This is a genomic window from Schleiferia thermophila (assembly GCF_003337435.1).
Classification (GTDB): domain Bacteria; phylum Bacteroidota; class Bacteroidia; order Flavobacteriales; family Schleiferiaceae; genus Schleiferia; species Schleiferia thermophila.
The window spans coordinates 114,618-229,960 of record NZ_QPJS01000004.1 but is presented as its reverse complement, the minus strand read 5'-3'; the positions used below and the strand labels follow the sequence as shown (position 1 = coordinate 229,960).

The 115,343-nt window shown below is 41.8% G+C and carries 96 protein-coding genes, 1 tRNA gene and 1 pseudogene (1 of these 98 only partly in view); 59 read left to right on the top strand and 39 right to left on the bottom strand.

Annotated elements, in window-relative coordinates:
• A protein-coding gene (locus DES35_RS09670; RefSeq protein WP_114366459.1) for a TolB family protein crosses the window boundary here: on the bottom strand, positions 1 to 476 show its 5' end (the start). The gene continues 673 nt to the left of window position 1, outside the view; the window shows 476 of its 1,149 coding nt (coding positions 1-476); the start codon lies at positions 474 to 476; its stop codon lies off the left edge, out of view.
• Positions 477 to 589: 113 nt separating this feature from the next.
• Here DES35_RS09670 and DES35_RS09665 point away from each other — a divergent pair, with 113 nt between their 5' ends.
• From DES35_RS09665 to DES35_RS09655, 3 genes are all read left to right on the top strand, one after another.
• Positions 590 to 1,759, top strand: a complete 1,170-nt coding sequence (locus DES35_RS09665; protein ID WP_114366458.1) for a glycosyltransferase family 2 protein — start codon at positions 590 to 592, stop codon at positions 1,757 to 1,759.
• Positions 1,749 to 3,008 carry an ABC transporter permease gene (locus DES35_RS09660; RefSeq protein WP_114366457.1) on the top strand — a complete coding sequence of 420 codons (1,260 nt, stop codon included), beginning with the start codon at positions 1,749 to 1,751 and terminating at the stop codon, positions 3,006 to 3,008. Before DES35_RS09665 ends, DES35_RS09660 begins: the two co-directional genes overlap by 11 nt.
• Before the next feature lie 150 nt (positions 3,009 to 3,158).
• A complete protein-coding gene (locus tag DES35_RS09655; protein WP_037359114.1) occupies positions 3,159 to 3,578 on the top strand; it encodes a nucleoside-diphosphate kinase in 420 nt (139 codons plus the stop codon).
• Positions 3,579 to 3,689: 111 nt separating this feature from the next.
• Here the strand turns inward: DES35_RS09655 and DES35_RS09650 are convergent, their stop codons facing one another.
• The gene (locus DES35_RS09650) at positions 3,690 to 5,129 is read right to left on the bottom strand and encodes a PorP/SprF family type IX secretion system membrane protein (protein WP_114366456.1); all 1,440 of its coding nucleotides are present in this window, start codon (positions 5,127 to 5,129) and stop codon (positions 3,690 to 3,692) included.
• Between the two features lie 15 nt (positions 5,130 to 5,144).
• Positions 5,145 to 7,211, bottom strand: a complete 2,067-nt coding sequence (locus DES35_RS09645; protein WP_114366455.1) for a T9SS type B sorting domain-containing protein — start codon at positions 7,209 to 7,211, stop codon at positions 5,145 to 5,147.
• 196 nt (positions 7,212 to 7,407) lie between these two features.
• Here DES35_RS09645 and asnS point away from each other — a divergent pair, with 196 nt between their 5' ends.
• The gene (gene asnS / locus DES35_RS09640) at positions 7,408 to 8,838 is read left to right on the top strand and encodes an asparagine--tRNA ligase (protein WP_114366454.1); all 1,431 of its coding nucleotides are present in this window, start codon (positions 7,408 to 7,410) and stop codon (positions 8,836 to 8,838) included.
• A gap of 76 nt (positions 8,839 to 8,914) precedes the next feature.
• Here the strand turns inward: asnS and DES35_RS09635 are convergent, their stop codons facing one another.
• From DES35_RS09635 to DES35_RS09610, 6 genes are all read right to left on the bottom strand, one after another.
• Positions 8,915 to 9,463: a ribosome maturation factor RimM gene (locus tag DES35_RS09635; protein WP_114366453.1), complete on the bottom strand. Its 549-nt coding sequence runs from the start codon at positions 9,461 to 9,463 to the stop codon at positions 8,915 to 8,917.
• Between the two features lie 29 nt (positions 9,464 to 9,492).
• Positions 9,493 to 9,981: a 30S ribosomal protein S16 gene (locus DES35_RS09630; RefSeq protein ID WP_037359102.1), complete on the bottom strand. Its 489-nt coding sequence runs from the start codon at positions 9,979 to 9,981 to the stop codon at positions 9,493 to 9,495.
• Between the two features lie 222 nt (positions 9,982 to 10,203).
• A complete protein-coding gene (yajC, locus tag DES35_RS09625) occupies positions 10,204 to 10,560 on the bottom strand; it encodes a preprotein translocase subunit YajC (RefSeq protein ID WP_185714359.1) in 357 nt (118 codons plus the stop codon).
• 13 nt (positions 10,561 to 10,573) lie between these two features.
• Positions 10,574 to 11,023 carry a DUF1573 domain-containing protein gene (locus DES35_RS09620; RefSeq protein ID WP_244906342.1) on the bottom strand — a complete coding sequence of 150 codons (450 nt, stop codon included), beginning with the start codon at positions 11,021 to 11,023 and terminating at the stop codon, positions 10,574 to 10,576.
• Between the two features lie 17 nt (positions 11,024 to 11,040).
• On the bottom strand, positions 11,041 to 11,973 hold the full coding sequence (locus DES35_RS09615; RefSeq protein WP_114366451.1) for a transcription antitermination protein NusB: 933 nt from the start codon (positions 11,971 to 11,973) through the stop codon (positions 11,041 to 11,043).
• Positions 11,974 to 11,978: 5 nt separating this feature from the next.
• Entirely contained in the window at positions 11,979 to 13,052 is a 1,074-nt protein-coding gene (locus DES35_RS09610) for a Glu/Leu/Phe/Val dehydrogenase dimerization domain-containing protein (protein WP_114366467.1), read from the bottom strand.
• Between the two features lie 113 nt (positions 13,053 to 13,165).
• Between DES35_RS09610 and DES35_RS09605 the strand changes: the two genes are divergently transcribed.
• Both DES35_RS09605 and DES35_RS09600 read left to right on the top strand, forming a co-directional pair.
• Positions 13,166 to 14,947 (top strand): ABC transporter ATP-binding protein, encoded by a 1,782-nt coding sequence (locus tag DES35_RS09605; RefSeq protein ID WP_114366450.1) that lies wholly within the window; start codon positions 13,166 to 13,168, stop codon positions 14,945 to 14,947.
• An 81-nt stretch (positions 14,948 to 15,028) separates the two neighbouring features.
• Positions 15,029 to 15,118: transfer RNA gene (locus tag DES35_RS09600), tRNA-Ser, on the top strand.
• On the opposite strand, the gene DES35_RS09595 is transcribed toward DES35_RS09600, so the two are convergent.
• The gene (locus DES35_RS09595) at positions 15,110 to 16,552 is read right to left on the bottom strand and encodes a recombinase family protein (RefSeq protein WP_114366449.1); all 1,443 of its coding nucleotides are present in this window, start codon (positions 16,550 to 16,552) and stop codon (positions 15,110 to 15,112) included. The two genes, DES35_RS09600 and DES35_RS09595, sit on opposite strands and share 9 nt — an antisense overlap.
• On the bottom strand, positions 16,549 to 16,950 hold the full coding sequence (locus DES35_RS09590; RefSeq protein ID WP_125039470.1) for a hypothetical protein: 402 nt from the start codon (positions 16,948 to 16,950) through the stop codon (positions 16,549 to 16,551). The genes DES35_RS09595 and DES35_RS09590 overlap by 4 nt, the downstream gene beginning before the upstream one ends.
• Before the next feature lie 17 nt (positions 16,951 to 16,967).
• Here DES35_RS09590 and DES35_RS09585 point away from each other — a divergent pair, with 17 nt between their 5' ends.
• From DES35_RS09585 to DES35_RS09570, 4 genes are read left to right on the top strand one after another with little or no spacing between them, the layout of a single operon-like run.
• Positions 16,968 to 17,180, top strand: a complete 213-nt coding sequence (locus DES35_RS09585; protein ID WP_114366447.1) for a helix-turn-helix domain-containing protein — start codon at positions 16,968 to 16,970, stop codon at positions 17,178 to 17,180.
• An 8-nt stretch (positions 17,181 to 17,188) separates the two neighbouring features.
• Positions 17,189 to 18,778 carry a DNA methyltransferase gene (locus DES35_RS09580; RefSeq protein WP_114366466.1) on the top strand — a complete coding sequence of 530 codons (1,590 nt, stop codon included), beginning with the start codon at positions 17,189 to 17,191 and terminating at the stop codon, positions 18,776 to 18,778.
• A 4-nt stretch (positions 18,779 to 18,782) separates the two neighbouring features.
• Positions 18,783 to 19,568, top strand: a complete 786-nt coding sequence (locus tag DES35_RS09575) for a TdeIII family type II restriction endonuclease (RefSeq protein WP_114366446.1) — start codon at positions 18,783 to 18,785, stop codon at positions 19,566 to 19,568.
• Positions 19,569 to 19,589: 21 nt separating this feature from the next.
• Complete coding sequence (locus tag DES35_RS09570) at positions 19,590 to 20,081, top strand: AAA family ATPase (protein ID WP_114366445.1); 492 nt, start codon at positions 19,590 to 19,592, stop codon at positions 20,079 to 20,081.
• Here the strand turns inward: DES35_RS09570 and DES35_RS09565 are convergent.
• Positions 20,048 to 21,201 (bottom strand): IS3 family transposase gene (locus DES35_RS09565; RefSeq protein WP_114366444.1). Its coding sequence is split into 2 segments (ribosomal slippage): positions 20,048 to 20,914 and positions 20,917 to 21,201, totalling 1,152 coding nucleotides; the frame shifts between segments, so codons are not numbered across the junction. The two genes, DES35_RS09570 and DES35_RS09565, sit on opposite strands and share 34 nt — an antisense overlap.
• Positions 21,202 to 21,269: 68 nt before the next feature.
• Here DES35_RS09565 and DES35_RS09560 point away from each other — a divergent pair.
• Positions 21,270 to 21,731, top strand: coding sequence for a hypothetical protein (locus DES35_RS09560; protein WP_114366443.1), 462 nt, complete (start codon positions 21,270 to 21,272; stop codon positions 21,729 to 21,731).
• A gap of 589 nt (positions 21,732 to 22,320) precedes the next feature.
• Here the strand turns inward: DES35_RS09560 and DES35_RS09545 are convergent.
• The 4 genes and pseudogenes from DES35_RS09545 to DES35_RS09525 form a co-directional block, all read right to left on the bottom strand.
• Positions 22,321 to 22,737 (bottom strand): arsenate reductase ArsC, encoded by a 417-nt coding sequence (locus DES35_RS09545; RefSeq protein ID WP_037359214.1) that lies wholly within the window; start codon positions 22,735 to 22,737, stop codon positions 22,321 to 22,323.
• Between the two features lie 17 nt (positions 22,738 to 22,754).
• Positions 22,755 to 23,769: pseudogene (gene arsB / locus DES35_RS09540) on the bottom strand (ACR3 family arsenite efflux transporter).
• 52 nt (positions 23,770 to 23,821) lie between these two features.
• On the bottom strand, positions 23,822 to 24,064 hold the full coding sequence (locus DES35_RS09535) for a hypothetical protein (RefSeq protein WP_147269346.1): 243 nt from the start codon (positions 24,062 to 24,064) through the stop codon (positions 23,822 to 23,824).
• Positions 24,065 to 24,268: 204 nt separating this feature from the next.
• Positions 24,269 to 24,598, bottom strand: coding sequence for an ArsR/SmtB family transcription factor (locus DES35_RS09525; protein ID WP_037359080.1), 330 nt, complete (start codon positions 24,596 to 24,598; stop codon positions 24,269 to 24,271).
• Positions 24,599 to 24,820: 222 nt separating this feature from the next.
• Between DES35_RS09525 and DES35_RS09520 the strand changes: the two genes are divergently transcribed.
• Genes DES35_RS09520 through DES35_RS09510 form a run of 3 tightly spaced genes read left to right on the top strand, consistent with a single transcriptional unit; the run spans position 24,821 to position 30,265 of the window.
• The gene (locus tag DES35_RS09520) at positions 24,821 to 27,832 is read left to right on the top strand and encodes a tetratricopeptide repeat protein (RefSeq protein WP_114366441.1); all 3,012 of its coding nucleotides are present in this window, start codon (positions 24,821 to 24,823) and stop codon (positions 27,830 to 27,832) included.
• An 11-nt stretch (positions 27,833 to 27,843) separates the two neighbouring features.
• The gene (locus DES35_RS09515) at positions 27,844 to 29,571 is read left to right on the top strand and encodes a TonB-dependent receptor (protein WP_114366440.1); all 1,728 of its coding nucleotides are present in this window, start codon (positions 27,844 to 27,846) and stop codon (positions 29,569 to 29,571) included.
• A gap of 4 nt (positions 29,572 to 29,575) precedes the next feature.
• A complete protein-coding gene (locus DES35_RS09510) occupies positions 29,576 to 30,265 on the top strand; it encodes a cell division ATP-binding protein FtsE (RefSeq protein ID WP_114366439.1) in 690 nt (229 codons plus the stop codon).
• 45 nt (positions 30,266 to 30,310) lie between these two features.
• Here DES35_RS09510 and DES35_RS09505 read toward each other — a convergent pair whose 3' ends face one another.
• The 4 genes from DES35_RS09505 to sucC form a co-directional block, all read right to left on the bottom strand.
• A complete protein-coding gene (locus DES35_RS09505; protein ID WP_051889327.1) occupies positions 30,311 to 31,087 on the bottom strand; it encodes a patatin-like phospholipase family protein in 777 nt (258 codons plus the stop codon).
• Positions 31,074 to 33,296, bottom strand: coding sequence for a caspase family protein (locus DES35_RS09500; RefSeq protein WP_125039471.1), 2,223 nt, complete (start codon positions 33,294 to 33,296; stop codon positions 31,074 to 31,076). Before DES35_RS09500 ends, DES35_RS09505 begins: the two co-directional genes overlap by 14 nt.
• Positions 33,297 to 33,339: 43 nt before the next feature.
• A complete protein-coding gene (locus DES35_RS09495) occupies positions 33,340 to 33,960 on the bottom strand; it encodes a thioredoxin family protein (protein WP_170125734.1) in 621 nt (206 codons plus the stop codon).
• Positions 33,961 to 34,099: 139 nt separating this feature from the next.
• On the bottom strand, positions 34,100 to 35,290 hold the full coding sequence (gene sucC / locus DES35_RS09490; RefSeq protein ID WP_114366437.1) for an ADP-forming succinate--CoA ligase subunit beta: 1,191 nt from the start codon (positions 35,288 to 35,290) through the stop codon (positions 34,100 to 34,102).
• Between the two features lie 427 nt (positions 35,291 to 35,717).
• On the opposite strand from sucC, the gene DES35_RS09485 reads away from it, so the two are divergent.
• The 10 genes from DES35_RS09485 to DES35_RS09440 all read left to right on the top strand — a co-directional run bounded on the left by DES35_RS09485 (position 35,718) and on the right by DES35_RS09440 (position 43,834).
• Complete coding sequence (locus DES35_RS09485) at positions 35,718 to 37,139, top strand: MBL fold metallo-hydrolase (RefSeq protein WP_114366436.1); 1,422 nt, start codon at positions 35,718 to 35,720, stop codon at positions 37,137 to 37,139.
• A gap of 336 nt (positions 37,140 to 37,475) precedes the next feature.
• On the top strand, positions 37,476 to 38,876 hold the full coding sequence (locus tag DES35_RS09480) for an MBL fold metallo-hydrolase (RefSeq protein WP_114366435.1): 1,401 nt from the start codon (positions 37,476 to 37,478) through the stop codon (positions 38,874 to 38,876).
• Between the two features lie 71 nt (positions 38,877 to 38,947).
• Positions 38,948 to 39,745 (top strand): sulfite exporter TauE/SafE family protein, encoded by a 798-nt coding sequence (locus DES35_RS09475; protein ID WP_114366434.1) that lies wholly within the window; start codon positions 38,948 to 38,950, stop codon positions 39,743 to 39,745.
• Positions 39,746 to 39,756: 11 nt separating this feature from the next.
• Positions 39,757 to 40,044 (top strand): rhodanese-like domain-containing protein, encoded by a 288-nt coding sequence (locus DES35_RS09470; protein WP_114366433.1) that lies wholly within the window; start codon positions 39,757 to 39,759, stop codon positions 40,042 to 40,044.
• 5 nt (positions 40,045 to 40,049) lie between these two features.
• Positions 40,050 to 40,391 (top strand): rhodanese-like domain-containing protein, encoded by a 342-nt coding sequence (locus DES35_RS09465; protein WP_114366432.1) that lies wholly within the window; start codon positions 40,050 to 40,052, stop codon positions 40,389 to 40,391.
• A 144-nt stretch (positions 40,392 to 40,535) separates the two neighbouring features.
• Entirely contained in the window at positions 40,536 to 41,369 is an 834-nt protein-coding gene (locus DES35_RS09460) for a universal stress protein (protein ID WP_160171981.1), read from the top strand.
• Positions 41,370 to 41,385: 16 nt separating this feature from the next.
• Positions 41,386 to 41,931, top strand: coding sequence for a YeeE/YedE family protein (locus DES35_RS09455; protein WP_307718912.1), 546 nt, complete (start codon positions 41,386 to 41,388; stop codon positions 41,929 to 41,931).
• A gap of 22 nt (positions 41,932 to 41,953) precedes the next feature.
• Entirely contained in the window at positions 41,954 to 42,367 is a 414-nt protein-coding gene (locus DES35_RS09450) for a DUF6691 family protein (RefSeq protein ID WP_037359049.1), read from the top strand.
• 20 nt (positions 42,368 to 42,387) lie between these two features.
• Entirely contained in the window at positions 42,388 to 43,392 is a 1,005-nt protein-coding gene (locus DES35_RS09445; RefSeq protein WP_037359047.1) for a c-type cytochrome, read from the top strand.
• A gap of 4 nt (positions 43,393 to 43,396) precedes the next feature.
• Positions 43,397 to 43,834, top strand: a complete 438-nt coding sequence (locus DES35_RS09440; protein ID WP_037359044.1) for a DsrE family protein — start codon at positions 43,397 to 43,399, stop codon at positions 43,832 to 43,834.
• A gap of 49 nt (positions 43,835 to 43,883) precedes the next feature.
• On the opposite strand, the gene DES35_RS09435 is transcribed toward DES35_RS09440, so the two are convergent.
• Positions 43,884 to 45,512, bottom strand: coding sequence for a dipeptide ABC transporter ATP-binding protein (locus DES35_RS09435; RefSeq protein ID WP_114366431.1), 1,629 nt, complete (start codon positions 45,510 to 45,512; stop codon positions 43,884 to 43,886).
• A 97-nt stretch (positions 45,513 to 45,609) separates the two neighbouring features.
• On the opposite strand from DES35_RS09435, the gene DES35_RS09430 reads away from it, so the two are divergent.
• Positions 45,610 to 46,287, top strand: a complete 678-nt coding sequence (locus DES35_RS09430) for an SCO family protein (protein WP_114366430.1) — start codon at positions 45,610 to 45,612, stop codon at positions 46,285 to 46,287.
• On the opposite strand, the gene DES35_RS09425 is transcribed toward DES35_RS09430, so the two are convergent.
• Complete coding sequence (locus DES35_RS09425) at positions 46,288 to 47,574, bottom strand: aminopeptidase P family protein (protein ID WP_114366429.1); 1,287 nt, start codon at positions 47,572 to 47,574, stop codon at positions 46,288 to 46,290.
• A gap of 169 nt (positions 47,575 to 47,743) precedes the next feature.
• Between DES35_RS09425 and DES35_RS09420 the strand changes: the two genes are divergently transcribed.
• The 3 genes from DES35_RS09420 to DES35_RS09410 all read left to right on the top strand — a co-directional run bounded on the left by DES35_RS09420 (position 47,744) and on the right by DES35_RS09410 (position 50,132).
• A complete protein-coding gene (locus tag DES35_RS09420) occupies positions 47,744 to 48,334 on the top strand; it encodes a DUF3109 family protein (RefSeq protein ID WP_114366428.1) in 591 nt (196 codons plus the stop codon).
• Complete coding sequence (locus tag DES35_RS09415; protein ID WP_170125733.1) at positions 48,318 to 49,121, top strand: phosphatase PAP2 family protein; 804 nt, start codon at positions 48,318 to 48,320, stop codon at positions 49,119 to 49,121. Before DES35_RS09420 ends, DES35_RS09415 begins: the two co-directional genes overlap by 17 nt.
• A gap of 117 nt (positions 49,122 to 49,238) precedes the next feature.
• Positions 49,239 to 50,132, top strand: coding sequence for a cupin-like domain-containing protein (locus DES35_RS09410; protein ID WP_114366426.1), 894 nt, complete (start codon positions 49,239 to 49,241; stop codon positions 50,130 to 50,132).
• Positions 50,133 to 51,398: 1,266 nt separating this feature from the next.
• Here the strand turns inward: DES35_RS09410 and DES35_RS09405 are convergent.
• Positions 51,399 to 51,887, bottom strand: coding sequence for a hypothetical protein (locus DES35_RS09405; protein WP_114366425.1), 489 nt, complete (start codon positions 51,885 to 51,887; stop codon positions 51,399 to 51,401).
• Between the two features lie 89 nt (positions 51,888 to 51,976).
• Positions 51,977 to 53,293, bottom strand: coding sequence for a PAS domain S-box protein (locus DES35_RS09400; RefSeq protein WP_125039472.1), 1,317 nt, complete (start codon positions 53,291 to 53,293; stop codon positions 51,977 to 51,979).
• A 64-nt stretch (positions 53,294 to 53,357) separates the two neighbouring features.
• Here DES35_RS09400 and DES35_RS09395 point away from each other — a divergent pair, with 64 nt between their 5' ends.
• The 8 genes from DES35_RS09395 to DES35_RS09360 all read left to right on the top strand — a co-directional run bounded on the left by DES35_RS09395 (position 53,358) and on the right by DES35_RS09360 (position 65,636).
• Complete coding sequence (locus DES35_RS09395; protein WP_114366465.1) at positions 53,358 to 54,302, top strand: threonine ammonia-lyase; 945 nt, start codon at positions 53,358 to 53,360, stop codon at positions 54,300 to 54,302.
• Positions 54,303 to 54,318: 16 nt separating this feature from the next.
• On the top strand, positions 54,319 to 55,209 hold the full coding sequence (gene era / locus DES35_RS09390) for a GTPase Era (RefSeq protein WP_371851082.1): 891 nt from the start codon (positions 54,319 to 54,321) through the stop codon (positions 55,207 to 55,209).
• Between the two features lie 198 nt (positions 55,210 to 55,407).
• A complete protein-coding gene (locus tag DES35_RS09385; RefSeq protein WP_114366423.1) occupies positions 55,408 to 58,308 on the top strand; it encodes a glycoside hydrolase family 3 N-terminal domain-containing protein in 2,901 nt (966 codons plus the stop codon).
• 246 nt (positions 58,309 to 58,554) lie between these two features.
• Positions 58,555 to 59,058, top strand: coding sequence for a MarR family winged helix-turn-helix transcriptional regulator (locus DES35_RS09380; RefSeq protein ID WP_114366422.1), 504 nt, complete (start codon positions 58,555 to 58,557; stop codon positions 59,056 to 59,058).
• Positions 59,045 to 60,124: an efflux RND transporter periplasmic adaptor subunit gene (locus DES35_RS09375; protein WP_114366421.1), complete on the top strand. Its 1,080-nt coding sequence runs from the start codon at positions 59,045 to 59,047 to the stop codon at positions 60,122 to 60,124. Before DES35_RS09380 ends, DES35_RS09375 begins: the two co-directional genes overlap by 14 nt.
• Before the next feature lie 6 nt (positions 60,125 to 60,130).
• Positions 60,131 to 63,202, top strand: a complete 3,072-nt coding sequence (locus DES35_RS09370; protein WP_037359015.1) for an efflux RND transporter permease subunit — start codon at positions 60,131 to 60,133, stop codon at positions 63,200 to 63,202.
• The gene (locus DES35_RS09365; RefSeq protein ID WP_114366420.1) at positions 63,189 to 64,505 is read left to right on the top strand and encodes a TolC family protein; all 1,317 of its coding nucleotides are present in this window, start codon (positions 63,189 to 63,191) and stop codon (positions 64,503 to 64,505) included. Before DES35_RS09370 ends, DES35_RS09365 begins: the two co-directional genes overlap by 14 nt.
• 36 nt (positions 64,506 to 64,541) lie before the next feature.
• A complete protein-coding gene (locus tag DES35_RS09360; RefSeq protein WP_037359008.1) occupies positions 64,542 to 65,636 on the top strand; it encodes a glycosyltransferase family 4 protein in 1,095 nt (364 codons plus the stop codon).
• Positions 65,637 to 65,663: 27 nt separating this feature from the next.
• Here the strand turns inward: DES35_RS09360 and DES35_RS09355 are convergent, their stop codons facing one another.
• Positions 65,664 to 66,164 carry an SdpI family protein gene (locus DES35_RS09355; RefSeq protein ID WP_037359006.1) on the bottom strand — a complete coding sequence of 167 codons (501 nt, stop codon included), beginning with the start codon at positions 66,162 to 66,164 and terminating at the stop codon, positions 65,664 to 65,666.
• Between the two features lie 104 nt (positions 66,165 to 66,268).
• Between DES35_RS09355 and DES35_RS09350 the strand changes: the two genes are divergently transcribed.
• Both DES35_RS09350 and DES35_RS09345 read left to right on the top strand, forming a co-directional pair.
• Positions 66,269 to 67,231 (top strand): hypothetical protein, encoded by a 963-nt coding sequence (locus tag DES35_RS09350; protein WP_147269345.1) that lies wholly within the window; start codon positions 66,269 to 66,271, stop codon positions 67,229 to 67,231.
• Positions 67,228 to 68,223: a S41 family peptidase gene (locus DES35_RS09345; RefSeq protein WP_037359000.1), complete on the top strand. Its 996-nt coding sequence runs from the start codon at positions 67,228 to 67,230 to the stop codon at positions 68,221 to 68,223. The genes DES35_RS09350 and DES35_RS09345 overlap by 4 nt, the downstream gene beginning before the upstream one ends.
• 116 nt (positions 68,224 to 68,339) lie before the next feature.
• On the opposite strand, the gene DES35_RS09340 is transcribed toward DES35_RS09345, so the two are convergent.
• The gene (locus DES35_RS09340; RefSeq protein ID WP_114366419.1) at positions 68,340 to 73,187 is read right to left on the bottom strand and encodes a T9SS type A sorting domain-containing protein; all 4,848 of its coding nucleotides are present in this window, start codon (positions 73,185 to 73,187) and stop codon (positions 68,340 to 68,342) included.
• Between the two features lie 321 nt (positions 73,188 to 73,508).
• On the opposite strand from DES35_RS09340, the gene DES35_RS09335 reads away from it, so the two are divergent.
• The 3 genes from DES35_RS09335 (at position 73,509) to DES35_RS09325 (ending at position 77,807) form a co-directional block, all read left to right on the top strand.
• Positions 73,509 to 74,762: an NAD(P)/FAD-dependent oxidoreductase gene (locus DES35_RS09335; RefSeq protein WP_114366418.1), complete on the top strand. Its 1,254-nt coding sequence runs from the start codon at positions 73,509 to 73,511 to the stop codon at positions 74,760 to 74,762.
• Between the two features lie 165 nt (positions 74,763 to 74,927).
• A complete protein-coding gene (locus DES35_RS09330; protein ID WP_114366417.1) occupies positions 74,928 to 76,151 on the top strand; it encodes an NRAMP family divalent metal transporter in 1,224 nt (407 codons plus the stop codon).
• 426 nt (positions 76,152 to 76,577) lie between these two features.
• Positions 76,578 to 77,807, top strand: a complete 1,230-nt coding sequence (locus DES35_RS09325) for a DUF1015 domain-containing protein (protein ID WP_114366416.1) — start codon at positions 76,578 to 76,580, stop codon at positions 77,805 to 77,807.
• A gap of 1 nt (position 77,808) precedes the next feature.
• Here DES35_RS09325 and DES35_RS09320 read toward each other — a convergent pair whose 3' ends face one another.
• The 6 genes from DES35_RS09320 to DES35_RS09295 all read right to left on the bottom strand — a co-directional run bounded on the left by DES35_RS09320 (position 77,809) and on the right by DES35_RS09295 (position 84,329).
• On the bottom strand, positions 77,809 to 78,810 hold the full coding sequence (locus DES35_RS09320; RefSeq protein ID WP_114366415.1) for a GSCFA domain-containing protein: 1,002 nt from the start codon (positions 78,808 to 78,810) through the stop codon (positions 77,809 to 77,811).
• On the bottom strand, positions 78,810 to 79,505 hold the full coding sequence (locus DES35_RS09315) for a CBS domain-containing protein (RefSeq protein WP_244906343.1): 696 nt from the start codon (positions 79,503 to 79,505) through the stop codon (positions 78,810 to 78,812). Before DES35_RS09315 ends, DES35_RS09320 begins: the two co-directional genes overlap by 1 nt.
• A gap of 85 nt (positions 79,506 to 79,590) precedes the next feature.
• Positions 79,591 to 80,856: a lipopolysaccharide biosynthesis protein gene (locus tag DES35_RS09310; RefSeq protein WP_114366413.1), complete on the bottom strand. Its 1,266-nt coding sequence runs from the start codon at positions 80,854 to 80,856 to the stop codon at positions 79,591 to 79,593.
• Positions 80,850 to 81,980, bottom strand: a complete 1,131-nt coding sequence (locus DES35_RS09305) for a glycosyltransferase (protein ID WP_037358980.1) — start codon at positions 81,978 to 81,980, stop codon at positions 80,850 to 80,852. The genes DES35_RS09310 and DES35_RS09305 overlap by 7 nt, the downstream gene beginning before the upstream one ends.
• A gap of 37 nt (positions 81,981 to 82,017) precedes the next feature.
• Entirely contained in the window at positions 82,018 to 83,646 is a 1,629-nt protein-coding gene (gene bshC, locus DES35_RS09300) for a bacillithiol biosynthesis cysteine-adding enzyme BshC (protein ID WP_160171979.1), read from the bottom strand.
• A gap of 86 nt (positions 83,647 to 83,732) precedes the next feature.
• Entirely contained in the window at positions 83,733 to 84,329 is a 597-nt protein-coding gene (locus DES35_RS09295; RefSeq protein WP_084180164.1) for a glutathione peroxidase, read from the bottom strand.
• 128 nt (positions 84,330 to 84,457) lie between these two features.
• Here DES35_RS09295 and dapF point away from each other — a divergent pair, with 128 nt between their 5' ends.
• The 4 genes from dapF to mltG all read left to right on the top strand — a co-directional run bounded on the left by dapF (position 84,458) and on the right by mltG (position 88,796).
• On the top strand, positions 84,458 to 85,237 hold the full coding sequence (gene dapF, locus DES35_RS09290) for a diaminopimelate epimerase (RefSeq protein ID WP_114366412.1): 780 nt from the start codon (positions 84,458 to 84,460) through the stop codon (positions 85,235 to 85,237).
• A complete protein-coding gene (locus tag DES35_RS09285; protein WP_037358974.1) occupies positions 85,234 to 85,755 on the top strand; it encodes a GNAT family N-acetyltransferase in 522 nt (173 codons plus the stop codon). Before dapF ends, DES35_RS09285 begins: the two co-directional genes overlap by 4 nt.
• A gap of 69 nt (positions 85,756 to 85,824) precedes the next feature.
• Positions 85,825 to 87,777 carry a hypothetical protein gene (locus DES35_RS09280; protein WP_037358971.1) on the top strand — a complete coding sequence of 651 codons (1,953 nt, stop codon included), beginning with the start codon at positions 85,825 to 85,827 and terminating at the stop codon, positions 87,775 to 87,777.
• On the top strand, positions 87,774 to 88,796 hold the full coding sequence (gene mltG / locus DES35_RS09275; protein WP_037358969.1) for an endolytic transglycosylase MltG: 1,023 nt from the start codon (positions 87,774 to 87,776) through the stop codon (positions 88,794 to 88,796). Before DES35_RS09280 ends, mltG begins: the two co-directional genes overlap by 4 nt.
• Here the strand turns inward: mltG and DES35_RS09270 are convergent.
• Complete coding sequence (locus DES35_RS09270; protein WP_125039474.1) at positions 88,789 to 89,385, bottom strand: hypothetical protein; 597 nt, start codon at positions 89,383 to 89,385, stop codon at positions 88,789 to 88,791. The genes mltG and DES35_RS09270 overlap by 8 nt on opposite strands.
• A 122-nt stretch (positions 89,386 to 89,507) precedes the next feature.
• Between DES35_RS09270 and rsmA the strand changes: the two genes are divergently transcribed.
• Both rsmA and mgtE read left to right on the top strand, forming a co-directional pair.
• On the top strand, positions 89,508 to 90,413 hold the full coding sequence (rsmA, locus tag DES35_RS09265) for a 16S rRNA (adenine(1518)-N(6)/adenine(1519)-N(6))-dimethyltransferase RsmA (protein WP_244906341.1): 906 nt from the start codon (positions 89,508 to 89,510) through the stop codon (positions 90,411 to 90,413).
• Positions 90,394 to 91,737 carry a magnesium transporter gene (mgtE, locus tag DES35_RS09260; protein ID WP_037358964.1) on the top strand — a complete coding sequence of 448 codons (1,344 nt, stop codon included), beginning with the start codon at positions 90,394 to 90,396 and terminating at the stop codon, positions 91,735 to 91,737. Before rsmA ends, mgtE begins: the two co-directional genes overlap by 20 nt.
• A 12-nt stretch (positions 91,738 to 91,749) precedes the next feature.
• Here the strand turns inward: mgtE and DES35_RS09255 are convergent, their stop codons facing one another.
• Positions 91,750 to 92,829: a glycosyltransferase family 4 protein gene (locus DES35_RS09255; protein ID WP_125039475.1), complete on the bottom strand. Its 1,080-nt coding sequence runs from the start codon at positions 92,827 to 92,829 to the stop codon at positions 91,750 to 91,752.
• Between the two features lie 90 nt (positions 92,830 to 92,919).
• Between DES35_RS09255 and DES35_RS09250 the strand changes: the two genes are divergently transcribed.
• The 8 genes from DES35_RS09250 to DES35_RS09215 all read left to right on the top strand — a co-directional run bounded on the left by DES35_RS09250 (position 92,920) and on the right by DES35_RS09215 (position 101,341).
• On the top strand, positions 92,920 to 93,891 hold the full coding sequence (locus DES35_RS09250; protein WP_037358958.1) for an SPFH domain-containing protein: 972 nt from the start codon (positions 92,920 to 92,922) through the stop codon (positions 93,889 to 93,891).
• A 131-nt stretch (positions 93,892 to 94,022) separates the two neighbouring features.
• Positions 94,023 to 95,348 (top strand): glycosyltransferase, encoded by a 1,326-nt coding sequence (locus tag DES35_RS09245; protein WP_037358955.1) that lies wholly within the window; start codon positions 94,023 to 94,025, stop codon positions 95,346 to 95,348.
• Positions 95,333 to 96,418 (top strand): non-hydrolyzing UDP-N-acetylglucosamine 2-epimerase, encoded by a 1,086-nt coding sequence (gene wecB, locus DES35_RS09240; protein ID WP_037358953.1) that lies wholly within the window; start codon positions 95,333 to 95,335, stop codon positions 96,416 to 96,418. Before DES35_RS09245 ends, wecB begins: the two co-directional genes overlap by 16 nt.
• A 560-nt stretch (positions 96,419 to 96,978) precedes the next feature.
• Positions 96,979 to 97,911 carry a LysR family transcriptional regulator gene (locus DES35_RS09235; RefSeq protein WP_037358950.1) on the top strand — a complete coding sequence of 311 codons (933 nt, stop codon included), beginning with the start codon at positions 96,979 to 96,981 and terminating at the stop codon, positions 97,909 to 97,911.
• A 58-nt stretch (positions 97,912 to 97,969) separates the two neighbouring features.
• The gene (locus DES35_RS09230; protein ID WP_037358948.1) at positions 97,970 to 98,500 is read left to right on the top strand and encodes a DUF7935 family protein; all 531 of its coding nucleotides are present in this window, start codon (positions 97,970 to 97,972) and stop codon (positions 98,498 to 98,500) included.
• 4 nt (positions 98,501 to 98,504) lie between these two features.
• Positions 98,505 to 99,035, top strand: a complete 531-nt coding sequence (locus DES35_RS09225) for a Smr/MutS family protein (RefSeq protein ID WP_114366410.1) — start codon at positions 98,505 to 98,507, stop codon at positions 99,033 to 99,035.
• Positions 99,036 to 99,112: 77 nt separating this feature from the next.
• Entirely contained in the window at positions 99,113 to 99,928 is an 816-nt protein-coding gene (locus DES35_RS09220; protein WP_037358943.1) for a 2,3,4,5-tetrahydropyridine-2,6-dicarboxylate N-succinyltransferase, read from the top strand.
• A gap of 54 nt (positions 99,929 to 99,982) precedes the next feature.
• On the top strand, positions 99,983 to 101,341 hold the full coding sequence (locus tag DES35_RS09215; RefSeq protein WP_051889321.1) for a hydroxymethylglutaryl-CoA reductase, degradative: 1,359 nt from the start codon (positions 99,983 to 99,985) through the stop codon (positions 101,339 to 101,341).
• A 46-nt stretch (positions 101,342 to 101,387) separates the two neighbouring features.
• On the opposite strand, the gene DES35_RS09210 is transcribed toward DES35_RS09215, so the two are convergent.
• Genes DES35_RS09210 through DES35_RS09190 form a run of 5 tightly spaced genes read right to left on the bottom strand, consistent with a single transcriptional unit; the run spans position 101,388 to position 107,070 of the window.
• Positions 101,388 to 101,954: a hypothetical protein gene (locus tag DES35_RS09210; protein ID WP_037358941.1), complete on the bottom strand. Its 567-nt coding sequence runs from the start codon at positions 101,952 to 101,954 to the stop codon at positions 101,388 to 101,390.
• Positions 101,923 to 102,651 carry a sulfotransferase family protein gene (locus DES35_RS09205; protein ID WP_051889320.1) on the bottom strand — a complete coding sequence of 243 codons (729 nt, stop codon included), beginning with the start codon at positions 102,649 to 102,651 and terminating at the stop codon, positions 101,923 to 101,925. The genes DES35_RS09210 and DES35_RS09205 overlap by 32 nt, the downstream gene beginning before the upstream one ends.
• Positions 102,652 to 102,676: 25 nt before the next feature.
• Positions 102,677 to 104,335, bottom strand: coding sequence for an MBOAT family O-acyltransferase (locus tag DES35_RS09200; protein ID WP_037358939.1), 1,659 nt, complete (start codon positions 104,333 to 104,335; stop codon positions 102,677 to 102,679).
• Positions 104,336 to 104,345: 10 nt separating this feature from the next.
• Positions 104,346 to 105,608: a GDSL-type esterase/lipase family protein gene (locus DES35_RS09195; protein WP_114366409.1), complete on the bottom strand. Its 1,263-nt coding sequence runs from the start codon at positions 105,606 to 105,608 to the stop codon at positions 104,346 to 104,348.
• A complete protein-coding gene (locus tag DES35_RS09190; RefSeq protein WP_037358935.1) occupies positions 105,592 to 107,070 on the bottom strand; it encodes an SGNH/GDSL hydrolase family protein in 1,479 nt (492 codons plus the stop codon). The genes DES35_RS09195 and DES35_RS09190 overlap by 17 nt, the downstream gene beginning before the upstream one ends.
• Positions 107,071 to 107,465: 395 nt before the next feature.
• Here DES35_RS09190 and DES35_RS09180 point away from each other — a divergent pair, with 395 nt between their 5' ends.
• From DES35_RS09180 to DES35_RS11735, 4 genes are all read left to right on the top strand, one after another.
• Positions 107,466 to 108,641: an acetyl-CoA C-acyltransferase gene (locus tag DES35_RS09180; RefSeq protein ID WP_037358931.1), complete on the top strand. Its 1,176-nt coding sequence runs from the start codon at positions 107,466 to 107,468 to the stop codon at positions 108,639 to 108,641.
• A 79-nt stretch (positions 108,642 to 108,720) separates the two neighbouring features.
• Complete coding sequence (locus DES35_RS09175; RefSeq protein WP_037358930.1) at positions 108,721 to 109,113, top strand: TraR/DksA family transcriptional regulator; 393 nt, start codon at positions 108,721 to 108,723, stop codon at positions 109,111 to 109,113.
• A complete protein-coding gene (locus tag DES35_RS09170) occupies positions 109,110 to 109,724 on the top strand; it encodes a lipoprotein signal peptidase (RefSeq protein ID WP_037358928.1) in 615 nt (204 codons plus the stop codon). The genes DES35_RS09175 and DES35_RS09170 overlap by 4 nt, the downstream gene beginning before the upstream one ends.
• A gap of 258 nt (positions 109,725 to 109,982) precedes the next feature.
• On the top strand, positions 109,983 to 115,343 hold a 5,361-nt coding region (locus DES35_RS11735), incomplete at its 3' end, for a PKD domain-containing protein (RefSeq protein WP_211306551.1).

Genomic DNA, 115,343 nt, shown 5'->3' with positions numbered 1-115,343 from the left:
TTTTTTACGATGTTGCCCTGGAGGTCAGCTACGTAAATGTCGTAAGTATTGTAAAGGGGCCACACATAACCTTCTGAGCGGTCGGGTTCCGGGGGGCATTCGTCGCCACCTTCATGGGTACTGGCAAAGAGGATTAAGGTATCGCCGGGTAAGAAGAAGGAACAGGTGGTCCGTCCTTTGCCGGTGGACACCATAGTGGGGCGAGACTGAAAGAGATGATCCCGGCGAATGTCAAACCAGAAAATCTGGTCGCATTTAAGACCCCAGGCCGGGTTGTTGCTCTGCATGACGAGCTTTTTGTTGTCGAAGCTCCAGTACGCTTCGGCATTGTCGCCACCGTTGGTCAACTGTCTGAGATTTTTGAGGTGTACTTCCTGAGGATAGGTTATATCTGCTGATTTCGGCCTTTTTTGTGCTATGCTGAAATGTATCGAAAAACTAAACGCTACTAGCAGATAAACAGCACGTGGGAACATGTACAACTATATTTTTGACAAAGAAAACCATGAACGAAAAAATTTACAGTCGTCGGTTGCGAAAGGTTTGGCTCAGATGTAATATTTGAATTTGTTTTAACCATACTGCAATAATGGAATATATCGAGAATGTTCTGTACACGCTCATAGCCATACAAGTGTTTTACTTTTTCATTTTTGGTATGGCCGGACTGGCTCCACATGAGCTAAAGCTGAAAAGAGGTATGCCCTTTACGCGGTTTGCCATACTGATACCTGGCTACAAGGAGGATAATATCATCGTGGATACGGCGAAAAAAGCGCTGGAGGTAGATTATCCGGCTGAATACCGGAGGATTGTAGTATTGGCAGATTCATTTAAGCCTGAGACGGTGGAGAAGTTGCGCTTAACGGGAGTTGAGGTGCTTGAGGTATCCTTTGAGCACAGCACCAAAGCCAAAAGCATCAACAAAGGACTCGAGTACCTAAGCCAGGACCCACCGGAAGCCGTGGTGATACTTGACAGTGACAATGTGATGGCTCATTTTTTTCTCAGGAAAGTTTCCGATGCCTTTCAAAGTGGCTACAAAATCATTCAGGCCCACCGCACTGCAAAAAACAGAAATACTCCCATGGCAGTACTGGACTCAGCAAACGAAGAAATCGGCAACCACATTTTCCGGAAGGGGCACCGAAATCTGGGGCTTTCGGCTGCTCTGATAGGTTCAGGGATGGTATTTGAATTTAACTTGTTTAGGAAATACATGTCGCAAATCACCGATACTGCAGGAGAAGACAAGTTGTTGGAAATGCTGCTGCTCAAGGACAGGCATACGATAGAATATTTTGAACACGCTTATGTTTATGATGAGAAGGTATCGACCACGAAAAACTTCGGCAAGCAGCGTACCCGTTGGCTGGGGGCACAGTTTTATTTTTTCCGTCATTTTTTCTTCGACGGAGTAAAGCACCTGATTACCAAAGGCAATATTGATTATTTTGACAAGTGCTTTCAGATGGCGCTCATACCCAAAGTGCTGTTGATCGGTTTGCTTGGTATCCTGGCGTTGGTGGATTACTTTAGCCCGTACTTGCAGTGCAACTGGATCGTGCTTACCGCTATGTATTATCTGGCAATGCTGGCCTCGGTACCTGCCAACATGTACGACGCGCAGCTTGCAAGGGCCATTTTCCACATTCCGGTAGCGATGATGGCCTTAATCGGTTCGATCCTGAAAATAACCAAAAAAACTGCTACACACTTTGAAGTAACGGAAAAAGGACACACGGGCGATGGGAACTGATTTCAAAGAACAACTGCAACTCCTTGGCGAGAGCATACGTTTGGGATTGAATTCGCTGAGTGTCAATAAATTCAGAACACTGCTTTCGCTTCTTGGGATTACGGTGGGAATTTACTGCATCATCACCGTATTTGCCATGGTGGATTCCTTGGAGAAAAACATCAGGGACTCTGTACAGTCGCTAGGGTCAAATGTACTGTACATTCAAAAGTGGCCATGGGGAGGAGGGGGTGAATATCCGTGGTGGAAGTATCTCAACAGGCCGGAGCCTACCTACTCTGAATACGAAAAACTTAAAAAGCTTTCGAGGCTGAGCGATAAATTGGTGTATGGTTTTGGCATCAGTGCGACAGCTAAAGCGCTGGGCAATGAGGTGAAAGGCACTACAGTGCTGTTTACTACCGCAGATTACATCAAACTTTGGAATCAGAACATTCAAGCCGGAAGGTTTTTTAACGAGCAGGAAGGAAAAAGCGGGTCTCAGGTATGTGTATTGGGCTATGATGTAGCACAGGGTTTATTTGCCGGAATAGATCCGATTGGACAAAAGGTACAGCTGAAAGGAAAGAAACTTACGGTAATTGGTGTATTTGATAAAACAGGAAAAAGTCTGGTGGGCAATGACAACGACCAGAACATCGTGGCTCCTGCCAGTTTTGGACTGAGGATTGTAAATCCCAACAGCATTGAAGGAAGCTTTATCATGGCCAGACCTATCGAAGGAGTATCGCTGGCGGAATATAAGAATGAACTTCGCCAGCACATGCGAGCTATTCGTCGCCTTAAACCCAAAGTTGAAGACAATTTTGCCCTGAACGAAATATCTCTGATAAGCGCAAGTCTGGACCAGATTTTCAACATAGTGACAATAGCTGGTATATTCATCGGCGGTTTTTCTATTCTGGTGGGTGGATTTGGAATTGCCAACATCATGTTTGTCAGCGTGAAAGAGCGAACCTCTGAAATCGGCATTCGCAAGGCGCTCGGTGCTCCGGCCCGATTTATCCTTCAGCAATTTTTGACCGAGAGCGTAGCACTGTGTTTTGTGGGTGGGTTAATTGGATTGGTATTGGTGGGCATTACTTTGCTGGTTGTTTCAGGGATCCTGGAGTTTCCTTTTTACTTAAGTGCAAAAAACATCATTCAAGGGGTGGTGATCAGCGTGGTAATTGGTTTGGTATCAGGCTATGCTCCGGCCCGAAGCGCCAGTCGGCTCGATCCGGTAGAGGCAATCCGGCAAGGGTCCTGATTTTAAAGGTCTCATACATTCCATGGATGGACGTAGGGGATCGATTGTCGCCAAATGTGAATCTAAAAATTTTTAGGTTTTTGTAAGCATGGGGTCAAATGCTGCCTCTTGTATGCTTCAATACTTTTGCCGTCAAAACATTTTCTTTATATGAAAAGACGTATCACGTTTACAATGATCAAGCCGGATGCTGTAGCCGATGGCAACACAGGTGCTATTTTAAACAGAATTGAAGGTGCAGGCTTCAGAATTGTGGCAATGAAAAAAACTCAGCTTTCCAAAGCTGAGGCTGAAAAATTTTACGGCATTCACAAAGATCGTCCTTTTTTCGGCGAATTGGTCGAATATATGACATCGGGTCCAATAGTAGCTGCCATACTGGAGAAAGAAAACGCCGTTGAAGATTTCAGGAAGCTAATTGGTGCTACCGATCCGGCCAAGGCTGAAGAGGGCACTATTCGAAAAATGTTTGCTAAAAGCATAGCTGCCAACGCAATTCACGGGAGCGATAGCGATGAGAATGCAGTCATCGAATCGAATTTCTTCTTTTCGGAAAGAGAGCGGTACTAATTCAGCCTGATAAGAGGCGAATGTGACTGGCTTAAAGAGCGTATCAATAAAAAAACCGCGGTATACGTCTGTATCCGCGGTTTTAATTTTAGCTACAGATGATTTTTTAGTTTAATCTACAATCTTGATCCATAGCTCATCGTTGTAGCGGCCATCGATGCGGTTTTGACGTACTTGATTGGCTCTGTTGTAATTATCAAATTTAAAGAGATAGACGTAAAACATTTTGTTGTTGGTGTCTTGGAAAAAGTTGGCATCGAAGCCTCTTTTCCTGAGGTCAGCCACCAGCCTTTCGGCATTGGCCTGACTTGAAAATACTCCTGCTACTACATAAAAGCCCTTTGAGCCGGGAGTTACATTGCTGGCCAATTCAGAAGCTTGAATGGGCTGGCCTCCGGAAGTGTATCCTGTTGTTTGTTGAGGGGTGGCCGGCTGCTGGGCAGGGGTGGTGGGTTTGCTTTTGTCGGGTGTGGTTGGTTGGGGTTGTTGTGATGGCTGCTGCTCAGCCTGACGTTGGTATTCTCTTCTGATTTCCTCTCGTACTTCTTCGAGTTTTTCTTTTATGGCTTTTTCGGTGTTTTCATCTTTTTTGCTTTGTTGTTGTTTTAATCTTTTTATTTCGCTTTCAAGTCGATCCATTTTTGAACTGCTTCCAAATCTCCAGGTCAGGATGATTTCATTGCTGTTGCCCATTGCCCGGCTAAATTCGGAGATGGAAAAATCATGGGCATAGCCAATCATGAGTTGGTCGGTGATATTGACTCCGAAATTCAAAGTCACTGCGTAATCGGTACGATACATAAAGCCCAGATGACCATAACGGGGCAATCGGAGCATAGCGCCGGCATCTATCATAGCAGGTACATCTTGCGCTCCTCGTATCATTACAAGAGGACTGAGCAGTGCGCGATCACCCTGTACATTGATGTCGTACTGAGCCATCACATTGTAGTGGCGGTAGGTACTAAAGAGCACTTGAGCAGTAGGCTGGTCCAAAAATCTGACGGGAGTAGAAAAGAGCTGAGGTACAGCAACACCGACCATCAGATTGTTGATTCTGGCATTTACCCCTAGATTTACATCGAAAATGGACCTTCCATTGATTTGACCGAAAACGGCAGGGTCAAAACGTTCCCGGTTGCGTATCAAATCTACATTTATGGATTGATTGAGATATCCGGCCCCAAGCCCGAAGTCAATGAAGTTTCGGTCACCGAATTGGACTTTATAAGCATAGTTGGCATAGATTGCATTGCGTTCTAACAGACTCGCCTGATCGTTGTATGCGTACACAGAGTAGCCTACTTTGTTGGATGCGGACTGACCGTTGAAGGCCAGGGCAGCCGTTTGAGGTGCCCCATCAAAGCCGGTCCACTGACGGCGAAAGATGGCCGAAAGTTCAGGAGTTGAAGTCAGCCCGCTCATGGCCGGATTGTACACATAGGGAGCAAAGAAATAGTTGCTGTAGAGTGGGACCTGCTGTGCCTTAAGTGCTGTATAAGGAATAAGGCAGCAAATTTTTACCATCAAAAATATAGATAATCTTTTCATCGGATGCGCATTTAGTTAAAACTGATTTTGGATAATCGTAACTGAACCTCTGTATATGACTTCATCATCACAAACGACGAGGAAGTAGTAAGCTCCATCCGGCAAGGGCGCTCCGGCATTGTCAGTCCCCGCCCAGTTATTGGCATAAGGTAGTGCATTAAAAACCACCTTTCCGTATCTGTTCATCACTACCAATTCGCAGGTTTGATTACCAATCAGTTCAGAGAGATCAAGTACATCATTAATGCCATCGCCATTAGGGGTGACAAGATTAGGCACACGGCTGAAGATTTCTACGCTGTCCAACTGCTTAGGTGGCTCGATAACAAAAACCTTGACACTGTCAATTCCCTGACACCCCCCGACATCGGTAACAATCAGATAATATGTAATGGTATCCGGCTTATTGGTTTGGGGAATGGAAATGGTTGTCTGAGCAAGTGGATTGCTGAAAGAGACGGGTTTATTGGCAAACCAGTAATACATACCTCCCGGACCCGCACCGGAACCGGTGAGTGTGACGGACTGGCCAATCTCAATGACCTGATCAGGACCCGCATTGGCTATTGGATTGCTCAGTGAAAGGACGACCGTATCAAAAGAAGCACATCCGGTTTGATTGGTAGCCCTAACGACGTAAGTACCCGGATTTTTTAATACTATGGCATTTGAATTCAAAGGAGTGGGACTGAGCAACCAGGAGAAATTTACACCCGGCTGATTGGCAGAAGCTACTACAGTGACACTGTCGCCGGCACAAATCTGAATATTTTTAGGAGTATTCAGGCTTATTTCCGGAAATTTTACGACATCTACCTGCAGGAAATTTGAAACATATGTACAAGTGGTATTTGAAATTACAACTCTGTACTGAGCTGTATCATCTACAGGGATACCATTGATGACCGGAGTTACCTTAAACCAGGGATCCGTAGCCCCTGCTATGTTTATAAAAGGACTGCCAGGGGGGAACGAAATCTGCCATTGATAGCTGACATCGGGTCCCGCCGAGGAGTCAAGAACTGTCAACATAGTAGAATCACCTGAGCAAATGACTAATCCTTTATTGGAAAGACCAGGAATCGCTGTAGGCACAACACTGTCAACCGGCGGGAAGTCAGTAATCACCGTTATGTAGTCGGAAGTATCCTGACAGAAACCGTCATCAACCACCACTCGGTATCTGCCGGCCACGTAAACTTCTTTGGAGTCCAGCGTACTGCCGGCCAGGGCTTTTGGATGCGGATTGTTGAACAAATCCAATGTATCGACCAACCATTGATACGAATAGGAAGGTCCAACGGGTGCCTGAAGTGTCAGAAAGTTTCCGTCGCAAAATCTGAAAGTATCTGCACTTATGGCCAGCACACCAGGCTGAGGCACTACGGTAATATTGGTATTGGGCAAATACGATACAACAAGTGTATCTTTTGAGATCGAATCGCATGTACCAAGTGATACTCTGAGAGATATAGAGGCAGTTTGCCAAAATTTAAACGTTTGCTGGTTTGAACTGGGAACCGGAGCCCCATTTACCCTCCATTCATAAATAAATGTTTCGCCAATTCCTGGTGTGGGACCGGTAAATGTCAGTGTATCTCCTTCGCAAAATCTGTATTCGGTTGGAAAATTAGGATTGACAAATCCCCCTGATATTGTAAAATTTGAAGGTGGTCTTTTTCCGATTACAATAATGGCGCTTGAGTCGCTGACGGCTGCGGGCGAACTCGAAGTCACTCTCACGCGGTATGCTCCTTGAGCAGTATTGCATGGAATTTTTGCAAGAATGTTTCCCACGGTACCGTGCACGGGTCCATTTGGCGGAACATTATTTCCGAAAGGCAGTGGAGCAAGTTCAATAAAATTACCGCTGAAGGTGGTTCCTCCCGGATCGGACATTTCAACTCGAATTACGTTATTGCTTTGAAGCACTCCGGGATTTACGTAAAAGGTTACCTGAACCGTATCGCATTGACACAATTGGGTGTTTAATGAAGGCGAGGCTACAAATACTTGTGCATTCAAATGATTACCCAAAATTGTAGCACATAAAAACCATACTAGATGTAGAATTTGCCTCATTCTTTTTTATTTTTTAGCAAATAAAGGAAATAAAAATCTAATACAACTACACCCTAAGGTAATGTGTGCAAATGTCGATTGATGCTATTTGTTTTTCAATTGATTGTTAATAAATTACCATTTTAAATGACCAACTATGGCCGCATTAAAAGTGCTTATTAGCTTTGCCGGCCTTAAAAATAAGCTTGCATTATCGATGAAAAGCACATATTCCGTTGCCGAACTGTATGAGAAAAAGCCCATAGGAGAATTCGTTACTCTCAGCGGATGGGTTCGGACGTTTAGAAGCAACCGGTTTATCTCTCTCAACGATGGCAGTACGGTTTCCAATTTTCAATGCGTACTTGATTATGAAAAGTTTGATGATACTCTTCTGAAAAAAATAAACACAGGGACATGCCTTACATTGAAGGGTAAAATTGCTGAATCACCGGGAAAAGGCCAACCGATTGAAATGTTGGTCGAAAGTGTAGAAATTCTGGGTGAATCTGACCCTGAAAAATATCCTCTTCAACCCAAAAAACACAGCCTTGAATTCTTGCGCGAGATTGCTCATCTGCGGCCAAGGACCAGTACCTTCGGAGCAGTCTTCAGAGTGCGTCATCACCTGGCCTATGCTATTCACGACTTTTTTAACCGAAATGGATTTTTTTACATACACTCTCCTATTATTACAGCATCGGATGCAGAGGGTGCCGGTGAATTGTTCAATGTATCCACACTGGACAAAAAAAACATTCCGCTTACTGAAGGCGGTGAAGTTGATTTTTCAAAAGATTTTTTTGGAAAAGAAGCCAATCTGACCGTCAGTGGCCAATTGGAAGCCGAACTACTGGCAATGGGACTAGGCAAAGTATACACATTCGGGCCTACCTTCAGAGCTGAAAATTCAAATACAACCCGTCATCTGGCTGAGTTTTGGATGATCGAACCAGAAATGGCCTTTTACCAATTGTCCGACAATATGGAACTGGCTGAAGAATTTCTCAAGTACATCATTTCCTATGCCCTGGAAAAAGCAAGCGAAGACCTGAGATTTCTGGATCAACGACTAGCAGATGAAGAAAAATCCAAACCTACAGATCAGCGTTCAATGCCTCTGCTGGAAAAATTGCATTTTGTTCTGGAAAATCCCTTTGCACGAATAACATACACCGACGCCATCGATATCTTACTCAACTCATCATACCATAGAAAGAAAAAATTCCAGTTTCCGGTAGAATGGGGTATCGACCTGCAAAGTGAGCACGAACGCTATCTGGTTGAAAAACATTTTAAGACACCTGTGATCATCACCGATTACCCGGCCGCTATCAAAGCCTTTTACATGCGGCTCAACGAAGATGAAAAAACTGTGAGAGCCATGGACATATTGGTGCCGGGTATTGGCGAAATAGTAGGTGGCTCACAAAGAGAAGAGCGCTATGATGTGCTGCTGCAAAAAATCAAACAATTTGGCATCAGTGAACATAGCCTTTGGTGGTACCTCGATACCAGAAAGTTCGGCACTTGTCCGCATAGCGGTTTCGGACTTGGATTTGAACGACTGGTGCAGTTTGTCACCGGTATGTCGAACATCCGCGACGTTATTCCATTTCCAAGAACACCGGGAAATTGCGAATTTTAACTCTCCCCTTTCCGAATAGGGCTAAACTTTTCAATATCGAAACCATTTTGTGATATTTCAGGGTACTCACCTTTGGTCAGGAACCAATTATTTTTTTTCCCAGATACATATCAAGAAGACCTTCTGGCAATCTGAAAATGATTTTTTTATTGCTGTGGTCTATAGAGACGATAAATGGCTCAACCCAGGGGACAAGTACCTGAGCCCCGGAATTGTGAGCTATTTCTATGACGTTCTGATATTTGTTTTCGAGCACTGAAACAACTTTTCCAAAGGGTTGGTTTTCGTTTTCGATAAATGCCGCATATTCAAGTATGGGTATTTCTTCAACTCCTGATTCTTGAAGCAATCGGTTGTAGTCGTGCTCTCGTAAAAACGCTTCCCGACCAATGATGTCTGTAGTGTCTTCGAGTTTTGAAAATTCTTCAAATTTGATTTTAAAACCTTTGGGCAAGGTCTGAATGTATTCTATTAAAAACGGTAGTGTGTCGGCTCCAATGTCTATAAAAAGGTGGTCGAGATTGGAAATATCCAGATTGTCGTTGTACAATTTAAAAACCACATGTCCGTTGAGGCCATGTGGTTTTATAATTTTTCCAAAAGGTATCAGCTTAGATTTGCTCATTTACAGGCTAAATCCAAACATCCCTGGACTTAATTTTCTTCTGAAGAGGAAGAGGCTTCCTCCGAAGTTACTGCATTCTTTTTTTCTGTACGCAGGTTGTTGTAAGCTCTTTCGGCATCGATACGTGCTTGTCTGGCTTTTTCTTTTTTCGCGAGTATTTGCTCGCGTTTAGCTGCTAGACGGGCTGCTTTATCTTCCAGCCATTTGTTGAATTTTTCTTCTGCCTGCTCTTCGGTAAGAGCTCCTTTGGCTACTCCTTTCATGAGGTGTATTTTAAGAAGTACACCTTCTTTTGAAAGAATAGAACGCACCGTGTCAGTTGGTTGAGCACCATTTTGTATCCAGCGGACTGCTGATTCAAAATTTACTTCTACAGTAGCGGGATCTGTGTTTGGATTGTAAATTCCGATTTTTTCCAGGAATTTACCATCTCTTCGACTGCGGCTGTCAGCTGCCACGATAAAGTAAAAGGGATAACCCTTACGACCATGTCTTTGAAGTCTGAGTCTTACTGCCATTTAATTTCAGATTTAAAGAGTACGAAACCCGGTTAGACTATTTTTTGGCCTGCAAAGGTAATGATAATTCCTGCAATACAGCCCACGAAATTGTATTTATAGATGCGTTAACAGTAAGCAGGCACCTGATTACAGGCCGGTTATCCTGAATTTAAAAAGCCGGCATGCAATGCATCCGGCTTTTAAAATTGTTCGGAATTTGCCAGGGGATGTGCTCCGATCCTATTTCTTTTCTCCCTCTTTCTCTTCTTTTTTTGCCAATATAGGGGCATTCAAATCGCTGTAAACCTGACTTAATTCTTTTGATACTGCTGATTTGTTGATTTTCAGACGGCTGTTTTCACTTTCTATAATAATATAGGTATCACCTACTTCTAATATTTTACCGTGTATACCGGCTGCTGTGACAATTCGCATACCTTTCAACAGCGACTCTGCAAATTTTGCTTCTTCCTTTTGTCGCTTTACTTGTGGTCTGATCATGAAAAAGTAAAGAACTAAAATCAGAAGCAAAAAGGGTAGAAATGAGCCTATTGCTGAGGGTTGTCCTTGTAAAAACAATGTGAATAAGATATTCATTTTGGTGGTGTATTTATGGGTTTTGTGTGTTTTTTCTTACTACTTCGGATGTGATTTTTAATATTTTGGTGTTGGGGACAGTATTGGCCGTAATAGTTACTGTTTTGTCTTGTCGGCCAGCTCTGTTTGAACTGTCAAATGACACTTTAATTCTGCCCTCTTTTCCGGGCATTACCGGATCTCTCGGATATTCGGGCACAGTACAGCCGCAGCTGCCTTGTGCATTAGTGATGACTAATGGCGATTTGCCTACATTGGTAAAAACAAATTCGTGTGTTACAATGGTACCCTCTTCAATGATTCCGAAGTCGTGTTCTTCACTTTCGAATTTGAAGACCGGGTGATCATCGGATGTAACTACTTCTGTACCCACGCCGGTTTTACGGATTTTGCTGCTGGCATTGTCACAGGCAGCACTGAAAATGAAACCGGCAAGCAGAATGGTCAAAATTCTGTAATTCATCATAGTTGGTTTTACGTTTATTCTTGTAACAATCCTCTTCCAGTTTTGATTGCAATGTGTTGCTCGGTCAATTCCTGTGCAATTTTATCAATTATTCCATTGATAAAAATCCTGCTTTTAGGGGTTGAATAGAGCTTTGAAAGGTCCAGATATTCATTGATCGTGACTTTGACTGGAATTTCTTCAAAAAACAGGAACTCACAAATAGCCATTTTCATGAGAATCATATCAGAGATATTTATCCTGTCAGGCTCCCAATTAGCTATTTTTTTGATGATGAGTTCTTCCAAATATTTGTCGTTTTCTATGGTTTTTCTGTAGAGGATTTCAGGCATCTGCCGGTCGGATTCATCTTTGAAAATATCACATAGAATGTTTGACTTTTCCTCTGCAATGTTTTGTAGTGTTTGACAGACCAACATTTGAGCAGGCTCGAGTTCTTCAGCCCAATGAATGTTTTTGTCTTCGTAAAGTTGATGTACAATTTCATTGTTGGCAAAAAAGGCTGAATACAACCATAAGATAAATTCAAGGTCGTCCATTCCGGAGGTACCATTCATGTAGGTAAGGTAGGCTTCGCTTTTCAGCAGTTGCTGGAAAATTCTGCCGATGAGTTCGCGATCGTCACCCCAATTGATTTTCTTTTTCTCAAATGCTTTTGCCACTTTTGAGTCATTTGCTAATCTGAGCAGAATTTTATTGTTGACAAAACGAAGGTTGGGATGCAGGTCTTCAAATGTGGGTTTAATTTTCTGTTTTCTTCTCTCGATGAGCTCCATGGCAAAGTTTCTGACTTCTAAAATCCCTCTGAGCTCAAATAAATAAAGTTCGTAGATGGATTCAAAGCTTTTATAAAGATTTGCTACACCTGCATTCACATCAATGGTGGAGTGGTAATATGCAAACAGGGCCTGAAAGGTTTTTATCCGGATTTGTCTTCGTGTTAACATTGGTGTTATACCGGGATTTTTTTGTGATTTTCAATTCTCTCCTTGGCCTTTAGGTAAGCTGCCTGGTGCGTGGTGATTCCCGTTTTCTCGCTCAGAGTGATGACATCCAGCAATGTATGGTAGATGTTTTCTGTTCTACGCAATGCTTCCGCTCTATCGTAGTGGGCTATTTCGGAATACACATTGATAAGGCCACCTGCATTGATCAAAAAATCCGGACAGTAGAGAATTCCCCTTTGCTGGATCATCCGGCTGTGATGCGTTTCATCAGCCAATTGATTGTTGGCAGCTCCAGCTACTATAGAACATTTCAATGCGGGGATGGTCTGTTCGTCGAGCGTTGCTCCCAGTGCACAAGGGGAATAAATGTCCACCTCAGCATCGGCGAAGTGTCCGGTGTATGCTCTGGCATTGTATTTTTCTTCAGCTTCGCGGATCTTTTCAGGGTATACATCCTGAACCCATACTTCTGCTCCGGCTTCAGAAAGGTATTTCACCAGTGTCAGACCCACATTGCCTACTCCCTGTACGAGGACTTTACGTCCTTTTAGCTCTTCTGACCCCCACTTGTATCTAGCTGCTGCTTTTATCCCCACAAATACACCATAGGCAGTCACAGGACTGGGGTCACCGCTTCCTCCCATTTCTGTAGGAATGCCCGTCACGAAATCGGTTTCTTCCTTTACATATCGAATATCATCTTCCTTAATTCCGACGTCTTCAGCAGTAATATACTTTCCGGAGAGGCTGTTTACAAACCTGCCAAATGCCCTCATCATTTCCGGGGTTTTGTCTTTTCGGCTGTCTGCAATGATTACCGCTTTTCCTCCCCCCAGATTCAGACCTGCCAGTGAAGCTTTGAAGGTCATTCCTCTGGACAGCCGTAAGACATCCCATAATGCCGCTGACTCACTTTCATAAGGCCACATGCGGGTACCTCCAAGTGCTGGACCAAGCACTGTGGAATGGATTCCGATGATGGCTTTCAGGCCTGTTTCCTCATCGTGGCAAAATACCACTTGCTCATGGCCATCGAAAAAATCGTGACTAAAAACGACCGGGTGAACTTTTTCTACCATGAATGTTTTGGTTTTTGTTGGCTTCTGTGTTAAGTACATTTGTTGTGCTAAAATGCGAAGCAAAACTACAATCACACAGCATTGTTGTTCAAATTATTTGGTCTTAGGGATTCATGAAAAACCTGTTTTACCTGAATAAATACATTCTCAATTACAAATGGCACTTCCTTACCGGAACTCTTTTTGTGGCGATTTCGGTTGTTTTCGGCATCTTTCCCGCGCAGTATATACGAAACAGTTTTGACAAGGTAGAGGAAGTCATCCAGCTGTACCAAAAAGGAAATGCTATAGACTACACAAGCATAGGTTCCGTACTTGCCTGGTATGCGGCCGTCATCGTTGGTGCTTCTCTGCTCAAAGGGGCTTTTACCTTTTTTATGCGCCAAACCATCATAGTCGCGAGTCGCCGAATCGAGTATGACTTAAAAAATGAAATTTTCAATCACTACCTGCTTCTTGACCAGGGCTTTTACCGCTCAAATTCGACCGGTGATTTGATGAACAGGATTTCTGAAGATGTGAGCCGGGTGCGTATGTACATAGGTCCGGCAGTAATGTATGGCATCAATGTGTTCATCACCCTTGCCATTGTGATACCTATCATGTATTCCATAAGCCCCAAGCTTACTGTGTATGTACTCCTTCCTTTACCTGTTTTGTCATTTTTAATATACAAAGTCAGCAGACGCATCAACGAACGCAGCGAAGCCGTTCAGAGAAAGTTATCTGACCTGAGTACTTTAGCTCAGGAGACCTTCTCCGGAATCAGAGTCATAAAGGCATTCTCTAAAGAACATTTTTTTACTGACCTTTTTTCTGAAGAATCCGCTGACTACAGCCGGATAAATGAAAGATTGTATAGAGTAAATGCTCTTTTTATGCCCTTGGTAATGTTTCTCATTGGGCTAAGCACCCTCATCACAGTATATATCGGCGGCCTGGAAACCCTATCGGGAAATCTCACCACAGGAAACATTGCAGAATTTATTCTATATGTAAATATGCTGACTTGGCCGGTTACTTCCATTGGCTGGGTTACCTCTATTGTACAGCGTGCCGAAGCTTCTCAAAAGAGAATAAACGAATTTCTTCAAACTAAACCCAATATTTCCAATCCTACCAAGGAGTCTTTTGAGTTCAAAGGAAAAATTGAATTCAGAGAGGTCACTTTCATTTACCCTGATAGTGGCGTTAAGGCGCTTGATAAAGTCAGCTTTGTAATCGAGCCCGGAAGCACAGTGGGAATCGTAGGCAAGACCGGGACGGGTAAAAGCACCATTGCCGCCCTGATACTGCGACAATACGACCCTACAGAGGGCATCGTATTGGCCGACGACCGCGATTTGAGAACCATAAACCTCGAAAACTACCGAAAAGCCATAGGTGCAGTGCCTCAGGACAGTTACTTGTTTTCAGACTCTTTGTTCAACAATATTGGATTTGGATTGGATACGGCCGAGGAAGAGATCATTTACACATCGGCCGAGCTTGCAGACCTGGCTGACAACATTAAGGATTTTCCATTGGCTTATCAAACGCGAGTTGGTGAACGAGGCATAACGCTATCTGGAGGGCAAAAACAAAGAACCGCCTTGGCACGGGCCATTGCCCGTAATCCCGTATTGTACATTCTAGACGACTGCCTCTCTGCTGTGGATACTGAAACCGAAGATCGGATACTGAAAAATCTACGTTCCCTAACCGAAAACACTACTGCTGTCATCATTTCTCACAGAATCTCCTCTGTAAAAGACGCTGACCAGATCCTGGTCCTTGACCAAGGAAAAATTATAGAGCAAGGCACCCATGAACAATTGATTGCAAAAGGGGGACTGTATGCCGAACTGTACATCCAACAGACACAATCGGCAAACGTGGAGGCAGATTTGAATTGAAAATTTTATTTTCTTCGGATTTGGAAATACCAACGTCAGTCCTACATTTGCGGCACGTTAACAATAGCAGATTGCATCCCTGGTGAGGTGGGTGAGTGGCTTAAACCAACAGTTTGCTAAACTGTCGTTCCGGCAACGGAACCGGGGGTTCGAATCCCCCCCTCACCGCCAATTGGTATTCTGGGGGGAATTTAAAAGGGCACGCCAGCCGATTTTCCCTTCAAATTGGAATTTTTTACCTTTTAAAATAAAGTTCGAGCCGATATTTTTTAGAAATGCTCGAATTTGAGAATTGTCGTTCTGCGACGATAGAATTTTGGCTTGGCTACTGGCTAAAATCATTTTTTTCATTGGTTCGAGCCAATTATTTCCTGTTTGTTCAAAATCTTTAATCTTCTGTTGAATTTTCAGTTTTTCATTAAGAAGTTTCTGTTTTTTAGCTTGATATTCTTCCGGTTCAATACCCTTGCCTTCAATATAAAGATCAAGCAGTCTGTCCATCTTCCTTTCAATTGCCACTTTTTGTTTTAATAGATTTTGAACAAGTGATTTTGTTTCTTGTTTGGCCTGTTCCTTCTCTTTCTCAATTTCTTCCAACATTTTCTCTGCCCATTCATCTGGCAAGGAAACTTTTTGAATTATTGCTTTTAGCTGTTCAACAAGTTTTTCTTCGCGCAAATACTTTTCATTGCATCTTTGCTTTTTCTTGGTGCAACGATAATAAATATATCCCTTTTGAATTTCAGCAGTAATCATGCAACCGCAATTTCCGCAACGCATAAGCCCAGAAAAAGCAAAGTTATGTTTTCTTTTTCGCTTTTTCTTGCCTCTGTTATTCATTACCTGTTGAATAGTATCAAAAAGTTTCTTGGAAATAATTGGCTCGTGGCTTCCATCATACATTTCGCCATTGAACCTAAAAACACCATAGTAAAACGTATTTTTAAGCATTCGCTGGACACAGGAAACAGAAAGCACCTTGCCCTTGTAGCTTCTAAGTCCTGCGTCTTTTAAAATTTTTGCAATTGCTTTTAGCGTATATTCTCCAGTGGCGTATAATTCAAACGCTTTTCTGATAAGCGGTGCTTTCTCTGGATCAATATCTATCCCTTTTGTCTTATGGTTGTTGAGATATCCAAGAGGGGCAAAGCTTGGCCAAATACCTTTTCGTAGTTTTGCCCTGTGTCCTCGTTTAATGTTTTCTGAAAGATTATCTATGTAATATTTGCTTTGCCCAAAGGCAATATTCAACATAAACTTGCCTTGTGGTGTATTATCAAACCAAAAAGTAGGAAATTTTAAATCCTTAAGTTTTCCTGTGTCCAGCAGATAGATAATCCTTCCGCCATCAATGGAATTTCTTGCCAGTCTATCAGGATGCCAAGCCAAAATTCCTTGGGCTTCGCCCTTTTCAATTCTATCTAACATTTCGCCGAACACAGTTCGGCCAGGTTCTTTGGCAGTTTTTGCCTCGCAAAGCGAGGCGACGATTTCAAGTTTTTCTTTGGCGGCAAATTCTTTTAACTCAGCAAGCTGAGCTTCAATTGATAAAACCTGTCTTTCTTCGCTGTCTGTTGATTTTCTAGCATAAATAAAATATTTCATAGTTTCACCTTAAGAATAGACTTCGAAAAAGCCCGCTTTTGGCCTGCGTGCTTCGCACGCAAAGGTAAAAAAATATTTAAAGGGAAAATCGGCTGGCGTGCCCTTTTAAATTCCCCCCAGAATACCAATTGGCGGTGTCTGTTCGAAAAAATTCGAACCGATTTCGCCCAAAACCGATAAAACTCGCGGGGCGGGCGGTATTCCCCCCAGACCTCCCTTCCGCCCGCCCCGCGGAAGGCGACCTTTTCGGATTGAAAAACTGCCAAAGAACCTGAAAAAATATCGGCTCGAACTTTATTTTGGCCAAAAGCGGGCTTTTTCTCATCTTTGCCTTGTAAAAATTTACTTGCTTTTATTATATTTGTTAGTATAATAATGAAAGAAGAAAATATCAACAATATTATGATATCAAAATATGGAGAATAATCAAGGGAATAAATTAGGAAAGAAAATCAAAAAGTTAAGAACTAATCTTGGTTTGTCTCAAGACGAGCTCGCCCGTAAAGCTGATGTGCCTTATACAACTTTAACCAAGATTGAGACGGGTGTTATTAAGAAGCCTTCTGTATATGTAGTGGCAAAGATCGCAAAGGCGTTGAATACAACATTGGATGATTTAATAAAATGAGTACAACTATGACAAAAACAAAGCAACTATTAACGATTAAAGAGGCTAGTGAATGGGCTAGTAAATTCTTAAATAGAACTATAACTGAGTCAAATATTTCCTACTTAATTCAGTACGGCAAAGTAAGAAAATATAATGGAAATGGTGTAACACAGGTTGATATCAATGATTTAAAGAGATATTACGAGTCATATCACGGAAGAAGAGAGCTTAGTTGGAGAAAGAAATTAGGAGATGATTTAAATTGGGCACTGTCATTTGAGCATGTGCGTGAAAAGGAAAGAACAAAACATGTTCATCGATTACATCCCTACAAAGGAAAATTTATTCCGCAACTTGTTGAATATTTTCTTGACAGTCATACTGACGATTTTAAAACTCAAGTTTATTTCAAAGAGGGAGATATTGTTTTAGATCCTTTTTCCGGATCTGGTACTACTCTTGTGCAGGCTAACGAGTTGAAAATGCATTCCATAGGGATCGACATTTCTCGGTTCAATTGCATGATTACAGAAGTTAAATTATTGAATTATGATTTAAAATCTTTGAAAGAAGATATAAGAAAAATAGAGAAAGCAATTTTATCATTCAGGACTAATAAAAACATTACAGCCTTTGAAAAAGAGCTTGTTCAAGAACTTTATCTATTTAATAGTAAATTTTTCCCTAGTCCGGATTATAAATATAAAGTTAATAGAGGTATTATTGATGAAGAAAAATATGGTTTAGAGAAGGAACAAATTTTCTTAAAAAAATATGAAGAATTGATCCAGAAGTATAATATAAAATTAAGGCAAGATTCTCATAAAAGCTTCTTAGATAAATGGTATATAGATAACGTAAGAAAAGAAATTGATTTTGCTTTTAATTTAATTAAACAGGTTGGGGATGTAAGAAATAAAAAGATCTTAGCCGTTATTCTAAGTAGAACTATTCGATCTTGCCGAGCCACAACACATTCAGATTTAGCCACATTAAAAGAACCACAATTAACTACTTATTACTGCTGGAAACATAAAAAAATATGCAAACCGCTATTTTCAATTAAATATTGGTTCTCAAGGTATGCTAACGATACCCTAAAGAGGCTAGAAGAATTCGAAAAAATTAAAACTAATGCTCGATGGGTAGTAATTCCTGCCGATTCAAGGACAGTTGATATTGAGCAAGAAATAAAGAAAAGAGACAAAATACTTTACGAAATTTTTAAGAAAAAGAAAATTAGGGGAATTTTTACTTCACCACCTTATGTTGGGCAAATTGATTATCATGAACAACACGCTTATGCTTATGAACTTTTTGGTTTTGAGAGAAAAGATGACTTAGAAATTGGTCCCCTGTATAAAGGACAGGGAGAGGAAGCAAGAAAATCTTATGTTGAGGGTATTTCGAAAGTTCTGAAAAATTGTAAGCTGTTTTTAGCTGATGATTTTGATATATTTTTAGTTGCAAATGATAAATATAATCTTTATCCGCTTATAGCAGAAAAATCTGGCCTCGAAATTGTAAACAGGTTTAAGAGACCAGTTTTAAATCGAACTGAACGAGATAAAAGTCCATATTCAGAGATAATTTTCCATTTAAAAAATAAAAGGTAAGTTTATGGCACTAACAAAAGAACAACACAACGAAATAAAACAATATCTGATTACAAAGATCAGACAGAAACTCGCAAGCTACAATCCAGAAACTAATTCGATGCCGTTCCATTATAGATTATTAGGTAAAGATAGAATGGCTTTATTTTCTTTTATTCACTCCGTTAATACAATGTTGGGGCAATCAATCTTTGAGCATGTGGGAAGAATTATAGCTAAATCTAAAGCAAAACAAGCGATAGATCAGTATAGAAAACTGGAAGGATACATAAGTAGTCAAGCTGTCCTGAAAATCGATCAGATAATGAGAGATTTGAGGGCAGCAAAAAGAAAACCTAACAAGGAAAAAGAAACCCGAGAAGTTTTGAGTGTAGCTACTAAAGGTGATTTAGGAAGGAAGTTAAAAAAACGGGTTGATTTGTTTGTGGAGACTCAAGAAGGAATTGAATATTATTTTGAGATTAAAACAGCAAAGCCTAATATAAACGAATTTACAGGCATAAAAAAACAATTATTAGATTGGATTGCTATGCGTGGTAGCGAAAATCAAGATGTGAATATAAAGACTATTGTTGCCATTCCTTATAATCCTTACGAACCGGAGTCATATGAGAGGTGGACATTGCAAGGTTTATTTGATCTAGAACAGGAAGTATTAGTTGGTGAAGAATTTTGGGATTTGCTCGGTGGAGAAAGAACATATGAAGATTTGTTAAATGTATTTGAAGAGGCGGGATTAGAATTATATGATGAAATTGATGAGAAGATGAAAAGTTTGAGAGAAAGTTAAGAAATTTATTAATTTTTAATAATGAGAATTACAGAATTAACAATAAAAAATTATCGAAGTTTTGATCCAGCAGGACAGATAATAAAATTCCCCACGGTTCATTGTGCTTTAGTTGGGAAAAACAATGCGGGTAAGAGCAATATCTTTAGTGCATTAAATCTGGTTTTAGGAGCTAAAAATCCTGCTTACATAAAATTTGAGGAAGATGATTACTTTGATATAAATTTGCCAATCGAAATAAAAGTTGTTATTTCTGACATAACAGAGGATGATAAAAATATTTTGTTTACACTTCCTAACTTAACAAAGAAACAAAAAGGTGCTTTAAAATCAAAAATATCCAGTGGTGAAGCAGATATAACTTTTTTGTTGCAAAAAAATTATGAACATATTCCACTAGATGAAGACGAAAAACAAGCAGAGGAATTGTACTGCACCCCATTTGTCAAGACATTTTTTATGCCTAAAAGTTGTAGAGGTCATGCTGCCTCCTTTAGTGCCTCTTTAGCATAATATTCTGCCTCAAACTCCTCTGGACTCTTATATCCAAGGACTGAATGAACATACAGCCTGTTATACTCAACCTCTATCCATCTCTTAAGCCTCTGCCTTGCTTGCTCCAAACTCCCAAATTCATTAAGCCAGATTACCTCTTCCTTTATCGTCCTCATTACCCTCTCAGTATCCGCATTACCCTTAGGATTGTCATATGAGGTGAATATCTGCTCTATGCCCAACACTGCCATATCCCTCATAAAGGATGTGGCTGTAGGCTGTGATCCATTGTCACTTATTAGCTTAAGCCCCTTGCCCCTTACCCCATCTGAAAATTCCTCGTTTATTGCAGCCTCTAATGCCTCTTTCCATTCAACCGCCCTGCTCCTTAATGAGAGATTCCATCCCACTATCTTCTTTGTATACCAGTCAAGCACTATTACAAGATAGACCCACCCTATGGTTGGTATCATGAACTTCGTCATGTCTATCCCCCAGTATTGCCTCGGCCTCTCTGCCCTTGGTTTGCCCCTCTGAGACACCCTCTTTGCCTTATGAACTGTCTGCGTGGCAAGTAACCCATGTCCCTTCATCACTTTATGAACCCTCTTGTGATTGACTTTTAGGCCTTCTCTATGCTTAAGCCATGCTGTTACTCTCCTGTATCCCCAGAATGGATGTTCTGCCTTTATCTCCTTTATCCTTTCCAGAAGCTCATCTTCTTTACAGCCCCCTGACCATTCACTAACCCTTACCTTCCTGACTGAGTAATAACTGCTCCTTGATATGCCCAGTGCCTCACAGGCTGCCTTTGTCGTGTATCCTGATCCCTTTAGCATCTCTACCGCCTCTATCTTGTTCCCAATAGCTCCTCTGTTTTTTTAAATATCTCTATCTGTATTGCCTGCTTACCTATTATCCTCTGTAGCCTCTCTATCTCTGCCTTGTAGTGGTTGTCATTAGATGAACCATTCATAAGCCCTTTCTTGCCTGACTCAAGAAACTTATCCCTCCACCTGTAATACAGGGTCTGGCTGATCTTGTGCTCCCTGCATATCTCAGTCACAGACCTCTTCTCCTTTAACCCCTCAAGGACTATTGCTAATTTCTCCTCTGCTGTCCATTTCCTTTGCTTCATATCTCTTACCTCCTCTTAAGGTTATATCTCTCTGCTTATGCAGAGAGTCTAACCTCTACAACTTCACCGTGTCCACTCCTCATGGGGGTCAGTATAATTGTGCAATTGTTGATAAAGATTTTCTTTTAGATCCATCAAAACAGAATAAACTTAAGGAGTTATGTAGAGAGATCGGGGTTAATTATCAAAACAAAGATATACCCCAACTGATAAATGATTTAAAATCAAAAAAACTGATAAATGATTTAAAATCAAAAAATATTCTAGTTAATACAAAAGGAGAAATCGAAGATTTATTTCCTGACCAAGATATCGCAAATATTACTGGAAGAAATATATCAGATATACAGAAAATAAAGAGTAAATATCCAAATAAGATAAGCAAAGCATTTAAAGAATTGTTTGGTACTGGGAAAGCAGAATACGCAATCCAGATTGCAGACTATTATGTACAAAATAATACCTCTCATCCTTTAGAGGATATTATTAGAAAACTTTACAAAAATGATATTTCTAATATAAATTTATAAAAGAATTTGCCGCCAAGCTCGGCGAAGCCGAGTAATCCGCCCTTTGCGGATTAGAAAAACTTGAAATCGTCCAATCCGAAAAGGTCGCCTTCCGCGGGGCGGGCGGAAGGGAGGTCTGGGGGGAATACCGCCCGCCCCGCGAGTTTTATCGGTTTTGGGCGAAATCGGTTCGAATTTTTTCGAACAGACACCGCCAGACTCTACCTGTTTTTCGCGCCAGATCTTCGTTTCATTTACTCTGCTCAGGTAACTTTGTTCATAGATATCGGTTTGCTGTACCAATTCCAATATCTAGCTAAAGGCTTTCATCGATGTTAAATTGCTAAAAAATACCTGTTTTGTTCAATACAATACAGAAAAAACGGGAGTTGTAGGTCGAAATATTCTCATAAGCGATGAATAAGCCTCTCCAAAGATGGAATTTATTGGTCATCCCCCGGATTGAAAATGACAAAGCTTGACTACTCACTACGGCCTTTGAAAAGTATCTCTGAATGTCAGCTTTTCCAATGCCTGGAAATTTTCTAATGGCTTTGCTCACAACTCTTTGATGTACTGACAATACTACATCTTTTGGACTTTTTGTTTTTTACAGATTTTCATTTACCCAACTTCTGCAGTACTCCTTAATCTGCTCTCTTACATTTCTAAAGGCATTGGATATTTCTTCCTCAGTCCCGATTGTTTTGGCCGGATCAGGGAAGCTTTGATGAAAAATTTTAGCATTGGATGGGAAATATGGACATCTCTCACGGGCACTATCGCAAACAGTGATGATAAAATCAAAATCCACCGACGAATATTCATCTACATAATTGGAAGTGTGATGGGAGATGTCAATGCCATCATCGGCCATAGTTTTGATGGTGCGTGGATTGACTCCATGAGTTTCCACTCCCGCACTGTAGACCTCTGCCTTATCGCCGGCAAAATGTCTAAGATAGCCTTCCGCTATCTGGCTTCGACAACTGTTTCCTGTACAGAGTACTAAAATTTTCTTTTTCATAAGGTAATAATCTTTAATTAATATTTCCAACGGTTTGCTACAGCCACCAGCGAAAGCATTACAGGCACTTCAATAAGCACCCCTACTACTGTGGCAAGAGAAGCTCCCGATTCCAGCCCAAAGAGGGATATGGCCACAGCAACTGCCAATTCAAAAAAGTTGCTTGCGCCAATCAAAGCAGCCGGAGCACATACCGCGTGCCTCAGTCTTAAATATCTGCCTATGCCCCAGGTAATGAAAAAAATAAAATAAGTCTGAATGGTCAGCGGTATTGCAATTAAAAGAATATCAAATGGTCTTTCTACAATTTTAAATCCCTGAAAAGCAAACAATAATACCAGGGTTGTAAGCAACGCAATAACTGAAACAGGTTTCAGCGCCGGTAAAAACTGTGATGTAAACCATTCGAGCCCTTTATGCCGAATGAGGTACCTGTGGCTTAAATATCCCGCCCCGAGAGGAATCACTACAAAGATGACCACCGATGTGACCAACACATCATACGGAATATATACGGCAGTAATACCTAACAGGAACCTTACTATTGGTATGAAGGCAATCAGTAAAATCAGGTCATTAATCGACACCTGAACCAGCGTGTAATTTGCGTCCCCATTGGTCAGGTACGACCATACAAATACCATAGCTGTACATGGAGCTGCACCCAGCAGGATGGCTCCAGCGATGTATTCTTTGGCCATCTCTGGCTGAATGTAAGCAGCAAAAATTCTTTCGAAAAAAATCCAGGCAAAAAATGCCATGGTAAACGGCTTCACCAACCAGTTGATAAAAACGGTAAGTCCGAGTCCTTTCCAGTTTTTTGACACATTGATTGACAAGCGACGAAAAGTCAATCTGGACCATCATCGGATAAATCATCAACCAGACCAAAATCGCTACAGGAATATTTACCGTAGCAATATTCCAGTTGCTGATTACTTCTATCTTTTCGCCTCCTATATAGCCTATAAAAATACCTGCCACTATACAGAGCAGAACCCAAAACGTCAGATATTTTTCAAATTTTCCCATATGTACACAGATTAAAAACAAATGAACCTTCAACGAGCACTTTTCTATTTTTTTAAAAGTTGTTCAGAATTTTTGACTTCTGCATCAGGACCAGCACAACACAGAATCCGATATCGAGCAAGTTGCCCCGATTTGATTTGAACTGAAACATGCCATTCACCATGCTATTCCAGTATCTACCATCGGCTTCAGCCAGATCTTCCACCACGTTATTTCGATATAAATGCTTCATAGGGCCATTAAGCAAATCAATGAGTTTTCGAAAATTGCAGAGAAGAGATACAATAGCTCTCACCACTGGCTTACTTCGATAGGATAATTGGTACGGGTTGTAACCAATGGATTACAAGCCAATCTAAACAATGCCAGCTAAACAGACCTTTGCGAGTGTCACGTAAATTTTCGGGCATGGCCATTTCTGCTTGGAATTTGAAATTGATTTCATCCATTGGCCACAACAATGGTTTCCATACGGCTGTGTTTCTCATTCTGTGATTGACTAACAACATTCCGTTTTTCCTGAGATTTTATTCAAAATATCAGAAATATATTCCCTCAATTCATTGAGCACAGCTTCATTGAGACAATAACAAAGAGAATTGCCTTCAATACTTCCCTTGATGATACCTGCATTTTTCAATTCTCTAAGGTGCAGGGAAACCGTAGACTGAGCTAATGGTATTTCCTCCACTAAATCAGAGCAAATACAGGAATTGACCCTGAGTATGTGCTCTACGATCGCAATTCTTGCCGGATGAGAAAGTGCTTTGAACTGCTGAGCCAACGCATTCTGTCGATCTGTAAAACAGTCTGTTTTTGAAATACCCATATTACATTTATTTCATCGCAATATTACAATATTCATATATTTCTATAGATTAAATTACAAGGATGTATTCCACAGAGCTGGCCGGTCACCTGATCAAATCGCCTTAATCCTAGTTACAATATCCATAGCGCACAAATAGTTATTGGATGCAGAAAAGTACCTGTTGACCCGTTTTGAGAAAATAGCATTTGACTACTTTTACCCCAAAAATCAATTCCAGGTGTGACACGAAATATCAGAAAGACTGCGTTGGGACTGTTGGTGGTTCTTCCCGCGCTTCTACACGGCCAACTCACAGAAATTCAACGTTCGCCAGAAGCTGAATTTCAGACCGGAATCTTCTACATTCAGCAGGAAATGTATGGAGCAGCCAGAGATGTATTCACCAGACTGCTGGCAGACAATGCTCATCTGACGGCCGACCAGCGACTCAATGCTGAATACTACAGAGCTGTGGCAGCTGTGCAAATGCTTCATCCGGACGGTGAGTATTTGCTTGAGAAGTTTATAGCTGAGCATGAAACAAGTGCCAAAGCCAATGAAGCAAAGCTGTATATGGCTGATTTCCTCTTTAAAAACCGCCAGTTTAAAAGAGCAATCAAATACTACAGACAGGCGGATTGGACATTAATGAATACTACTGAGAAGGCAAAAATTCAATTTCAATACGGTTATTGTCTGTTTTCACAGGACGAATTTGAAGAAGCCGAAAAGCAGTTTATGGCCATTAAAGACGGAAAAACCCAATATGCTGCTCCGGCACTATACTACTACTCCTACATATGCTACCTGAACGAACGTTATGACATTGCCCTGGTCAACTTTGAAAAACTGAGATCGGACAAAAATTTTGGAGGGATTGTGCCATATTATCTGGCACATATTTATTACAAAAAAGGTGATTATGTAAAACTGATCGAAGTAGGTAAGGAAATATTGGAAGGCGACGAACCTGCCAGAGCTTCGGAAATAGCAAAACTGATAGCCGATGCATACTACCGCCGGCAAGACTATAAAAACGCTTTGATTTACTACACTATCTTTCTGGAAAAAGGGGGGAAACCATCACAAACAGATTATTATGAAATTGGATACACCTATTATCAACTCAAAAAGTATCAGGAAGCTGTACAATTTTTCAATAAAATAACCAATGCCCGGGAAGAAATTGCTCAGAATGCCTATTATATGCTTGGCGATTGCTATCTGAAGCTCAACATGACCCGGGAAGCAGCCGGAGCCTTCAAGGCAGCCTCTATGATCGGCATCAACAAGGAAATTCAAGAAGATGCTTTTTACAATTTTGTAAAAATCAATTATTCAGAAACCTCACCGTTTCAAAATCCCATCGAATCGGCAGAAGAGTTTTTAAAAAAATTTCCCAACAGCCGACATACCAAAGAAATCAACAGACTGCTGGCAAGTCTTTATGCCAACAGCAGCGACTATGCGCGTGCTGCAGCAGCTATCGAAAGAGTGGGACTCGACAGCCCTGAAATGCAGGAGGCTTATCAGCGTGTTCAGTATTTTCTGGGAGTTCGCAGTTACACTTCCCGCCAGTATGCCCAGGCAATCGGTCACTTCAAAAACAGTCTAAATCACCAAATCAATCCGCGAATTACCGCTCTTGCATACTATTGGATGGGAGAGACTTACTATCAACTTCTGGAATATGATGCAGCGCTGAACGCCTTTAGTAAGTTTGCAGCGACACCGCAGGCCTCTCTTCTTCAGGAATTTCCCAATCATTATTACAATAAGGCCTATTGTTACTTGAAGAAGCAACAGTTTTCGCAGGCAGCCACCGAATTTAGAAAATTTTTATCTGAAAAAAATATCACAGCTGCTCGCAGACGAGATGCACTATTGCGCACTGCCGATGCCTACATGATGATCAACCAATTTGACCTGGCCCAGGATTTTTACGCTCGTGCTGAGGCTGCAGGTGCCGATGCCGATTACACTCGGTTTCAGCGTTCACTGGCTCTTGGTTTGCTGAACAAAAACGAGGAAAAAATCAGTGTTCTACGCAAGTTAATCGAATCAGGAGCTACAGACAACACCCGCGCAGCAGCCCGAATGGAACTGGGCAATACCTGGATGATGATGGACAAATACACCGAAGCTGTTCAGGCGTACGATGACTTTGTCAGAAATCATCCTTCACACCCTCAGGTAAGACGAGCTCAAATGAGCAAAGCACTAGCACTGAAAAATGCCAGAAAATTTGACGATGCCCTTGCAGTACTGAAAAACCTGGTGGCCAGATATCCAGAATCGCCGGAGGCAGCTGAGGCCATCGCGTTTGCTCGAATTATCTACGCAGAGACAAACCGAATGGGTGAGTATGTGGATTGGGTAGATCGCAACAAGCTCGGCAACATCTCCAGAGGTCAACTCGACTCCTCTCTGTATAATTCGGCTTATGAGCTCTATGGTCTTCAAAAGTGGAACGAAGCAACTCGTGCTTTTGAAGAATATCTTCAGAGATTTCCTGAAGGCATTTTTGTGCAAAGGGCTGAAAATTATATGGCCGATAGCTATTGGCGACTGTCCAAAAGGGCCGAAGCCGTGACCATTTACGAAAAAATTGCCCAACGTCCATCACATGCCTTCTACGAAATAGCCAACCTTAGAATCGCAACTTATTACTACGAACTGAAAGACTGGGCTAAAGCCAAACGCCATTACACACAACTCTATGAATGGCCCTCGGTACGAGAGAACAATAAAATTCAGGCAGAAAATCAGCTGATGCGTATCACCTATCAGCTGGGCGACTGGGCTCAATGCCGTGATTTGGCAGAACGTGTGCTCCAACGCAGAGAAATTGATCAGGCCCTAAGTCAAGAAGCCACCTACTACAGGGCCATTTCACTTTACAACTTGCAACAGACAGAACTCGCCCTTGCAGACCTGGAGATGCTATCCAAATCAGGCAGCGGTGTCTACCGTGCCGAAAGTATGTACCATCTAGCCCTTTATCACTATCAGAATCAGAAATTTTCAGAGGCTAAAAAGCTCATTTACGACCTTGTAGAAGCTTTCCCCGAAAATATCCAACTAAGGGACAAAGCATTGATTCTATTGGCCAGATGCTTCATTGGCGAAAAAGACTATTTCCAGGCCGACTTTTCGCTTGATTTTGTGATTAAGTCCAATTCATCAAGCCAGCTGGTAGAAGAAGCCCTTTCCCTGAAAAACGAGATTAAATCCTTTATCCAGAAAAAATAAACACCAGGAAAATGAAATTTCGCACCCTATTGACAGCATCAGCTCTTTTGACTCAGTATGCACTGTGGAGCCAGGGAGAAAGCCTGGGGCAGATCAAACTCGAAGTCATTGGCTCTTACAAAGCCAATATTGAAGATGCTCAGAAACTCAACGACCTGCCCCGCACCGAAGACACTACCAGGAGCCGCATTCCGGTTAAATTTGAAATTAAGCCCATCATTTTGCCCACCGATTATACACCGGAGCCTTTAAGACCCGCAAAAATTACAAAAACAGCGGTCGAACCTATCCCGCGTACATTCCTCAGGGCAGGTGCTGGACTTTACACTACCCCACTACTCGAATTTCGGTACGATAGCGACCGCTCCCGAAACAATGCATTTGGCGCCAGCTTCAATCACTACTCAACCCGCACCGGGGTGCGAAAAATTCTATTTGACAACAACGGCCTTTCAACCACCAGAGGTTTGGTATACTATCGCCACTTTTTTTCCAATTACAGCCTTGGAGCCACATCTCATCTTACCTACGATCGGGTAAAATATTACGGCCTGCCAGATTATGGCCTTCCCCCACTGGACACATTTACAATTGGAAATCCTGCTGTACAGAGCTATCTCATATCCACTACACGAGTGGATGCAATGCGCCTGACCCCGGTCAGGACCTTTGCCATGTCAAATCTGGGATTTAGATTTGATTTTCTGAGAGACCGGTATAACATTGCCGAATTTCACGCTTCCCTTCCAATTGATTTTGAACTTGCACGAAACGACAACCGAAACCTGAAAGTCCAGCTCGCATACGAACACATGCAGCACTACAATACAATCGATGCAAATGCCTTGGCCTTTCAGGCCAATACCTTCAGGATCAGGCCATTTATGAATTTCTCAAATAACAATCTGACCTTTGACCTCGGTTTAAACATGGTGCTGAGCAACTATCAGCGCAACAACCTAATCACTATTCCCGGATACGAAAAAGAACCTGACGAAGTTTACTTTTTCATCTTTCCGGAGGCTCGTTTTAAAGTGCCTCTAATAGCTGATGTTCTCGAATTTGATGGGTTCCTCAAATACGATTTTCAGCTCAACACCCTCCAATCTCTGAGTCGTTCCTGGTTATTTATCACTCCTGGTATCGAGCTCGATTATACCCAGAAAATACACGGACAAATCGGAATGTCAGGTCTTATCTTTCCCGGTGCAAGTTTTCATCTGAATGCCGGGTATATTGACTGGAAAAATTTACCAATTTTTTACAGAAATCCTTTCTTCTATAAAACTCCGGATGCAATAAAAGGAGTTGAAGTTCTTTACCTCGATGGTACACAAGTGCCCTTGCAAGCCAAGCTATCCGTAAAACTCACAAAAAGCATAGATGCCGAAGGGATTGTGAATTTTAACCATTATGAAATGAAACGCCAGCAAGCATGGCACTTACCACGCTGGAGAAATGAAATCAAGTTAAAATACTCCAATGGGGATGCCTTTGACATCGGAATGGACGTATTCTTTATTGGAGAGCGGGTCGCCTTCGACCAGGCATTGAACACTGAAATCAATGCTATCCTCAAGCCATACACCGATGCCAATCTGCACTTTAACTATCATTACAGCAAACAAATGAGCTTTTTCCTTAGCATCAACAATATGTTTTTCAACCACTACGAACACTACCTTGGCTATCACGCGCAGCAGTTTCTGGCCTTGGCAGGTGTGGTCTACAAACTTTGATGCCATGGAAAACAAAAAACCCATCGTACTGCTTGAAGAAGCTTCTGTAGGCCATGCCAATGAGCCTGTACTTTCTGACATTCACCTTAGCATCTATCCTGGTGAATTCATTTACATGATAGGCGAAACTGGAAGCGGAAAAAGCACACTGTTGAAAACGCTCTATGCAGACCTTCCTTTACTTGCTGGAAAAGGGTACGTTGCAGGCTTTGACCTTCATACTATAAAACGACATAAAATTCCATACCTCCGCAGACAGCTGGGTATCATATTTCAGGATTTTCAACTCCTTCCCGACCGAAATGTATACGACAATCTTCTCTTCGTACTTAAAGCCACCGGATGGAAAGAAAAAAAACACATAAACGAACGCATTCAGAATGTTCTTTCCTCTGTAGGAATGGAAGGTAAAGCTAAAAAAATGCCGCACCAGCTCTCAGGAGGCGAACAGCAACGCGTGTCTGTAGCCCGTGCCCTGCTAAACGACCCTAAGCTCATCATAGCCGACGAACCTACCGGCAACCTCGATCCAGATACCGGAGAGGACATCATCCGACTAATCCGCTACCTGACTCAATCAGACCGTTCGGTGCTGATGGCTACCCACGACTACAACATCATATTGAAATTTCCAGCACCAACCTTGAGATGCAAAAATGGAAAACTCACCAATGTACTTAAGCCAAACCTTTAGTAATCTGTCTTATACATATCCGTAGTATGCTTCCTTCATCCGATATTACTCCTCTATCAACTGCACAATCTGTTCGTGATGCCTTTTGGCGGCATTGTAACCTACTTCAAACAATTCCTGATACTTGTCAAATTCAAAAATTCCAAACTCGTAAGTTTCTTGAATATCTATCCCCAAATCGCACTTTCTGAATCTAGACTCTGTATTGGCCCAAAGTGCCAAGTCAAAAATTCGCTTGGTAATGGAAAAAATGCCATCAATACCATCCTGCGGACCATGAATGTTGATATTGATTCCAATGATTTTCAAATTGTGTTGTTTTAGTGGTTCTATAGGAAGATTATTGAGCAAACCGCCATCTACATAGAGATAATCCTTGATTTTAACAGGATGAAAGACTACAGGAATGGACGATGAAGCTACGACTGCATCTACCACGCTCCCTTCTGACAATATTTCCCATTTACCAAGGGTAAGATTGGTTGCACAGGCATAAAAAGGGACTTTTAATGCGCCAAAATCGTCTGCCGGCAGACTTTCAACAAGAATTTGCCTGAGATAACTGTGATCCGATAGCCCAAATTTCAGGTTTTTGATAGTGAACACCTTAAAAACCGAATTTACTTTAACCCGCTCCAGAATTTCCAATGGAGATAAACCTGCTGCAAACAATGCCCCCGCGATGGCGCCTGCACTGGTACCGGATACAGCTGTAGGAGTAAGCCCCAGTTCCAGTAAGTATTGCAAAACCCCGACATGAGCTATCCCTCTGGCTCCACCTCCACTAAATGAAATTCCAATTCTTTTTTTACTGTTGTTCATATAAGGGTTTAAAAATTTCTATCTGGGAGTTTCCGAACAAAATTGGTAACTGTTCTTGCTGATGAAACTCCCTGACCACTGATGGCAAACTTCGCATTCCGCAACACATTTGCTGGAATATGTCGCCCACAGTAATCACACCCTGACTGGCAGAAAGTTCCTTTAAAAATCTGTGAAGAAACACACTGGTAAGTGTACGGGGGTGAACATATGATTGTTGGCCAGGTGCCGAAGACACAAGAATCGCTACATCTTTACTTTTTGAGACTGAAAATCTGGATGTATCTGGCATTGTACCATAAAAAGTACCATCGAGTAAAAAGACAATTTTTCCATATCCCTTTTTTCTTGAGGTCTCAATTACGTTTTTTATATCAATGGCAGTCAAATCTACAAAATCCGGATGAGCATCAATTGGTAAAAGGTACATCTTTTCCTTTTTATCGCTAAAGAAGAAGTTGCCCCTGAAATAAACAAAAAGCAATGCAGAATCGCTACCTTTTGCTTTTGGAATTGCACTCTCAGAGATTCCCGACTGTCCGAAAATTCGAAACATATCGGCCATAGTTGCATTTTGTTCTGCAATGGTAAATTCCGGTAAAATACCCATTGATTGCAAAGTCATTTGCTTAAATAGAGGAATGGCACTGATGGTGGCAGAAGGATTTGGATAATGTTTGTATTCCGAATTTTCCATTACCACTGCAACGGAAGTTTTGTAAACCCTTTCGCCCACCGGTAGAATGTATTCATCTTCTGTATTTTTAAAATCCTGTAGCGATTTGGCAAAAAATTCCTGGACAATTTCTTTTTTCAATCCAAAATTTTTAAATCCTGTTTTATCCCAAATCCGGGAGTTTCTCGATGTCCTTCTCATGCGTTCTTCATAGGAATAATAGGACTGTGTGATGGGATCAAAGAGGGTTATTTCATCAATTTCAATTGCTTCACCCTTATATTGAAGCTTAATGTTGGTAAGCGTGATTTTCGAGCTGTTTTCTTGAAATACATTGAGGTTCGCTCTGTTAACGCGCACAGGAAATGTGCCCAGACCGTCTATTTCCAGTAGATATAATTGAAAATTAGCATCATATTCCAGTAGGTTAATTTTTTTTAGGGAAAGTCTGTCGCGAAGCCAAAGGCTGTACACTTCCAGGCCTTGATTGAACCAGGTCAGTTTTTGGGCCTCAAATCTCTGCAATCTGTTTCGATATTGCTCATCGGTCTCAGCCGTTGATTTCGTCAAAAAGCGTTGAGCACTGTTTTTTAAAAATGTATTCAACAGCTGATTTATATCAGGTAGGTTTTCCGAGTAGTTGCGAACGTTGGTGTACACTGATATAAGGTTTTTTCGCTCCACAAAAAAAGACCGACCAGCCAGGGATACCTCTATCCATTGCTCGTCTTGTAGCTCGGAGGCATGGATAAATATCCCTTCTTCCACTGAAAACATTGGAAGATCCTGAGAAAAAGGCTGGGAGTACAGATGTATTTCTGCATTACTCATAAAAACCATCTTTGTAAACAAGGCTATGCTTTTGGATATCCTGCGGTCTTCATAAAAAAAGGTTAGAGTGTCATGTGAATGGACTTTATACTTTGGAAATTGTTTAAACGCCCTGAAGACATTTATCTTCAAATGGCCTGTAGTGTCGAATTGAGCAGAAAAGGTCTCTGAGTCGTTCAAAGACAAGGATACAGATAGACCTGCTGCTGTTTGGGTGATGGTGTCAAAGCTATACGAATCCGAGAGGCGATAGTAATAAGATGTATCTACATACATACCTGCAAGACCAACTCCAAACAAAGCAGCAGAGCTTCCTAGAAGATAATAGGGAAAATTACCGGGATTATCAGAGTTACGGCTAATACTCGACAATCCGGCTGTAATACCCGCAGCACCTAGCAGCATTGCGCCAAGCTTGTACCTCGAATTTCCTTTGACTTTAGAAACCTTGCGTACATGCTCCTGATGACGATATCGAAAGGGCTTCTTCAGATATCCCTCGAAGACCACATCTCCATCTGAAGTAGCCAATACAAGATTTGGCTCAAGATATCCTAGCGTATCCGTGATTTCTACAGTAGAAAGCTCGCGCTGACTACTCAGAACTGTCTCAGTAACCTGACAACCGGCAAAAGGTAAACAGATGATCGGCAGCATCAAATACCTGAAAATGGGCTGTCCTACTCTTTTGAGATTACTCATAAGTGGCTTAAGCAAGCTAGGAACTGGATGAGCGCCTGACTAGTTATGATTTTTTTATCCTTTTAATAGAGCATCCAATGGCTCTTGATTCTTTTACTTCTATTGGTTTGTTTTCTTTAATGGCATTAAGGGCATCGGAAAGGTAAAATTTAGCAGGGGTGTTCCCGCTTTTGCTATTTTCGTATTTATCGTTAATAGATCCTTTAAAAACAAGTTTCCATTCCGCATCAAATACAAAGACGTGAGGAGTAGTTTGCGCTCCGAATGCATCGGCTAATTGGTGGTTTTCATCCACCACATACGGCATTTTATACTTATTCTTTTTAGCATGTGCCACCATAGCTTCAAAAGAATCATCTTTTTCTCTGAAAGCTTCGTTGCTGTTGATTAGGATCATTCCAAGACCTGCAGCTTTTGCCTGTTCAAAAATGAGATTGTATTGATCTTCCCAGCCTAAGACAAAAGGACAGGTATTGCAGCTGAAAATGACAACAAGTCCATTTCGCCCTTTGACATCGGATAGACTGTACGACTTACCGTCCGTTGCATTCATTCGAATATCAGTCAATGGAGCAGTATCGCCAATGTTGAGCTGAGGAAGCGACTGCGTCTGAGCTACGAATGCTGTCAGTAAACCGGTGAATAGCAAAAGATTTGTTCTCATTTTCGAAATTTTTCTTTCAAAAATAGGCCATTTTTTATTGATAAGTTCTAAACAAAGGCTAATTATGAGCTGTCCGGCTAACAGAAAAAAATCCGTCATTAAAAATGACGGATTTCATGGGAATTGCGATTGTATGGAATTAACCAACCAATTCTCGTACTTTTTCAGCAGCTTCTTGCAGAGCTATGACCGAATGGACCTTAAGTCCGCTTTCATCCAGGATTTTTTTGGCTTCTTCGGCATTGGTACCCTGCAATCTGACGATGATCGGCACAGGAATGTCTCCAACATTTTTGTAAGCATCAACAATTCCCTGAGCTACCCTGTCGCATCGGACAATTCCGCCGAATATATTGATCAGAATGGCTTTCACATTCGGATCTTTCAGAATAATGCGAAAAGCCTTTTCCACCCGAGCTGCATCTGCCGTACCTCCCACGTCGAGAAAATTAGCAGGATTTCCTCCGTAGAGCTTGATGATGTCCATGGTAGCCATGGCCAGCCCCGCACCATTGACCATACATCCGACATTTCCGTCGAGTTTTACAAAGTTGAGACCGGCTTCCCTTGCTTCTACTTCAGTGGGATCTTCCTCTCTGATATCTCTCAGTGCTGTATATTCCGGATGGCGAATCAGTCCATTGTCATCTAGTACCACTTTGGCGTCCACGGCTATGATTCGATCATCAGAAGTTTTTAACACTGGATTGATTTCAAACAAGCTGGCGTCAATTGATACAAAGGCCTTATAGAGGGCATGTACAAACCTGACCATTTCTTTGAATGCCTGACCTTGCATCCCGAGATTAAAGGCTATACGGCGTGCCTGAAAATCAAGGAGACCTGTAGAAGGCTCTACAATTTCGGTGAAAATCTGATCAGGATGACTCTCTGCCACCTCTTCTATGTCCATACCACCCTGAGGTGAATACATCATCATGAATTTGCCTATCTGTCGGTTGAGCAAAACGCTCATATAAATTTCTTTGGTAGGACCAGGCCCCGGATAATAGACGTCTTCAGCTATAAGTACCTGATGGACTTTTTTACCTTCTCTGGGAGTCTGAGGGGTTACCAGATTCATCCCTATGATTTGCGAAGCTTTTTCTTTTACTTCTTCAAGAGATTTAGCCAACTTGACTCCACCACCTTTGCCACGACCGCCGGCATGTATCTGAGCCTTTACCACCCACCAATTTGTACCTGTTTGTTCATGGAGTTTACGGGCCGCTTCTACAGCCTCTTCGGGTGTAGAAGCTACAATGCCTCGTTGAATGCCTACTCCAAATGTGCTGAGAATTTCCTTACCTTGATATTCGTGTAAATTCATTTTTTGGAATTTGCGCCCAAATGTAAGGTCAGAATGGACTAAGCCTTACCACAAACGATGGATAAAAGACTGTAAAAATTGCATATGATATCCATTTATAAATTTCCTGCCTGGATAATTTTTTTTAAAAAATTCATATACCAAGTGAAATACCTAGTGATAACACAGTTTTTAATTCAAAACACTTACACGAAATTTAGTTAATATCATATACAGGAGCTGAAGCTGGTGTACAGTAAATATTTTTTAATAATATATTATTTTTACATTAAAGACCTGTTTTTTGAGCAAACCACTCTTTTTCAAAGTACCATTGCTCAAATAAAAACTTGATTTTAATCATCGGAATAGGTGATTCGTACTACTGTTTGAATTGGTAAATTATTAAAAAATTTGTCACAGATATCAACCTTAAAATTTCAATGCTATGGTAATCGAACAAATTTATACCGGATGTTTGGCTCAGGGCGCCTATTATATTGAAAGCGATGGCGAAGCTGCTGTCATTGATCCATTGAGAGAAGTTCAGCCGTATATCGATAGAGCTGCTAAATCAGGAGCCAAAATCAAATACATATTTGAAACTCATTATCATGCTGACTTTGTCTCCGGTCATGTAGATCTGGCAAAGAAGACAGGGGCCACCATCGTGTTGGGTCCTGTGCTCATTGAGCCCGGATATGAAGCACACATCGGCCAAGACGGAGAGGAATTTTCAATCGGAAAAGTAAAAATTCGTCTGTTGCATACACCTGGCCACACCATGGAGAGCAGCTGCTATTTATTAATGGATGAAAATGGTCAAGAAAAAGCTCTTTTCACAGGAGATACGCTCTTTATAGGAGATGTGGGCCGCCCCGATCTGGCTCAGAAGGTTGTTGAAGATCTTACACCTGAAAAACTGGCTTCCCATCTCTATGATTCGCTTAGAAACAAAATAATGACGTTACCGGACAACATCATAATTTATCCTGCACATGGAGCAGGTAGCCCCTGTGGCAAAAAAATGAGCAAGGAGACTACTGATACCCTTGGCAATCAGAAAAAAACCAATTATGCCCTGGATCCGTCCCTGACCCGCGAACAATTTGTTGCCAAACTGCTAGATGGTTTGACCCCGCCTCCAGGATATTTCCCAGCTAATGTTCTAATGAATATAAAAGGGTACGAATCAATAGACAATGTATTTGAAAGGGCCAAAAGACCTCTAAAACCCACTGAGTTTGAAATCACGGCCACAGAAACAAGGCCTCTTGTCCTAGACACTCGCTCTGCTGAAAATTTTGCCAAAGGACATATACCCAATTCTATTAACATAGGATTGGACGGTAGCTTCGCCATCTGGGCTGGTACCCTTATCACAGATGTAAATACACCCATCCTCTTGATATGCGATACTGGCAGGGAAGAGGAAGCCATCACCCGATTGGCCAGAGTGGGTTTTGACAATGTGATTGGATATCTCGATGGAGGTTTCGAAGCCTGGAAAAAAGCTGGATTTGAGATTGATAAAGTTGAGCAAGTCACAGCAGAAGAGCTGGCGCAGATACACAAAAACTCAGAAGTACATATAGTGGATGTACGTAAAAAAAGCGAATACGACAGTGAACATTTGATAGAAGCCATTAACGCCCCCCTGGACTATATAAACGATAGTATGAAATTGCTCAGTCCCGATACGAAATACTATGTTCACTGTGCCGGAGGGTACAGGTCGATGGCTTTTATCTCCATTTTAAAATCCAGAGGTTATGAACATCTAGTGGATGTAAAAGGGGGCTTTAAAGCTATAAAAGAAACCGGAAAGTTCAGGATGACCGATTATGTATGCCCAACTACTGAATTGTAATACAGTACCTTAAAGGTATAAACTGCATAGAAATCCCTTACAATACCCGCTCATTAAAAGGTGGTAAAAACCCGATTCTGAGCGGGTTTTTTATTGTTTAAACGTAATGAATTCCCTGCCCACATAAGCTTTAGCCAAAAAGTTCTAAATGAGTATTGCAATCTATCGGATAATTTTTTATATATTAACAATCAATTATTTACCTCAGTATCGTAGCTAATCTGTCGGTATGTATCGTAGCTAATCTGTCAGTATTTGCACTTTGTAACTTAAGTACCAAAAAGATGATATAAGTCATAAAGAAATTTGCATCAGTAAAATCAAAATAAAAAGGTTATGTTTTTCCAACACGTATATGACAAAACATTAGCTCAGGCAAGTTACGTAATTGGTTGTCAGAAAGCCGGGGTTGCGGCAGTGATCGATCCGCGCAGGGACGTGGACGTGTATCTCGAAATTGCCAAAGCCAACAAGCTGACCATTACCCACATTTTTGAAACCCATATTCATGCCGATTTCCTATCGGGTAGCAGAGAATTGGCAGCCCTAACCGGAGCTAATATTTACCTCAGCGACGAAGGGGGACCCGATTGGCAGTATGCCTTTCCTCACATTGGTTTGAAAGACGGAGATGAGGTAATGGTGGGAAATTTGAAAATCAAAGTACTACACACTCCAGGACACACACCCGAGCACATCAGCTTTTTACTGACCGATACACCGGCAAGCCCGGAGCCTGTCATGATCTTTACCGGTGATTTTGTTTTTGTAGGTGATGTAGGCCGCCCTGACTTACTTGAAAAAGCTGCCGGTCAATCAGGTACACAAAGAGTTGGTGCTGAGCAGATGTATGAGTCCCTTAAAAAATTTGCTGAGTTACCTGATTATGTACAAGTATGGCCGGGACATGGAGCGGGTTCAGCATGTGGAAAGGCTCTTGGAGCAGTGCCCAGCTCTACCGTGGGATATGAAAAAATCAGAAATTGGGCTTTTAGGATGCTCAACGATAAAGAAGCTTTCATCGATTACCTGCTGTCTGACCAGCCAGAACCTCCCAGATATTTTGCTACGATGAAAAAACTCAACAAAGTTGAGAGAAAGCTGGTCACTGAGGTTCCTAAATACAAAAAACTATCTGATCAGGAATTTTTGACAGCCTTTAAATCCGGCACTCCACTGGTGGATACCAGACCTAAAAACGAATTTGCAAATGGATTTATCCCAGGCAGCATTAACATTCAAAACAACAACGCACTGGCCACCTGGGCAGGTTGGTATCTGGACTACGAAAAGCCATTTATGCTGCTAGCATCCGAAGAACACCTGGAAGACATCGCACGCAAATTGATGAGAATTGGACTGGATAATGTCCTGGGTTATATTTCATCTACAGAAGCGTATACTTCATCCGGTGGACAACTGAAGAAGGTGGAATTTGTCGACAAAGAACAAGTAAAGAAAATGCTTGGAAATGGAGTAGAGATAGTCGATCTAAGAGGTGCTTCTGAATACAAATCAGGACATATCAAGAATGCAAAACACGTATTTGTAGGCACCCTGCCTCAAAATTTAAACCTCATACCCAAAGACAAAACAGTCGTTATTCATTGTCAGGGTGGCGATAGAGCTTCAATCGGATATTCTATCCTTGCAGGAGCTGGATTCACTAATGTAAAAAACTATTCACCTGGCATCAATGAATGGGTTTCCAGCGGTGAAGAGCTCGTCAACGAATGATTAACGTACGGATTTCTCCAAAGCTCAGGCTTCATTGAACGAAGCCTGAGCCTCTAAATCGATTGAATCACATGGAAATTTTTGGTTATTTAGCCTCGGTATTGATAGGTGTATCCTTAGGTCTTATCGGGGGAGGTGGCAGCATTCTGACAGTTCCCGTTCTGGTTTATTTATTGGGTGTTGATCCGGTACCTGCCACAGCATATTCGCTGTTTATCGTTGGCCTTACCAGTGCCATTGGCTCTTATACATATTTCAAAACAAATCTTGTCAATATCCGCACTGCCATAGTTTTTGGAATTCCATCGATCGCAGCGGTTTTTGCTACGCGAGCCTACATTGTGCCTGCCATTCCGGATCAGGTCCTTTCACTTGGTAATTTGGTTATTACCAAGTCCATTCTTCTCATGCTACTTTTTGCTGTGCTGATGATAGCCGCATCATGGAGCATGATCAAAAAGGATTCACCTAAACCCGGAGACCTTTCCGGTGCAGGAGTTCAGAAATTCAACTATCCTTTGATTTTACTGGAAGGTACCGTAGTAGGTATTTTGACTGGAATGGTAGGTGCCGGCGGAGGATTCTTAATCATCCCTGCTTTGGTAATACTCAGCAAGCTGCCCATGAAAGAAGCCGTGGGAACTTCACTGGTGATCATAGCGGCTAAATCACTGATTGGATTTTTCGGAGAGAGCGGTGATACCCCTATCAATTGGAAACTGATCGGTATTGTATCTGCCATGGCCATCATTGGGATCCTTATTGGAAGTTCACTTTCAAAAAAAATCGATGGCAAGAAACTGAAGCCTGCTTTTGGGTGGTTTGTGCTCGTAATGGGCATTTACATCATCATTAAAGAACTTATTTAAAATCTAAATCTATGACACCGACAACAGACCTAAATAAAATTGTAAATGAAGAGGGCACTCTTCTGGTGGATGTGCGCACGCCAAATGAATTCAGTGAAGGTTCTGCCCGCAACGCCATCAACATTCCTGTTGACCAGATTCCATATCATCTCTCTGAATTTCAAAACAGAAAAAACATTGTCGTATTCTGTCGTTCAGGAAACAGAAGTGAAATGGCAAAGCAGATTCTCAACAGCTATGGAATCACCAATGTGATTAATGCGGGTACCTGGCAAGATGTATTGCGCAACCAATATTAAGAGGTATGAAAAACGTTTTATTTATCCTGATATTTTCCTTGAGCAGTTGTCTTTATTTAATGGCTCAGAATCAACACAATATCGATTACAATAAAGCTTTACTCATAGACGTGCGTACTCCACAGGAGTTTGCCGAAGGTTCAGCAAAGGGTGCCATCAACATCCCACTGCATGAATTGCCATCAAGGCTCAGTGAATTAAAAACCGATAAGCCAATTGTCGTATTCTGCCGCAGTGGAGCGCGCAGCGCACGGGCATTGCAAATTCTGAAACAAAACGGCATTACCAATGCTGTAAATGGAGGCACCTGGATGGAAGTGGACAAAAAGCTAAAGACTCAGAGGTAAGCAAACGGTCCGAAAAATCAAACTAAAGAGAAGAATTATCTTCTCTTTATTCCATGTATGTACATGTGATACATATCACATTTAATCGGAAAGTATTGAATCAAATTAGCAAAAAACTCATTACATAAACTGTATATGAATAAAATGAAAATACTCATTCCAACAGATTTTTCTCTACAAGCCGAATATGCTTGGATATTGGCGAGAAAAATTAATGAAAAAATACCATCAGAAATACACTTTGTACATGTATTGAATGTGCCCGAAACAGTAGAGCAAACAGAAAGTGGGAACATCACCACATGCGGTGACATAAGTCCCGCATCAATGCAGAGATTGTACGATGATGCAAACCTGAAATTGAAGGAATTTAAAGAGAAAAAATTCCCCACTGCCGAAAGCCACATTTTGCTTGGAAAAATCACAGAAAGAATCGTGGAATTTGCAAGGTCCAAAAAGTTTGATGTAATCATCATGGGGACCAAAGGCGAGGAAAAATTTAGAGATAAAATATCAGGTACTGAAGCACAGCATGTGGTAAGAAAATCGGATATTCCGGTACTTACTGTCCGATGCGACAGAAGCTCCAGTGATTTAACAAATATTCTCTTCGTTCATGACTTCAATGTTGAAGAAAAGTTTGACATAAGTTTGATGAAAAAAATTCAATCAGCATTTGGTTCCAAAGTGATTCTACTTCATATCTTCAATGATGAGAAGGAGGAGTTGAAAAAGTCAGCAATCGAACAAAAAATGAGAGAATATGCTGATAAAGAAGGACTATCCAACTACGAAATTCACTTCATCAGAGATAGAGATGTAGAGCTGGGAGTGTTCCATTTTGATCAGATGCACAGCACCGATTTGGTTTGCATAGGTACACATGGCAAAGGAAGCCTGATTTACGCAAGTATCGCCGAGAAGTTGGTCAATCACATGTTTAAACCCTTACTAACCTTTAGAATCTATGACAAATAGCTTAATTGATTTTATCATGAAACCCTGGCCATGGTGGTTCTCAGGGACTATGATCGCAGTGGTCATGTTTATTATTACATTTTTTGGTAAATCGTTTGGGTTTTCATCCAACCTTAGAACCATTTGTACCTTAGCTGGTGCAGGAAAAAAAGTGAAATTCTTTGATTTTGACTGGAAAACTCAATCCTGGAACCTACTCTTCCTCGTCGGGACATTCATAGGAGGTTTTGTCGCAAAAAACTTTCTTTCCTATCAGGAGGAACCCGTAGCTATTTCAGAAAAGACTATCGAGCGATTGGAGCAGATCAATTTTGCACCACCGGCAGGAATGCAACCAGCAGAGTTGGTAGATTGGACCAATGTAGTGACTTTAAAAGGATTCCTGATTCTTTCGATTGCTGGTTTATTGATTGGTTTTGGCTCCAGATATGCCGGTGGCTGCACATCAGGACATGCCATCTCTGGATTGAGCAACCTGCAAGTTCCCTCGCTGGTGGCTGTAATTGGTTTTTTCATCGGAGGTATTCTGATGAGTCATTTTATTCTCCCCCTTTTGTTCTAATCCTCAATAATACTACCTGACTATGAAGCTTGTAAGATTTGTACTCGTTGGCATCCTATTCGGAATTATCATGGCTAAATCGGAAGCCATTTCTTGGTATCGAATATATGAAATGTTTCACTTTGATGCATTTCACATGTATGGCATTATAGGCACTGCAGTAACCATTGGAGCCATTGGAGTATTTCTCATTAAAAAATTTAAGCTGAGAGACTTTCACGGTAATCCAATTGTTTTTTTTCCAAAGGATAAAACCTACAAGAGATACATTTTCGGAGGCACTTTGTTTGGTCTGGGCTGGGCTTTGGCAGGTTCATGTCCTGGTCCAATCGTGGTAAACATTGGGTACGGATATTCAGCTTATCTCATAGTCCTGGTATTTGCCGTGATAGGAACGTATCTCTATGGTTTATTGATGGATAAACTGCCGCACTGAGTTAAAATTAGCGTAGTATTATGAAAACAAATAGAACCATTCTTTGGCTACTTATCACAGTGACCCTCGTCAGCATTGTAGTGGTCATTGTAGAGAACAGTAAAATTTCAAATTCTGGTTTACAAACTCAATCTGTACAATTATCTGCTTCAAAAAGCGAAGAAGAGCTGTGGATTGCTCCTCTTCCGGAGACAATACCAGATCCTGTACAAAGGGAATTGGTGCTCTATGGAAAAGATCTGATTGCACATACTGCCAAATATCTCGGGCCAAATGGTTCGGTAGCAAAACTTACCAATGGCATGAACTGCCAGAATTGTCACCTTGATGCGGGCACAAAACCATTTGGAAACAACTATGGCTCAGTAGCCTCTATGTATCCAAAATACAGACCTCGAAGCGGTACAGAAGAAGACATCTACAAGAGGGTAACCGATTGCTTTGAAAGAAGCCTCAATGGAACAGCTCCCAAAACTGAAAGCAGAGAAATGCAAGCCATCAAAGCATACATCGAATTTTTGGGTTCGAACGTGAAAAAAAGTGAAAGAGCTCCTGGTTCTGGATTAAAAGACTTCAATATGCTCGATAGACCTGCTGATCCGGAAAAGGGAAAAATTGTCTATCAGCAAAAATGTCAAAGCTGCCATCAAGCCGACGGCCAAGGTTTAAAGCATCCGGATGGTGTCGAATATCTCTATCCACCCCTTTGGGGTAAGGATTCGTACAACGATGCTGCAGGCCTGTATCGGATAACCAACTTTGCAAAATATGTAAAATTCAACATGCCACTGGGAGCCACACACCAAATGCCAATGCTCACCGATGAAGAAGCATGGGACGTCGCAGCATACGTAAACTCACAACCACGGCCCCATAAACCTGTACCTACAGATTGGCCCGATGTGAGCAAAAAACCTGTAGACCACCCTTTTGGTCCTTATGCTGACACATTCTCTGAAATTCAACACAAATTCGGACCCTGGCAGCCCATACTTTCTTTTTACAACCAAAGCAAAAAACAATAGTCAAATGAGAATCCAATCCATTTTATTAACCTTGTCCATGAGCCTTGCAGTGCTCAGTGTCTTTGCTCAGAAAAGGGGCAAAACTCCCGAAGTGGAACCACTGAAAATAATCTTTCAGCTTACAACGGACGACACCCTCGCGCACAAAGCGCTCATGAAACAACTTACCAACATCACCAGCGTAGAGCCCAGTGTGATGATTGAAGTAGTATGTCACGGACCGGGATTGAGCATTCTGCAAAAATCAAAATCTAAAGTACAGGACAAAATTGCTCATTTTACATCTAAGGGCGTCACGTTCAAAGCTTGTGAATTTTCGATGAGTGAACGCAATGTCCCCAGAGAAGACATTCTGGATGAAGCCGGCTTTGTGAAAGCCGGAATAGTTCACATAGTTAAGAAACAAAAAGAAGGCTGGAACTATATCAAAGCAGGTTTCTGAGCAACGCCTAATCAGCTTTTTCCACAGCTACAGGCTACTGTATTGGGATTTAGCCCCTGACAACTTGAAACAAGCGCTGACTGAAAGGATGTTGAAGACTTTCAGGTAGCTTACCAGACCAGCTATCGACTATTTTGCCCTGATACATGACTAGGATTTTGTCACAGAAATACTGAGCAATCACCAGATTGTGGGTAATAAACAAGTAACTCAATCCAAATGCATCTTTTAAATCATTCAGGAGATTGATGACTACTGCCTGCACCGATACATCCAATGCAGCCACACTTTCGTCGAGCACTACCAGTGCTGGTTTTAAAATTAAAGCTCGAGCAATGGCAATGCGTTGACGCTGACCACCCGAAAACCGATGTGGATAGTCCGAAAATCTTTCCGGTTCAATACCTGTAATTTTAAGCATTTCCATTGCTTCTTTTCTGGCTGTATCCCGCGAAATTCCCTTTGCAATCAGCGGCTCCATGACCTGATTACCGATGCTTAAAGCCGGATTGAGACTTGAAAATGGGTCCTGAAACACCAGCTGTACGACATCAGCTCTCCTGCCTTGCCAATGAATGATAACTTCTCCAGAATCTGGCTTCTCTATTCCACATAGAATTCGGGCTAATGTGGATTTTCCACAGCCGGATGGCCCTACCAGTCCAACAGTTTCACCACTAAACATTACAAGATCCAATCCGGAGATTGCTTCCGTAAAATTGTTGGATTGGCGATATACTTTGTAAATGGACCGAAGGGTTACAACCGGATGCCTGGTTTTCTGTTGGTGTACATCGGATACGAAACCGGCTTTTGCTGCAGAATTCAAGGTATTTTTTTCTCCAATAAAATCAGATACTACCGGAAGCCGGAGAGGTTTGTGGTCAAGTCTTGGTTTTGAGAGTAGAAGTGCTCTGGTGTAGGGATGATTAGGTTTTCGAATCACTGCTTTCAAATCTCCATATTCCACTTTCTCCCCATGTCTAATCACCAGAATATCGGTGCAAAATTTTGCGACAAGGTCCAGATCATGGCTCACAAAGAGCAAAGATGTACGGCCCTCTCGGCACAATTCGGCAATCAACTCTACAATTTCTGCTTGTACAATTACATCCAGAGCAGTCGTGGGCTCATCAGCAATCAACAATATAGGATTTTTGATCATGGCCATAGCGATTACTATACGCTGCCGCTGACCTCCGCTGAGCTGATGCGGATACTTTTTGTACGTAGTTTCCGGTGAAGGTAGTTTGACCTTATCCAGCCAATAAAGTACCCTTTGTTTCTTTTCACTCCAGGTGCCTGGCTCGTGCTCTATTGCCTCCTGTACTTGCCGACCCACCGGCAGTACGGGGTTTAAAGCACTCATAGGCTCTTGAAATACATATCCGATGAAGCCTGAAAGCTTTTCTTGTTTACTGTTGTGGCATAAATTTATTTTCTCAGTTCCGTTTTGAAGACTCATTTCATCGGCAAATGAACTCAAACCTTGAGGGAGCAATCCTGAAATAGCCCTGCATATCAATGACTTACCAGAACCACTTTCGCCTACTAAGGCAAGCCGATGACCTTGTTTTATTTCAAATGAAACCCCCTTAACCAGCTGAAAAAATGGGTCTTTACTGGTAATCTGTAAATTTTTTACTGACAGAACAGGGCGGGATTCTACTCTGGTCATTTAAGAGATTTTTTTAAAGCAATTTTTTCAAAATGGTGTTTTTACATCGGTGATTTGTCTTGTATTTTCATATCCTTGATTATAATTTCTCAGATTTATGACAAAGAAAGCAAAAATCACTGTAGTGAGTTTGACGTCGATATTGCTGGTCATCGTTTACTACATCGGAGGCCGAATTCTCAAGGAACCTGAACGACTTCCCATATACAACCCTGCAGATATCAACCCTGAGCTCGTAGACAGCAGTCTGCGACGCATAGGCAGAAATTTTACCACAGGGGACTTTACCGCTGTCAATCATTTGGGCGATACTATAACCAGCAAAACCCTAGCTGGAAAAATCAGAGTCGTCAACTTCTTTTTTACTACCTGCCCATCGATCTGCATTGATATGACGCGCGAGTTAAAGTCCGTACAGGAAGCGTACAAAAACAATCCTCATATAATTATTCTCTCACATACAGTGACGCCCGCTATCGATTCTGTACCCGTACTTCGCCGGTATGCCGAATTGCATGGGTTGGATAGCCGCATCTGGTGGCTTCTATGGGCTGATGAAGCTGAGATTCAACGCCTGGCTCGCAAAGTCTATTTTGCAGTAAAATCAGGACCTAGCGATGATGATGACCACGGATTTATTCATACCGAAAATGTAGTACTGGTCGACACAAAAGGCAGGTTGCGCGGCTTTTACGATGGTACGAATCCCGATGATATTGCCCTCTTAAACCAGCACATTTCCATCTTATTGCGCGATGAAACTCCCCGATATTGATTATCTCATTGCCGATTCGATATCCTCAATTTCTTTGGGAATACCTGCAGTAAAGTTTTCATATCCATCATCGGTGACCAGAATATTGTCTTCGATCCGAATGCCAAGTTTTTCTTCAGGAATGTATATACCCGGCTCTACGGTAAAGACCATACCCGCTTCAACAGGCTTATGCCATAGCCCAACATCATGCACATCAAGACCAAGAAAGTGAGATGTGCCGTGCATGAAGTATTTTTTGTATGCAGGCCAGTCGGTATCTTGCTTTTCCACATCTTCGCGCGTGATTAGGTGTAGGTCTATTAAAACCTCCGTCATTAACACACCCACTTTTTTATGGTAATCAGCAAGTAATATACCCGGGCGAAGCATGTTCATGGCTTCTTTTTGTACGTAGAGGACTGCGTTGTATACATCCCGCTGTCGGGGATCAAAAGTACCATTAGCCGGGAAACATCGTGTTACATCACTGGCATAGTGGCGATACCAGCATCCCACATCGAAGAGGACCAGGTCCCCATCTTTCACCAGCGAATGGTTTTTGATATAATGCAAAATACATGCATTGGCGCCGGTAGCGATAATGGGCTCATAACTGAAACCCGATGCACCTGAATTAAGGTATTCATGGATGAATTCCGCCTGAAGCTGATATTCAGTGACTCCCGGTCTCAGGAAACGCAGTATACGCAAGTAAGCTGCCGTATTGATTTCTGCAGCTTTTTTCATCACTTCAATCTCTTCCGGATGCTTGATACTGCGCAAGTAGTGCATGATGGGCGATAGTCTTCTGTATTGATGTAGCGGATACTCTTCGCGAAGCTGAAGAGCAAAGCGATGCTCAGCACTTATCACCTGTGTATCACGTCGCAAGTGCTCATTGGTATTTAAATATACAAACTCAGCCTCCGCCATTACCTCTTTCAGGATGCGAGGAAGTTGTGTTCTCCATTGAACATTTTGAATTCCGGTAAGCTCCCTGGCTTGTTCTTTCGTGAGTTTTTCTCCCTCCCAGCGGGCGATGTGTTCGTTGGTCTCTCTGATTAGTAAGATCTCGCGGTTTTGCGGATTTACTGCATCTGGAAAAAGAATAAGCACAGTCTCCTCTTGGTCTACTCCGGTCAGATATACGATATCTTTATTGGGCATATAAGGCATGGTGCCATCAGCATTGGTAGGCATAATATCATTGGCCACCAAAATGGCAACGCTACCCGACGGCAAATGCTCTTTCAACCGTTGTCTAAGAGATTTGTAGGTATTTGAAGATATGATTGGATGGTGCATAATGTGGAAATGGATTTGAAACAGGTGAGGTTGCAATACTAATGAAGGATTTTTAAACCAATAAACTGTGGCTTAAAACTTTCTTTCATTCGGTCAAATTCTTTAGTAACAATTATAGCGTATTTATTGCAGACACTATTTTTATTTGTGTTTCAAGAATCGAAGAACTATGTATGCGGTAGAAATTGACGGTGCAGTGGTGTCTGAAGAGGTAATGACCAGAGAATTTGTCTGCAATTTATCAAAGTGCAGAGGTGCTTGTTGTGTGGAAGGTGATTCTGGAGCTCCTCTGGAAGCTGAAGAAACAACAATCCTGGAACAGGAGTATCCGAACATCAAACCTTTTCTAAGGTCAGAAGGAGTTGCTGCCATAGAGCGCAGTGGTACATGGGCTAGAGATTCGCGCGATGGTGAAGCCGTCACACCACTGGTAGAAGGACGTGAGTGTGCATATGTGGTCTTTGCTGCAGATGGTACAGCCCAATGTGGAATTGAACTAGCCTGGAAAGCCGGCGCCACGCATTTCAGAAAGCCCGTTTCATGTCATTTATATCCTGTAAGAATAACCAAATACAAAAACTTTGAAGCCGTAAATTATCACAAATGGCACATCTGCAACCCGGCTTGTGAATTGGGCCGAGAACTCAGCGTTCCAGTGTACCAGTTTGTCAGGGAAGCATTGATCCGAAAATATGGCCATGAGTGGTTCGAAAAACTTAAAGAAGCTTCACAACAACTTGAAATTGAGAAAAATAATTGATTTTCAAATCTTTCTTATTTTTTGGAATTGTGCCTTCGGACAGGTAGAAAGTAATTTCCCATTCAGCCTGAATCTGGCCACCGAAGCCGCTATATCAGGTATTAACGTAGGACTATTCCTTCTACATCCTGCTCTTAGGTCAAATTTAGCAGTTCCCACCGGAGACGATCTTATAGGGTTTTCGAGGGATGATTTGTTTGTTTTAGATCGAATTACCTATAGAACGTATGACTATTGTGCAGAGCGAACGAGTCATTACAGCATGATCGCTACACTAGCAATACCCACCTTGCTGGCTTTTGAAGTTAAAAAAAACAAACCATTGGCCGTGATGGCTGTGATGGGAATAGAAACTTATTTAACTACCTATTTAACTATCACCACATTAAAACTCATTAGCAGAAGACCGAGGCCTGAGGTGTATTCAGGTAATTACAATCCGGTAGGCTATCGGGGTATTGAGAGTCTGAATTCTTTTCCCTCCAGACATACAGCTCTGGCATTTTCAGCCGTAGGCTTTGTGCATGGATATTACTCGACAATTTCAGATAAGACTTTATTATCAAAAATTCTTTTGATTAGTACTTATACTGCTGCTGTAACTTCAGGATTTTTGAGATATTACTCCGGAGTACATCACTTTACAGATGTATTAGCAGGTGCAGCTATTGGATGGTCGATTGGCTATGTAGTTCCAAAAATTCATATGAAAAGGCAAAATAATCAGACTACCATCAATTATGACATCAATCCTATGCACATAAGAATAGCCGTTTTAATAAACTGAAATTTGTGCAGTTACATCTGAAATATTGTCATTTTTTCCGCATATTTTCCGGTTATATTACCTTAGTGTTAATATGGCCTACTTTTTAGTAATTTTGCCAAGACCAAAAGGGTATTTATGAGACAGTTGTTTATCCAACCAATAGAAACAATAGACCATCTCAGCAAAGAACAATTCCTTAACCACTATTACAAGCTTCAAATTCCTGTGATAGTGAAAGGAGCTGCCAAAGATTGGCCTGCTTACAGCAAGTGGTCGTTTGAATATATTAAAATTCAAGGAAAAGATAAAATTGTACCCTTATACGACAATAGTAAAGTAGATGCATCGCGCAAGGTGAATGAACCCGTAGCCAGCATGCCTTTGGCAGAATATATCGATCTTTTGCTGGCCGGTGACAGTACTTACAGGATTTTTCTTTACAACCTCATGAAAGAAATACCCCAGCTCAAAGACGATATCGTCTATCCTGATCTGGGAGTTTCACTGCTAAGGAGTATGCCAATGCTTTTTTTTGCTGGTGCTGGTTCCAGAGTATTTATGCACTACGATATAGACCTGGGCAATATTTACCACTATCACTTTGCGGGATATAAGACTGCATTGATAGCTCCGCCTTCAGCCCGGCAATACATATATCATGTGCCATTTTCCACAATTTGTCTGGAAGAGATAGATTTTGAAAATCCTGACTTCGAAAAATATCCGGCATTGAAAAAAATCACATTTTACCATGCAGAGCTTCAGCATGGCGATATGCTCTATATGCCAGAAGGCTGGTGGCATTACATGCGATATGATACTGCCGGATTTTCACTTGCGCTGAGGTCTGTGCCTCACAAACTACCCCATTTGGCAGAGGCTGTTTCCAATATATTCATCGTACGACATTTGGACAATTTGTTTCGTACTGCTTTTGGCAACCGTTGGATACAGTTTAAAAATGAATATGCTTATAAAAGAATGGCAAAATGGCATAATCAAACTGACATCCTAATCAATCAAACCTAAAAAAGCAAAACACATCTTTTGCGCCGTTTTTCAAAACCCCGATGTAACATGCAAATCGGGGTTTTATGATACATATCATAGCTCTGCAACAGCCGGCACTTAATACAATTGTCGCGAATCTATTCAATTATTTTATCTACTTGTCGAAAACATTTCTTCAGGCAATGCTCTGACCTCAAATCCGTATTAAAAAAAGTTTTTTTCTATCAAATTTCAATTCATTTATTTGGTATTTTTGATTCATCCATTCTTACGAATTTAGATTAGATAGATTGTATGTCAATACAGAAAGGATTTCGAATGTATCACATCTCTAATTTGCTAAAAGTTACTGCCACAAGTATTTGAGGAAGTCGGTTATCAGATCTCGCATTTTTAAAGTCACATTCTTGTCTAGTTATTGTTTTATTTAAATGATAAACCGGACTACAAAAACGACACGATGGCCATTTGATATCAATTGTTGGTGTTTATTATCAATTTCTAACCTGGACATACACTGGCGAAGTATATTTTGTCTGCAAGTTCTAAGCGTCCAATTTGGAAAAAAGTTGGAGTACTGGTTTTTGTATGTTTCAGTGATGTACTCAATGGTCCTGGGGCAGATTTTCCCGGTTCAGTTTCGTCTCTACACAAGCATTGGACTGCCAACTAAAAAGGTTCTAAAATAATGACATTAAAGGATGTTTAACCAAGTAGGCACATTTCGTTGCAGATACTGAAGGTGGAGATAATGCCGTTTCATTATTGCGCTACCATGGTAAGGCACCGTTCCGAATTAAACTTATGAAGCGTATAAAGATTTAGTTGAACCCATTTGAGACAAAATACGGCACGTTTGGACGTTCAAACTGTACAGCATTTCTGTATATTTAATACAAGTAATCGGTAGCTATTGAAATACCACATACAGGAAATTTCAGTTGTAGTCTACCACTACGAATTGAATGCGTTCAAAATTTGTTTGAAAAGAACATGAGATTTACTCCCGCAGATTGGATTACCACTAACTCTTACCGAAGGTTTGTGTACCCGAAGTCTGAAACCATGGCAAGGTATATCGCCTTTCCAACCCCAGATGAGAGCTTTTTCCTCTAATCTGATTGTGTGTGCAAGAGCTTATACAAACTCTATTCTTCCTACCTCAAGGACTAAAAATTTTCAGACAGCAACGGACCAACTGAATTGAGCATTGGGAAAAACATTCCCCCGCTTATGCATTTCACAGTCAAGTATAAGCCCAGGGTAAGTTATAGATGATGGAGATTAAAACTCGTCCTCACCGGTGAGCTCTTTCTCTATCTGATCGGCTTCTCTGGCCGCCTGTATGAGCAATTCTAGAAGATAATCATCATCTACATAAGCGGGTATACGGATGGCAAACTGAAGCTGATACGGAGGCTCCCCACCGTGCATTTGCCAGCCTCCAATTTTGTAATTGAAATTTTTTTCCAATAGATTGAATAAGGTTCTTTGGCTATAATCCGTTCTGTTTTGGGTATTGGCCGCGACGGAATAGATTTCCCGAATTTTAGTCCCTGCCACATCATAAGTATTGGCATTCATCAGTACCAGCTGAGTCCGCCCATCCCCTACATCGAATATAAATTTATACCGGTTTCCATTTTGGTCATAGCTGTAATCAATGCCGATCTGCTTAAATTGACTTTCCAGTTTGGGATCCTGAGCATTCAACCGGGCGGAAAATGAAAGATGGACCCAAAAAATAAGAACTATGACATTTAAATTTTTCATATCAATATACAATCATTCAAATAAACCCCTTAGAACAAAGCAAACATAGCATCTAAATGGCTTTATAAAAAGTGTGATAAAAATATTTCTTATTTGTCACCTGATAGTCGATTGATATTGGCCACAGTGTTTTTTATAATCTCATCCATCTGGTCAGAGTATTTTTTAATACTTGTAAGGGCATTTTGTTTGAGATATTCATCCTCAATCAGATTTAAATTCTCACAAATGGCAAGGATAGACGATAGTGGACCTCTAAGCTCATGGCTCTGTGACCAGGCCAACTGTTTTAAAAATTTTATCTGCTGAACGATTTTCTGTTCGTATTCTTTAAGCTTGGTAATGTCTGAAATATGTACTGAGGTACCAACTATTGTTAGGTTTTCATTGTATATAGGAAATATTTTAAAACGCCAGACTTCGTTACCGTCTTCATACTCAAATATTTCCGAAGTTCCTTTTAAAGCATTTTCAATTTTTGAATGAAAAAAATTCAAATTATTTGAATAAAAAAACTCATATCCCGAATCACCCTTTCGCGGTTTCTTACCAAATTTCTTTTGGATGAGATCAGAAGCACTTTTGTTGGTATACAGTACTTTGAAGTTTTTATCAAAAACGCCAATGGCTGTATCCACACTGTCGTACATAGATTTTAAGTAAAATCTCTGTTGGCTGAGTTCGTGTTCATATTTCTTAATATCGTCTATATTTCTTGCCGAATACAGGACAGATGTGATTCCTCCAACTGCTGACCTTATGGGACTGAATTTGATAAAAAACCATGTACCTTCTGATGGTCCAACGGGTACATTTATTTCATAATAAATTTCATTTCCGGACAGTGCTTCATTAAATTTATCATAGAATAGCTCCCTTAAATCCGGAATAATGTATTGGTCAAAATCGTCTCCTTTTTTTATCTCTTTTCCAAAGAATTTTTTTACATCTTCATATGCCTGTTTGCTAAAAAATTCTACTTTTACATTTTTCGACAGTATAATACTGCTTTCATTGGTTGTGGTAAGGATTGTTTCCAGATTAAAAATATTGTCGGCATACAGAATATATTCGCCGAATTGGCTTACTATTCCAATGCAGAATATTTGGTTTTTAGTATCCTCAAGAAAAAATTCCCATGTAACCTTTTGTCCACTGTGCCTTTCTTTGTCTTTAAGTCTTAAAACAAAGTCCTTGATGTGTTTTTTATTCTCGGTTACACTTTTCAAAATTTCCTTAAGAAGATGAAATTGAGTATCATCAATTACTTCAAAAAAATTCCCCCTGTAAGTTTCATCAATTAAAAAAAACTTTTTAAAAGCTGCATTGGAATACAAAATGTTAGCATGTATATCCAGAGTACATATCAGTGCACTTTGGATGTTATCCAAAAGAAAGCTAGTCACCTATCATTTTTTTAAAACAAAAGTAGAATTCAATTTATTTGCAGTGTATAAAATTTTTTCAAGAATGGAGAATATTGTGGATGTATCTTCAGCTTATGAAGGTATAAAGTGCTTTATAACAAAAACACCCCTGCTTTCAGACGATTTTATAGACAAAAGTCTCTCCTGTAAAGTGTTTTTCAAATGTGAAAATTTTCAGAAAATTCATGCCTTCAAGGTACGAGGTGCTATCAATGCCGTGAGAAAACTACCTGATAAGACATTGAAACTTGGTATAGCAACCCACAGCAGCGGTAATCACGGGCAGGCAGTAGCACTTGCCGCCAGGTTGTTCAACACACAATCCTACGTAGTAATGCCAGAAAATTCTCCAAAGACAAAAATAGAATCTGTCAGATGGCTGGGAGGAAAGATTACTTTTTGTGCTCCTACGCTCGAGGCACGAGAATCGACACTGGAAAGGATTGTTTCAGAAACAGGTGCTCATTTCATTCATCCTTATAATCATCCGGATGTGATCGAAGGGCAAGGCACGTGTGCATATGAAATCTTTCAGCACGGCATTGAGCCCGACTACCTGCTGGTACCGGTGGGCGGAGGAGGCTTGCTTTCAGGCACCCTTTTGGCCGCACTTCGCTATGCTCCTGCCACAAAAGTAATTGGATGTGAGCCAGCCAATGCAGATGATGCGCTTAGATCCTTGAGAGCTGGCAGGCTTATTCCGGTCGATAAGCCCAATACAATAGCTGATGGATTGCGGACCTCACTGGGAGAGCTTACCTTTTCCATCATTTCAAAGCATGTAACCGATATCTTTACTGTGACTGAAAGTGAAATCCTGGAAGCCTGGCGATGGATTACATTTCATCTGAAAGTAATAGTAGAACCAAGCTGTGCTGTGCCTGTTGCTGTATTGCTTAAACATAAAGAAACCTTTAAACACAAGTGTGTAGCGATAATTCTTACAGGAGGCAATGTGGATCCTGATATGCTGAAGTTAATTTTGTAGCCATAGTTTGTCAAAAGTGAAAGAATCCATTCCGTTTAAAGCCGGCTACGTTAATATTTTCGGCAATCCGAATGCTGGTAAATCCACCCTACTCAATGCTATGCTCGGGGAGCAATTGGCCATTGTAACCCCTAAAGCACAAACCACAAGGACACGCATGTTAGGTATTCTCAATGAACCTGGGGTCCAGCTGATATTTTCAGACACACCGGGTATCATTGAGCCCAAATATGCCCTGCAGGAAACAATGATGAATACCATAAAAGAAGCCCTTGAAGATGCTGACATTGCCCTGTATCTGGCCGTTCCTGGTGAAAGAGAACCAAACAATAAAAATCTTTTCAATCAAATCGTTCAGCTGAAAGTACCTCTGATCATCGGAATTAATAAAATTGATACCATCAGCCAGGAACTGGCACTTACCGAGTACCAATACTGGAAAACTACCGTGCCGGGAGCCGAAGTATGGCTGCTCTCTGCCTTACATGGATTTAATGTCATAGAATTAAAAAACCGATTGGTTGAGCTACTTCCTGAGCATCCCCCCTACTTTGACACAGATCAGTTAACTGATAAATCGGAAAGATTTATTGTATCAGAGATCATCAGAGAAAAAATTTTACTTCATTATAAGGAGGAAATTCCGTATGCCGTGGAAGTGTACGTAGAGGAATTCAAAGAAGAAGAGCAAATTATTCGGATACGGGCTGTAATCGTAACCGAGCGCGACACTCAAAAGTCTATTATCATTGGTAAAGGAGGAAAAGCTCTTAAAAAAACAGGTACGGAAGCTCGTCTATCGTTGGAAAACTTCTTCAGAAAAAAAATCTTTCTCGAATTGTATGTAAAAGTAGATCCTGACTGGAGACGCGATGAAAAAAAAGTAAAAAAATACGGATACAGATAAGAGATTAACATATCAAAACGGAGTAACGATCATTTACAAACGACTTAAATTACCAGTCCAAATTCATGATTTCCCAAGAGCGTCTAAAAGCAAAAGAAGGGATAAGTATGTAACAAAAGCATTTTGAAAAAAATTTTTTTTCTTTTAAAATATTTAGCACGTTAATCAGTTGATTTGTCTGGCATCCAAGAGTTTTCCATGTACATCAGAGCTCAACTTTTTATTTGGTTATTTCTGCTAACGGCCAAGGCCCAGCATCCAAAAGCTGTTTTCTGGTACGAAGATCAGCGCTGGGCCGATAGTGTATTGAACAGTATGAGTCTGGAGCAAAAGATTGGTCAGCTCTATATGGTAGCTGCTTACAGCAACAAAGATGAGAAACACTTCAAAGAGCTCCGGCAGATGATTGAGAAATATCATATCGGTGGTCTCATTTTTTTTCAAGGAACACCGGTGAAACAAGTCGAAATGACCAATGCGCTTCAACAGATTTCCAAAATCCCTCTGATGGTAGCAATGGATGCTGAGTGGGGTGCTGCTATGCGTCTGAAAACTCTGTCAGCACTGCCATGGGCAATGACCATTGGCGCCACTGCTGACACCCTTATAGCCTTCGAAGTGGGACGCGAAATTGCCAGACAATGCCGAAGATTAGGGGTGCACATCAATTTTGGCCCGGTAGCAGATCTGAACACCAACCCTTATAATCCCATCATAAATGCCCGCTCTTTTGGAGAAGATCCTGCACAGGTAGCAATGTTGGCACAGGCATATGCCCACGGGCAACAGCGACTCAGAATCCTGGCCTGTGCCAAGCACTTTCCCGGACATGGCGACACTAAAGACGATAGCCATCTTACCTTGCCTACTGTAATACAGTCAGCTGACCGAATAAAATCAACTGAACTAAGTCCTTTCGTCCAATTAGCCAATGCCGGGATTGGCTCCATAATGGTAGCTCACCTCAACATCCCTTCACTCGACGATTCAGGCACGCCCAGCTCTCTTTCCACGAAGGTGATTAATGACTTGCTGATTAAGCAAATGGGATTCGACGGGTTGGTCTTTACTGACGCATTGAATATGAAGGGTGCTACGTCTGCCCGCCTCCGTGAAAACATCGACCTCACTGCTCTACTGGCCGGAGTAGATGTACTGCTAATGTCTGAAAATGTCCCTGCTGGTGTTGCTGCCATCAAAGCCGCCATCGAAAGTGGTAAACTGCCACAAGAAGTTCTCAACCAAAAGGTCAAAAAAATACTTCAGGCCAAGTATTGGATGGGACTTCATGATTACAAACCTGTACCAACAGAGCAATTGGACCAGGACCTTAATTCAAAAGAAATTGATAACATTCGCTTTAAAACGGCTATCAAAGCCAACACATTGCTGATCAATCGCGGAAAGACACTTCCAATTCTACCTCCTTACAAAGGTAAAGCTCTGATGTTGACCAGCGGGGAGCCAGACTCTGTGATGCTCACTTACTTTAATACTATTTTGCCAACAGAAGTTAAGCAATTTGACTCTTCTTCAACATTGTATATCTTAAATACCCTCTGGAGATACGAATATGTTTTTATCCTCACAGCTCCCTCCGGCAAAAATCCCTGGGTAAAAATTAAAGTCCCTGAATCGCTTAACCGGTTTATTACATTGGCCAGTCTGCAAAATCCTGTTATTTGGATTCACATGGGCAATCCCTATGACCTGATGAACAATGAAGCTCTGAAACATACCTCAGCCGTCGTAGTCACCTATCAAAACAACCTTGAAACCGGCATGGCCTTACTCAACCAAGTATTTGGACACAGTTCCTTTTCCGGAACATTGCCTGTGCGTATTCTCCCTGATTTTCCTATGGGCTATGGACTCCAAACACCCTCCTATCCCGTGATAGGATTTGCCACACCCAACATTGCAGGGTTTAATCAAAGTTTACTATATTCGATAGATAAAATTGCATTAGACGGAATAGGATATGGCGCCTACCCCGGGTGTCAGGTGCTGGTAGCAAGAAACGGACAGATTGTATATTACAAAACATTTGGCAATCTAACGTATTCAAAAGGTAGCCCACCTGTATCGCCCGAAACCCTATACGATCTGGCATCAGTTACTAAAATAGCAGCATCTGTGCCTGCCATCATGCATTTAGTACAGATCGGAAAAATCTCACTCGACGGCAAAATCGGTGATTATCTTCCTCAATCCAGAGGCACCAATAAAGAACACCTTGCCATACGCGATATTTTGACACACAGAGCCGGGCTGCAAGCATGGATACCCTTTTATCAAGCTACTGTAAGTCAAAAGGTATGGAGACCGGGAGTGTATTCGACTGTGCGAACTTTTGAATACCCATATCAAGTAGCTGATAGCATGTTTATCTCAAGAAATTACAAGGACACTATATTGAAAAAAATTTTCGAATCACCCCTTGGTGAACATGGGAAATACCTCTACAGCGACCTTGGATATTACCTGCTTAAAGAAATTTTTGAACAGACATCCAACCAGACTCTCGACCAATGGCTCTATGCTAATGTATACCAAAAAATTGGAGCAAATACACTGTCCTTCAACCCCTTAACTAAATTCGATCGCCATCGAATCGCCCCTACCGAATGGGATCAGAGCTTCAGAAATCAACTGATCCAAGGGTATGTGCACGACCAGGGCGCTGCGATGCTCGGCGGTGTAGCAGGCCATGCAGGACTGTTTGGAAATGCAGTTGATCTGGCTCGCATGATGCTGCTTTATACCAACGGAGGCATCTATGCCAACCATCAAATTTTTGACTCATTGGTGATAAAAGAGTTTATCCGCTGTCAATATTGCGCAGAGGGAAACAGAAGGGGCATCGGCTTTGACAAGCCACAACTATCCGGGCAAGGGCCTACGTGCGGCTGTTTGTCCTTTGAAAGTTTCGGCCATACCGGCTTTACCGGCACATTGGCATGGGCAGATCCAGAAGAAAAGATTGTATACATCTTCTTGTCTAACAGGGTACATCCTGATGCTACTAATGAAAAGCTGCTTAGAGGAGCCTACAGAACACGAATCCAACAGGTTATTTACGATGCTTTAAAACAGTAATTTTCATTGGATCGAGAGCATTTCAACAAAATCATAATTTGTAATATAAATAGGATAATTTTTTTTGAAAGAATAATATTTAAAAACGTTAAATGGATAGATTAAAATTTTAACTTTCAAATAACATTGTCAATATATTGAAGCTCAAACACACATACCTGGTAAGCCTCATATTTGTATGTACAGATATTTAAATTTGCACCATTAATATAGTAACTAAAAATCTCTAAATAATAATCCAAAACTATGAAAATCGACCCCAACCAACCATTAGCCGTTAATTTCGCTTACCTCACCAAACTATACATTGGTGCAGTGTCGAAGAAGTTAAACACGCTGGAAATCGATCGCTACTATTACACCCTGATCACCATTCACGACCACCAGCCTGAGATCACTCAGCAGCAATTGGCTGACATTCTTCAAACCGATAAAGTCACTACTTTCAGAGTAGTAGACCATTTTTGTAAAATAGGCTATGTAAGACGAGAGGTAAATCCCGAAGACCGCAGATCGCTATACCTCTACATCACTCCAAAAGGAGAGAAAGTAATCCCTGAAATAAAGAAAACGTACAAAGCAATGAACTCCATCTGCCTGAAGGGAATTTCTGAAGAAGAAAAAGAAACATTTTTCAAAGTATTAGAAAGAATAATAGAAAATGTAGAAAAAGAGCCAAGAGTATCTATAAAAATAAATTACAAACAAGAAAAATCCAGAAAAGCTAACCTTTCCTATGCAGAAGAATAAATCAGCTTACATCGGGATACGTCTGTTGAACTTAATGTCTATGCTGGCTCTGCTAATGAATTTTGGTTGTCAAACCAGAAAGGAAAGCCAAAAGTCAGATAATTCCCCTGTACTGGCTGTAGATTATTTCATGGCCAAAATCGAAAAATCGGCTGAAGAGTACACAATAAACGCTGAAATACTCCCATATGAGGCAGTTACCATCACTTCTGAAGTGGCCGGTATTGTCACTTCTATTCACTTTCAGGAAGGAAAGACTGTGAAAAAGGGAGATTTGCTCATTCAGCTCGATGCCAGAGAATCACAGTCCAGACTTCAGGCCATCGATGCTCAGCTTGAGCAAGCCGAACGAGCCTTTCGAAGAGCCGAATCGTTGATTGCTACAGGGGGTATCAGCACTGAAGAGTATGAAACTACCAAAAGCCGGTATCAACAGCTCAAAGCAGATAGAATAGCAGCAGCCCTTCTGATTGAAAAGCATTCGGTAAGGGCTCCCTTTACTGGTATTACAGGAATGAGAGACTTAAGCCCTGGTGCATTTGTGACCAATCAACAGCCCCTACTGCAGCTATGGCAGACCAATCCTTTAAAAATTGATATTGACCTGCCTGAGCGACTAAGTGGTATGGTAAAAGAAGGCGATAAAATCAGCTTGTTTTCTGAAGTGAGCCCTGACAGTACTTTAGCAGTAGTATACGCCATAGAGCCAGTAGTCAATCGTGCCACCCGCTCCTCTAAAATCAGAGCTCGAATCGATAATCCACCTGCATTTCTCAGACCCGGTGCATTTGTTAAGGCCCGAGTAAAAGCTTCGGGTTACAGGGATGTAGTCAAAGTACCTGCTGATTGTGTGGTACCACAACTGGGCAGGCTGGTCATTTACACCATTGACAGGGGTATAGTAAAACCAAATGTGGTGGATCTGGGTAAGAGAGATGCGGTATATGTGGAAGTACTCAGGGGAATCAACGAAGGAGATACTGTGATTGCCTCAGGAATCCTGCAGCTCAGGCCAGGAATGCCTGTGAAGACAGCCAAACAAATAGCTCTTTACGAACCTTCATAACAAGCGATGAGTCAACAGAAAAGGTCCCTTTCTTCCCTAAGTATAGAAAGGCCGGTACTGGCCACCGTGATGACGCTGATCGTTGTACTGTTTGGTGCTATCAGTTTCACCTTTCTTGGTGTCAGAGAGCTACCTTCGGTAGATCCGCCGGTTGTTACGGTCACTACAAATTATCCCGGAGCTAATGCCGAGGTAATTGAATCCCAAATTACCGATCCGTTGGAGGAATCTATTAATGGCATCTCCGGAATCAAATCCATCACATCTACAAGTAGTGAAGGCCGAAGTACCATAAGTGTCGAATTTGACCTGGAAGTATCCCTGGAAGATGCTGCTAATGATGTGCGCGACAGAGTATCCAGAGCGATACGAAGGCTACCGGCTGACTGCGACCCACCAATAGTAGTAAAATCAGATGCCAATGCCGATCCTGTAGTTTCCATTACTGTACAAAGCGACAAGCGCAATCTGCTTGAGCTCACAGATATAGGTATCAACATCTTCAAAGAACGACTCCAAAACATTCCCGGAGTGAGCGAAATAAACATCTGGGGTGAGAAAAGATACTCCATGAAACTGACTCTCGATCCGCTCAAAATGGCTCACTACGGCATAACTCCACAAGACATCCAATCAGCGCTCAGCAGGCAAAACGTAGAAATTCCTGCAGGAAGAGTTGAAGGGTTTCGCACAGAACTCTCCGTAAAAACCATGGGCAGACTGACCACCACCGAAGAATTTAACGACCTGATAATCGTTGAAAGAAACAGCCGGATTGTACGTTTAAGAGATATTGGAGTAGCCGAACTCAGGCCTGAAAACGAACGTTCCTTACTCAGAGGCAATGGAGGGCAGCCCATGATTGGTGTTGCCATTACACCTCAACCAGGAGTAAATGTAATCGAACTGGCCGACAGAGTTTATGAAAAAGTTGAAAAAATAAGTAAGGAACTCCCGGATGATCTGAAACTTGGCATCGCCTTCGACAGTACCGTTCCTGTCCGAAAAGCGATAAAGGAAGTGCAAAACACCATCATTATTGCCTTCTTGTTGGTAGTATTGGTCATATATTTGTTTTTGAGAAACTGGCGCACCACATTTATCCCCATCATTGCTATCCCGGTATCCCTGATAGGGACTTTCTTTGTTATTTATATATTCGATTACACCATCAACATTCTCACTCTGTTAGGCATTGTGCTGGCTACCGGTTTGGTTGTGGACGATGCCATTGTGATGATGGAAAACATTTATGCCAAGATTGAAAAAGGAGATAAACCCATCAAAGCTGCCCATAAAGGTGCCGCTGAGATTTTTTTCGCCATTATCTCGACCACTGTCACACTTGTAGCAGTATTCATGCCCATTGTTTTCCTGCAGGGCATCACTGGTAAACTTTTCCGTGAATTTGCCATTGTGGTATCAGGTGCGGTCATCATTTCCACCTTTATTTCCCTCACCCTCACACCCATGCTCAGCTCCCGGTTGCTGAGACGAAGACAAAGTGAATCTCAATTTTACAAGGTTTCCGAAGCTTTTTTTGTTTCGCTGAACAGACGCTATCAATATTTATTAGGCAAATTTTTAAACAAACCCGCTATCTCCATAGCCATTTTGATAGTCAGTTTAGTACTCATTGTATGGATCGGCTCAAAAACCCCTACGGAACTGGCACCACTTGAAGATAAAAGCAGGCTTCGAATCATCGCCACAGCGCCTGAAGGAACCTCCTATGAAAGCATGTTTGAGTACATGACAGACCTTATAGAACTTACAGATACACTCTCTGAAAAGGAACACTTACTCTGTGTTACCTCTCCTGGATTTGGTGCCTCTATTTCAGTCAATTCAGGCTTTGTTAGACTTACACTCAAAGACCCTTCGAAACGAACAAAATCTCAACAACAACTGGCGGACGAGCTAAGCCAACACCTCAAACGATACAATTTTGCAAGAGCTTTTGTAGCTCAGGACCAGACAATTGGGGGTAACAGATTCACTTCACTTCCCGTTCAATACGTGATACAAGCGCCAAACTTTGAGCGATTGACAGAGGTATTACCGGAATTTATAGAAAAAGCCAACTCCTCTGGAATGTTTCAGTTTGTAGATGTCAATCTGAAATTCAACAAGCCGGAGATGAACATATCCATCAACCGCGAAAGAGCTGCCACGCTTGGTGTCTCCATTGCCGACATTGCCCAAACCCTACAGCTCATGTTTACCGGTCAGCGATTCGGATATTTTATAATGAACAACCGTCAATATCAGGTCATCGGACAAGCAGACCGCTTGTATCGCGATGAACCATCCGATTTTGAAAAGGTATATGTGCGGAACAACCGAGACCAACTCATACCTCTGTCAAATCTTATCAGTTACGAAGAAAATGCATCGCCACCGGTATTGTACCGCTTCAACAGATATGTATCAGCCACGGTATCTGCCAATCCCGCCCCAGGCGTTACCCTGGGTCAAGGCATTGAGGCAATGAAAAAAATCGGACGTGAAGTTCTGGACGATACCTTTACCTATACGCTGGCAGGTCCTTCTAAAGAGTTTGAAGAAAGCAGCGGAAGTCTCAATTTTGCTTTCATTTTTGCTTTGTTACTGGTATATTTAGTATTGGCTGCACAGTTTGAAAGTTTTCGCGACCCACTGATCATCATGCTTACAGTGCCCCTCGCCATTACAGGAGCTGTGCTCTCGCTTTACATCACCGGTCATACCATCAATATTTTCAGTCAGATTGGAATAATAGTACTCATTGGAATCGTCACCAAAAATGGCATTCTTATCGTAGAATTTGCCAATCAAAAGAAACTCCAAGGCAAAAGCATCAAAAAAGCAGTGCTCGAAGCCTCTGTTCAACGTCTTCGCCCAATTCTAATGACTTCGATGGCAACAATTCTAGGTGCAGTGCCCATTGCATTTGCACTTGGCAGCGGTGCAACTTCGCGAATTCCTATGGGGGTAGTAGTCATTGGTGGATTGCTGTTTTCGTTGGTCCTCACACTATTTGTCATTCCATCTTTATATCTCATACTCACCGGTAAAAAGAACAATGAAAACCTTTAAACCCGGCACTATCCTTTTGGCATTTTTTCTGACATTATCCCTAAATGCTCAAAAAGAGGAGCTTCGCCAATTGATGGAAAAAGTGCTTACCAATCACCCAGGGATTCAAATAGCCAGAAACAACCTGAAAATAGCTGATCTGCTCAACAATCCCGGACAAGCAGGCATGCTACCTGTAGTTGATATTGTGGCCGGTGCCAACCAAAGCATTCAAAACACCGACCTCGAATTTTTTTCAGGCCAAAAAAGCTCAGCCGAAAATGCCAGAAGCCAGGGCATTAACAGCAACGCCAGACTTGAATGGCTGGTATTTGACGGTCTGAGAATGTTTGCTCTCAAAAACAATCTCAAACTGCAAGAACTCCTTGCTGATGCTTCTCTCAGAGCAGCCGTGGAAAATTCACTTTTCGAATTGATCACCACATACTATAGCTATCTGATTCAGCGCAACATTCTGCTTCATTCTGCACAAAACCTTCAGCTTAGCAAAAACAGACTACATCTGACCAGAGCCAAATTCCAATCCGGCAAAGTATCCCGACTTGACTTGCTCCTCGCTGAACAAGACTTCAACCAGGACAGTGCAACCTACCTGCGGGAGCAGCTTACCCTCCAGCAATTTCAAAATCACATCGCACGGCTTACAGGTGAGCCTTTTATGCCCAACGAAATTGACCCCGCGACCTTCCCATTGCTCGAACTTCCTCCTAAGGTTACCTGGCTAGAACAGCTTTATACTCAAAATACTGAGCTCACCATGGCACGCCTGCGACTAAGTCAATCCAAACAAGCAGAAAAAGCTCAGCTTGCTGACTTTTTACCACAGATTGGCGTATTCGGCGAATACAGTATCAACCGTCAGCAAAATGAAATCGGTGTCCTGAAATCGCTTATTAGCAATGGCTCCAATACAGGTATCTTTTTCCGCTGGAACCTCTTTAATGGTATGGCCGACCGAAACCGACGTAAAGCTATGCAACTGGAAACAGAAAACGCTGCTCTGGAAATAAAAAATTTGGAATTTCAGCTTCGCGAAATTTTTGAAAACGCATACCATCAACTATCCGTGAATCTGGCTGTGTATAATCTTGAGACTGAAAACCAGGAATCTGTAGCTCTACAGGCTCAAATAGCTGAACAACAATATATTGAGGGAAAAATAAGCGATCTCGAATACAGAAACGCCCAAACCTCTCTGCTCAATGCCAAACTAAGATTGGAGCGATCCTATCTGCAAAGCCTTATTTCCTACCTGGAATTAATGCTCTATACCGGTCAAATTACAGAAAACCTCCCTATCTGATATTGATACATCGCTACCGCACATCCAACATGTAATATGACGATCGCTTTTGAGGCCAAAAGAGCTTATGTAAATACTACAGGCTTGGGCAGCTATGCACGCAATCATCTGGCAATGACAGCTTCATTACCCGATGTACAAGAAATTTTTGCCCTTACTCCTTCCATAAAAATCTCAGATACAAGGCTTAAGACTGAAAAAATCCAAACAATTTTGCCAAAAGGCTTATGGCAACTTGCACCATTAGCGTGGCGAAGGTTTGGCCTGGGAAGAGTAGCTCAACGGGTGAAAGCAGACATCTTTCATGGATTGTCGGCCGAATTGCCTGCTGATATCCGACATTTCAAAGGGAAAGTGGTAGTGACCATTCACGATGTTCTGTTTCGAACCCGTCCGAATGACTACACTGCATTCGACCGCTGGATGCATGACTATAAGTTGAAGCGGGCCATTGCATCAGCACACCAAATTGTATGCATCAGTCAGGAAACATTGGATCAGCTCTGCCAACACTACATCATAGACCGGTCCCGTTGTACAGTGATGTATCAAAGTGTACATCCGGAATATTTCTCAGCAGAAAATTGTCAATCACTGATAAAACCGCCTTACAAAAACTTCATTCTATGTGTGGGGACCATTGAGCCTCGAAAAAATACCCTATCTCTGTTAAATGCTGTTGAAAAAACCAGGGTTCCGCTTGTATTGATTGGCCGGATAAAAAAGAAGTACAAACACAAGGTTCAGCCTTTGCTCAGCCGCCTCAGCCAAAAAAATCTACTTTTTCATACCACTGCAAGCAGACCTGCGGAGATAGCCGCCTGGTATTACCACTCAGAATTTACGGTATATCCATCAGTAGCAGAGGGATTTGGACTACCTCCTTTGGAATCTGCTGCTGCCGGGCGCGCCTGTATAACCGGGCCATCACCCTGTCTCACAGAATCTTCCGGACTCCCAGAATTACAAACAGATGGCTCACCCGAACAACTGGCCGACCTGATACTTCAACTGTGGAACGACAAAACTCTTCTTTCCGAGCTACACAAACGAGCCAAAAGCCATGCAGAAAACTTCAGACCAGAAATTATCCGCCACCATTGGGAGCATTTCTACAGGAAAATTTTATAAACACCTTTTATAGAGTGCTTAGAAATTTTAGTTTGTCGGATCCTTACTTGCATTGATGAAGTACACTATCATCATTGCAAGCAACAAACCTAGGACTACAACCAATATAATCCAACCAAAAAAGGCTTGTCGGTACAGCGAAACATAAATAACCTCATAAAAAATAGCAGTAAACAACAGTGCAAGTAAAAGACTTATAAACCGGAGCAATCGAGTAGCATAAGTGTATTGAATCCGCGCATTCTCCTGTGTAATTTCTACCAAATAATTGAAATAATGCGGAAATCGAACCAATACAGAAATGCCTGCAACTAAAAGCGTAGCTAAAAGTGGAAGACTTATTAAAATAGCCTTGGAACCATACTGGTCAGGATGACCCCCAAAATCAAAGTGAACCGGAATTTCATCAGGTAAAATCCCATAATAATAAAAAAACAAACTCCAAAGAAATAACAGAAAACACCAGGTTATCAATTGAATGATGTAATCCATCGGTTTAGGTGTAAGTTTTAAAACTGGTCTTTTCATTAGATTCTATCTATCAACAAGTTCATATGTGTGCTTGAAATGTATCGATGAAATTCGTTCATTTTTATTAATGAGTGACCAGAAACTCTGATACATATTAAAATATGCAGATAATTGCATTTAAATCGCCGTTCAACTTTTTAAATTTACAAAAATTTGCCATGTTTCATCGCATTCTGCATCTGGTTTTTACTGCTTCTTATTTGGGTGTTCAGGCTCAGCAAGCGGCACACTTTCCTCCTTCTGGGGCATTTGATGACGGCTCCGGACGTATGTATTTTTCAGGACAAATGGCCTTCAGTTTAGCTACTTTCAGAGACTTTGCTACTTCACCACTCTTCTACAATGGCCCCGGACTATCAGTTTCTACCAATGCCCTGTATCGGTCCGGACGTACTGATGAGAGACTCGAACTTAGCTTCGGTATTTTTTCAACCTTTGCCTCTGTACCAAACAGCGATGTATTGCAGTCAGGAGGATTTAGTGTTTTCAACACAATAAATCTGTATTATCACCATCTTTTCTTCATTAGAAAAATTTCAAACGACCAATTCAGAATTAAAGTGGGTCCTGCATTTAATTCTACACAAAACATTCGAGTGAATCAAGGACTCTTTAACAATGCTCTCGGACTTGAGAATATAGCCAATTTGATGATTGCTGCCTCGTTGGTCAGGGATTTCAGCCGGTTAAAAGACAAAAAGCTCAACTTCTATCTATTCAAATTTATGCTGCCCGCCAGAAGACGTGAGCTACATGTACAGATAAATTCAGGAATTCTGAATTTTAACTACCGCCCCGGCTATGCCTATGCTTACGATGGAGAAATCATCGGCACGGAAACTAGCCCACTGAACTGGGCATTACAAAATTATCGCTGGAATATGAATGGCTGGCGATTACAAACCCGGCTCGAATGGCTTTGGTATTTGTACAACGGAAATGCTTTTTCGCTTTTTTATCATTGGGATGCGGCCCATGCACCCGGTCAGTTTGAAGCTTTCCAGATGGCCGTTCATCGGATGGGATTTTCGTATTATTTCGAAAGAAAAATCAAACAACTATGAAGCAGACTTTTGCTCTTTTCAGCCTTTTTACACTTCTTGCGTGCGAAAAAGTACTGTTTGAAAAAGACCTTGCAACTACTGATCCTTTGGTTAATTTTGAGTATTTATGGACGGAAGTAGATAAAAAATATTCGTATTTTCAGCTTAAAAATATTGACTGGAAAACCGTTTACGATACCTTAAAACCTAAACTCTCTTCTCAAAGTACAGAGTTTGAACTTTTCGATGTATTATCACAAATGCTCAACACCCTTCGTGACGATCACACCAATTTGATTGCACCTTTTAATGTTTCGCGATATAATGTAGCACTTCGCCACCCGGAAAATTTTAACAGACGTACAGTTCTTGAACACTACATCCCCAATGCATGGTCTACGGGACCATTTCTGCATGACTTTTTAGCCGACGGAGCAGTAGGATATATTCGGTATTCGAGTTTTCTGAACGATTTTACCAATGCACAATGGGACTTCGTTCTCCAACGATACAGGGATACAAAAGGTCTGATCATTGACCTTAGAGCTAATGGAGGAGGTAATATTTTCAATGTGACCAAACTTTTAAGCCGTTTTACTGAAGAAAAAACTCTGGCTGGATATACCATTACACGAAATGGGCCAGCACACGATCAATTCGGGCCAAAAGAAAACTTTTTCTTGACTCCTTCCGGCAAGGTTCAATATCTAAAACCGGTAATGATATTAATTGACAGGGGTTCGTACAGTGCCACCACATTTTGTGCTGTGCTAACACTTGCCTTGCCAAATGTGACTCTTGTGGGAGATACTACCGGTGGTGGTGGAGGTTTACCGAACGGAGGACAACTCCCCAATGGATGGAGATACCGATTTTCAATAAGTCAACTTCTTGATCTTAAGGGAAATAATTATGCTGAAGACGGCGTACCCCCACAGATCCAAGTAGCTTTTGACTGGAGCGACCTGACTACAGACGAAATAATCCAAAGAGCACTTCAGGAACTGCTCTAAGCTGATTCTTTTCATTGACAGTCAGCTCATTTTTCAGAGTATAAAAACAGGTTTTAAGCTTTAAAAACAAAAAGCCGTCGCATCAAAAAATGCAACGGCTTTATAGTTGATGGTTTTTATCTGTTGGACTTTACTACCAATTTTCGTGTATGTTCAGTACCCTCTATATGAATTTTTACCACATATGTACCGTCTCTAAGGCCTGCCAGTCCGATAGGCACATCTGCTCTACCTTCAAAATAGTGTTCTGAAAAATCAACAACCTTCTGCCCTGCTAGATTGTACACTGCAACATGCACCTGACCGGATTTAGGTAAATAAACCGGTACATTAGCCAACTGTGATGCAGGATTGGGATACAATTCTCCGACTACTGCTATATCGATGACGCGATCTTCCAGTCCGATAAAAAATTCAGGTCTTTTACTGGTCACCTTAAGACAAAAATCATCTATGGCCCATCCGGGAGCATTTATATTCTGATCACTTCCAAATCTGAATCTAAAAATCGCTTTACCAGAAAATTGGAAATTAAATGTGGTTTTCGCTTCAACCCAACCACCGGAATTACCAGTAAAGCCAGGGTTGATAAGTTCCAAACCAGTGATGTATGGTTGATTGAACCAGGAAGACTGTGGTTTAAATCCACCCACTGGCTTCCAGGAATTACCACCGTCCATTGATACTTCTACAATACCTCCGTCATGGAATTTTTCGGTTACAAAATAATGCATAAAGCTAATTTCGTAAGCCAAATTTGAATCAACCAGAAATACAGGTGTAAACAAAGCTGAGCTATCTCTGTCTCTATAGTTTTGGTTTAATCTTGTCATCCATGCATTTGTACCAGAATAAGCACCAACAATGGGAGGATTGTTAGGTGTACCGAATTCCCATATGGTAGTACCATTTCCATAGGTAAATGCATTGTAGGTTGCCCAGCTCGGCTCCCCTGGACCTTCAAAATTGTTGCAAAAAGATGAATCCGGAGCCTGAACAATGTTGAGTTCTTGGAGTACAACAATTGTTTTGCAAAATTCGTCATCTGAAGGCTGATTGTCTGCCTTTCCATTGGGAAGTCTGGTTTCTGCACACACATTATGAGCACCTGAAGTTGGATTGATCCAAAGGTCCTGATATGTGTAGTTAAATGTCTGATCTACTTCTAGACCATTGCCAGGGAAAATAACTTTCTCCCAGGGCCCTACATTGTTGCCAATTTTTACTCGTACCTCACAGCTATCCAATCTTTTAGCTCCTGTATTCTGAATGGTTACTACAAACTGGTTGTTTATACCGGGTACTATCAGAGGAGTCACAGTAGTCACATTGACAGGTGCCGCACTATTTTGGGGAGGTACATAGATCTGGAAGTTATCTATCGCCCATCCTTGGCCAGTTCCAGTAGCATTGGACCTGAATCGGAACCTAAGATTCAATGGGGCAGGATTAAAGTTAAACATGTTTAGTGGAAAAGCACTGTTCATCCAGCCGCCTGAGTTTCCGCTAAATGCAGGTCTTCCGTTGAAAACCGGCGAGCTGACTGTACCGAAATTAGGTGAAGTACAGTACCAATTGACACCGAGATTCTGATTGCAACCTCCCGAGGGCAATTCACCTAAAATTTGCCAGCCTTGAGGCGTTTCGTATTCCACCACTCCGGCATCATCATCGTTAAAGGAAAAATTCTGAGCAAATCTGATTTCCGGAAATCTGATGGTATCAAATCCAGCTAATTGAGGGAATCTGAGAATTTCCTCTGCATTGTTTCTGTACGGATTCGAAAGTGAAGTGACCCATGCGTTGGGGGCTGATTGTGCAGCGTTTATGGAGGATTTAGTGGGTGTCCCCAACTCCCACTGACGTAATCCTCCCTGAGAGAAAATTCCGTTATCTGACCAGTTGCAATCATCAAAGTTCGTAAAGTAGGGTACTTGGAGTACGCCAAATCCGGTAACGTCCTTGCAATACTCATTATTAAATGTGTTGACATCACCTGTTAGATTGGTGGTTGCACAGATTTTAAATCTTCCTGTAGGCCATACCGGAGAAGTCTGTGGGGTAAACTGCACCGTGGCGTTGGGGGCGAGGTTTCCTGTCCAAGTAGCGTTGTATGTCACTGGTGTGCCAGCTCCGCTACCACAATAAGGAGTTATGGTATATGTGATGGGTATTGAGGTCAATGTCTGCGTTCCGAAATTTCTGATCGTAAAAGTTGGCAACTGTCCAGTACCTGCCGGCACTCCCAAGCCGGGAGGTTGAATGTTCTCAATGCCTGCATCGTTTGCAATTTTGTTGTAAACATACAGATTATCAATAGCTACCAAAGTAGCCGAGCCTCCACTTTTACGGTGGGCCTGAACCTGAATTCTACCAAATTTATTTGCAAAGGCTTGCATGCTGAACTCCCGATAAATCCATGTAGACGTGTGATTGGTATGTGAATTGGCTCCGGTATTCACTATCCTTCCCCCTGTTGGTGTAATCCAGTTATTACCTCCGTCTTCCAAAAATTTTACTACCAGCGAGTCGACATCAGGTGCATACATGTAGTAGTAGAATGAAACAACCGGATTGGTCATCCCGGAAAAATTCAAGCAAAGCGACTGCAGGGTAGCCGGACTGCCAAATTGAAAGTTACCACGGGCAAAAAGATAATTTCCATAATTTGACCAGTCCGATATTGGCCCTGTATTTTCAATCGGATGTGGCAGGCCCTTACCTACACCCCAAGCATATTGATTAAAGGATGTTCCAGTGGGGTTGGGTATTCTCTCCCATGCGGTGGTAGCCAATGTACCGTAATTTCCAGGCACCGAAAAGTTTCCAGGGACATTGCCGGTCCCATCAAAATTTACCAGAAGTGGGAACGTGCTATGGCTTGGCGGATGAAAGATCACTAAATCCAGCGTATCATTGGTTTTATCTACATCCCCGGGTACTGCCACCCAAACCTTTATATTATAGGTCGTGTTGGGCGTTGAGAGATTTGCTTTAGGTGTGAGGGTGTAAATAATTTGCTGAGCAGTGATCAGGTTTTGCTTTATGGTATCCCATATAATTGGGCCATTGTTGATTCTAAATGCAATGGGAATTGCTTTCAACGTATCGCAACCCAGTGACTGTACACGTACCTGAACATCTTCAGTAGAGGTATATCCACAGAATCCGTTTTGTGGTTTTAGCACCTCCATGAGACGTGCATCGTCTGTGGTAGGATTGTAAATTCTTACATTATCTATTGCAATATCCGATAATATTCCATTTCCGCGAGTAGCTACAAAACGAAATTTGACAAACTTTCCTGTGAAAGGCTTAATATTTACAACAGCTCTTGTGTAAGGAGCTGATTTGGAGGAATGTTGCTGACCTGAAATAGTAAAAATTCCATTGATCCACGTAGAAGTAGTTCCCGAGCTGGTATCTATATCCACCCGTAACGAACCCATGTTGGTACCAAACATGTGATAGAAAAATTCCAGAGCTGTACAAGAGTCGGATGGAAGTTGAATGCATGGAGTTTCCAATATGGTTTGCTGGCCTGTGGTACCTCTCTCTCCCCAGGTATAAATATACTTTGATCCGTTTTGAGCTCCTGATGGACCTGTTCCCGGACTTGGAGTAGGTTGATTGCCTCCCATGATTGCCCAGGCATAGTTGTTAGGCGCCTGGTTATTGGGTGGGGTTACAGACCAATTTTGCCCTACTGCGGTAGGAAAGGTTCCCCTGTAGGTAGTACCTGCGCCTCCAGCGGTACCTGGCACCCAGTCAGCACTTTCAAAACTTTCTACCCATGGATTGGAAGCCGTGGGGTAAATAATATTTGGATTTACCGGGTTTCCGGGTTGCCAGCCAGGGATACATTTTCCTGGGGGAGGTGGCATAATCCAAAAAGTATAAAATGATACAGGAGCATTTGCCGGCATTCGCACTTCGTTTTTACATGTATCCTTGCCGATGATATAATAATCCACTGTATCGCCTACTGTGAGGTTGAAAATGGTATCTCTGAAGACTCGGTTGGTCACCGGCATACTTGCATCTGGAATCATAAACTTCAACTGCCATGGACCATTATTAATCCTGTAATATAGTAGAGCTGAATCTGCTCGTATATTGTCCTGAATTCTAATGCCAATGGGGTAATTTCCGGGGGCAAATTGTCCGGCGAGAGGATGATTGTTGTAAGGAGGCGATACTCCAAGAGAGAATGTCGCTGTAGGGTTGTAAAGCTCACAGGTAGAAACTTCTACTTTGACATCATCCAGAAACCAACCGGCTTTTAAAGGGCGGTTGGGATTTCCATCGTTGCCAAAGGGAAAAGCACAGGCAAATCGCAATTTAACCTGAGGAAATCCAGTTGTTCCACATGCCAGTGCCGAAATATCAAAAGTCTCTTCAACCCACCAGTTATTGGTTGGAAACGTATTCCCTGTAGGGCCATCCCAAATGTTTGTGCTGTTGTTTATGTTTATTCCTGAATAGGATAAATCATTGAAATACCCAAGTGTTCTGTAAGATTCACTCAAACCCAAATAGACAACATTTCCCGGGACAGGAGGGGAGGCATTCGGGTTGTTTGGTACAAAGGTGGTCCAGGTAGCCCCATTGTTCGTAGAAATTTGAAGAATAGCTCTATCGACAAATAATATCTTAGCTATATGTTTGAATGTCAGGCGGGCAAAGGTGTTTCCAACAGTAGAAAAAGCATCAGTTTCAAAAAAAATAGTGTCTTGAGTTCCTCCTACCGGTTTTGAAGTATAAGAATTTGGAGTCGAAACCTGGAGCTGATTGCTGATTGACCATTGAAAATTTGGCCCTGCAGTACCAGTTCCCATACCTTTATAAGTTGTCCCTTTAATGGTAGCACTGTCGAAATTTTCAAGATAAGCAGTGGAGATAACCGGCTGAGCCTGAGAGACAATGAACGAAAACCAAAGTAGCGTAAAGAATCCTTTTTTCATTGGCTGGATAGAACTTTTCAGTTAACAAATATATATTCCTTAATAGAAATGGAAAGCCACAATCAGGTTTAAAGTGTCTTTTTTGAATTTTAAAGGAGTTTCCACATTAATTATATTGTGGTTTTACCTGTTGATAAATTTAATTTTTAATCGGATGGCTAGCCTGGATACTATTAGTAGATGTAACGCTATTGCTTATGATATTGACACGCGTGTGGAAAACGTTAATTACAAAATTTCCATCACTTAAAAGGTGACTTTAATCACAGTTTTGTGGTATTATTTATATCAAATTTACGTAAACATTAATACAAAAGAAGTATGAGCAAGCATTACGAAATTCTAGTGGTAGGCGGGGGAAATGCTGGTATATCATCGGCTGCACAGTTGCTGAGAAAAAAACCGGGTCTTAAGATCGGCATCATTGAACCATCAGAAAAACATTACTATCAACCCGCATGGACTTTGGTAGGTGGTGGAGCGTATAAAATGGAAGCAACTATCCGAGATCAAAAGGACTGCATGCCAAAAGGAGCTGATTGGATTAAAGATGCTGCTGAAAGTTTCGATGCCGATAACAATGTGGTCAAATGTACCTCTGGTGACGAATATTCCTACGACGTGCTTATCCTTACACCAGGCATACAGCTGGATTGGCACAAGATCAAAGGCGCTAAAGAATCACTTGGAAAAAATGGAGTGACCACCAATTATATGCCTCAATATGCTCCATACACATGGGAGACAATTCGCAATTTCAAAAGAGGTAATGCAATTTTTACCAATCCAAATACTCCAATAAAATGTGGAGGGGCTCCTCAGAAAATCATGTATCTGGCTTCAGATTATTTTAGAAAAAACGGCATCTTATCCAGAACCAATGTTCACTTCTATTCCGGTGGAGGAGTCATTTTTGGAGTTGAAAAATACGCAAAATCACTTCTTGAAGTGGTAAACCGATATGGAATAAAACTACATTATAAGCACAACCTGGTAGAAATAAAAGGCGATGAAAAAATCGCCATCTTTGAAACCACTGACGAACATGGAAAATCTTTCCTTGTCGAACAGCCGTTTGATATGATCCATGTGACTCCTCCCCAAAGCGCTCCCGATTTTATAAAGCGAAGTCCCTTCGCAATACCAGATACGGCCTGGCCTGCCGATACACCCAAAATACCTGGTCAATTCTCCGATGGATATCTGGGGTGGATCGATGTAGATAAATACACGCTCCAACATAATAGGTATCCGAATGTTTTTGCTTGTGGTGATGCAGCCAATACTCCAAATGCAAAAACTGGTGCTGCTATACGTAAACAGGTACCTGTAATGGTGGGAAATATTTTAACTTACATGTCAAAAAAATCCCCTGTGCATAAATACAATGGATATGGATCTTGTCCTTTGGTCACAGGTTATGGCAAGCTTATTTTAGCAGAGTTTGATTACAACAATCAGCCCATTGAAACCTTTCCTTTTGACCAATCTAAAGAAAGGTGGAGTATGTGGATGCTTAAAAAACATATTCTTCCATGGTTGTATTGGAACAAAATATTGAAAGGAACTGCTTAAATCTTATTAATTACCCTCAGCAAAAGCCACTCAATGAGTGGCTTTTTTTATTTGTAAACACAATTCTATAATACTCAAGAGAGTCCATGTCCTAATTGAATTATTTTAGACAAAATTTACTCTTCCCGCGCATTATGTAAAAGATTGGGATAAACTATTTGATTTATGATAGGTAATAATTTTAAAATAAAGAATTTAGGTCCCGGTCTTCTCTATGCCGGTGCTGCTGTCGGTGTATCGCATCTTGTTCAGAGTACACGAGCAGGTGCTGAATATGGTTTGTTGATGATCGTGCCGGTCGTATTGGCCAACTTGCTGAAGTGGCCTTTCTTTTTCGCTGGTCCTTATTATGCTGCAGCCAAAGGTGAGTCTTTGATAATCGGCTACCATCGACTCGGGAAGCTGCCCTTTTACACAAATTTGTGTATTGCTGCCACCACAGTACCAGGTATCCTTGGAGCCGTTACTTTGGTGACTGCCGGTATCTTCAATGTAGTTTTAGGCATTGAAACAGATATCAGATTGAGCTCTGCACTTATTTTAGGAATTGCACTATTCGTTTTAATCCGTGGAAGATATGCCATATTAGACCGACTTATTAAATGGATCATTGCTGTACTTAGCCTTTCTACTGTTGTTGCAGTGGCATTGCTCTGGCAAGCACCCAGCCATTCATACTGGCGCCAAATTGATTGGGGAAATTACCAGCATATAACCTTTTTAATTGCTTTAATGGGCTGGATGCCGGCTCCAATAGACCTTAGTATTTGGCAAAGCATCTGGTCAGTTGAAAAATTTAAAATACAACCTGATGCGCGAAAAATCTTTAAAATTGATTTCAACATTGGATTTATCGCTACCGCTTTTCTGGCTGTGGTGTTTTTATTGCTAGGATTTTTTTCTTTGTATAATACAGAAAATCAGTTGCCTGCAGATGCAGTGGGGTTTGCTGCCTCACTGATATCCATGTACGAAGTAGCGCTTGGATCTACTGTTTCTCTTTTGATTAAAATAGCTGCCCTCACCTGTATGATCAGTACTGTAATTACTGTCTTGGATGCTTATCCTCGGGTTATAGCCGAGAGCATCGTCATAGCAAGAGGAAAGGGCAATCTTCATCGCTGGAACGAATTCGTTCTTTGGGTAGTGGCAACGAGTGGAATGGTTGTGATCTTATTTTTTAAAACCAATATGAAAGACCTTGTTACATTGGCCACTGTTATCAGTTTTATCACTGCACCTGTACTAGCCTGGTTCAATACCCAACTTCTGAGACAAATAGGATTTTTTCCCCGACAGATTTTTTCCATAAACAAAATACTCACATCTCTTGGTCTTTTGTACCTAATAGCTTTTACAATTATCTATCTGTTCATTACATTCCGGTGAAACACTACATTTTAATAATTTTATTTACTTTATTGAGTGTGAACTAAACACTGAATTATAGAATTTTTTTCTTAAAGTTTCCTCTCTAATACCACTAATTGTATATTTTTATATTGATTACCCATCTTTTATTTTTGTCTTGAAAATTGAAATATTAATTTAATAAATAACATAAGTAAAACTATACAAGAAACGAATTTTATATAAATAATATCACATTAAATATCCGAAATACGTAAAATTTTATATCCAGTCATTTATGCTTAAAGAAGTTTTATTTTTATAAATGGTTTCTTTGAAACAGAGCTTTCCACAATAGATGCTTTTATTTCTCAGACTATTTGAAAATTCATCCAAATTTTAATTAAACCTTTTACAATATCGGGTAAATATATTTTATTTGGGCACTTTTTTACATCATTTGTAATGCTTTCCTTTAAGCCGTTTAAAGCCATTCGGCCGACACGTGACAAGGCCTATTTAGTGGCCACCAGATCTTATGTTACTTATTCAAAAGAAGCTCTGGAAGACAAATTAAGCAACAATCCTTACACGTTTCTTCATGTTATCAATCCCGATGAAGCACGCATCCACAATTTACAAGGGTCTGAAAAGTATAAAGTAGTTCGAAAAACTTTCGAAAAATTTATCGATGAGGGAATTTTCTTCACTGAAGCAAAAAAGTGCTTCTACCTTTATCGCCAATCCACCCAGGAGCACATCTTCACTGGAATAATCGGTGCTGTGAGTGTGGCGGATTACGAGGAAGGCCGGGTTAAAATCCACGAACATACCCTCTCCAAGAGAGAAGAAATGTTTGCCGACTATCTCTACCACACCGGATTTAACGCCGAACCTGTACTCCTTACTTATCCATGGCAGTCCTCATTGCATAAGGTCTTCGAACGTTATCTATTGATCCGACCGGAATATGAATTTACTTCTACTGACCGTGTACTGCACGAGTTATGGATCATTGACGACATTAATAGCCTGGAAACTATAGAGATGACCTTCGCTCAGATAGATGCTGTCTACATTGCCGATGGCCATCATCGCTCTGCATCATCGGCTTTGCTGCATAAAAAACTAGTGAATGAAAAGAATGCCACCCCCGAATCAGCCTATTTCATGGCAATGATGCTGCCGGATACTGAATTGGTAGTTGACTCTTTTTATCGATTACTCGAAAACAATAGCGACGAAGAAAAAAACAAAATTTTAGATTTCATATTTTCCAACTGCGAGAGGATGAGTGACAACTGGGTCACTAATCGGGGTTATTTTTCCATCTTTTACGGCGCCGAATGGCAAACCTTTAAATTTCCGGAACATTGGTATGAGAAAAAAAATCTAATGCAGCAGTTGGATGCGAGCATCCTCTTTGATCACATTTTAAATCCCATAGCTGGGGTTGAAAGCGCCAAAGAAAATTCAAGGCTGCATTATATGCCGGCTCCTGAGGGTAGAGACAAAGCCAGAGAGTGGGTCTTAAACCATAAAAATTCCATTGCTTTTGAAATAGCTCCAGTCAATTTTGAAACTGTAAAACGGATTGCCGATGCACATCTGGTAATGCCTCCTAAAAGTACTTTCATCTTACCCAAGCTTCGAAGTGGTCTTACCATCTACGATTTAGGTTTGTATTGGCATTGATTTAAGGAGAAAACATTTCACACAGCCTTTCCCATCGCTCTTTGTCAGTTTCTCTAAGCTCTAAAGGGTATTTATTTCTTAATTTTTCCAATTGTGTTGAAAGGTTTACAAACCACCTCTTAGCGGCTTGAGATTCCGGATGTTGCAACTCGTGATGCAACATCCGGAGAAATCCATCAATCTCCTGCAAGGCAGCTCGTAATGGTGCTGACACCCATGATTCACAAAAAAAATTATAGACTGCCCAAATTGCACGTATGTTAGGATGAGCCATATCCATCTCATAATATTCGTAGTTTCGGAGCACATCGGTTACAAGTTCATATGCGGGGAAATAACTGGCCTTGCATGAATTGACCACTTCATGTACTGCAGCGATCAAGTGTGCCTTACTGCGACTATTTTCAATTATCCCATCCCTTAGATACTTTACAGGACTAATGGTAAAAATACATTTGGCAGTAGGATTAATGACATTGATGTTTTCATATATTCTTACAAGTACCTCTACTGTATCCGCTACTGAAAGAAAGGATTTTCTGAAATAATGCGATGGCATTTTGTGGCAGTTGGCAACGGGTTGCCCACTTTCGGCCAATCGATAATAGTATACCGTTCCGAGAGTTATAACTACGTGCGTAGCCTTTTCCAGGGCTAGTCGTGTGGAATATACTGCTGACTGAAGTGTATCTTTCAAACCCTCGATGGTGGTCGCATACAGACTGCTATGATGATCCCATGAAAAAAACAAACCATCACGTGAAACAGGTCTTATTTCAAATTCCGTATTTGATGCTAAAGTCAAATGGCGGCAGATTGAAAATGGATCAAAAGCAATTCCCTGTGGATTAATGACTACAGGATGATACAACCTCCTGAGTTCTCCGCCTATATTTTCAGAAAAACACGAACCTAAAAAAACAATGGTGTCACTCAATCCTATTTTATCTGCGTCTTGTACTTCCGGGGGTCGGAAATCAACAATGGGATGATGAAATTGCATTAGATATTAATCCACTTCATCAACAACTCATACCTGTGCTTCAGATCTATAATACTCTGGCTTTCGCCAAAAATAGCTTTTACTTCATAGTTGTACCGTTCAAAAGTCTGAATGATGCCGTCGAGGTTTTCTCTATTTAGTTTTAATGTGATTAAAATTCTTTGACTATCCGGTATTTCATTTAAGTATAGGCTTAAAATTCGGGCTTCTCCACTCTCTGCAATTTGTGCAATCTGGCTTAGCTGATAGTCGGATGATGGGATTTCAAGTACCAAAATGCCGCCGGGCATTTTAAAGCTCAGCGATTGGCCAAAAGTGGTCAATACATCATAGGCCAATACAGCACCCTGATATTGTTTCTCCCTATCGAGTACCGGCAAAACATCGCACTTGTAAATGCCAAATGAAGCTATAATATCCAGCTCATGACTATCGACGTATATAAATCCTGGCTTTATGAGATGCGGTGGCAAATCACCAAGCGACAAATAATCTTCGCTTAGATTTTCCAGATCCTCAAGTCTAAGAATTCCAATAAGTTGCCCATCGCTTAGAAGCGGCAGCGAACGGGTACCTTGATGAATCATTTCATCGATGGCAAATGAAATGGTGTCACCGGCATGAAGCGGTGCTAAACTCAGTGATATGTAATTTTCTCCCGTCATTATCAATACAAACTTATAATCATTATCCACATCCAAACTCAAAGGTTTTGTAAAAAGTCAAAAATCACACCGCAACGGGAAGATTTTGATGTTTTATACCATATACCAAGCGAAATCAATCTTGCCCTTTTTTCAACTGCTGATGAAGGATTTTAATATCATTGATAAATCTGAACATATATACTTTGCTTTCGCTATCCACATGTCTCAAAACAATCAAAAAAGATCCGACGGCCGTGATGCTATAAGAACATGTATTGAGAAGAACAGCTCCATACAAACCTAAACGAGATGTCAAAAGATCTCCTAGCAATACTATCGGTATGAAAGCGAGAAGTGATATAAGAAAATTGATAAAAAACAGACCTTTTCCGGCGAGGAAATGCGAATAGATCATCCCGGCTGCCAGAATTGCCACCGCTGGTGTCATCAGTAGCATCCAATGTCCCAAACCCATGTATTGCGGTCCTAAAAATCTGTGGTATACCCCATCCGGTAACATAGCTAGCAAAAGAATGGCCAATCCGCTGAGAACTGCCACCCATCGGGCAGTGACGAACGTGAGAACACCGGCCGAAAAGTCACTGCCGTTTTGTGACACTCGAGAATATACAACTAAGCTGACACTTTTTGCAAGTAGCCATATTCCCTCTCCAAGCTGTACCACAGCTGCAAAAATTCCAACGGTTCCTGTTCCCTGATATTTTTCAAGAAAAAAATAGGTAAACCTGTAGTTGAGTTGTTGAACCAGATTTCCAATCTGTATATGAAAACCGTTTATCAAAAGCTGCTTGATCAATTGAACATTAATTTTAAAATCAAAGCCTTCTAATCTGAGCCTTGGCCAAAGAAAAACTAGCGATAAAAGCCATTGAGCTCCGGCACCTAAAGAAAGTGCCAGGTAGTAATGCTCAGCTTTAGGTGTAAAAACAGAATATTGGTAAACTAGGGCTCCGATCAAAGTGGAATTCACTGCCAGCGAGGCAGCATTGTGTAAGTGCAGCTTTTCGATTCCTACCAGCAAATATTGATGAGCCCAGCCTGTAGAGTAAAAAAAAAGTACTATAAGTAAAAATACCGGAGAAGGAAGCAATGTTGGAAAAATCCACAACACGGCCATTGGCAATACCAATGCAATAACAGCCCAGATATAAGCTGTCGCGAGCAATTCAGATGACTTGTAACGAACGGCATAATACACCATGGCAGAGCCCCCCGGCAAGTTTGACAACATCAAAAAAATACTGACCCAAAGATTAAATAATGCCACTTCTCCAACACCCTCACTGCCGATATATCTGGCATTGATGGATAAAATTACCAGACCTAAAAAAGCCGATAACGCCCTGGTGACGGTGGTTTGAAACAGTTTCTTTAACATTGTTCTGGCTGTTGGGTGTAAAGTTTATGCAATCGCATACGCAATGCCCCGTAACTAAAATGTTCGGTAGCATATTTAGCAATCTGAAATCGATCGAAACAAATTTCACCGGTCACCACTTTTTTCATCGCCTCATACAACTCGCTTTCCTCTTTGGGGTTAATGAGTATTCCAGTTTCAGGAATTAACCATTCTGCAATACCTCCTACATCTGAAGCGATTACCGGCACTCCGCACATCCATGCCTCAGCTATTACACAGGGAAAATTTTCAAATTTGCTGTATAGAACCAAAAATGCTGATTCCTGCATCAATGCTGCAATTTCAGGGGATGTTTTCTCTCCGAAAAAAGTAACCAAATGCTCTACACCCAAACGGCTGGCAAGTTGTTTTAATGGTCGTACATCTCCATCTCCCCCTATCGCCAGAGTGATTTGAGGAAACTCTTCCGAAAGACGAGCAAAAGACCGAAGAATTACATCAGGTCTTTTGTGATTAAAATCAAGGGTTGAAACATGCAGGAACGTATACTTTAAGTCTTTTTCCGGACAAAACGTAAAAATTTTATCATCCACCACATTCGGAAGTATCTGAAAAGATATATTTTTTTTAATTGTATCCTGCATCGAATGGCCCAAATGCCTAGTTACCGGTAGGAATATATCCACAAGACTTGCTGCCAATCCAATGGCTTTTCGCCTCCACCAGGAAAGCTCTTCAAACGCGCCATTGTGATAGCCAGTCCAATGCTCAGAACAAAAAATTACAGAATTTGGACAAATAATCCGCGCGATTAAAGCAATCCACCAACTTTCGTGAAAAATATTGAGATGAATTATTGCAGGCTTCTTTCTGTTTAGTTGACTAATGATAATCATGATTAGTTGATACCAACCCTTCAGACCCGATGGTTTAAAAATATGGATCCCATTGAGACCTTGCTTCTCTATAGGCTTGATGATACATGAATCTGTAGGCTCTGTAGTAAAATGAATGACTTCTACATCTGCTTCCAAACCTGCTACATGGGCATGACGCTCTATAAAATTCCCAAGTGTGCTATGAACTCTGGAAGGAAACCAAGGTGTAAACCACAAAACAAATTTGCTATCGGAAGTACCCATTCCGGGCGGTGTAAATGTTATCTATCAGAATCAATTCCTAGTCAGGCCAATACAGTACAATAGCGTTGGTTGAAGGCATATCTGCTTCGGCCATGAGGACATCAATCCAATCCTGTCCATACTTACAGTAATATTGGCTAACGTTTTCATAGCGTTCTTGAAACACCCCGTTAGGATAGACCATTTGGTGTATTTCCTGGAGTTTTCGGAGAAGTTGGTCGTTTTTTCTCGCTTCTGCACTTAGGACTTTAGCTTTTAGTGACTCGATGGCTTTCAGATGCCTTACCATACGAGCACGGGCGCTGGCGGCAAGTGTCTTGTCTACGTTGGCACTGTACTCTTCAATTTCAGCATAAAGTTTTTTCATTTGGCTTGAAAAGTGTTCAAATCTGGAATCCGTAGGTGATGTTTTGCGAATCAGGTCCTTTACCACTTTGGCTGGTGGTTGGAACAAAATCTCCTCGAGTAAATCATTCTTTTCCAAAAACCTCTTTACTTTGGCATTGAGCTGAAGAAATGAATTTCTCAGCAGAAGTATTGGCATCGGCATCTGGTGGGTTGTAAAGACACCTTTTAACTGAAGCCAGTATGCGATTTCATTTGCACCGCCTATATAAGCCAGGTTAGGCAACACAAATTCCTGATACAAAGGACGTGTCACTACGTTGGGGCTGAAATTTTCGGGTCTATTGTCAATTTCTCGCTCTAATTCTCTTGTACTCCAAACTCTTTGACCAGCTCTGTAAGTACCATCCGAAGCCTTTTCTATTCTTACCCTGCTGTCTCCCAGGTAAAAGAAATTAATGTCTCTGGGATTTACCTGGGCAAACCACAATCTGCCAATTTCTTCAGAAGTTTCCTTCAAAGGTTCATTGGAAACCTGCCGGAGCACTTCGTCTTTTATGATTAAACGAAACGCATTTTTAAGCTCCGGATCGTCTCCATCTATTATAACTATGCCATAATGTCCGAGCAGCTGGTGAACGAGTTTACGGGTTGCCTGAGCGAGATTGATACTGGTCAAATAGCTATATTCCAATATTTTAAGCCACTCGGTAATGGAGGAGTTATGAGGCATTAAAAATTCGGAATAAGTTTGTAAAAGCTCTCTGTATCCTTCCAACGACAAGCGACCAACTGGCTGTCCGGAATGCATGTAATTCCAATGAAATCGTACTCTGTGATGATGAAAGTGGTTTATCTCCTGAAAATCATGATCCTCACTGGCCAACCAAAATACCGGTACAAAGTGATATTCCGGATACCACACTTTCAGCTTACGTACCTGAGCGATGGCACTAAGTATCTTGTAAATAAAATACAAAGGACCGGTATGAAGACACAGCTGATGACCTGTGGTGATGGTGAATGTATCATTTCGAGACAGTAATTCTATATTGGTCATTACAGGCTCAGATGCAGAAAGTACAATGCCCTGCTCTGAATACTGGCGTTTCAATGCACGGTAGAGTATCTTGCGTCTCTCATCAGTGAATTCGAGTTGCTTTTCAAGTATCTGACGGTAGAAATCTTCTTTTGTAAAATACCTGTTGTAATAGGGTACGAGCCGCTCAGGATGTATTAGATAGTCCAGGGTAATGGACGGAAGGATACCTGTTTTAGCAAAAGGTATTGATTGGATAACTGCTGACTGTAAACTATTCAATGTAATTGCTGTATTTACTGCCAAAAGTAAATAGAATAGCCGACCCATATGAGGTCGGCTACTCAAATCAACACACCATGAAAAAACTAAGACTTTCTGGCTGCAAATGCAACAATCTTTTCGGACATGGGATCTGTCATACTGCCATAATCCTCCACCCACTGACCATTTTCGTCAATGAGAAATTTATGAAAATTCCAACGAACAGAGGCATTTGACTTTCCGTTGAGTTCCTTTTTTGTAAGCCATTGATAAACAGGATGTGGATTTGGACCTTTTATAGAAACCTTTTCCATTAATTGAAAGGTCACTCCGTAATTTTTCTCACAAAAAGATTTGATCTCACTGGTTGATCCGGGTTCCTGACCTCCAAAATCGTTACAGGGAAATCCCAGTATAACAAAGTTTTTATCCTTATAGTCATCAAAAAGCTTTTGAAGTTTTTTGTATTGTGGCGTAAATCCACATTCGGAAGCCACATTTACTATCAGTACCCTCTTTCCCTTTAAAGTTGAGAAATCAAAATCTTTACCGTCTATGGTCTTTGCCTTTAGACTGTAGAAGGAAACTGGCTTTGATTGACCATGGTCCTTTGATAATCTCGCCAGATGGTCCTTGATGCCTGCTGAAAACAAAATGCTGGAAACCACTAGTATCATGAGCGATATACTTACTTTTTTCATATTTTTCTTTTAAATACATTTTTTAAAGCGCAATGTTCACAAAATACATTGGCCAATTAAAGAATGTTTTTTAATCTGGTTTACTCGGATTTTTTTAATTTGCAGCGTAAATCTTATATTTTTCAAAATTGCACATCAGATTTTTTAAATATCAAGGTACCGGCAACGATTTCATTATCATCGACAACAGAGAGCTTACATTCCCGAAAACTACGGAATTGATACAAAATATGTGTCATAGAAAATTTGGGATTGGTGCTGATGGACTTATACTGTTGGAAAATGACGAGGAAGTACATTTTAAAATGGTGTACTATAACTCAGATGGTCGTGAAAGCACCATGTGTGGTAACGGAGGTCGTTGTGTAGCAGCTTTTGCAAAATTCATTGGAATTGTTGATAAAAGAGCAGTTTTTAGAGCCGTAGATGGCATACACTCTGCATGGATCATTGACGATGTGGTGAGTCTTGAACTGTTGGACACTTCATTGCCAGTGAAGAAAGAGCCCGGGTATTACATCGATACCGGTTCACCTCATTTGGTGATTTTTAAAAATGACCTAGATACCATAGATGTGAATCTTGAGGGCAGAAAATGGCGCTTTGACAATACGTTTGAAAATCAGGGAGGAGTCAATGTGAATTTTTGCTCTGAGCCGCGAGGAAATACAATTTACGTACGAACCTACGAGCGAGGCGTAGAAAGCGAAACGCTAAGCTGTGGTACCGGAGTAACAGCTGCTGCTTTGGTTACTTCATATCTGTATGGCATAAACGATTCCATTTCTGTAAATACTCCTGGAGGAGATTTAAGTATAAGTTTTAAAAGAAATTCGGACAAATTTGAAAAAATTTCTTTAACAGGTCAGGCGAAATTTGTATTTGAAGGAAAATACTGGTTGTCATGAATGGCTTGAGAGAAAATGCACTGATTTTAAGGGCGCCTGAGCCTTCAGATTTGCCTTTTCTCATTAAATTGGAAAATGACAGGAATAACTGGTGGGTCAGTGGCACCATCTCGCCATGGAGTCATTATACCTTGAAAAAATACTTAGAAAACTCAGGTCAGGACATCGCTATCACAGGACAGCAAAGATTTGTATTGTCAACACCAGATCACAGGATTGGTCTTATAGATTTTTACGATTACGACGCTCTGAACCAGCGTGCAGCCATTGGCATAGTGATCGATCCGGATTTCAGAAACAGAGGGTACGGAAAAAAAGCCATTGAGCTCATCATTAAGCAGGGAGAGATTTTCCTTGGACTTCATCAGGTATATGCAGAAATTCCTGCATTCAATGAAGCAAGTATTCGATTGTTTGAAAAATGTGGATTTACACGTAACGGCGTGAAAAAAGACTGGATCAGAAAAAAAGGTAAATATCACGATGTTTATTTCTATCAAAAATTTCTGAGTTATTGATTTTACCGGATATTTTAGACTTGGTCACACCGCTTTTCTTATTTTTGAATCAGTAGTTAGTGCGGGCAAATGAGGTGGAAAAGTCTTCTTAAGTATTGGCTTGGTATCATACCATTTTGTGTAGGTTGGATATATGTATCCTGTCAAAAGTCTGATGAAGACAACTCAGAAAAAGGTGATGACTTCCACAAGTGGTGGGCATTGGGTGATAGCCTTTCTTACGTAGGTATCGAATCGTGTAAAAATTGTCATTACGAAATCTACTCCACATTTGTGCACACGGGTATGGGTAAAAGTTTCGGTCTTGCAGATAGCTCAAAGTCAGCCATCCCGGTCTCTGAAAATCAGTATGTTTACGATTCACACACAGGATTTTATTATCGGCCTTATTTTAAAGCAGGTAATTTGTGGCTCCACGAGTTTCGGTTGAATGGTAGTGACACTACCTATAATCTTCACGTACCGGTCGATTTTATCATAGGTTCTGGACATCATACCAATTCCCATATCATAAACCTGAATGGCTATCTTTTTCAGGCACCATTTACATATTACACGCAGTCGGAAAGACTCGACCTCCCTCCGGGTTTTGAAGAGGGAAATAATAGCCGGTATTCCAGGCCGATAGGGATCGAATGCATGAGCTGTCACAATGCCATGCCTACGGGATTTATAGCTGGAAGTGAAAACAAATATTCCAAGGTGCCGCTTGGAATCGACTGTGAGCGATGCCACGGTCCGGGCAGCGGACATGTAAACAAAATGCTCAGCGGTAATTTTACAGATACCTCCGCTTCACCTGATTACAGCATCGTCAATCCTAAAAGATTACCCGTAAGATTGAGGTTCGAACTTTGCCAAAGATGTCACTTACAAGGAAATACTGTCTTAGTAAATGGCAAATCATTTTTTGATTTCAGGCCAGGAATGAAGCTTAGCGACGTAATGGATATTTATCTTCCAAAATATGAAAACGACGAACACTTTATTATGGCATCTCATGCAGACAGACTATCACAAAGCAATTGCTTTACTAATTCCAATGGAAAAATGGATTGCACCACGTGTCACAACCCTCACATCAGTAGTCGGAGTCTAGGAGATGCATTTTTTAATGAAAAATGTGCATCGTGCCATAGCGATAACGAATGCAGAGAAAAAACAACAATAAAAGACAAAAAAAACAACAGTTGTGTAAGTTGTCATATGCCTATTTCAGGAAGTATCGATATACCACATGTGACCATTCACGATCATAAAATAGCCGTTCATAAAAAACTATCAAACTCACAGAAAAACGAAAAAATTATAGCTCTAATTTCAATCAACAATGCCAATCCGACATTGAAAAGTCGAATAAATGCATATTTGCAACAGTACGAAAGATTTGAACCGAATAACTGGTATCTCGATAGCGCATATCTGCTGCTATCTTCAGTAAATAAGATGGAATATATGAGAGAGTGGATTCATTATTTATATTTGAAAAAAGACATAAAAAATAGTTATTTATCAATTTTACCAACGATAAGAAATCTAATTACAGATAGTACCTATACTTTCTCATCCTGGAGCAATGAAAATGCCTGGTTTTGGTATCGGGTAGCTCATCTCACGGAAACACACTACAGCACTACAGAAGCATTGAAATACTACAAAAAAGCAGTAGACCTGGCGCCTTTTCACTATGAATTTCAATCGAAATATGCAGTAGCTTTAGCTAAAAACGGACAGGTCAGAGAAGCAATCCACATAATGGAGAACGTTCACTCCGAAATTCCCTATCTGTATGAAGTGAGCAACAATTTGGGATATTTGCATCTGATGGAAAAAGACTTCCAAAAAGCTGAAACTTTTTTACTTAAGTCTTTAGAAATGAATCCAATATACATTAAAGCATATAGCAATTTGCTTTTGCTCTATAATCATACGGGGCAAAAAAGTAAAATTGAGAAGCTTCTTGACAAAATCAAAAAGGAGATGCCTTCATTATACAATGAAATTAATTCTTTAACTCAATGAAGTTTTTAATAAAAGTTGGAGCATCAGCATTCTTTCTTCTACTGGCAAGCTTTTCAATGTATTTATATATTTTTGACTCGCCTAATGTTCGCTCAAATCACATTCTTTTTATACCCACAGGTGCAGAGTTTAATCAGGTATTGGACAGTATCAGGTATCAAAATATGTTGAAAAGTAATGCAACTTTTCATCTGGCCTCACGACTGATGAAATATCATAAATTGGTAAAACCAGGCAGATATGAAATAACGTCTGAAATGTCAAACAAAGAAGTTATATCCATGCTGAGAAGCGGGATGCAGGCACCAGTACTTATTACGTTTCATAACATATCTTTTTTTGAGGAGCTTTCGCACCTATTAAGTAAAAAATTAGAACCTGATTCCGGAACGTTTTCCAGATATTTCCTCACTAAAGAAACAGCAGCAAAATATGGGTTTACTAAAGAAACTTTTGCTTTGATGTTTCTACCGGATACATATCAAATGTTTTGGAACACAAATCCTGAGAAATTTGCTGAAAGAATGCATAAAGAATATGGTAAATTTTGGAATGAAGAAAGAAAATCACAAGCCCGAAAAATTGGCCTCGATCCAATAAAAGCTGGTATACTCGCTTCAATTGTCGAGAGTGAAACCAAAAAAGCTGATGAATTGCCTGTCGTTGCGGGACTTTATCTCAACAGATTGAGAAAAGGAATGCTCCTTCAGGCTGATCCCACCGTAGTGTTTGCCACCCAACTAGAGCGGGGAGTACGTTCAAAACGAGTGTATTTCAAAGACTTAAAGATTGAATCTCCTTATAACACGTATATTCACAAAGGATTGCCACCGGGACCCATTTCATTTCCATCTAAATTAGCCATAGAGGCCGTACTCAACCCTTCGGACCACAATTTTCTGTATATGTGCGCTGACCCCGAACGTCCGGGCTACCATTTATTTACTGACGATTATCGTCAGCATCTGCGAAATGCTTCCCGCTACCACAGATGGATTTCTGCTCAACAAATCAATTGAGCTTAGCTTGTTCCATACGGAGAGTTTGCACTATGGTTTCTAGTCGGTGAAGAGCAGTATTTCGCTTCATTTCGGCTTCTGATTTTTGTTTGTTCAAATGCTCTAATTTTCCGTCTAGCTTGAGGCGTTGCTGTTGTAATCTGGCTAAATCTTTTTCAGCCCTGCTTAGTCTTTTAGCTTTTCGGGTGAGATTTTTTGTTTTGATCGTTTCCTGGATAGCTTTAGCTTCCTTTTCAGCTGTTTCGTTTTGACTGGTAAGAAGGGCTATTTCCACTTTCAATTCATCATTTTGTTTCATTAACTTCTGAATAGTCTTGTTATTTCGGTCAACTTTTTTGTTGTACTTTCTGATTTTTTTATTGTTTGAAGATATTGATTTTTCAATTGATTTTAAGGATTCTGTCATTTGATCAATGTCATACCCTTCCATTTCTGAAATACCTGTTTTGTAGACATCTCTCTTTTGCTCAATAGCTTTCTGAAGGTCACTTCGCTTAGCCTTTTCGTTGGTTATTTGTTCTTCCAGTTTTTGTATTTGTACAGAAAGCTGTTCAATTTCACCTTCTACAGCTGTTTTCTGCTTTTCCAACTCATTAATTCGCAGTTGGATTAATTCGGTCTGTGCATACCCGGCTATTGTACATAAACACGTAAATAAAAAAACTAAATTTCTCATAATAAGAATTTTGAACAAAGATACTTTAAAAGTACATGGTTTCAAAATTTCTTTTTTCTTATTGCTTGTTTATAGTTGATTACTACTATATCCAAGGGACTTATATAATTTATAATCTCTTGTATTTTTATCAACTACTCGAGTCCATCTTTGCACAGATGTCGTTCGTCAGACCAAAAAAGTCTCTGGGCCAGCACTTTCTGACCAATAAATCTGTGGCACAGCGCATTGCAGCCCTGGCCCATAATAGTCCGTGCAAAAATCTGCTCGAAGTCGGGCCGGGAATGGGTATTCTGACCAATTTTTTAATATCTGATTCTTTCTATCTGAAGGCTATCGAGTTGGATCGCGAATCAGTTCAGTATTTAAGAGCGAATTTCCGGGAGCTAACGGTAATTGAAGGCGATTTTTTAAAGTTTGATTTCAATACGCTCTTCGAAGGTGAGGAATATGGAATTATAGGAAATTATCCATATAATATATCTACACAGATAGTATTTAAGATTATTGAACACCAACATCTTATTCCTTGGATGGGCGGTATGTTTCAAAGAGAAGTAGCTCTGCGCATCGGGGCTAAGCCCGGTGGAAAAGACTATGGAATTCTCTCCGTGCTGACACAATTATTTTATCGTGTTACTTATGAATTCACTGTTGAACCTGGTAATTTCAACCCTGTTCCTAAGGTGCGCTCGGGCGTAATCACATTACAACGGCTGGAGACACCTTTATGTCCGGAGGGGTTATTCCCTCGGGTAAGAGAAATAGTGAAGGCTGCTTTCAATCAAAGACGTAAGACCCTTAGGAATGCACTAAAAATGTTGAACTACTCCATGGAATTAGGCGAAAACCCTATTTTTGAGCGCCGGGCAGAACAACTTTCACCAGAAGATTTTGTAAAATTGACTAAGGCATTAAGCATTGCAAACCAAAAAACTTAATCAGACCACTGTAGACCGTATTGCTGAATTTCTCGAGCGTAGAGCTACAGAAAGTGTTCTGGCTGAACTTGAAGATTTTCACCCGGAGGACATAGCCGAATTGCTTGAAAGGCTCGACTTACCCTATGCCAAACTGCTGCTTTATGCCCTTCCTGAAGAAAAGGCTGCAGAAGTAATCGTCAATCTCGATGAGGAGAGGCGGGCAGAGTTACTTCAGGATTACTCGGTACGGGAGCTGGCACAGGAGGTCATTGAAAATTTGGACAGCGACGATGCGGCCGACATTATTTCTGAACTACCTCAGGAACGAATTCACGAAGTTCTCCAAAATCTCGAGGACCCGGACCAAGCCAGGGAAATTGCTGACCTGCTCAGCTACGAAGAGGATACTGCAGGCTCCATTATGGCCAAAGAGCTCGTAAAGGTCAATGCTTCCTGGAAACTGATGCGCTGTCTACGCGAAATGCGTCGTCAGGCGGAGAAAGTAGAACAAGTTCATGCCATTTACGTGGTCGATGACGAGGACCGACTACTGGGGACCCTATCGCTGAAAAAATTACTCACTACATCTACCAAAACTCCTGTAGCAGAGGTGTACGACCGCAAAGTTATCAGCGTCACGACTGATGTACACGTAGAAGAGGTCGCACGATTGATGCGAAAGTACGACCTGGTGGTGATTCCGGTCGTAGATAAAGATGGAAAATTGGTAGGCCGTATCACCTTTGATGATGTAATGGATGTGATGCAGGAAGAAGCAGAGCGCGACTATCAGATGGCATCAGGTCTGACCCAGGATGTAGAAAGTGACGACTCTATTTTCGCCCTTTCACGTGCCAGGCTGCCCTGGCTTCTAATTGGAATGCTGGGAGGAGTGATCAGTTCGAGGGTAGTCGATTATTTTGATATTTCTCAATATCCGGAAATGGCAGCTTTTATGCCTTTAATAGCTGCTACCGGTGGCAATGTGGGAGTGCAGTCTGCTGCACTTGTGGTACAGTCGCTGGCCAACGATTCATTTAATGAGTCTATCATCAAAAAGCTGCTAAAAGACCTTGGCGTGGGGCTTGTGACGGCCACAGTATGTGCCTCACTCATGTTTGCTGTTACAGCTGCATTGGGCAAGCCCTTTAATTTGAGCATAACTGTTTCACTTGCTTTAATTTCGGTTATTGTTTTTGCAGCTATGTTTGGCACTTTTGTGCCATTAACACTCAATAAATTTAAAATAGACCCGGCGGTTGCCACAGGGCCTTTTGTAACTACTACCAACGATGTCATTGGGCTTTTTATCTATTTTTCAGTAGCCAAGTTGATTATGTAGTAGGTGCTGTCATTAATAATTCAACACTTTCCGGTAAATATCTGACAATTTTGAAATTGATCTTTCCCAGTTGTATGTTTCGTAAAAAAAATCCCTTTGATCGGGTGCTGGAGGAGTCTCGAGAGCTATCAGCAAAGTACTGGCAATGTCGCTTACGTTTGCCGGATCGACGTAGAATGCATATACTCCAAACACTTCAGCAGTATCACCCCTGTTGGTAATGACCACCCTACAGCCTGCAGCAGCGGCCTCAAGTGATGAAAGGCCTGAAGTTTCAAACCACGAAGGCTGAGCATGTACCCGATGTTTTAGATATTGAATCAGTAGCTCTTCAGGCCTTAAATGCCCTGTAAATTGTACATTATTAGCTGCCAATAGCTGCAAATACTTCAGATAAAACCCTGAATTTTTTCCTTTTTGTCCGGAAATCGTCAAATCTGCTCCTATAGTTTCGCAGGCCTTTATGAGAGAATGAATATTTTTAAAACCTTCAAGCCGACCGGCAGAAATGATTCCCTTGCGCTTATGCCAACTGAAGTCTCTGGAAAAAAACAAAGGGTCAATTCCCAGGGGTACGATTTCAGAATTCAACGGAATGGTTCCGGCATATTGGTATATCCTTTCCAGCTCGCTACCGGTAGTTGCAATCACACAATGGGAGTTGTCAAGAATTCTTCGGACAGATTCCCGATGGCCTAGTTTTAAGTAAGGTTGATTGCGGACGGGAATTTGCCCAAGGAACATTTTAATAATAGCTTTCATGTATTCCGTTCCATCTCGACCCAGCAATGCCAGCAGATCTCTCACAGGCCACCTCCGGCCCCGCACATCGTATTCAAAATAATCAACAAATAACGAAGAAACCACCAATGGTACCCTTAGCTTGCTTAAGTACGGAAGCAAATCGTATGGTCTACCCAGGTTGAAAAAATGCAACAGATCAAATTTGTACAGATTTAAGTTTTCACCAGCTTCAACAACTTCTGCATCGATACCAGCTTTACGGAGATAATGAGCTGTTTTTAAAGCATGTACAGCATCACCTCCCGGAGAGTTCCGATACCCCCTTCTGATCAGAATTAATATCTTCAAAAAAACAAAGCTTAAAAGGCAAATGTAAATGATGAAGTTATCCCAGTATACATGCAAAATTCTATATTGCAGGCACAAAATCTTTAACTTATGTACGTACTCATCTTTCTGGCTGTTCTGGTGGTTTTTATTGCCATCAAAGGTCTAATCATTGTAAGACAAAGCGAAACGATGGTCATTGAGCGATTTGGAAAATATCATAAAACGCTGAATTCTGGTATCAACATCATAGTGCCTTTTATAGACCAGCCCCGTCCCATTAGCTGGAGATACAGTATGGTCGGACCACGAGGTGAAACCATATCGGTTTATAAGCAAAATCCAAGAATTGATCTGAGAGAAGCGGTTTTTGATTTCCCAAAACAGAATGTGATAACGCGTGATAATGTAGTCACGGAAATCAATGCATTATTGTATTTTCAAATCATCGAACCTGAAAAAGCTTTGTACGAAATAGAAAACCTTCCTCAAGCCATTGAAAAGCTCACACAAACTACCCTTCGAAATGTGATTGGTGAAATGGATCTGGACGAAACCCTCTCCTCACGCGATACCATCAATTCAAAACTTCGCGGTATACTGGATGATGCCACCAACAAATGGGGCGTGAAGGTAAATCGTGTGGAACTTCAAGATATCAATCCCCCGAAAGACATCAGGGATGCGATGGAGAAGCAAATGCGCGCCGAAAGAGATAGAAGAGCAAGGATACTGGAAGCAGAAGGGTTAAAAACCGCCCAAATACTTGAAGCAGAAGGACAGAAAATGGCCGAAATCAACCGTGCTGAAGGGGAGAAACAAGCAGCCATCCTGCAAGCGCAAGGACAGGCAGAAGCCAAAATACAGCTAGCACGAGCTGAAGCTGAAGCCATTCGTCTGGTGTCAGAGGCCATCGCAACTACTAAAGGAGATCCGGTCAACTACCTGGTAGCCATTAAATACATTGATACTTTGAAAGAAATGGTAAAAGGAGAGGATACAAAAACTGTCTATCTGCCATTTGAGGCCACCGGGGTGTTGAGTTCACTTGGAGGCATTAAAGAATTATTGAAAACCAATTAAAAGCTGGCAATGTAGTTTCAGAGCCAAGTGCACAGACACACTTTCATGCTTGAATACATATTCCTTTGTATTTCAGTTTGACATAGAACTTTGATTTTAAATCAAATGGTTTTCGAAGAACCCAATCTTTGATGACGAAAAACGATACCAGAAGAATCCTGATTATCACATACTACTGGCCTCCATCAGGTGGAATTGCTGTACAGCGATGGCTTAGATTTACAGGACATTTGAAAACGCTCGGATGGATACCAGTGGTGTATACACCTGAAAATCCTGAAGTACTCTATGAAGACTCCTCGACAGAAAAGCTTATACCGGAAGGCATTGAAATCCTAAAAAGAAAAATTGTCGAGCCCCATTCGTTCTTTCGGTGGATTACGGGTCAGGACAGAAAAAAAACCGGTTTTGGCTTTGCTCAAGGTGGTCAGAGAAGAAGTTTCGTATCTGAACTTGGTATATGGATCCGAGGAAATTTATTCATTCCTGATGCGCGGACGTTTTGGATAAAACCTTCCATCAATTTTTTGACGAAATATTTGAAGGAAAAACCAGTAGATATACTTATCACTACAGGGCCTCCCCATTCCATGCATTTAATTGGAATGGGTGTGAAAAAACGAACAAATATTCCATGGATTGCAGATTTCAGGGATCCATGGACCAATATAGATTTTTACAAAGAATTAAAGCTCACAAAAATCAGCGATTTCATTCATCGAAAGCTCGAGAAAAAAGTACTTACCCATGCCGATGCCATTTTGGTGGTTTCAGAACAAATGAAAAGGGAATTCTCCGAAATCACTCACAAACCAATCCATGTGATCACCAATGGATTTGATGGTGAGGATTTTGAAGAAATACAAGTAGAGCCAGAAGACAAATTTCTGATAACTCATGTAGGGACCTTACCTCCCTCGAGAAATCCCATAATTCTGTGGAAAATCCTTAAAAAATTATGTGAATGCTCTGGTGAATTTTCTGCTCACTTAAAAATCAGACTTGTAGGAAAGGTAGATCAAAGTATTTTAGAGAGTATTGAAACTTATGGATTGGAAAATTATCTTGAGCATATTCCATTTGTAGAACGAAAAACAGCCTTAAAATATCAAAAACTATCTCAAATAAATCTCCTTGTTGTAAATAATACACCGAATGCAGCAGGAATATTAACCGGAAAACTCTATGAATATATGGCTGCCGGAAGGTTTATTTTAGCAATAGGCCCCGAAGGAGGTGATTTAGATACTATCTTGCGTGAAATAAATATGGGAACAACTATTGGATTCGAGGCATATGAAAAAGGCTTACATCAGATAGAAACCTTGTATCAACTTTTTAAAGAAAATAGGCTGCAACCATCAGTACAGAACACAGAAAAATACTCAAGACAAAACCTCGCAAAAGAAATTTCAAAAATCATTAAAAACACTATATATAAATGCAAAATTTCATAACAACTGTAATTGGTGCCAGACCACAATTTATCAAAGCTGCTGCAGTAAGCAGAGCTCTAAAATCGGCCGGTGTATATGAAAAAATCATCCATACAGGTCAGCATTTTGATCAGAAAATGTCGGAGATATTTTTTAGAGAAATGGAAATTCCCAGACCACATTATCAGCTCGATATTCACTCGCTACCCCATGGAGCTATGACGGGCAGGATGTTGGAGGAAATTGAAAAAATATTAATGCAAGACAGACCCAATGCAGTTCTGGTCTATGGCGATACAAATTCTACGCTTGCTGGCGCATTGGCAGCCATAAAACTCCACATACCGGTGATACATGTAGAGGCAGGCCTGCGCTCATTTGACATGAAAATGCCCGAAGAAGTCAACAGAATTCTGACAGACCGACTGTCATCACTGTTGTTCTGCCCAACTGCTACATCTGTGGAAAATCTTTACAGAGAGGGTTTTCAGCATTTTGATACAGAAATTATACATTGTGGTGATGTAATGTACGATGCAGTATTATACTATCTTGAAAAAGCAAAAAAAAGTTCTACAATCATTGAAAAACTTCATTTAAAAGAAAAAGAATTTGCTCTTGCAACCATTCACAGACAGGAAAATACTGACGATATAGACCGACTTGAGCAGATCGTAAAAGGATTGAATTCAGTAAATGAGGAGCTTTTGGTAGTTGTTCCATTACATCCACGAACTACAGCGCATCTCCAAAAAATCAATACAAAGCCCGAGTTTAAAATCATTGAACCAGTTGGTTATTTTGATATGATTGTGTTGCTAGAACATTGCAAACTGGTACTAACCGACAGTGGCGGATTGCAAAAAGAAGCATACTTTTTTTCAAAACCTTGTGTAACACTAAGAGAACAAACCGAATGGACAGAATTGGTCGCCTCAGGATGCAATCACCTGGCCGGTTACAAGGCCGAAGAAATTTTTAAAAAATATATTCAATCAATGAGCAAAGAAGGAGATTTTAGTGGAAAATTGTATGGAGATGGTCACTCAACCGAAATAATAGCAGAAAAAATTAAAAGAAAATTCATGTAAAATTTATTTTTTTACAACCATAATATACACTTTTCTTTTGGTATACTCAAAGCAAGCAAATTATTTAATCAATAGAAGCACAGAATTACAATTTTTTTCGATTCGAATTATTCAATATATTACTTAAAAATTTCGAATCAACATCTTTTTGACTTTTTTATGATAATATCAAAGTTTTGCTAGTATATGGTGATGTATTCATAGAATATTTTTTATGGGTTGTGGTTACTAATTGAATATCGGGAGTACATTAAAATGATTTTATTCCAGCTTTCCAAACTCAAATTTTTTGACTTTTTTCCATCGTTTAGCTTTTTTCAATCTTTTAATCCCATATCTAACGACAACAGCACCAGCACATTTATCTGTTGACAGCAGATGTGAGTTTGTATCAAAAGCCAATATCAGAACAAAGAATTTTAAAACATTTGAACTATAAAATATAATTAACTTTTAATTTAATATATCTTAATATTTAAGTGAATTTTTTGACATCTATTGTTTTCTCTATTATTTTAACGAATCAATAGAATATCACTATATTTGTCAAAATTTCTAAGATGACCATCACTCAACTGGAATATGCGGTAGCGGTAGACGACCACCGACATTTTGGCAAAGCAGCAGAGACTTGCAATGTAACACAGCCTACACTTAGCATGCAATTGCAAAAACTGGAAGATGACCTGGGGGTGGTGCTTTTCGATCGGTCAAAAAAACCGATAATCCCCACGGAATTAGGTCGTAAGATATTGGATCAGGCTCGCAACGTCCTTCGAGAGGCCCATAAAATCAACTTAATCATTGCCGATGCAAAAGAGCGATTTGAAGGAGAATTCAGATTGGGAATCATTCCGACTGTAGCGCCATACCTACTCCATCGGTTTATCGGAAATTTCAGAAAAACATTTCCACTGGTCACATTGGTGGTTGAAGAGCTGCAGACGGCCACCATCATTGATAAACTTCACCGCGACTATCTGGACGCAGGCATTCTGGCGACCCCACTGGAAGAACCCAATATCACGGAAGTTCCTCTCTTTTACGAACCTTTTATGGCCTATATATCTCCCATTGACCCTCTATGGAAAGAGGAGTTTGTAGTAACCTCAGAGCTAAACAGCTCAAAACTGCTGTTGCTTAGTGAAGGTCATTGTTTCCGAAACAGTGTTCTAAGAATTTGCAACGACTCTGAAGAGCAAACCAAATCAGGATTGATGGTTGAAATCGGAAATTTTGAAACTGTAATTAAATTAGTAGACGAGGGGTTTGGAAATACACTGATTCCCTATTTGATGGCACTGGAAATCAAAGGCGAAAATCAAAAAAATATCAAACTTATAGCCGAACCTCGACCCGTACGGGAAATTAGTCTTGTGTATTCGCGCAATCAATTGAAAAGTAAAATCATTCAAAAACTCGAAGAAATCGTGAAATCTTCTGTTCCAAGAAAACTATTGCAAAATCTGGGAAATGTAATCCCGCCAAAGTAAATCGGCCAGGACTTTATAGAATTACATTTGTGCACAACAACCAGCAGAAGCCAACAAAATGACCAACACAGAACTTATTCTGGAAATACTGAAATATGTATTGCCTTCTGGTTTTATGTTAATTCTCACGTATATGCTGCTCTCTAATTTTATGGAAAATGAAGAAAAGAGAAGGCGATATTCAATTCATAAAGAAAATAGTAAAATAGCTCTGCCATTGCGTTTCCAGGCATATGAGCGACTGGCTCTTTTCCTGGAACGAATATCACCCACACAACTTGTGATGCGATTGCCCTCCAAAAACCTCAATGCACGTCAGTACCGACACCTGTTGGTAAAAGCCATTCAGTCCGAATACGAGTACAATCTAAGCCAGCAGATGTATGTGAGCGACCAAGCATGGCAATATATTGTAACGGCTAAATCGGCCATGGTGGGCATCATCAATAAACTCTCCTCAGAAGCTGGAGAAGAAACCACGGCTTTGGAATTCAGCAAAATGATTATCAACCATTTCATGGAAATGGAGTCCATACCTACCAAAAAGGCACTCGCCTATCTGAAGCAGGAAATGCAGCAAGAATTTTAGAACCATGAACTTCAAAGCGGGGGATCGGGTGAGTTTTCTGGATGAGGAAGGAACGGCAGAAATACTGGAAATCAGGGGTCAACTTGCCCTTCTGCTCACTGAAGATGGCTTTGAACTCGAATACCCGCTCAACAAGTTGGTTCCCAGACCAGGAAGCCTTTCCAAAGCACTATTGTCAAAACCTTTGAATGTAAAAGACGCACCGGTTAAAACAATCATCCCTGCCAAAAAACAAAAGCCAGTCTATCTGGAAGTAGATCTGCATCTTCACGAACTGGTGGAAAAGTATTCAGGATTCACCAAAAATGATGTTTTAAACTATCAGATCAATCATGCAAAAAAACATTTTTTTAAAGCCAGAAAAGCAGGAGTAAAAAAAATCATTTTCATTCACGGTGTAGGCGATGGTATTTTGAAGCAGGAATTGAGAAAAATGTTATCCTCCTTTGATGGGATTACTTTCTACGATGCCGACTATACCAAATACGGTCTCGGAGCTACAGCTGTAGAAATTTTCAAAAAAGACAATGATTGAACCCCCAAACTAAAATTTAGAGTTGCTTATATAAAGGCGAAATACCTTTGCGGACTGTGAATCTGAAAATATTTTAAATGACAGAATTACAAACCATTATAGAATCAGCCTGGTCCGACAGAAATCTATTAAAAGAAAAAGCAACCACTGAGGCTATCGAAGAGGTTATCGAACTGCTCGACAAAGGAAAGTTACGCGTAGCTCAACCCAATGAGGGGGATTGGGTTGTAAACCAATGGGTAAAAAAAGCAGTGATACTTTATTTTCCCATCAGACAAATGGAAATTCAGGAAGCTGGGCCTATGGAATTTCACGACAAAATCCCTCTGAAGCGCGGTTATAATCAATTAGGTGTACGGGTAGTTCCTCATGCAGTAGCCAGACATGGTGCCTTTTTAGCTCCGGGAGTAATACTGATGCCCTCTTACGTAAACATTGGTGCCTATGTGGGTGCTGGCACTATGGTAGATACCTGGGCCACAGTTGGTTCCTGTGCACAAATTGGCAAAGATGTCCACTTATCAGGGGGCGTAGGCATCGGAGGTGTCCTTGAACCTGTACAGGCTAGTCCGGTCATAATTGAAGATGGTTGTTTTATAGGCTCCAGATGTATTGTGGTGGAAGGTGTAAGGGTCGGGCGCGAAGCAGTTTTGGGGGCTAATGTGGTGCTAACAGCCAGCACGAGAATAATAGATGTAAGTGGCAGTAAGCCAATGGAATACAAAGGCTATGTGCCACCGCGCTCGGTAGTGATACCAGGCAGTATTCCTAAAGAATTCCCAGCCGGCAGCTACCAGGTACCATGCGCGTTGATCATAGGCCATAGAAAAGAAAGCACAGATCTCAAGACCTCGCTCAACGAAGCATTGCGCGAATATCACATAGCAGTTTAAAACAATAATTGAAAGAATTCGTTTCAACTTGAGTTAATTGAAAAAAACAAATCCATGAACAAAGGCCAGTCTATAAAAGGATTTTCCAAGCTGAGTAAAGAGGCTAAAATCGAATGGCTTATTAACGAATACCTGGATGGCGATGAATCATACATCGACTTTTTGAGAAGTTATCTACATCCAGATGCAAAGATTCAGAAACTCCATGATGAATTTATCGAAAACACCATCACAAACTACTATCTTCCGCTTGGTATAGCACCAAATTTTCTGATCAATGGAAAGATCTATGCCCTGCCTATGGCCATTGAAGAAAGCTCTGTGGTAGCTGCTGCAGCCAAGTCGGCCAACTTCTGGCTCGAGAGGGGCGGATTCACAACAACGGTGCTATCCACCACCAAAATCGGTCACGTACACTTTATGTACTTTGGCGACGGAGAAAAACTCAAAAAATTTATAGAGCGTCATCTGGCTAAATTCTACGAAGACACCCATCACATTACGGCCAACATGCAGGCACGTGGTGGAGGTATACTCTCAATAGCACTCAAAAACCTAACCCATAAACTCGAAGGTTATTATCAACTGGAGGCGAAATTTGAAACCTGCGACTCAATGGGTGCCAACTTCATCAATTCATGCCTCGAACAGATGGCCAAAACCCTTACCATACTGATAGCAGAATCTCAAGAGTTTTCAGAAAGTGAGAAACACGTTCAGATTGTCATGAGAATCCTGTCCAACTACACTCCAGAGTGTATCGTGAAGGCAGAGGTCTCATGTCCGATCGAACAGCTTAATGCAGATGACGACATCACTCCACAAGAGTTCGCAGAGAAGTTTTACAGAGCAGTAAAAATCGCCGAAATCGAACCCTACAGAGCCACCACGCACAACAAAGGGATTTTTAACGGCATTGATGCAGTGGTCATTGCCACAGGAAACGATTTCAGAGCTGTGGAGGCAGCAGGACACACATACGCCTCGCGTGATGGGCAATACAAAAGTCTTACCCACTGCGATATTTCAGACGGCATATTCAGATTTTGGATCGAACTACCGCTGGCACTTGGTGTGGTAGGAGGTCTTACTTCCCTGCATCCGATGGTTCGATTTTCACTTGCCTTGCTTGGCAAACCCTCAGCCACAGAATTGATGGGCATAGTAGCTGCTTCCGGGCTGGCTCAAAACTTTGCTGCCCTTCGCGCACTTGTCACTTCAGGTATACAAAAAGGACATATGAAGATGCATCTGCTCAACATACTAAACCAACTGGAAGCTACTGAAGAAGAAAAAAAATTTTTTATTAACTACTTCAAAGATAAAGTGGTAACATACGCAGAAACCGTTCGCAAATTCTGTGAACTACGTGGTATACCTGCTGAAAGCTACGTCAACATCCATCACAAGTAAAAAACAGCTGAATCCATACAAAAAACCCGGATAAAACCGGGTTTTTTTAGTCCCGGTTTTTGACTATATCAACCATATATTGAATAATCGCCTCGGCATAATGGAATAAAAACGACATTTTTGCTCCTGTGGAAGCCAAGTACGCAAAATGCTTATCTGAGAAAGGATGCGAAAAGACGTCTATTCCAGTCAATAATTCCATTAATTCCTCGGATACTGAAATGTAATCCTGAAAAACCTTCTGAGGATTGAGAATTACCGCGCTGTACTGCCTGGAAATGGGTTGAAAAGCGCGCAGAAAATAGCCGCATTGAGCTTTTTTTCGCCAGATTGGAAAGTACCAACGGTCAGCAAGCCAAAGCACAGGCTTCAACAAGCGGCTGTTAAAGGCATTTGTTTGTATCGCATCTCTGGAATTGTACAACATCACATTCAGATGCTCGAGGTATTCCAAAGCGCTCCACCCATACTTGTCGTGATGGCGCAGTTGGTCTTCTTCATGGTAGTAAAAAGTACTTTGTACATAATACAACTGCATTCTGCACTTTTGCAGTAGTTCATTTTTGGAAAGGGTGTAGAAGTCAGTGGGGATAAAACTTTTTAATCCATTCATTTTCCACAATTTCAATAGGATAATGCACATTTCTGACCAATGTTTTTCGCAGGACCTTTTCTAGGTGTATTTTAAGTTTTCGCTCAAGAAAATGCTCAAGCCTAGAAATGGTATTGATGTCGAACTCCAGGAGGTCTTCATACCGTATGTGCAGTATCTGGCAATTGGTGTATTTCATAGCCTGAGTGATGTAGACATTCCAAAGACGAAATCCATTTAAAGGATCGTCAAGCATGGAGCTGTAGACTTCACCCGGTACCTGATTGCGACGACTGAGGGATAAAGCCACATCCCAACCGTGTCTGACAAGATGAACGACTCTGGCCTTGGGAAAAACTTTCAACCAATGAGGCAGGGTGAAGGTGTTGCGAGGGTCTTTCCAGCCCCATGGTCTGTCTGCCAGCCTGGAAAAGATATATTCAAATCGATTTTTAATTTGAAAGTGAATTTTGTACAATTCTTTTGCCGACCAGGTATCGAAGTGCCCTTCATCGGGTACCGCTGGTCTATCCCAATCGGCCCCGGCCGCCCACATAGCCCGTTGGTTGATGCTAAGAAAGTGCATAGCTTCGAAATTGTGATCTCTGTGGACCCCCATATGGATGCCGGCATGATGAAGTGCTTCCGCCAACATAGAGGTGCCCGAACGATGCATCCCGATTACAATGACCGGCCTTTCAAAATATTTAAAAATCAATAGTCTAAAGTATATGATTTGAAATTCAGAATGCAAAGTAAATGAAAGGAGTCAGCTCGGCCGATACCGCCTGATAAACCAATAAGACAGTCAAAACAAACGCAAACAGCTGGAGGGAGACAGGAGCCTGACAAAACCTCTTGCGATAGTTTACCTTCCAGCGCTCTGGTATCCAATGAAGTACAAAACCAATAGCCATCACCCAAAAAACATCAGAAAAAGCAGAGATCACCTGTGGTGCGGTACTAAAGGTAAAGTGCTTGTAAATCTGATGGAGCATGGCAATGGACTTTTCCCAATCTTCGCCTCTAAACCAGGTGCGGGTGAAGGTAATAAAATGAAAGGTAATCAATATACCGATGAACTGTAGGACAGGATGATTGGGATTTTTCCAGGGGCGAATTTTTTTCCATTGTTTGAAGATGACCAATCCAAGCCCATTGAGACCTCCCCACGTTACAAAATTCCAGCTGGCACCATGCCAAAGGCCGCCGAGCAACATTGTCATCATCAGGTTAATGTTGGTATCTACTTCGCGCTTAAAGGCCGGATAAATCCGACCAACTGCCCATACAGCCAGTGCAAGGACTGCAAATCCGGCGAAAATCAAAAAACTCCTAGCCAGAAAAGCGATGAAGATCAATATGCTAAACATTGAAAAATAACTAAAAAAGGAGCCGCTGCGATTACCTCCCATTGGAATGTACAAGTAATCTTTCAACCATGAAGAAAGACTCATGTGCCATCGTTTCCAGAATTCGCCTACATTTTTAGACTTATACGGCGACCAGAAATTTTGTGGCAGATAAAATCCCATGAGAAGAGCAACACCTATGGCAATATCGGTATAACCTGAAAAATCAGCATACACTTGCAAAGTATATCCATAAAGTGCCATCAGATTTTCGAAGCCTCCGTAGCGCTCCGGATCGGCAAAAACTCTATCAATAAAATTAACGGCAATAAAGTCAGCTAGTACAATTTTTTTGATCAATCCGTTGATAATCCAGAAAATTCCAAGTCCAAATTCTTCTCTGGTAAGGCGAAAAGGCTTGTAAAGCTGAGGAATAAACTCGGAAGCCCTTACGATTGGGCCTGCTACCAGCTGAGGAAAAAAACTCACATAAAAACCAAAATCCAAAATGTTTCTGACCGGGCGCACCTGATGGCGATAGATATCGACCGAATAGCTTATTGTTTGGAAAGTATAGAAAGAAATCCCTACGGGAAGGAGTATTTTATCGATGCGGAAGGATGTACCGAAGAAGCAATTGCTAAACTGTGCAAAATGGTTGATAACCTGAAAGTTTGTATTAAAAATCGCATTGAAATTATCTGTAAAAAAATACGCATACTTAAAATATCCCAAAACCGAAAGATTGAGAAAAACACTGAGGCCTACCCACGCTTTTCTGAGCACCGGGTGTTTGGTCTGATAAATTTGCTTGCCGATGAAAAAGTCTGATACGGTAGAAAATAAGAGGATCAATATGCTTAGCCCGGAAGATTTATAATAGAAAAACAGAGAAACCAGAAACAGATAAGCATTGCGCAGCAAGCGCTGAGGGTACACCAAAGAATAAAACCCCAGCACTATGAAATAAAAACCCCAAAAGAAAAATCTTGAAAATATAAGGGGGTTAGCGGGGTCATAAGTTATTAAATCTACTATTCGCTGCCACATAAATTATACATCAAAGGTTGTTGAGTTCTGACTTTGTCACTTCAGCCAGAGCACGGATAATCGCAGCGCTGATAGCATGCCCTACAAGGGTGTAACCTCGCGGAGTGAGGTGTATCATGTCGGCTGTCATAAGACCGGCTTGTTTCCACTGACGCGACGAGCCGATACCCCCCATGATTTCCAGCACGTCAATCACACCGGCCTGATGTTTTTCGGCGAGTTCCATCAAGGCTTCCCGGGCAAGAAGGGCGTTTCTGTTGGGATATTTGCGCTGGTAATAGCTATCGGTATTGGTAAGAAAGATGAAGAAGACGGTTCTGTTGCCCCGTCTGAAGGCATTCATTAGCCGTTCGTAGTTGGCTTTGAAGAGTTCTTGATCAAATTTACCTTGTGGTACGTTGGCGTCGTTGATACCGATTCCAAAGATGACCATATCGGCACGCAAATACCTGATTTGTTTTGTAAAAGCATCACTTCTGAGGTAAGAGGATGTAGTGGCTCCATTCACTCCGATGGCATGGTATACAAGGGATGGTTTTTCTAGAAAAAACTGTATGCCCTGTATTACAAACTTCTGGGCAGAGTCCAGATAGCTTCGCAAAATAAACTGGTTGGAGCTGATGGGGTATTCAAATACAAATTCAGTAAAACCAGCAGACGGATTTTCCCATGTAATCAGAAGATTTTCCTTTCCATTCCAGACGGGTTTCATGTATTCGGGCCCGAAGGGATGATAAATTCTGATGCGGTCATACAAGTACTCCCGGCCATTGAAAGGCATTAGCTGAACGGCAAATGTGGCTTCGGGGTCATAGGTTGTGGCGGTGATTCCACAAATGCCAAACTCAGCAAAATCGCTATTTACGGACGTTCTGTGTCCAATCCAACTACCTGTGAAGTTGATTTTGAAGTCCTGGGGGTTGTTGGTACCGGCCAATTTGAAGGGAAAAAGCAAGCCCCGATCGCCAAAAAAAGAGGGATGAAGATGGACAAGATTGTTTCGTACTGTATTGGGCAATACTCCACCTTGTACATGAGAACCTCCAATGTGCACCAGGTTGAGGTCTGAGATCCTGCCATCTGCCAGTTTTGAGACCTTATGGGCAAATGCTTTCAGGGTTGAATCACCCCCGGGAAGCAACAGCCGGATGTGTTCATGGGAAATAAGGGTACTGCGATTGAGATGCTCATACATTTCCGAAATTGGCTGTGCATAGGCCAGGAAAGGAAGGTTTAGAATTGTCAGAAAAATTCGTTTATATACCAGGTTCATTCACGGAATGTGTATGGTTAGGAGGTTCGGGTTTTCTTTTTCGATTTTTCAGATGCTGCATCCGGTCGGATTCTAGGATTTCATAGAGTTTTTCGGCGGCCAGGCGGGCTCCGGCGGGGGTAAAGTGTATGTAATCGGTAGCGGCCAGGGGCGGGTCGGAGGTTACCCATCTGACCATGCTGCCCTCTCCTCCCATGGCTTCCATCAGGTCGTAATATGCTGCTCCGGCTGATGTGATGTGGAGGATGAGAGAATCTCGGTAATCTGAAAGCAATGGATGCGTGACAAAGGCATCTCTTACCTTCACAGACATATCGCTTGGTCCGATGAAAAGGATGGGAGTATTTTCCGAGAGTTTTCGGAGAAGTCTTACCTGACGGGCGATGTTGGCTGCACTACGTCCGGCAGCTTCTCTATCTTTCAGGTAGGGTACGGCATTGCCGCCAAATTGCAGGATGATGAGTGCTGTTTTTTCTTTTTTGAAGAAATGGGCAAGCTGCTTCAAGTCGGTACGGGCAAAGGAGGTACCATCAGCTCCGCGCATGGGCACATTGTCCAGCACGAGACCGGTAGAAGACTCAAGGCTGATACCATAAACATCGGGGCTATGACGGGCCGAGAATTCGAGTCTGACTGTACTGCCCATCTCATTCAGTGGTATAAGTAGTGCAGTATCTTTTTCCAGAAGGGGTGGAATTAGGAAATGTTGTAAAAGAGTTCCGTTTTGAGAAACGGCGATTTCAAAATCCATTGCATTATTGCCGAGCCAGACTTTTAGTTGGTTATAATGCAGGGTATTTTTAAATCCGCGATTGGACGCAGATACCTCAATCCAGGCGTTCTGGACCGAATGACAAAGGGCTGTATCGGCAGGAGTGAAGCGGGCAAAGCTTTGAAAAGGTCCAAACCTTCGATGGGTAATATCGGGATGTGACCTGCCAAATGCTGTGTATCGCATCCAATTATCGCTGTTGGAATGTGTTGCTGAGAGATGGGGTATCCATGCATTAGCGGGCAGATAGCCCATTCCTCCGCCACCGATCAACGATTGCCAGCGCTCGCGCAGGTATGAGGAGATGCGATCGTTTTCGATCTGTGAATCGCCGTAATGAATCACGCGAATTGTGCCTTTGATGGGATTACCCTTGGTGGTAATTTCATAGAATCCGGCCAGTGGGGACACCTTGCCACTGTAGAGCAATAGCGGGCGTTTTTTTCTTGCCGCAGGCTGTATGGCAATAGAATCGGGAGCTCCTGAGTGCTGCAGGGAGTCTGTAACTGAAGAAGGAGTTTTTGACAGGTTTGTTGTACCCCATCCAAAATCGCTGAAAGTGGCAAAATAGATCTTGCGGCCAAGGAGTGTAAAGCCTTGTTCAGGAATCCATGCCATGAGCAGCAGTAGAATGACTCCGGCGTTTAGAAAGAAGATAAAGACATCTTTCGGTGTAATATCTTTATTCATTAAGTGCGAAAATGGAGCAGAGACAAAAACGTGCTGGTAAAATTACGAGTACAAATAAATTGCAATGCATCTGGAAGGAGAGTATTTTTTCCGGATTACCCGGAATTCCGCGAAACCCTGACCACCAGCACAAACGGTGCGTGAGCCTGCGTGAGGCGGATGGAGGACGCCCCATTCGGGGCGGTCCCCGCCAAAACATTTTGGCGGGGACGGAACTCCGGAATACGCCGACCTCTGCGGGCATGCGGTGGATTGTACATAGCAAAGCCCGCAGAGGGCACGCCCTCATCCAAAAAAATAAATAAGCGAGGGTAGCTGATGCGGGTAGGTTTTTATGCTTGCATAATATTTTTTGTATATTTAGCGCTCCAAACAAGTTAAAAGGAATTCGTACCATGAACGCATACATTGTGGCTGCTAAGCGAACTGCTGTAGGTAAGGCCCCCAAGGGAAAACTTAGATTTTTCAGACCGGATGATATGGCTGCAGAGGTCATTAAAAGTCTTTTGGCCGAATTGCCACAGCTGGACCGGGAGCGCATCAACGACGTGATTGTGGGCAATGCGATGCCGGAAGCCGAACAGGGGCTAAACGTAGGAAGGCTCATTTCTCTCATGGGGCTTGATACGGTAAAGGTTGGCGGCATGACCGTGAACCGGTATTGTGCATCAGGCCTGGAAACCATAGCGATTGCTGCAGCCAAAATACATGCGGGTTTGGCTGAATGCATAATCGCCGGAGGGGTGGAAAGCATGAGCTACATTCCGATGGGCGGGTGGAAAGTGACCCCAAATTACGAACTGGCCAAGGTGCATGCTGACTACTACAACAACATGGGTCTGACCGCTGAGGCTGTGGCTAAAAAGTATCAGATATCTCGCGAGGACCAGGATGCATTTGCCTATAGATCGCACCAAAGAGCTCTGAAAGCCCTGTCTGAAGGGCTTTTCAAAGATGAAATTGTGCCGCTGACGGTACGGGAAGTATATCTGGACGAACGGGAAAAAAGACAGGAGCGCACATATACTTTTTCTATAGATGAAGGGCCAAGGCCGGATACCAGTTTGGAGGCACTTGCAAAGCTCAAACCTGTATTTGCCGAAAAAGGCAGCGTGACAGCCGGTAATTCCTCGCAGACGTCGGATGGTGCAGCATTTGTGGTGGTGATGAGTGAAAAGATGGTAAACGAACTGAATCTTAAACCTTTAGCGAGATTAATTACCTATGATGTAGCAGGAGTGGAACCGAGAATCATGGGCATAGGTCCGGTAGAAGCCATTCCAAAAGCCCTGAAAAGAGCCGGTTTGAATTTGAATGATATCGATTTAATTGAGCTAAACGAAGCTTTTGCGGCTCAATCAGTGGCCGTGATCCGGGAGCTCGGCATCCGTGAAGAAATTACAAACGTAAACGGAGGAGCCATAGCGCTGGGACATCCGCTGGGGTGCTCCGGGGCCAAACTAAGTGTGCAGCTCTTTAATGAAGCTAAAAGAAGAAAGGCCAAATATGGAATGGTGACCATGTGTGTGGGCACAGGACAGGGAGCTGCAGGTATTTATGAAATTTTTTAACCTTAGGCATCTTTTACCCACGGGGTAAAAATGCAGAAAAAGGAGTATTTTTAGCGCCGAAAAAAGTTAGTAAAATCCAATGTTTGAAGAAAAACTTCGATACAGTGACGAAGAACTGGAATTTTTTAAAGATTTGATTTTAAAAAAAATAGAAAAAGCGGAGTACGATCTTAAGGTGCTTAAAGAAGCTATTTCGAACAGTGCCGGAAACGGTACGGATGATACATCTCCTACTTTTAAAGCTTTTGAAGAAGGTTCGGAAACCATGAGCAAAGAAGCCAATGCACAGCTGGCCGCCCGTCAGGAGAAATTTATAAGAGACCTTAAAAACGCCTTGCTGAGAATTGAAAATAAGACTTATGGAATTTGCAGAGAGACGGGAAGGCTGATTCCGAAAGAGCGTTTGATGCTGGTACCTCATGCTACACTCAGTATTGAGGCCAAGGAAGGAAGAAATAACCGAACAAAGTGAGGCAAAATCTATTAATTGTAGCTCTGATTCTGCTGGCAGATCAGGCCCTCAAAATTTGGGTAAAACTGACAATGATGCTGGGCCAGGAGCATAGAATAACCGATTGGTTTATCCTTCACTTTACTGAAAATCCGGGCATGGCCTTTGGACTGGAATGGGGAGGTGACGTCGGCAAATATCTCTTGACGATATTCCGGATAGCAGCCTCAGTGTGGATATTTACCTGGTTGGTCAAATTAAATCGAAACCATGTTCCTGCTGTGGCACAGATCAGTGTTGCTCTGGTATTGGCCGGTGCGGTGGGCAATTTGATAGACAGTCTGTTTTACGGATTACTTTTCGACCATAGTTATCATCAGGTTGCTACCTTGTTTCCTAAAGGAGGGGGTTATGCAGGATTTATGCTTGGGCATGTAGTGGACATGTTTTATTTTCCTCTGATTCACACCACCCTTCCAGATTGGATACCTTTTTGGGGGGGGAAGGAGTTTTTGTTTTTTCAGCCGATCTTCAATATTGCAGATGCGTCCATTACAGTGGGAGTAGGTCTAATGATTGTTTACCAAAGGTACTTGTTTGAGAAAAATGCTCAACAGCACTCAGTGGCCTGACAAACGATCGCGGTTTAGATGCATGTGGCGAAATGCAGAATATTTTTACTCAAAATTGAAAATTTCTTAACGTAAGTCTTCGTGTTGAATTAAAATTTGCGGTAGATTTAAGTCTCATTACCCAAATAGCGCAACTTGAACAAGGTACCCTCGAATTCCTTTAGAAAAAGGAATTTTTCTTCGACTTCATTGATTTTTAATTTTTCAATAAGTCTTTTATTTTTTCTTACAAAAACTTATTCCCAGCCGCAATGGATTTTGGTTAATCAAAGCCAGCCGCAAACGGATACCGTAAAACAGTGTGTAAACACTGCCATACCACTCTCTACAAACATCAACGCCGGTACACTGAATTGGAGCGCTTCCGGGGGTGTTCCATCCAGTTCTACGGTTGCTTCTTTCAATGTTCAGTATTCCAATCCCGGTGTGTACAAAGTTACCTTAGACACCAACGGGACCCGATTAGACTCGATATACTTCTGGATCGGAGTTCCTGATTCAGTGCACTTTAATCCTCCAAAATCGACTTTCTGTCTGAATGACGACCCTTTGTTTCTGAGTGGCGGATATCCGGCTGGAGGATTTTTCAGCGGGCCTGGTGTAAGCGGCAATGTTTTTTATCCATCAGTGGCTGGTGTCGGGTCGCATCAAATTACGTATACCATTACAAATTCTTTTGGATGCATCAGTACCTATTCAATGACTTTTGTGGTACATGATCTTCCAAAAATAGATACCATCATATCGACCGGACAATTTAGTATATTCAATGGCTTGACGACTTACAAATTCTGCACAGTTAATCAGAATCAGACTTTCAATTTAACCTTTTCATCCAGCATATACAGCTTTTATAAACTGTATCTTAACAACAATGTAATCGACTCCGGAACCACTTTACCGAATTTTAAGCCCATTTCATTGACCAGTCCGGGACTTTATGAGGTGGTTCTTGAGCTGACCAATGCCAATGGGTGCAGCAATTCGAAGAAAATACAGCTGTTTTATGGTACCAATCCGGCAATTGGGATCAACTCACTGGGCAACACCATTCGTTGCCTGCCAAAAGACAGTAGCGGACAAGCTTTCTCATTTATTTTCTCCAATTATCAATCCAATCCACCCGGCACCACCTATACAGTAGTCGTAAACGACGTACCATCTGTATATACTTACATACATCCTCCCCCTGATACATTTACTCACATATTTTATAAGAATTCATGTGACCCAACCAAATCCAATCAGTTTACCGTCACAATCACAGCGACAAACCCCTGTTTTTCCACTACAGCCTCCGTCAACGGAATTGTATTGAACGAGGCTGTGACTGCAGGTTTTACTGTACCTGATACGGTGTGTGTTAGTTCAGCTGTTCAGATCACGGATACATCGATAGGCGGAATTTTCATTCAAAGTCCGAGTATTTGTGATTCGAATAAAAAAGTTGTCTGGAGTATCAGTCCGTCCACCTATACAGTACTATCTGGCAGCATGGGAATAATGTTTAACAATTCCACAGACCCTGCTGATTGGATATCAGGCACTTCAAATATTACAGTACAATTTAACCAACCAGGACTATATACTATCAAACAGTTTGTCGGAAATGTGGATGAGTGTGGTGCCGATTCAGCCATAAAGGTGATATGTGTAGGAAAACCACCTGACGATCTTGGAATTAATTTTAAATTTATAAACAACGATTCTTCATTTTGCAAACCATTTTCCGTTGGCTTTGAGGATGCGGGAGATTCGATTTACTCATGCCTGCCCAACCGCGTTAGGTGGGAAATACAGCCCTCGACCGGTTTTACGGTGGATTCAGGCTCTCTGGCATCCAGGTTTGTTCAACTCACTATCAATGAAGTGGGTGAATACAGATTGCTGATGATCAAGGAAAATTTTTGTGGTGTAGATTCTGTCGATACTGTATTTCGCATTATCAGCAAGCCTTTTCTGCAAATGCCGCCAGCGATGGCATATTGTGGACCACAGATCATCGCATTTGGCCTTGACTCCGGACACATCCCTGTTATTTACGACAGTTTGAGCACATTGGAGTATTTCTGGAGTGTAAGCCCGCCTGTCGGATGGTCGTTTATTACAGGAAGTACACCAAGCGATTCTGTGCCTGTGATTTCTTTCGATTCGGCTGGAGTTTATTGGGTAAAATTAAGAATTTCAAACATTTGTGGTGAAGTGACAGACTCGCAGAAAGTTGAAATCTTTGAGTTGCCAAAAATTCAGGTTGATTCGGTTTACTATGTGTGTTATGGTGAAAATTTCTCCCTTACACCAGTGGTTACCTCAGGGAACCCCCCTTATTTTACTTATTGGAATTGCAGCTGCAATCAGTCAGATACTTCTAACACAGTATTTATAACAGGAATAACCGATACGATTTCAATCAACTATTTTGTTGTGGATGAAAAAGGATGTACCGACAGTGCAACTTTTTATGTGGTACCATATCCTCCAATTCAGTTATCAAACAATGCACCGCCTTTTGTTTGTCAATCTGATACCATACAAATTCAGGTAACTGCCAGCGGTGGCGGAGGTGGTTTTCAATATCAGTGGAGTCCTTCGGTCGGACTTACCAGTACAAATACATCAAGTACTACACTTATAGCCAGTCTTGCAGATAGCCTTTATGTAGTGACTGTAACGGATGCTAACAACTGCCAGGTCACAGATACGATTTTACTACCCATAATTCCCTTGCCTCCTGTGAATGCAGGCGGCAATAAAAATATCTGCCCCGGCGATTCTGTTTTAATTGGTTCTCCAGGCAATCCTGGTTTGTTGTACGTATGGTTTGATTCTTCTTCTAATGTTTTAGACTCAACGGATCAATTATGGGTGAAACCTACACTCAACAGTGTGTATTATCTGATGGTAGAAGACTCAGTATATCAGTGCAGAAATTATGATACTGTTCACGTTAATTTAAATCCTCAACCCAATGCAATTTTTAGTTTATCTGACTCTGCAATATGCTCAGGTCAAAGTATTTACACTTCCAACAGCTCGGATATAGGATTAATGTACCAATGGTATTTAAACGACTCATTAATAAGCACTGCTTACAACACTAGTTTTTCCCTGGTAAATCCAGGAAATCAAGACAGCCTTGTTACCATTAAACTTGTGATAACTGCAGGCACGGGATGTCGTGATTCTATAAGCAGAACTGTGGTGATTAACCCATTACCCCTGGCCAGCTTCTCCATGCCCCCATCCCTCTGTGCCAACGACTCCCTGAGCCCCCTCAACCTCTCCTCCGGTAAAACACCCCTCCAATACCTCTGGACCGTCAACGACTCCTCCGTCCTCATCTCCAACCCCTCCGCTCCAAACCCCGTCTTCTACTTCCCGGACAACCAATCCAACAACCCCATCACCTACTCCATCTCCCTCATCGTCACTTCCCCTGACGGATGCTCCGATACCTCCTCTCACTCCATCTCCCTCCTGCCTAGACCCATCGCCAACTTCTCCCTGCCTCCCAACTCCTGCTCCCCCTTCAGCCTCTCTCCCGCTGACTCCTCAATAGGCCTCAACCTCTCCTACCTCTGGTCCATCTCCCCATCCTCCAACGTCTCCTCCTCCAACCTCAATACCCCTAACCCCTCCTTCCTGCTGCCCCTCTCCTCAGCAGACTCCATCACCTACACCATCTCCCTGACCATCACCGACTCCAACGGCTGTAAAGACTCCATCTCCAAATCCTTCGTCGCTTACCCACGACCCATCGCCTCCTTCTCCCCTTCCCATACCTCCGTCTGCGACTCCTCCACCGTCTCCTTTACCAACCTCTCCTCCTCCGGTCAGTCCAACTTGCCCCAACTCTCCTACTTCTGGAACTTTGGCAACGGACTAACCGATACCTCCGCAAACCCCTCCGTCACCTTCTCCAACCCCTCTACAAACGATACCTCCTTCACCGTCTCCCTCACTGTCACCAATGCCTTCGGATGTACCGACTCCTCCTCCCAAACCATCACCGTACACCCCAATGCCAATGCTCAACTCAACGTCCTCAGCTCCGTCGAATGCGCCCCCTTTACCATCGATACTTCCAAAGTAAAACCCCTCCTCTTCCCCAATGCCAACACCTCCTACCTCTGGAAAATCATTAAAAACAACTCCGTCATCGCCTCTTTCAGCGGTCCTGACTCCCTGAACTACACCATCGCCAACGACGGCGACTCCGTCATCGTCCGACTCATCGCCCTCTCACCCTACAACTGCAAAGCCGATAGCACCGAACACCTCTTCTACACCATCCTCAACCCCTCTGCCAGCTTCACCCTCCTGCCCGACTCGGCCTGCTCCCCGGCTACCTTCATCGTCCTGAACAACTCCTCCCCCAACGTCCAGTACCAATGGGCTATCAACAACAGCATCACCCCTATCTCCTCTCAAAACCCCTCCTTCTCCTTCCTCAACCTCTCCAACTCCTCCGACTCCACCATCTCCATCCGACTCGTAGTGACCGCCGGTACCGGTTGTACCGATACCGCCTACCAATCCATCACCCTCAAACCAAAACCCTTGGCCAGCTTCTCCATGCCCCCATCCCTCTGTGCCAACGACTCCCTGAGCCCCCTCAACCTCTCCTCCGGTAAAACACCCCTCCAATACCTCTGGACCGTCAGCGACTCCTCCGTCCTCATCTCCAACCCCTCCGCTCCCATCCCCGTCTTCTACTTCCCGGACAACCAATCCAACAACCCCATCACCTACTCCATCTCCCTCATCGTCTCCTCCCAGGACGGATGCTCCGATACCTCCTCCCACTCCATCTCCCTCCTGCCTAGACCCATCGCCAACTTCTCCCTGCCTCCCAACTCCTGCTCCCCCTTCAGCCTCTCTCCCGCTGACTCCTCAATAGGCCTCAACCTCTCCTACCTCTGGTCCATCTCCCCATCCTCCAACGTCTCCTCCTCCAACCTCAATACCCCTAACCCCTCCTTCCTGCTGCCCCTCTCCTCAGCAGACTCCATCACCTACACCATCTCCCTGACCATCACCGACTCCAACGGCTGTAAAGACTCCATCTCCAAATCCTTCGTCGCTTACCCACGACCCATCGCCTCCTTCTCCCCTTCCCATACCTCCGTCTGCGACTCCTCCACCGTCTCCTTTACCAACCTCTCCTCCTCCGGTCAGTCCAACTTGCCCCAACTCTCCTACTTCTGGAACTTTGGCAACGGACTAACCGATACCTCCGCAAACCCCTCCGTCACCTTCTCCAACCCCTCTACAAACGATACCTCCTTCACCGTCTCCCTCACTGTCACCAATGCCTTCGGATGTACCGACTCCTCCTCCCAAACCATCACCGTACACCCCAATGCCAATGCTCAACTCAACGTCCTCAGCTCCGTCGAATGCGCCCCCTTTACCATCGATACTTCCAAAGTAAAACCCCTCCTCTTCCCCAATGCCAACACCTCCTACCTCTGGAAAATCATTAAAAACAACTCCGTCATCGCCTCTTTCAGCGGTCCTGACTCCCTGAACTACACCATCGCCAACGACGGCGACTCCGTCATCGTCCGACTCATCGCCCTCTCACCCTACAACTGCAAAGCCGATAGCACCGAACAA

Bases quoted from the DNA above. Each gene is read 5' to 3' on its own strand.
- DES35_RS09635 (WP_114366453.1), bottom strand. From the start codon at position 9,463: ATGAGCAAATCTAAGCTGATACCTTTTGGAAAAATTATAAAACCACAT.
- DES35_RS09620 (WP_244906342.1), bottom strand. From the start codon at position 11,023: ATGAATTACAGAATTTTGACCATTCTGCTTGCCGGTTTCATTTTCAGT.
- DES35_RS09385 (WP_114366423.1), top strand. From the start codon at position 55,408: ATGTACATCAGAGCTCAACTTTTTATTTGGTTATTTCTGCTAACGGCC.
- DES35_RS09595 (WP_114366449.1), bottom strand. From the start codon at position 16,552: ATGAAATATTTTATTTATGCTAGAAAATCAACAGACAGCGAAGAAAGA.
- DES35_RS09225 (WP_114366410.1), top strand. From the start codon at position 98,505: ATGAACTTCAAAGCGGGGGATCGGGTGAGTTTTCTGGATGAGGAAGGA.
- asnS (WP_114366454.1), top strand. From the start codon at position 7,408: ATGAAAAGCACATATTCCGTTGCCGAACTGTATGAGAAAAAGCCCATA.
- DES35_RS09510 (WP_114366439.1), top strand. From the start codon at position 29,576: ATGGAAAACAAAAAACCCATCGTACTGCTTGAAGAAGCTTCTGTAGGC.
- DES35_RS09410 (WP_114366426.1), top strand. From the start codon at position 49,239: ATGAGACAGTTGTTTATCCAACCAATAGAAACAATAGACCATCTCAGC.
- DES35_RS09575 (WP_114366446.1), top strand. From the start codon at position 18,783: ATGGCACTAACAAAAGAACAACACAACGAAATAAAACAATATCTGATT.
- DES35_RS09650 (WP_114366456.1), bottom strand. From the start codon at position 5,129: ATGAAAAGATTATCTATATTTTTGATGGTAAAAATTTGCTGCCTTATT.
- DES35_RS09455 (WP_307718912.1), top strand. From the start codon at position 41,386: ATGAAACCCTGGCCATGGTGGTTCTCAGGGACTATGATCGCAGTGGTC.
- DES35_RS09610 (WP_114366467.1), bottom strand. From the start codon at position 13,052: ATGGTAGAAAAAGTTCACCCGGTCGTTTTTAGTCACGATTTTTTCGAT.
- DES35_RS09475 (WP_114366434.1), top strand. From the start codon at position 38,948: ATGGAAATTTTTGGTTATTTAGCCTCGGTATTGATAGGTGTATCCTTA.
- DES35_RS09175 (WP_037358930.1), top strand. From the start codon at position 108,721: ATGTTTGAAGAAAAACTTCGATACAGTGACGAAGAACTGGAATTTTTT.
- DES35_RS09605 (WP_114366450.1), top strand. From the start codon at position 13,166: ATGAAAAACCTGTTTTACCTGAATAAATACATTCTCAATTACAAATGG.
- DES35_RS09200 (WP_037358939.1), bottom strand. From the start codon at position 104,335: ATGTGGCAGCGAATAGTAGATTTAATAACTTATGACCCCGCTAACCCC.
- DES35_RS09230 (WP_037358948.1), top strand. From the start codon at position 97,970: ATGACCAACACAGAACTTATTCTGGAAATACTGAAATATGTATTGCCT.
- DES35_RS09355 (WP_037359006.1), bottom strand. From the start codon at position 66,164: ATGAAAAGACCAGTTTTAAAACTTACACCTAAACCGATGGATTACATC.
- DES35_RS09420 (WP_114366428.1), top strand. From the start codon at position 47,744: ATGTATGCGGTAGAAATTGACGGTGCAGTGGTGTCTGAAGAGGTAATG.
- rsmA (WP_244906341.1), top strand. From the start codon at position 89,508: ATGGTTTCAAAATTTCTTTTTTCTTATTGCTTGTTTATAGTTGATTAC.
- DES35_RS09395 (WP_114366465.1), top strand. From the start codon at position 53,358: ATGGAGAATATTGTGGATGTATCTTCAGCTTATGAAGGTATAAAGTGC.
- DES35_RS09445 (WP_037359047.1), top strand. From the start codon at position 42,388: ATGAAAACAAATAGAACCATTCTTTGGCTACTTATCACAGTGACCCTC.
- DES35_RS09210 (WP_037358941.1), bottom strand. From the start codon at position 101,954: ATGAATGGATTAAAAAGTTTTATCCCCACTGACTTCTACACCCTTTCC.
- DES35_RS09320 (WP_114366415.1), bottom strand. From the start codon at position 78,810: ATGCAATTTCATCATCCCATTGTTGATTTCCGACCCCCGGAAGTACAA.
- DES35_RS09525 (WP_037359080.1), bottom strand. From the start codon at position 24,598: ATGGGTATTTCAAAAACAGACTGTTTTACAGATCGACAGAATGCGTTG.
- DES35_RS09405 (WP_114366425.1), bottom strand. From the start codon at position 51,887: ATGAAAAATTTAAATGTCATAGTTCTTATTTTTTGGGTCCATCTTTCA.
- DES35_RS09435 (WP_114366431.1), bottom strand. From the start codon at position 45,512: ATGACCAGAGTAGAATCCCGCCCTGTTCTGTCAGTAAAAAATTTACAG.
- DES35_RS09360 (WP_037359008.1), top strand. From the start codon at position 64,542: ATGACGATCGCTTTTGAGGCCAAAAGAGCTTATGTAAATACTACAGGC.
- DES35_RS09515 (WP_114366440.1), top strand. From the start codon at position 27,844: ATGAAATTTCGCACCCTATTGACAGCATCAGCTCTTTTGACTCAGTAT.
- DES35_RS09295 (WP_084180164.1), bottom strand. From the start codon at position 84,329: ATGAAAAAAGTAAGTATATCGCTCATGATACTAGTGGTTTCCAGCATT.
- DES35_RS09350 (WP_147269345.1), top strand. From the start codon at position 66,269: ATGCAGATAATTGCATTTAAATCGCCGTTCAACTTTTTAAATTTACAA.
- mltG (WP_037358969.1), top strand. From the start codon at position 87,774: ATGAAGTTTTTAATAAAAGTTGGAGCATCAGCATTCTTTCTTCTACTG.
- DES35_RS09380 (WP_114366422.1), top strand. From the start codon at position 58,555: ATGAAAATCGACCCCAACCAACCATTAGCCGTTAATTTCGCTTACCTC.
- DES35_RS09570 (WP_114366445.1), top strand. From the start codon at position 19,590: ATGAGAATTACAGAATTAACAATAAAAAATTATCGAAGTTTTGATCCA.
- DES35_RS09580 (WP_114366466.1), top strand. From the start codon at position 17,189: ATGACAAAAACAAAGCAACTATTAACGATTAAAGAGGCTAGTGAATGG.
- DES35_RS09665 (WP_114366458.1), top strand. From the start codon at position 590: ATGGAATATATCGAGAATGTTCTGTACACGCTCATAGCCATACAAGTG.
- DES35_RS09375 (WP_114366421.1), top strand. From the start codon at position 59,045: ATGCAGAAGAATAAATCAGCTTACATCGGGATACGTCTGTTGAACTTA.
- DES35_RS09220 (WP_037358943.1), top strand. From the start codon at position 99,113: ATGACAGAATTACAAACCATTATAGAATCAGCCTGGTCCGACAGAAAT.
- DES35_RS09660 (WP_114366457.1), top strand. From the start codon at position 1,749: ATGGGAACTGATTTCAAAGAACAACTGCAACTCCTTGGCGAGAGCATA.
- DES35_RS09615 (WP_114366451.1), bottom strand. From the start codon at position 11,973: ATGTTAACACGAAGACAAATCCGGATAAAAACCTTTCAGGCCCTGTTT.
- DES35_RS09655 (WP_037359114.1), top strand. From the start codon at position 3,159: ATGAAAAGACGTATCACGTTTACAATGATCAAGCCGGATGCTGTAGCC.
- DES35_RS09345 (WP_037359000.1), top strand. From the start codon at position 67,228: ATGAAGCAGACTTTTGCTCTTTTCAGCCTTTTTACACTTCTTGCGTGC.
- DES35_RS09480 (WP_114366435.1), top strand. From the start codon at position 37,476: ATGTTTTTCCAACACGTATATGACAAAACATTAGCTCAGGCAAGTTAC.
- DES35_RS09285 (WP_037358974.1), top strand. From the start codon at position 85,234: ATGAATGGCTTGAGAGAAAATGCACTGATTTTAAGGGCGCCTGAGCCT.
- DES35_RS09365 (WP_114366420.1), top strand. From the start codon at position 63,189: ATGAAAACCTTTAAACCCGGCACTATCCTTTTGGCATTTTTTCTGACA.
- DES35_RS09630 (WP_037359102.1), bottom strand. From the start codon at position 9,981: ATGGCAGTAAGACTCAGACTTCAAAGACATGGTCGTAAGGGTTATCCC.
- DES35_RS09585 (WP_114366447.1), top strand. From the start codon at position 16,968: ATGGAGAATAATCAAGGGAATAAATTAGGAAAGAAAATCAAAAAGTTA.
- DES35_RS09190 (WP_037358935.1), bottom strand. From the start codon at position 107,070: ATGAATAAAGATATTACACCGAAAGATGTCTTTATCTTCTTTCTAAAC.
- DES35_RS09245 (WP_037358955.1), top strand. From the start codon at position 94,023: ATGACGAAAAACGATACCAGAAGAATCCTGATTATCACATACTACTGG.
- sucC (WP_114366437.1), bottom strand. From the start codon at position 35,290: ATGAATTTACACGAATATCAAGGTAAGGAAATTCTCAGCACATTTGGA.
- DES35_RS09340 (WP_114366419.1), bottom strand. From the start codon at position 73,187: ATGAAAAAAGGATTCTTTACGCTACTTTGGTTTTCGTTCATTGTCTCT.
- DES35_RS09330 (WP_114366417.1), top strand. From the start codon at position 74,928: ATGATAGGTAATAATTTTAAAATAAAGAATTTAGGTCCCGGTCTTCTC.
- DES35_RS09495 (WP_170125734.1), bottom strand. From the start codon at position 33,960: ATGAGAACAAATCTTTTGCTATTCACCGGTTTACTGACAGCATTCGTA.
- DES35_RS09430 (WP_114366430.1), top strand. From the start codon at position 45,610: ATGACAAAGAAAGCAAAAATCACTGTAGTGAGTTTGACGTCGATATTG.
- DES35_RS09450 (WP_037359049.1), top strand. From the start codon at position 41,954: ATGAAGCTTGTAAGATTTGTACTCGTTGGCATCCTATTCGGAATTATC.
- DES35_RS09305 (WP_037358980.1), bottom strand. From the start codon at position 81,980: ATGGGTACTTCCGATAGCAAATTTGTTTTGTGGTTTACACCTTGGTTT.
- DES35_RS09545 (WP_037359214.1), bottom strand. From the start codon at position 22,737: ATGAAAAAGAAAATTTTAGTACTCTGTACAGGAAACAGTTGTCGAAGC.
- DES35_RS09500 (WP_125039471.1), bottom strand. From the start codon at position 33,296: ATGAGTAATCTCAAAAGAGTAGGACAGCCCATTTTCAGGTATTTGATG.
- DES35_RS09465 (WP_114366432.1), top strand. From the start codon at position 40,050: ATGAAAAACGTTTTATTTATCCTGATATTTTCCTTGAGCAGTTGTCTT.
- DES35_RS09250 (WP_037358958.1), top strand. From the start codon at position 92,920: ATGTACGTACTCATCTTTCTGGCTGTTCTGGTGGTTTTTATTGCCATC.
- DES35_RS09440 (WP_037359044.1), top strand. From the start codon at position 43,397: ATGAGAATCCAATCCATTTTATTAACCTTGTCCATGAGCCTTGCAGTG.
- DES35_RS09235 (WP_037358950.1), top strand. From the start codon at position 96,979: ATGACCATCACTCAACTGGAATATGCGGTAGCGGTAGACGACCACCGA.
- DES35_RS09335 (WP_114366418.1), top strand. From the start codon at position 73,509: ATGAGCAAGCATTACGAAATTCTAGTGGTAGGCGGGGGAAATGCTGGT.
- DES35_RS09425 (WP_114366429.1), bottom strand. From the start codon at position 47,574: ATGCACCATCCAATCATATCTTCAAATACCTACAAATCTCTTAGACAA.
- DES35_RS09470 (WP_114366433.1), top strand. From the start codon at position 39,757: ATGACACCGACAACAGACCTAAATAAAATTGTAAATGAAGAGGGCACT.
- yajC (WP_185714359.1), bottom strand. From the start codon at position 10,560: ATGAATATCTTATTCACATTGTTTTTACAAGGACAACCCTCAGCAATA.
- DES35_RS09180 (WP_037358931.1), top strand. From the start codon at position 107,466: ATGAACGCATACATTGTGGCTGCTAAGCGAACTGCTGTAGGTAAGGCC.
- wecB (WP_037358953.1), top strand. From the start codon at position 95,333: ATGCAAAATTTCATAACAACTGTAATTGGTGCCAGACCACAATTTATC.
- DES35_RS09280 (WP_037358971.1), top strand. From the start codon at position 85,825: ATGAGGTGGAAAAGTCTTCTTAAGTATTGGCTTGGTATCATACCATTT.
- DES35_RS09370 (WP_037359015.1), top strand. From the start codon at position 60,131: ATGAGTCAACAGAAAAGGTCCCTTTCTTCCCTAAGTATAGAAAGGCCG.
- DES35_RS09215 (WP_051889321.1), top strand. From the start codon at position 99,983: ATGAACAAAGGCCAGTCTATAAAAGGATTTTCCAAGCTGAGTAAAGAG.
- DES35_RS09460 (WP_160171981.1), top strand. From the start codon at position 40,536: ATGAAAATACTCATTCCAACAGATTTTTCTCTACAAGCCGAATATGCT.
- DES35_RS09325 (WP_114366416.1), top strand. From the start codon at position 76,578: ATGCTTTCCTTTAAGCCGTTTAAAGCCATTCGGCCGACACGTGACAAG.
- DES35_RS09310 (WP_114366413.1), bottom strand. From the start codon at position 80,856: ATGTTAAAGAAACTGTTTCAAACCACCGTCACCAGGGCGTTATCGGCT.
- DES35_RS09505 (WP_051889327.1), bottom strand. From the start codon at position 31,087: ATGAACAACAGTAAAAAAAGAATTGGAATTTCATTTAGTGGAGGTGGA.
- DES35_RS09195 (WP_114366409.1), bottom strand. From the start codon at position 105,608: ATGAACCTGGTATATAAACGAATTTTTCTGACAATTCTAAACCTTCCT.
- DES35_RS09645 (WP_114366455.1), bottom strand. From the start codon at position 7,211: ATGAGGCAAATTCTACATCTAGTATGGTTTTTATGTGCTACAATTTTG.
- DES35_RS09485 (WP_114366436.1), top strand. From the start codon at position 35,718: ATGGTAATCGAACAAATTTATACCGGATGTTTGGCTCAGGGCGCCTAT.